The 115,343-nt window shown below is 30.3% G+C and carries 99 protein-coding genes and 1 riboswitch (1 of these 100 running past the window's edge); of the genes, 84 read left to right on the forward strand and 15 right to left on the reverse strand.

The features are described from left to right. Nucleotides 1-45: 45 nt before the first annotated feature. The 13 genes from ACX6CF_RS15800 (at nucleotide 46) to ACX6CF_RS15860 (ending at nucleotide 16,858) form a co-directional block, all read left to right on the forward strand. Nucleotides 46-1,152 (forward strand): class II fructose-bisphosphate aldolase, encoded by a 1,107-nt coding sequence (locus ACX6CF_RS15800; protein WP_458786314.1) that lies wholly within the window; start codon nucleotides 46-48, stop codon nucleotides 1,150-1,152. A 158-nt stretch (nucleotides 1,153-1,310) separates the two neighbouring features. Then, on the forward strand, nucleotides 1,311-2,321 hold the full coding sequence (locus ACX6CF_RS15805) for a hypothetical protein (RefSeq protein WP_458786315.1): 1,011 nt from the start codon (nucleotides 1,311-1,313) through the stop codon (nucleotides 2,319-2,321). A gap of 112 nt (nucleotides 2,322-2,433) precedes the next feature. Next, nucleotides 2,434-3,105, forward strand: a complete 672-nt coding sequence (locus ACX6CF_RS15810) for a response regulator transcription factor (protein ID WP_458786316.1) — start codon at nucleotides 2,434-2,436, stop codon at nucleotides 3,103-3,105. Beyond that, entirely contained in the window at nucleotides 3,095-4,495 is a 1,401-nt protein-coding gene (locus ACX6CF_RS15815; protein WP_458786317.1) for a sensor histidine kinase, read from the forward strand. The genes ACX6CF_RS15810 and ACX6CF_RS15815 overlap by 11 nt, the downstream gene beginning before the upstream one ends. A 155-nt stretch (nucleotides 4,496-4,650) precedes the next feature. Next, a complete protein-coding gene (locus ACX6CF_RS15820; RefSeq protein WP_458786318.1) occupies nucleotides 4,651-5,376 on the forward strand; it encodes an MgtC/SapB family protein in 726 nt (241 codons plus the stop codon). 619 nt (nucleotides 5,377-5,995) lie between these two features. Next, nucleotides 5,996-7,528 (forward strand): extracellular solute-binding protein, encoded by a 1,533-nt coding sequence (locus ACX6CF_RS15825; RefSeq protein ID WP_458786319.1) that lies wholly within the window; start codon nucleotides 5,996-5,998, stop codon nucleotides 7,526-7,528. 76 nt (nucleotides 7,529-7,604) lie between these two features. Then, entirely contained in the window at nucleotides 7,605-8,549 is a 945-nt protein-coding gene (locus ACX6CF_RS15830) for an ABC transporter permease (RefSeq protein WP_458786320.1), read from the forward strand. Continuing rightward, nucleotides 8,549-9,403, forward strand: a complete 855-nt coding sequence (locus tag ACX6CF_RS15835) for a carbohydrate ABC transporter permease (protein ID WP_458786321.1) — start codon at nucleotides 8,549-8,551, stop codon at nucleotides 9,401-9,403. The genes ACX6CF_RS15830 and ACX6CF_RS15835 overlap by 1 nt, the downstream gene beginning before the upstream one ends. A gap of 29 nt (nucleotides 9,404-9,432) precedes the next feature. Continuing rightward, on the forward strand, nucleotides 9,433-10,545 hold the full coding sequence (locus ACX6CF_RS15840; RefSeq protein ID WP_458786322.1) for a glycoside hydrolase family 88 protein: 1,113 nt from the start codon (nucleotides 9,433-9,435) through the stop codon (nucleotides 10,543-10,545). An 11-nt stretch (nucleotides 10,546-10,556) separates the two neighbouring features. After that, a complete protein-coding gene (locus ACX6CF_RS15845) occupies nucleotides 10,557-11,939 on the forward strand; it encodes a sulfatase family protein (RefSeq protein WP_458786323.1) in 1,383 nt (460 codons plus the stop codon). A gap of 10 nt (nucleotides 11,940-11,949) precedes the next feature. Further along, the gene (locus ACX6CF_RS15850; protein WP_458786324.1) at nucleotides 11,950-13,347 is read left to right on the forward strand and encodes a sulfatase-like hydrolase/transferase; all 1,398 of its coding nucleotides are present in this window, start codon (nucleotides 11,950-11,952) and stop codon (nucleotides 13,345-13,347) included. Between the two features lie 112 nt (nucleotides 13,348-13,459). Continuing rightward, the gene (locus tag ACX6CF_RS15855) at nucleotides 13,460-15,682 is read left to right on the forward strand and encodes an AraC family transcriptional regulator (protein ID WP_458786325.1); all 2,223 of its coding nucleotides are present in this window, start codon (nucleotides 13,460-13,462) and stop codon (nucleotides 15,680-15,682) included. Nucleotides 15,683-15,751: 69 nt separating this feature from the next. Then, nucleotides 15,752-16,858 (forward strand): DUF3810 domain-containing protein, encoded by a 1,107-nt coding sequence (locus tag ACX6CF_RS15860; RefSeq protein ID WP_458786326.1) that lies wholly within the window; start codon nucleotides 15,752-15,754, stop codon nucleotides 16,856-16,858. A gap of 186 nt (nucleotides 16,859-17,044) precedes the next feature. Here the strand turns inward: ACX6CF_RS15860 and ACX6CF_RS15865 are convergent, their stop codons facing one another. Beyond that, entirely contained in the window at nucleotides 17,045-19,018 is a 1,974-nt protein-coding gene (locus ACX6CF_RS15865) for a GTP-binding protein (protein WP_458786327.1), read from the reverse strand. A 136-nt stretch (nucleotides 19,019-19,154) separates the two neighbouring features. Between ACX6CF_RS15865 and ACX6CF_RS15870 the strand changes: the two genes are divergently transcribed. From ACX6CF_RS15870 to ACX6CF_RS15980, 23 genes are all read left to right on the forward strand, one after another. After that, complete coding sequence (locus ACX6CF_RS15870) at nucleotides 19,155-21,335, forward strand: alpha-galactosidase (protein ID WP_458786328.1); 2,181 nt, start codon at nucleotides 19,155-19,157, stop codon at nucleotides 21,333-21,335. 242 nt (nucleotides 21,336-21,577) lie between these two features. Continuing rightward, the gene (locus ACX6CF_RS15875; RefSeq protein WP_458786329.1) at nucleotides 21,578-22,534 is read left to right on the forward strand and encodes a uroporphyrinogen decarboxylase family protein; all 957 of its coding nucleotides are present in this window, start codon (nucleotides 21,578-21,580) and stop codon (nucleotides 22,532-22,534) included. 24 nt (nucleotides 22,535-22,558) lie between these two features. Further along, nucleotides 22,559-23,959, forward strand: a complete 1,401-nt coding sequence (locus ACX6CF_RS15880) for an ABC transporter substrate-binding protein (RefSeq protein WP_458786330.1) — start codon at nucleotides 22,559-22,561, stop codon at nucleotides 23,957-23,959. 80 nt (nucleotides 23,960-24,039) lie between these two features. Beyond that, nucleotides 24,040-24,909 (forward strand): carbohydrate ABC transporter permease, encoded by an 870-nt coding sequence (locus tag ACX6CF_RS15885; protein ID WP_458786465.1) that lies wholly within the window; start codon nucleotides 24,040-24,042, stop codon nucleotides 24,907-24,909. A gap of 14 nt (nucleotides 24,910-24,923) precedes the next feature. Beyond that, a complete protein-coding gene (locus ACX6CF_RS15890) occupies nucleotides 24,924-25,754 on the forward strand; it encodes a carbohydrate ABC transporter permease (RefSeq protein WP_458786331.1) in 831 nt (276 codons plus the stop codon). Between the two features lie 29 nt (nucleotides 25,755-25,783). Next, a complete protein-coding gene (locus tag ACX6CF_RS15895) occupies nucleotides 25,784-26,464 on the forward strand; it encodes a GntR family transcriptional regulator (protein WP_458786332.1) in 681 nt (226 codons plus the stop codon). Further along, entirely contained in the window at nucleotides 26,465-27,769 is a 1,305-nt protein-coding gene (locus ACX6CF_RS15900; RefSeq protein WP_458786333.1) for an L-cysteine desulfidase family protein, read from the forward strand. A 219-nt stretch (nucleotides 27,770-27,988) separates the two neighbouring features. Beyond that, nucleotides 27,989-28,651, forward strand: coding sequence for a class I SAM-dependent methyltransferase (locus tag ACX6CF_RS15905; protein ID WP_458786334.1), 663 nt, complete (start codon nucleotides 27,989-27,991; stop codon nucleotides 28,649-28,651). Nucleotides 28,652-28,780: 129 nt separating this feature from the next. Next, entirely contained in the window at nucleotides 28,781-29,620 is an 840-nt protein-coding gene (locus ACX6CF_RS15910; RefSeq protein WP_458786335.1) for an AraC family transcriptional regulator, read from the forward strand. 137 nt (nucleotides 29,621-29,757) lie between these two features. Further along, the gene (locus ACX6CF_RS15915) at nucleotides 29,758-30,456 is read left to right on the forward strand and encodes a L,D-transpeptidase family protein (RefSeq protein WP_458786336.1); all 699 of its coding nucleotides are present in this window, start codon (nucleotides 29,758-29,760) and stop codon (nucleotides 30,454-30,456) included. 81 nt (nucleotides 30,457-30,537) lie between these two features. Then, on the forward strand, nucleotides 30,538-30,924 hold the full coding sequence (locus tag ACX6CF_RS15920) for a hypothetical protein (protein ID WP_458786337.1): 387 nt from the start codon (nucleotides 30,538-30,540) through the stop codon (nucleotides 30,922-30,924). Between the two features lie 20 nt (nucleotides 30,925-30,944). Then, complete coding sequence (locus ACX6CF_RS15925) at nucleotides 30,945-31,859, forward strand: aldo/keto reductase (RefSeq protein ID WP_458786338.1); 915 nt, start codon at nucleotides 30,945-30,947, stop codon at nucleotides 31,857-31,859. Nucleotides 31,860-31,949: 90 nt separating this feature from the next. Further along, nucleotides 31,950-32,141: a ferredoxin gene (locus ACX6CF_RS15930; RefSeq protein ID WP_458786339.1), complete on the forward strand. Its 192-nt coding sequence runs from the start codon at nucleotides 31,950-31,952 to the stop codon at nucleotides 32,139-32,141. 316 nt (nucleotides 32,142-32,457) lie between these two features. Beyond that, the gene (locus tag ACX6CF_RS15935) at nucleotides 32,458-33,261 is read left to right on the forward strand and encodes an amino acid ABC transporter substrate-binding protein (protein WP_458786340.1); all 804 of its coding nucleotides are present in this window, start codon (nucleotides 32,458-32,460) and stop codon (nucleotides 33,259-33,261) included. 66 nt (nucleotides 33,262-33,327) lie between these two features. Then, nucleotides 33,328-33,978, forward strand: coding sequence for an amino acid ABC transporter permease (locus ACX6CF_RS15940; RefSeq protein ID WP_458786341.1), 651 nt, complete (start codon nucleotides 33,328-33,330; stop codon nucleotides 33,976-33,978). Nucleotides 33,979-33,991: 13 nt separating this feature from the next. Beyond that, complete coding sequence (locus ACX6CF_RS15945) at nucleotides 33,992-34,753, forward strand: amino acid ABC transporter ATP-binding protein (protein WP_458786342.1); 762 nt, start codon at nucleotides 33,992-33,994, stop codon at nucleotides 34,751-34,753. A 98-nt stretch (nucleotides 34,754-34,851) separates the two neighbouring features. Continuing rightward, on the forward strand, nucleotides 34,852-35,418 hold the full coding sequence (locus ACX6CF_RS15950) for a TetR/AcrR family transcriptional regulator (RefSeq protein WP_458786343.1): 567 nt from the start codon (nucleotides 34,852-34,854) through the stop codon (nucleotides 35,416-35,418). A gap of 85 nt (nucleotides 35,419-35,503) precedes the next feature. Continuing rightward, a complete protein-coding gene (locus ACX6CF_RS15955; RefSeq protein ID WP_458786344.1) occupies nucleotides 35,504-36,172 on the forward strand; it encodes a hypothetical protein in 669 nt (222 codons plus the stop codon). A gap of 127 nt (nucleotides 36,173-36,299) precedes the next feature. Then, a complete protein-coding gene (locus ACX6CF_RS15960; RefSeq protein ID WP_458786345.1) occupies nucleotides 36,300-37,298 on the forward strand; it encodes a LacI family DNA-binding transcriptional regulator in 999 nt (332 codons plus the stop codon). 73 nt (nucleotides 37,299-37,371) lie between these two features. Further along, the gene (gene ade / locus ACX6CF_RS15965; RefSeq protein WP_458786346.1) at nucleotides 37,372-39,123 is read left to right on the forward strand and encodes an adenine deaminase; all 1,752 of its coding nucleotides are present in this window, start codon (nucleotides 37,372-37,374) and stop codon (nucleotides 39,121-39,123) included. Between the two features lie 38 nt (nucleotides 39,124-39,161). Then, nucleotides 39,162-39,908: a glutamine amidotransferase gene (locus ACX6CF_RS15970; RefSeq protein ID WP_458786347.1), complete on the forward strand. Its 747-nt coding sequence runs from the start codon at nucleotides 39,162-39,164 to the stop codon at nucleotides 39,906-39,908. Nucleotides 39,909-40,067: 159 nt separating this feature from the next. Further along, on the forward strand, nucleotides 40,068-41,528 hold the full coding sequence (locus ACX6CF_RS15975) for a rhamnulokinase (protein ID WP_458786348.1): 1,461 nt from the start codon (nucleotides 40,068-40,070) through the stop codon (nucleotides 41,526-41,528). Between the two features lie 9 nt (nucleotides 41,529-41,537). Continuing rightward, nucleotides 41,538-42,644, forward strand: coding sequence for a GntR family transcriptional regulator (locus tag ACX6CF_RS15980; protein ID WP_458786349.1), 1,107 nt, complete (start codon nucleotides 41,538-41,540; stop codon nucleotides 42,642-42,644). A 32-nt stretch (nucleotides 42,645-42,676) separates the two neighbouring features. Here the strand turns inward: ACX6CF_RS15980 and ACX6CF_RS15985 are convergent, their stop codons facing one another. The 4 genes from ACX6CF_RS15985 to ACX6CF_RS16000 form a co-directional block, all read right to left on the reverse strand. After that, nucleotides 42,677-43,072 carry a hypothetical protein gene (locus ACX6CF_RS15985; protein ID WP_458786350.1) on the reverse strand — a complete coding sequence of 132 codons (396 nt, stop codon included), beginning with the start codon at nucleotides 43,070-43,072 and terminating at the stop codon, nucleotides 42,677-42,679. Nucleotides 43,073-43,242: 170 nt separating this feature from the next. After that, nucleotides 43,243-44,334, reverse strand: a complete 1,092-nt coding sequence (locus tag ACX6CF_RS15990; protein WP_458786351.1) for a GerAB/ArcD/ProY family transporter — start codon at nucleotides 44,332-44,334, stop codon at nucleotides 43,243-43,245. Nucleotides 44,335-44,580: 246 nt separating this feature from the next. Then, nucleotides 44,581-45,732 (reverse strand): Ger(x)C family spore germination protein, encoded by a 1,152-nt coding sequence (locus tag ACX6CF_RS15995; protein WP_458786352.1) that lies wholly within the window; start codon nucleotides 45,730-45,732, stop codon nucleotides 44,581-44,583. Then, a complete protein-coding gene (locus ACX6CF_RS16000; protein WP_458786353.1) occupies nucleotides 45,719-47,263 on the reverse strand; it encodes a spore germination protein in 1,545 nt (514 codons plus the stop codon). Before ACX6CF_RS16000 ends, ACX6CF_RS15995 begins: the two co-directional genes overlap by 14 nt. Before the next feature lie 254 nt (nucleotides 47,264-47,517). Between ACX6CF_RS16000 and ACX6CF_RS16005 the strand changes: the two genes are divergently transcribed. From ACX6CF_RS16005 to ACX6CF_RS16050, 10 genes are all read left to right on the forward strand, one after another. Further along, nucleotides 47,518-48,972 carry an extracellular solute-binding protein gene (locus ACX6CF_RS16005; RefSeq protein ID WP_458786354.1) on the forward strand — a complete coding sequence of 485 codons (1,455 nt, stop codon included), beginning with the start codon at nucleotides 47,518-47,520 and terminating at the stop codon, nucleotides 48,970-48,972. A 24-nt stretch (nucleotides 48,973-48,996) separates the two neighbouring features. Beyond that, the gene (locus ACX6CF_RS16010; RefSeq protein WP_458786355.1) at nucleotides 48,997-49,914 is read left to right on the forward strand and encodes an ABC transporter permease subunit; all 918 of its coding nucleotides are present in this window, start codon (nucleotides 48,997-48,999) and stop codon (nucleotides 49,912-49,914) included. Nucleotides 49,915-49,917: 3 nt separating this feature from the next. After that, nucleotides 49,918-50,781 (forward strand): carbohydrate ABC transporter permease, encoded by an 864-nt coding sequence (locus ACX6CF_RS16015; protein WP_458786356.1) that lies wholly within the window; start codon nucleotides 49,918-49,920, stop codon nucleotides 50,779-50,781. Nucleotides 50,782-50,818: 37 nt separating this feature from the next. Next, the gene (locus ACX6CF_RS16020; RefSeq protein ID WP_458786357.1) at nucleotides 50,819-52,192 is read left to right on the forward strand and encodes a jacalin-like lectin; all 1,374 of its coding nucleotides are present in this window, start codon (nucleotides 50,819-50,821) and stop codon (nucleotides 52,190-52,192) included. 24 nt (nucleotides 52,193-52,216) lie between these two features. After that, on the forward strand, nucleotides 52,217-53,500 hold the full coding sequence (locus ACX6CF_RS16025) for a CehA/McbA family metallohydrolase (protein ID WP_458786358.1): 1,284 nt from the start codon (nucleotides 52,217-52,219) through the stop codon (nucleotides 53,498-53,500). 277 nt (nucleotides 53,501-53,777) lie between these two features. Then, nucleotides 53,778-55,973 (forward strand): helix-turn-helix domain-containing protein, encoded by a 2,196-nt coding sequence (locus ACX6CF_RS16030; RefSeq protein WP_458786359.1) that lies wholly within the window; start codon nucleotides 53,778-53,780, stop codon nucleotides 55,971-55,973. Nucleotides 55,974-56,054: 81 nt separating this feature from the next. Then, complete coding sequence (locus tag ACX6CF_RS16035) at nucleotides 56,055-57,377, forward strand: FAD-dependent oxidoreductase (protein WP_458786360.1); 1,323 nt, start codon at nucleotides 56,055-56,057, stop codon at nucleotides 57,375-57,377. A gap of 161 nt (nucleotides 57,378-57,538) precedes the next feature. Then, entirely contained in the window at nucleotides 57,539-59,134 is a 1,596-nt protein-coding gene (locus ACX6CF_RS16040) for a MutS-related protein (RefSeq protein WP_458786361.1), read from the forward strand. After that, nucleotides 59,131-60,717, forward strand: coding sequence for a MutS-related protein (locus tag ACX6CF_RS16045; RefSeq protein WP_458786362.1), 1,587 nt, complete (start codon nucleotides 59,131-59,133; stop codon nucleotides 60,715-60,717). The genes ACX6CF_RS16040 and ACX6CF_RS16045 overlap by 4 nt, the downstream gene beginning before the upstream one ends. A gap of 346 nt (nucleotides 60,718-61,063) precedes the next feature. After that, nucleotides 61,064-62,197: a TMEM165/GDT1 family protein gene (locus ACX6CF_RS16050; RefSeq protein ID WP_458786363.1), complete on the forward strand. Its 1,134-nt coding sequence runs from the start codon at nucleotides 61,064-61,066 to the stop codon at nucleotides 62,195-62,197. 100 nt (nucleotides 62,198-62,297) lie between these two features. Here the strand turns inward: ACX6CF_RS16050 and ACX6CF_RS16055 are convergent, their stop codons facing one another. Continuing rightward, complete coding sequence (locus ACX6CF_RS16055) at nucleotides 62,298-62,513, reverse strand: hypothetical protein (RefSeq protein WP_458786364.1); 216 nt, start codon at nucleotides 62,511-62,513, stop codon at nucleotides 62,298-62,300. A 125-nt stretch (nucleotides 62,514-62,638) separates the two neighbouring features. Beyond that, nucleotides 62,639-64,681 (reverse strand): discoidin domain-containing protein, encoded by a 2,043-nt coding sequence (locus ACX6CF_RS16060; protein WP_458786365.1) that lies wholly within the window; start codon nucleotides 64,679-64,681, stop codon nucleotides 62,639-62,641. A 186-nt stretch (nucleotides 64,682-64,867) separates the two neighbouring features. Here ACX6CF_RS16060 and ACX6CF_RS16065 point away from each other — a divergent pair, with 186 nt between their 5' ends. Further along, complete coding sequence (locus tag ACX6CF_RS16065) at nucleotides 64,868-65,584, forward strand: DUF2161 family putative PD-(D/E)XK-type phosphodiesterase (protein ID WP_458786366.1); 717 nt, start codon at nucleotides 64,868-64,870, stop codon at nucleotides 65,582-65,584. Here ACX6CF_RS16065 and ACX6CF_RS16070 read toward each other — a convergent pair. Further along, nucleotides 65,568-66,470 carry an AraC family transcriptional regulator gene (locus ACX6CF_RS16070; protein ID WP_458786367.1) on the reverse strand — a complete coding sequence of 301 codons (903 nt, stop codon included), beginning with the start codon at nucleotides 66,468-66,470 and terminating at the stop codon, nucleotides 65,568-65,570. The genes ACX6CF_RS16065 and ACX6CF_RS16070 overlap by 17 nt on opposite strands. Before the next feature lie 349 nt (nucleotides 66,471-66,819). Between ACX6CF_RS16070 and ACX6CF_RS16075 the strand changes: the two genes are divergently transcribed. From ACX6CF_RS16075 to ACX6CF_RS16090, 4 genes are all read left to right on the forward strand, one after another. After that, entirely contained in the window at nucleotides 66,820-68,133 is a 1,314-nt protein-coding gene (locus tag ACX6CF_RS16075) for an extracellular solute-binding protein (RefSeq protein ID WP_458786368.1), read from the forward strand. Between the two features lie 93 nt (nucleotides 68,134-68,226). Continuing rightward, nucleotides 68,227-69,153 carry a carbohydrate ABC transporter permease gene (locus ACX6CF_RS16080; RefSeq protein WP_458786369.1) on the forward strand — a complete coding sequence of 309 codons (927 nt, stop codon included), beginning with the start codon at nucleotides 68,227-68,229 and terminating at the stop codon, nucleotides 69,151-69,153. 16 nt (nucleotides 69,154-69,169) lie between these two features. After that, nucleotides 69,170-70,000 carry a carbohydrate ABC transporter permease gene (locus tag ACX6CF_RS16085; RefSeq protein WP_458786370.1) on the forward strand — a complete coding sequence of 277 codons (831 nt, stop codon included), beginning with the start codon at nucleotides 69,170-69,172 and terminating at the stop codon, nucleotides 69,998-70,000. Nucleotides 70,001-70,018: 18 nt separating this feature from the next. Next, a complete protein-coding gene (locus ACX6CF_RS16090; protein WP_458786371.1) occupies nucleotides 70,019-71,725 on the forward strand; it encodes a glycoside hydrolase family 66 protein in 1,707 nt (568 codons plus the stop codon). A gap of 99 nt (nucleotides 71,726-71,824) precedes the next feature. Here the strand turns inward: ACX6CF_RS16090 and ACX6CF_RS16095 are convergent, their stop codons facing one another. Together ACX6CF_RS16095 and ACX6CF_RS16100 are read right to left on the reverse strand one after the other, a co-directional pair. After that, the gene (locus ACX6CF_RS16095; RefSeq protein WP_458786372.1) at nucleotides 71,825-72,253 is read right to left on the reverse strand and encodes a hypothetical protein; all 429 of its coding nucleotides are present in this window, start codon (nucleotides 72,251-72,253) and stop codon (nucleotides 71,825-71,827) included. A gap of 45 nt (nucleotides 72,254-72,298) precedes the next feature. Continuing rightward, nucleotides 72,299-72,559, reverse strand: a complete 261-nt coding sequence (locus tag ACX6CF_RS16100; protein WP_458786373.1) for a hypothetical protein — start codon at nucleotides 72,557-72,559, stop codon at nucleotides 72,299-72,301. A 338-nt stretch (nucleotides 72,560-72,897) separates the two neighbouring features. On the opposite strand from ACX6CF_RS16100, the gene ACX6CF_RS16105 reads away from it, so the two are divergent. From ACX6CF_RS16105 to ACX6CF_RS16135, 7 genes are all read left to right on the forward strand, one after another. Continuing rightward, entirely contained in the window at nucleotides 72,898-74,130 is a 1,233-nt protein-coding gene (locus ACX6CF_RS16105) for a hypothetical protein (protein ID WP_458786374.1), read from the forward strand. A 15-nt stretch (nucleotides 74,131-74,145) separates the two neighbouring features. Next, nucleotides 74,146-74,430, forward strand: coding sequence for a hypothetical protein (locus ACX6CF_RS16110; RefSeq protein WP_458786375.1), 285 nt, complete (start codon nucleotides 74,146-74,148; stop codon nucleotides 74,428-74,430). A 49-nt stretch (nucleotides 74,431-74,479) separates the two neighbouring features. Beyond that, nucleotides 74,480-76,531, forward strand: a complete 2,052-nt coding sequence (locus ACX6CF_RS16115; RefSeq protein ID WP_458786376.1) for a transglutaminase domain-containing protein — start codon at nucleotides 74,480-74,482, stop codon at nucleotides 76,529-76,531. Between the two features lie 242 nt (nucleotides 76,532-76,773). After that, nucleotides 76,774-78,408 (forward strand): hypothetical protein, encoded by a 1,635-nt coding sequence (locus tag ACX6CF_RS16120; RefSeq protein WP_458786377.1) that lies wholly within the window; start codon nucleotides 76,774-76,776, stop codon nucleotides 78,406-78,408. Further along, nucleotides 78,408-78,857: a hypothetical protein gene (locus tag ACX6CF_RS16125; RefSeq protein WP_458786378.1), complete on the forward strand. Its 450-nt coding sequence runs from the start codon at nucleotides 78,408-78,410 to the stop codon at nucleotides 78,855-78,857. The genes ACX6CF_RS16120 and ACX6CF_RS16125 overlap by 1 nt, the downstream gene beginning before the upstream one ends. A 212-nt stretch (nucleotides 78,858-79,069) precedes the next feature. Further along, the gene (locus ACX6CF_RS16130) at nucleotides 79,070-79,270 is read left to right on the forward strand and encodes a hypothetical protein (RefSeq protein ID WP_458786379.1); all 201 of its coding nucleotides are present in this window, start codon (nucleotides 79,070-79,072) and stop codon (nucleotides 79,268-79,270) included. A gap of 58 nt (nucleotides 79,271-79,328) precedes the next feature. Next, nucleotides 79,329-79,478 carry a hypothetical protein gene (locus ACX6CF_RS16135; protein WP_458786380.1) on the forward strand — a complete coding sequence of 50 codons (150 nt, stop codon included), beginning with the start codon at nucleotides 79,329-79,331 and terminating at the stop codon, nucleotides 79,476-79,478. A gap of 64 nt (nucleotides 79,479-79,542) precedes the next feature. On the opposite strand, the gene ACX6CF_RS16140 is transcribed toward ACX6CF_RS16135, so the two are convergent. Next, on the reverse strand, nucleotides 79,543-80,898 hold the full coding sequence (locus ACX6CF_RS16140) for an MATE family efflux transporter (RefSeq protein WP_458786381.1): 1,356 nt from the start codon (nucleotides 80,896-80,898) through the stop codon (nucleotides 79,543-79,545). Nucleotides 80,899-81,011: 113 nt separating this feature from the next. Here ACX6CF_RS16140 and ACX6CF_RS16145 point away from each other — a divergent pair, with 113 nt between their 5' ends. Then, nucleotides 81,012-81,848: a MerR family transcriptional regulator gene (locus tag ACX6CF_RS16145; protein WP_458786382.1), complete on the forward strand. Its 837-nt coding sequence runs from the start codon at nucleotides 81,012-81,014 to the stop codon at nucleotides 81,846-81,848. An 11-nt stretch (nucleotides 81,849-81,859) separates the two neighbouring features. Here the strand turns inward: ACX6CF_RS16145 and ACX6CF_RS16150 are convergent, their stop codons facing one another. Next, the gene (locus ACX6CF_RS16150; protein WP_458786466.1) at nucleotides 81,860-82,093 is read right to left on the reverse strand and encodes a helix-turn-helix domain-containing protein; all 234 of its coding nucleotides are present in this window, start codon (nucleotides 82,091-82,093) and stop codon (nucleotides 81,860-81,862) included. A 221-nt stretch (nucleotides 82,094-82,314) separates the two neighbouring features. Here ACX6CF_RS16150 and ACX6CF_RS16155 point away from each other — a divergent pair, with 221 nt between their 5' ends. Together ACX6CF_RS16155 and ACX6CF_RS16160 are read left to right on the forward strand one after the other, a co-directional pair. Continuing rightward, a complete protein-coding gene (locus ACX6CF_RS16155; RefSeq protein ID WP_458786383.1) occupies nucleotides 82,315-82,650 on the forward strand; it encodes a PadR family transcriptional regulator in 336 nt (111 codons plus the stop codon). After that, complete coding sequence (locus tag ACX6CF_RS16160) at nucleotides 82,643-83,179, forward strand: DUF2812 domain-containing protein (protein ID WP_458786384.1); 537 nt, start codon at nucleotides 82,643-82,645, stop codon at nucleotides 83,177-83,179. Before ACX6CF_RS16155 ends, ACX6CF_RS16160 begins: the two co-directional genes overlap by 8 nt. Before the next feature lie 103 nt (nucleotides 83,180-83,282). On the opposite strand, the gene ACX6CF_RS16165 is transcribed toward ACX6CF_RS16160, so the two are convergent. After that, nucleotides 83,283-84,683 (reverse strand): sulfatase, encoded by a 1,401-nt coding sequence (locus tag ACX6CF_RS16165; RefSeq protein WP_458786385.1) that lies wholly within the window; start codon nucleotides 84,681-84,683, stop codon nucleotides 83,283-83,285. Nucleotides 84,684-84,825: 142 nt separating this feature from the next. On the opposite strand from ACX6CF_RS16165, the gene ACX6CF_RS16170 reads away from it, so the two are divergent. From ACX6CF_RS16170 to ACX6CF_RS16205, 8 genes are all read left to right on the forward strand, one after another. Next, nucleotides 84,826-85,689: a helix-turn-helix domain-containing protein gene (locus ACX6CF_RS16170; protein ID WP_458786386.1), complete on the forward strand. Its 864-nt coding sequence runs from the start codon at nucleotides 84,826-84,828 to the stop codon at nucleotides 85,687-85,689. A gap of 189 nt (nucleotides 85,690-85,878) precedes the next feature. Next, nucleotides 85,879-86,883, forward strand: coding sequence for a substrate-binding domain-containing protein (locus ACX6CF_RS16175; RefSeq protein WP_458786387.1), 1,005 nt, complete (start codon nucleotides 85,879-85,881; stop codon nucleotides 86,881-86,883). Nucleotides 86,884-87,089: 206 nt separating this feature from the next. Further along, nucleotides 87,090-88,532 carry a sugar ABC transporter ATP-binding protein gene (locus ACX6CF_RS16180; RefSeq protein WP_458786388.1) on the forward strand — a complete coding sequence of 481 codons (1,443 nt, stop codon included), beginning with the start codon at nucleotides 87,090-87,092 and terminating at the stop codon, nucleotides 88,530-88,532. Between the two features lie 20 nt (nucleotides 88,533-88,552). Beyond that, complete coding sequence (locus tag ACX6CF_RS16185) at nucleotides 88,553-89,512, forward strand: ABC transporter permease (protein ID WP_458786389.1); 960 nt, start codon at nucleotides 88,553-88,555, stop codon at nucleotides 89,510-89,512. A gap of 18 nt (nucleotides 89,513-89,530) precedes the next feature. Next, nucleotides 89,531-90,697, forward strand: coding sequence for a uroporphyrinogen decarboxylase family protein (locus ACX6CF_RS16190; RefSeq protein ID WP_458786390.1), 1,167 nt, complete (start codon nucleotides 89,531-89,533; stop codon nucleotides 90,695-90,697). A gap of 211 nt (nucleotides 90,698-90,908) precedes the next feature. After that, on the forward strand, nucleotides 90,909-91,355 hold the full coding sequence (locus ACX6CF_RS16195; protein WP_458786391.1) for a histidine kinase: 447 nt from the start codon (nucleotides 90,909-90,911) through the stop codon (nucleotides 91,353-91,355). 3 nt (nucleotides 91,356-91,358) lie between these two features. Next, a complete protein-coding gene (locus tag ACX6CF_RS16200; protein WP_458786392.1) occupies nucleotides 91,359-92,948 on the forward strand; it encodes a response regulator in 1,590 nt (529 codons plus the stop codon). Nucleotides 92,949-92,966: 18 nt separating this feature from the next. Continuing rightward, a complete protein-coding gene (locus tag ACX6CF_RS16205) occupies nucleotides 92,967-94,451 on the forward strand; it encodes a sensor histidine kinase (RefSeq protein ID WP_458786393.1) in 1,485 nt (494 codons plus the stop codon). A gap of 104 nt (nucleotides 94,452-94,555) precedes the next feature. On the opposite strand, the gene ACX6CF_RS16210 is transcribed toward ACX6CF_RS16205, so the two are convergent. Continuing rightward, on the reverse strand, nucleotides 94,556-94,984 hold the full coding sequence (locus ACX6CF_RS16210) for a hypothetical protein (protein ID WP_458786394.1): 429 nt from the start codon (nucleotides 94,982-94,984) through the stop codon (nucleotides 94,556-94,558). Between the two features lie 274 nt (nucleotides 94,985-95,258). Beyond that, nucleotides 95,259-96,446: a DNA polymerase IV gene (gene dinB / locus ACX6CF_RS16215; protein ID WP_458786395.1), complete on the reverse strand. Its 1,188-nt coding sequence runs from the start codon at nucleotides 96,444-96,446 to the stop codon at nucleotides 95,259-95,261. 376 nt (nucleotides 96,447-96,822) lie between these two features. On the opposite strand from dinB, the gene ACX6CF_RS16220 reads away from it, so the two are divergent. The 15 genes from ACX6CF_RS16220 to ACX6CF_RS16290 form a co-directional block, all read left to right on the forward strand. Beyond that, complete coding sequence (locus ACX6CF_RS16220; protein ID WP_458786396.1) at nucleotides 96,823-97,890, forward strand: branched-chain amino acid aminotransferase; 1,068 nt, start codon at nucleotides 96,823-96,825, stop codon at nucleotides 97,888-97,890. Between the two features lie 530 nt (nucleotides 97,891-98,420). Continuing rightward, entirely contained in the window at nucleotides 98,421-99,089 is a 669-nt protein-coding gene (locus tag ACX6CF_RS16225; protein ID WP_458786397.1) for a hypothetical protein, read from the forward strand. 161 nt (nucleotides 99,090-99,250) lie between these two features. Next, entirely contained in the window at nucleotides 99,251-99,457 is a 207-nt protein-coding gene (locus ACX6CF_RS16230; protein ID WP_458786398.1) for a 4Fe-4S dicluster domain-containing protein, read from the forward strand. A 79-nt stretch (nucleotides 99,458-99,536) separates the two neighbouring features. Then, the gene (locus ACX6CF_RS16235; protein ID WP_458786399.1) at nucleotides 99,537-100,601 is read left to right on the forward strand and encodes a 3-methyl-2-oxobutanoate dehydrogenase subunit VorB; all 1,065 of its coding nucleotides are present in this window, start codon (nucleotides 99,537-99,539) and stop codon (nucleotides 100,599-100,601) included. 2 nt (nucleotides 100,602-100,603) lie between these two features. Then, complete coding sequence (locus ACX6CF_RS16240; RefSeq protein ID WP_458786400.1) at nucleotides 100,604-101,341, forward strand: thiamine pyrophosphate-dependent enzyme; 738 nt, start codon at nucleotides 100,604-100,606, stop codon at nucleotides 101,339-101,341. A 2-nt stretch (nucleotides 101,342-101,343) separates the two neighbouring features. Next, complete coding sequence (locus tag ACX6CF_RS16245; protein ID WP_458786401.1) at nucleotides 101,344-101,880, forward strand: 2-oxoacid:acceptor oxidoreductase family protein; 537 nt, start codon at nucleotides 101,344-101,346, stop codon at nucleotides 101,878-101,880. Nucleotides 101,881-101,974: 94 nt separating this feature from the next. After that, entirely contained in the window at nucleotides 101,975-102,505 is a 531-nt protein-coding gene (locus ACX6CF_RS16250) for a GNAT family N-acetyltransferase (RefSeq protein ID WP_458786402.1), read from the forward strand. Nucleotides 102,506-102,718: 213 nt separating this feature from the next. Beyond that, nucleotides 102,719-102,820: riboswitch (purine riboswitch) on the forward strand. A 250-nt stretch (nucleotides 102,821-103,070) separates the two neighbouring features. Further along, entirely contained in the window at nucleotides 103,071-104,810 is a 1,740-nt protein-coding gene (gene ade / locus ACX6CF_RS16255; protein ID WP_458786403.1) for an adenine deaminase, read from the forward strand. A gap of 250 nt (nucleotides 104,811-105,060) precedes the next feature. Beyond that, the gene (locus ACX6CF_RS16260; RefSeq protein ID WP_458786404.1) at nucleotides 105,061-107,190 is read left to right on the forward strand and encodes a neutral/alkaline ceramidase; all 2,130 of its coding nucleotides are present in this window, start codon (nucleotides 105,061-105,063) and stop codon (nucleotides 107,188-107,190) included. Between the two features lie 345 nt (nucleotides 107,191-107,535). Then, on the forward strand, nucleotides 107,536-109,338 hold the full coding sequence (locus ACX6CF_RS16265; protein WP_458786405.1) for an ABC transporter ATP-binding protein: 1,803 nt from the start codon (nucleotides 107,536-107,538) through the stop codon (nucleotides 109,336-109,338). Then, nucleotides 109,331-111,079, forward strand: coding sequence for an ABC transporter ATP-binding protein (locus tag ACX6CF_RS16270; RefSeq protein ID WP_458786406.1), 1,749 nt, complete (start codon nucleotides 109,331-109,333; stop codon nucleotides 111,077-111,079). The genes ACX6CF_RS16265 and ACX6CF_RS16270 overlap by 8 nt, the downstream gene beginning before the upstream one ends. Nucleotides 111,080-111,142: 63 nt before the next feature. Then, the gene (locus tag ACX6CF_RS16275; protein WP_458786407.1) at nucleotides 111,143-111,868 is read left to right on the forward strand and encodes an energy-coupling factor transporter transmembrane component T; all 726 of its coding nucleotides are present in this window, start codon (nucleotides 111,143-111,145) and stop codon (nucleotides 111,866-111,868) included. Between the two features lie 31 nt (nucleotides 111,869-111,899). Continuing rightward, a complete protein-coding gene (locus tag ACX6CF_RS16280) occupies nucleotides 111,900-113,393 on the forward strand; it encodes an ABC transporter ATP-binding protein (protein WP_458786408.1) in 1,494 nt (497 codons plus the stop codon). Then, nucleotides 113,390-113,989, forward strand: coding sequence for an MptD family putative ECF transporter S component (locus ACX6CF_RS16285; protein ID WP_458786409.1), 600 nt, complete (start codon nucleotides 113,390-113,392; stop codon nucleotides 113,987-113,989). Before ACX6CF_RS16280 ends, ACX6CF_RS16285 begins: the two co-directional genes overlap by 4 nt. Before the next feature lie 28 nt (nucleotides 113,990-114,017). Next, nucleotides 114,018-115,343, forward strand: the 5' portion of a protein-coding gene (locus ACX6CF_RS16290; protein WP_458786410.1) for a bifunctional Gfo/Idh/MocA family oxidoreductase/class I SAM-dependent methyltransferase. Its footprint extends 858 nt past the window's final position; the window shows 1,326 of its 2,184 coding nt (coding positions 1-1,326); its start codon is at nucleotides 114,018-114,020; its stop codon lies beyond the right edge, outside the window.

Here is a 115,343-nt window from a genome sequence, read left to right on the forward strand (position 1 = left end):
ATAGAGTTTCCGAGAGTGCTCAGATAATATAAGGAGGAAGAAATAATGTCATTAGTACCTATGAAATTATTACTTGATAAAGCTTTAGAAGGGAAATTTGCGTATGGAGCATTTAATGTACATACAACTAACGAGGTGGACGCAGCAATAGAAATTCACGAAACATTTAGATCACCTGTTATATTACAGATAATTGAATTTGCTACTGGATTTATAGCTGGTAGAAAAGATTTTCTTAATGCGACATTAGATGAAAAGATTGAAGGAATTAAGATTATTACTGAAAAAGTGAAAGAAGCTTCAAAAAAAACAGATATACCTGTTGTTTTACACTTGGATCATGGTCATGATAAAGAACTTGTAAAGGCTTGTATTGATGAGGGATTTACATCAGTAATGATTGATGGTTCATATCTTCCATTTGAAGAGAACATTGCTCTTACAAAAGAAATTGTGGACTATGCGCATAAAAAAGGAGTTACAGTTGAAGGAGAACTTGGTGTTTTGGCAGGTAGAGAAGATAATGCTAATCATAGTGGTTCTTTATATACAGATCCCAATAAAGTATGTGAATTCTTTGAGAAAACAGGAGTCGACTGTTTAGCCATATCTTATGGAACTAGTCATGGAGCTGCAAAAGGTAAAGATGTTGTAATCAGTAAAGAAATTGCTATAGCTTCATATGAGAACATGAAATTCAAAAACATTAAAGGTTCTTTAGTTTCTCATGGTTCTTCAACGGTTCCTAAGTATTTAGTAGAAGGAATTAATAAATTAGGTGGGAAACTAGAAAATGCACATGGTATTCCTATTGAGCAAGTGCTTGAAGTCGTTCCTTACGGTATAGCAAAAGTGAATGTGGGAACAGATATCAGATTAGCAATTACAAGATATATAAGAGAGTATTTTATAAATAATAAAAATATAGATGAAAATTCTAGAGTTGCTCAAGTTAAGAAAATAGTAGAAGATAGACCAGAATTGATTGATGAAAGAGTTTATTTATATCCAATGTATGATAGCGTAATTTCTGGAACAGGTAAGACTGCTGAAGAAAATGATATATTGGAATGTGTTGAAAAAGGTGTTAAAGAAATCGTAGGACAATTAATTATTAAATATGGTCAAGTTGGTACTGCCGAATTATTTTAACAAAACTGTTTCACATAATTTCACATATTTTTATGATAATTCTTCCACATTCTATGGCTATACTAATCACATAGTTAAAACAAAGAATTTAACTATAAACCTAAAATTCATTCGATCGATAAATTTGGGGTAAAAATAATTATTAGGAGGTCATAGATATGATTAAGAAAATAGTGACATTAGGATTAGGAGTTATGTTATCAGCAAATTTGATGGTGCCGACTATGGCAAGTGAAACAGATCAAGTTGTAAATTCTTCAGTAGAAGTTACTCAAAAGGTTGAAAAAGGTAATACACAGTATAGAGATAAGATGGTGAAAGTTAGATTCGACAAAGAGGCTAAGCCATTAACAAAAGAGGAACACTTAGCTAAGATACAGGAAGCATTGGTGCAATTAGAACAGAAATATGAAGATGGAAATATTGAAGAAGAAAAATATAATCAAATTAAGGAAAAATACACAAAAATAATCGAAGCTATAGAAAATGATGAAATGCCAGAAATAGGAAAAGGAAACTTTTTTGGACATGGAAAAGATTTATCAAAAGAAGAAATGCTAGAAAAGTTGAATGAGCAATTAGCAGAGCTAGAAACAAAATTAAGTGATGGTAAGATTGAACAAGACGAATATGACAAAATAAAAGAAAAGCTTACAAAAACAATTGAAGCTGTTGAGAGTGGCGAAATGCCGGAAATAGGCAAAAAAATCTTTATGAAACCTGGAAAAGCTTTATCAAAAGAAGAAATGTTAGAAAAGCTCAATGAGCAATTAGAAGGGTTAGAAACAAAATTAAGTGATGGTAAAATTGAACAAGATGAATATGAGAAGATAAAAGAAAAGATCACAAAAACAATTGAAGCTGTTGAGAATGGTGAAATGCCAGAAATGGGTAAAGGAAAAGGATTTATGAAACATGGAGAACCTTTATCCCAAGAAGAAATGTTAGAAAAATTAAATGATAAATTAGCAGGACTTGAAGAAAAAATAAACAGTGATGAAATTACGGAAGAACAATATAACTCTGCTAAAGAAAGAATACAAGAAATTATTGAAAAAGTAGAAAATGGTGAAACAATTAGTAAAAAAGCAAGAAAAAATAAAGTAATCACTATAGATAAAGATGTTTTTAATAATGATTTATCAACACAAGAAGTAAAAAGTTTATAAATTTCCCTTTAATATAAAATAATTTTTATATATAATATAAATGAAGGATGAATAATTTATCATTATTCATCCTTTCAATAATTTGAAAAAATTATGAAAGGGAGAATTCATAATGTTTAAAGTATATTTAGTAGAAGATGAACAAAATCTAAATGATATTTTGGTGTTTTACTTAAAAAATGAAGGATACGATGTGAAAAGCTTTACTTGTGGATTGGAAGCCGAAAAATGTATAGAAGAAGATATGCATTTATGGATTCTTGATATAATGCTTCCTGATCTGGATGGGTATGAGCTTATCAAAAGAATAAAAAAACATAATGAAAATATTCCTGTTATCTTTATATCCGCGAGAGATACAGATTTAGATATAATAACTGGATTACAAATGGGCAGTGATGATTACATATCCAAGCCTTTTTTACCAATGGAACTTGTTATCAGGACAAGAAAAATCCTTAAAAGAGTTTACAAGCAAGAAGGAAATAATAATATTCTTATAAATAATAAATATAAAATAGATTTTAATAAAAGAATGGTTTATCGTGGTGATAAGGTTATTGAACTGACTTCAAGAGAATTTGATTTTTTATGTACTATCATTGATAATAAAAATAATGCTATGTCCAGAAATTGGCTTCTCAATAAAGTATGGGGAGAAGATTATTACGGAAGTGATAGAGTAGTTGATGACCTTGTTAGAAGAGTAAGAAAAAAATTACCAGATATTAGAATAGAGACTATTTATGGTTATGGTTATAGGTGGTGTGAAATTGAAAATTAACTCAATTAACTCAAAGTTAATGTTAGCCTTTTTGGGAGTAATCATCTTTTTTGCTGTAATCACTTATTCTTTATTAGTTGGAGCATTCAATAATTATTACCATGAAGATATTTATAGAGTCCTTGAAGATAATATAGATAATAATGAAAAAATTACAGAGATTGATAAATTTATTAATGACAGTGAAGATAATAGGAGCATAGAACAGCTTTTCTGGTTAAGAGTAAATGGTCAATTGACAAGGAAAGAAGATAGAAGGACGAATTTGATTACAAGTGAATTGACAGATGATATAATTAAGAATATAGAAGATAATATTAATAATCAGAAAGAAGAATCTACAAGATATTACATTGATGTTAATGGAAGAAAATTATTTTATGTTATTACTAAATACGAATTGGGTTATTCAAATAAATTATATATAATACCTAAGCTTTTTGATAGACCTCAAATTACTAAGATGAATAATACATTATACAGGGTTGCGCTTAGGTGGGAACCCCTAGATGATTCTCTTGAGAAGAACTTGTTTAATCAAATGGGTATTGGTCTATTATTGACAATTATAGCTATTCTGATTATATTCTTTTTCTTGTCTAGACATCTTACTAGACCAATAATTAACCTAAGTAAATCAGTAAAAGAGATTTCAAAGAGGAAATTTGATTCTCCTATTACTATTAAAAGAAACGATGAAATAGGTTTTTTGGCGAGTACAGTTGAAGAGATGAGAAAAGAGTTATTAAAATATGATGAAGAACAGAAGTTGAAACTTCATTCCATTTCACATGAATTAAAAACCCCTATAATGATTATCCAGAGTTATGTTGATGCGTTAAAAAAAGGTTTGTATCCAAAAGGAACTCCAGAATCTTCATTAGAAATAATTGATGATGAATGTTGCAGATTACAAAAACTGGTTTATAACTTATTGTATATTCAAAGATTAGATTATTTTGAGAGTGAGATAAAGAATAAAGAGAAGATAAATTTAAAAGAAGCAGTCGAAGATGTTATTAATAACATGAGTATGAAACTTGAAAATTTCCAAACAGAAATTAAAATGGATAATGCTTATATGAATGCTGATTTTGATCAGATGAAAATAATTGTTGAAAATATGCTGAGTAATCAAATTAGATATGCTGATTCAATAATTAATATATTTCTTGAAAAGAATAAAAATGGGATTGACCTCTACTTTTATAATGATGGTGAGCATATTCAAGATACAAATGATATATTTATAATGTTTAAAAAAGGTAAAAATGGACAAAGCGGTTTGGGGTTGTATATCGTCAAAAGATTATTGGATATCAATGGTGCAAGTATAGTAGCGTATAATGAAACAAAGGGTGTTACATTCAAGATTCATTGGAAATTGTAGACATATTCAAGGTTTTACTTGAAAAAAAAAAAAAATCGTATATAATATAATGTAATATAAATACTTAAAAAGCTTCTTTCAAATTGAAGGAAGCTTTTAAGTTTAATATCATATAAATATATATAAACATATATATATTGGAAAAGGGTGGATAGATGGAAGAATATGAAGTGATAATTAGGATAGTTATAGCTATTCTAGTTGGAGGATTAATAGGCTATGAAAGGCAGATTACCAATAGACCAGCTGGTTTTAGAACTCATATACTAGTATGTGTTGGTGCCGCAGTAGTATCTATAATTCAAATCGAATCAGTAGAAAGAACAATAGCTCTAATTCAGGAAAAACCAGAGTTGGCTAATGCGCTAAAAGCAGATATTGGTAGAATGGGTGCACAAGTTATAACTGGGGTAGGTTTTCTTGGTGCTGGAACAATAATTCGTGAAAAAGGATTAGTAAAAGGATTAACAACTGCTGCTTCTATTTGGGTAGTTGCTTGTATAGGTCTTGCAATAGGTCTTGGAATGTATGTAATAACAGCTGCATCTACTATTGGAGTCTTTGTTTCATTAGTTATACTTAAGAAAGTAGAAGATAAATTCATTGATAAAGTAGCAACTATTTCCTTGGATATAGAATATATAGGGGATAAGGATTTTATGAAAGGTATCCAAAAATACTTTAACATGAAGAATATCAAAGTTAGAAAAATTAAATTCTTAAGTGAAGAAGAAGGTTTAGACGAAGCAGCTGCTACTAGTGAAGGTAAAATTACTAGACACTCAATTTATAGTATCGATTTACCTCAATATGTGAAAAGTACCAAGATAGTTCAAGATCTATGTATGAAAAAGAATATCAAACAGGTAAAGATTATTTAATATAAAAATCTATTCAACAAAATCAAGGGAAATATATTGAACTTATTGAAATGGGTTTATAGATGAATGAGTTTAATATAAAGAGATACATTAATATTGTAAAAAAGATAGACTCTTAAACTGAGGCTATCTTTTTTGGTGCCCAGATATATTGAATCAGTAATGACTAGGGGACGTTTCCTTTGTCATATGAGTATGTTATTTGACAAAGGATTACTAAGACGATACTTACATTAAGTAATAATATTGCAATGATTTTAAGATGAGGGTTAATCTAATGAAAAAAATCAATTATGACAGATGAAACGTCCCCTAGTCATAAAAAGTAAGCAATTTTTTGACATGACAAACTAAACGTCCCCTTGTCATATAAATGTAAAATTGATATAAATGCCTGTTTTTAGGGGGCATATATTAATATAATACAACAATATTAATATTTTTTAATATGAAAAAAACTCAAAGAATACAAATAATACTATAAAATTAAAATTACATTATTGAAAGTTGGGCAGAATTAATGTATTGTGAAATCATCCAATAAGAAATGCGCGCAATAAATGTTGGTTGTAAAATTTAACCATTATTCTTATGAAAACAACAGGGAGGGTTACATCAAATGAAAAAATTTACAGTAATTTTATTAATTATTGCAATGTGTTTAGCTAGTTTTACTGGTTGTGGTAAAAAAGATAATGAAAAGGATACCAATAAGGATACTAATGTAACGGCGGAGAAAGATAATGATGCAAATGATGAATCTAACAAAACAAGTGATAAGCCTACTAAATTAAAATTATTCTTACATAGTAGAGATATTCAAGATAAATCATTTTCTAAAGATTATATAGAAGAAAAAACAAATACTGAATTAGAAATAACTCAAGTAACAACAAAAGAACTTGAAAATAAATTGAATATCATCTTAGCTTCAGGTAAAAGGCCTGATATCATGAATTTCTATACAGATGCTATGGAAGATAAGTTAGCGAAAGGTGGAGCGTTACTACCACTTAATGAATACTTTGATAAGTATCCAGAATTAAAAGCTTCCAGAACACAAGAAGTATGGGATACTATGAGACATGATGACGGAAATATATATGCTATAGGATATAGTACAGCTAGACCACTTAGTATTATAGCTTATAGAAAAGACTGGTTAGATAAATTTGAAATGGAAGTTCCAACTACTCTTGACGAATATTATGAATTTGCAAAAAAAGTTGCATTAGAAGATCCAGATGGAAATGGAAAAAAAGATACTTTCGCTATGGGCGGTTATAGTAGAGTAGATAAATTCATGGATCATATATTTGGTGCTTATGGAGTACTTCCTAACTATTGGATGGAAAAAGACGGTCAAATAGTAAATGGTTCAGTTCAACCTGAAATAAAAGAAGCTTTAAAATACTTAAGAAAATTATATGATGAAAAAATCATTGACCCTGAATTTGTTACTGATAATAGTAGCAGATGGAAGACTAAAGTAAAGGCTGGTACATTTGGTGCTGGCGAAACTAAGATTCATTTATTTGATAAAAACAACTTCCAAAACTATTATGCTCCATTTATTGCAAAGAATCCAGAGGGTGAATTTGTATACGGACCAGTATTACAAGGAGGTTGTGATAACCCAATTGGTGTTAGAACAGAATCTGCAAAAGGTTGGGTTAGAACAGGTATCAGTAGCGAATGTAAAGATGTAGAGGCAGCTTTAAGACTTTTAGCTTGGGCAGCTTCAGAAGAAGGAAATAAATTCATTAATTATGGAGTTGAAGGTGAACATTACAATCAAGAAGATGGTCATGTAACAAGAATTGCTGATAATGCTGAAGCTAAAGAATTAGATATTGATAAATTTTATATTGCTAAAACTGCATTAATAGATCATTCATCACCAGAATTTCAAGATGCTATTGAATATTCCAAGAAAAGTGCAGCAAGTAATCCTGCAGACGGAATAATGGTAGATGAATCCAGCAAATATGAAGCAGATTTAGTTGATTTTACTAATAGAGAATTCATTGGAATGATTGTAGGAGCAACTGATATTGATTCAGGATTTGATTCATTTGTTCAAGAATGGAATCAAAGAGGTGGAGAAGCTTTAACTAAAGCAGTAAATAAAAAATATCAAGCTAGAAAATAACTGACTAAAAGACATAGTGTGTTTTAAGATGATGTACCATTTTGAAACACACTATCAATTAAGAGAGGAATATAATATGCAGGCGATAGCAAAAAGAAAGACAAAAAATAAAACACCTAGCAGTAAAATGAAATACTTGAGGAAAAACAAATGGCTATATATATTATTGATTCCAGGCCTATTATATTTTATATTATTTAGATATCTACCAATGCTTGGTTTAGTTATAGCTTTTAAAGATTATGATATATTCAAAGGTATTTTGGATAGTGCTTGGGTTGGATTAGAGAATTTTAGAACAGTTTTCGGTTCAACAGACTTCAAACAGGTATTTTCAAATACAATAGTAATAAGTTTGTTAAAAATATTAATTGGTTTTCCAGTACCTATTATTTTAGCATTGATGTTAAATGAAATGAGAAATGTCAGATTCAGTAGAATCAGCCAAACAGTACTTTATTTACCTCACTTTCTTTCATGGGTTGTTATTGGTGGAATTATGTTAAATATTTTTTCGCCTACATATGGAATAATCGGTGAGATATATAGATTATTTGGACATGATCCAGTTAATCTATTGGCGAGTAAAGAACATTTTAGAGGTATCTTGATTTTGTCTGATATTTGGAAAGAATCCGGTTGGGGAACTATCGTATATCTTGCAGCATTAACTCAAATTGACCCTAATCTATATGAAGCGGCTAGTATTGATGGAGCTAGTAAATGGAAACAAACATTACATATAACATTACCAGCTATTTCAGGAATTATTGTTATGCTATTAATATTAAGGATTGGAAAGGTAATGAATGCAGGTTTCCAACAAATTATGGTATTACAGACTCCATTAGTACAAAATATTAGTGATATATTTGATACATATGTTTATCGAACAGGTCTTAAAAGAGGGCAGTATAGTATAGCTGCAACGGTTGATATGTTTAAATCAGTAATAGCTTTAGTATTAGTTGTTGGAACAGATAAATTAAGTAAAAAAATCGGTGAGGAGGGACTATTATAATGGTAAGGAAAAAAATCACCCCATTTACCGTATTTAACTATTGTTTCTTTATAATTATTGGGATATTAATGTTTTATCCATTCTGGTATGTATTGATGTATTCATTGAGTGATCCTAATAAAGTTACATTGACTAACTATTATTTCATCCCTAATGGATTTACTTTAGGTACTTATATGTCAGCATTCAAGCAGGATATTATATACTCAGGTTTGTTTAATTCAGTACTTGTTACAGTAGGTGCTACGTTAATAAGTATGTTTTTGAGTGTACTTACAGCGTATCCATTATCTAGAGAAAATTTGAAAGGTAGAAAAGGAATTTTCTGGTTCATAATGTTCACTATGTTGTTTAATGGAGGTATGATTCCTACTTACTTAGTTGTAAAAGAATTTGGGATGATAGATTCATTATGGTCGCTAATGTTACCGAAAGCAATCATAGTATACAATTTATTGATTATAATGAAATTCTTCAAAAATATTCCTATGGAATTAATAGAATCAGCCAAAATTGATGGTTGTAGTGATGTTGGGATACTATTCAAGATTATATTACCTTTATCAACATCAGTTTTAGCAACAGTAGGATTGTTCTATGCAGTTTATAACTGGAATGCATTCTTACCAGGTATGATGTACTTAAATGATAAAGCTAAATGGACTTTACAAGTAGTGTTGCGAGATATGCTAGATCAAACGACAGCTAATATTGATACAGATGATGTCTTTACATCTCCTGAAAACTTTAAAATGGCTACGGTTATGATCTCTGTAGTTCCTATACTTTGTGTTTATCCATTTTTACAAAAATATTTTACTAAAGGCGTAATGTTAGGTTCAGTTAAAGGTTAATAAGGGTTAGTAAAGGAGACATAGAGACGATGGCAAATTGGTATGATGAATCATGGGAGCAGGTTGTAGAAAAAGTAGATAGGATAAGTGAGAGAATAAAAGATACATTTCCTCATGTATCCTTAGACGGTAAATATGATAGTAAAAGATCAGGCTGGTGGACAGCTGGTTTTTGGCCAGGACTATTGTGGTTGATCTATCAAGATACAAAAGCAGATAAACTTAAAAGATATGCTGATTCATGTGAAAGAAAATTAGATTATGACTTAAATAATTTTTTGGATATACATCATGATGTAGGCTTTATGTGGATATTGTCATCAGTTGCACATTATAAGTTACTTAATGATGAAGATGCTAGAAGAAGAGGACTTATAGCAGCGAGTCATTTAGCAGGTCGATTCAATATAAAGGGAAATTTCATTAGAGCTTGGAATAATAATGTATTCAAGGATAGTGAAGGTTGGGCAATCATTGATTGTATGATGAACATACCACTTCTATATTGGGCATCAGAAGAAACAAAAGATCCACGCTTCAAACATATTGCAATGGCACATACAGATACAGTCATAAAAGAATTCATTAGAGAAGATGGTTCAGTTCACCATATCGTATGCTTTGATCCTAACACCGGTAGAAGAGTCAATGCATCAGGGGGGCAGGGTTATTCTCCAGAATCAGCATGGGCTAGAGGTTCAGCATGGGCCATATATGGATTATCAATTGGTTATTCATATACTAAGGAGAAAAGATATCTTGAAAAAGCTAAACAAGTAACAGATTTCTTCCTAGCTAATTTACCAGAAGATAAAGCTCCATGTTGGGATTTCAGAGCTCCAAAAGAGCAAAGGGATGGAAAAGATACATCAGCGGCAGCATGTGCAGCAAGTGGAATGTTAGAAATGTGTAAATACTTAGAAGGCAGTCAAAGAGAATATTATTATAAAAATGCAGAAGAAATAATAAAATCCTTATATGATAATTACGGAGCATGGGATGAAGATGAAGAAGCATTAATAAAAATGGGAACAGTTAATTATACAAAGCAAAAATATGTAAATACACCAATAATCTATGGAGATTATTTCTTTGTAGAAGCACTTGGAAAATTAAGAGGAGAAAATAAAATATTTTGGTAGGAGGAAAAACTATGAAGAAACATAATATAGTCTTTATTATGACTGATCATCAAAGAGCGGATAGTATTGGAATGAATCAGTGTAATATAGAAGTTACTCCTAATTTGAATAAGTTGGTAAAAGAAAGTTTAGTTTTTGAAAGGGCATATAATACATGCCCTCTTTGTGTTCCTTGTAGAACAGCAATTTCAACAGGGAAATACCCAACTCATAATGGAGTAGTATTCAACGATTGGAAAGGAATAACAGCTAGAGATAATAAGCCATTTCCACAAATCCTTAAGGAAAATGGTTACAACGTAAGTCATGTTGGAGTTGACCATATAAAAGTAAAACCAGCTCTAAAAGATAGAATTCAGTATGATAAGTGGATAGATCAAACCGATTATAATAGATATATAGAAGACTTGGGAATATCAGTAAAAAGAGATGAGAAACATTCAAGGGAAATAAAAGAAAAAAGAGCTAATGGAGATTATATTAATAAGAAATACTCTAATACATATGTTTCCAAGTGGGAACATGATACAACGACCTTCAAAGATGAATACTTTACAAGAGAAAGCCTAGATGTCATTAATAATGTAGACGAGGAAAATCCTTTTGCATTATTCATTAACTATTGGGCACCACACCCACCTCTTAGAGTTCCGGAAGAATATATAAATAAATTCAATCCAGATGATATTATCATGCCTGATAACGTAGGTGAAATAGCTAAAAACGAGCCTGTCAATAGAAGAGATGGAGTACCTGCACAACTTGCGAAAGATGTTACAGAGAAAGAATGGAGACAAGTATGGTCAGCACATCTAGCACTTCTTAATTATGTGGATGATCAGATAGGCAAAATAATAGATAAGATAAAGGAAAAAGGATTAATGGAAGATACAATCATTTTATTTACTAGTGATCACGGAGATCACCTAGGGCAGCATAGTATGTATCAGAAGATGGAGATGTATGAGCAAGCCGTTAATGTACCTTTATTGATAAAAATGCCTGATGTTGAACCTAGAAGAATTGATGGTACAATGTCTAATCTAGATATACTGCCTACATTATTAGATGAATTAAGGATAGAGAAACCTGATGATCTAGACGGAACATCTAACTATAACGTAATACATGATAACGATGAGATAAAAGATAGAAAAGTATTCTGTCAGTATTCAGGGAATCCAGAACTAGGATGTATCCGTAGGGCTGTAATAACTGAAAAATATAAATATATTTATGATGGAATGAATGAAAAAGAGTTATATAATCTAGAATTAGACCCTCTAGAAATGAATAATATAGCGTCGGAAAAAGAAAATAATGAACTGATAAAATTATTACATAAAGAACTTGTTAATTGGTCAAAGCAAAAAAAAGACTGGATATTTGATTGAGGTGAAAAAAATGCAAAAACCTAATATTTTATTTATAATGTCAGATGAACATACAGCTTCAGTTGTTGGAGCTGCAGGAAATAATATTGTTGAAACTCCTAATCTGGATAAGTTAGCTAACGAGGGTGTGTTATTTGAAAATTGTTATACTCCTTCACCTATATGTGTTCCAGCTAGACTATCTATTACTGCGGGTAAATATATAAATAAATGTGGTGCATGGAGTAATGAGAGTATGTTGGAAAGTGATGATATAGTATCTCTAGCTACAGTACTAAAAGATGTGAATTATGATTGTTATCTTGGTGGTAAAATGCACTATGCGAAAGATAGAAGATACGGGTTTGATGAATTATATCCATTCTGGACTAATACTAATGTGAGAAAAAAATATAACAAAAGAATAGATTTATCAGATGGAAAGTTTGAAGAAGAAGATAGCGTTCTATCTAGAAGATTCAATGATTTTTATGTTGATGATAATAGCAGAGTAATGGATCATGATAAGATGGTTACCAATATATGTAGTGATTTAATAAAAAACAGGAAAAAAGAAGATAAACCATTTTTCTTATTAGCAGGTTATCTAGCGCCTCATTTTCCATTAATAGTTCCACAAAAGTATTATGATATGTATAAGGATAGAGTACCTATGCCAGAGATACCAGAAGGACATATTGACTCTTTGCCAAAACATTATAAAATCATGAGAAAAGCATTCCAGAATAATCAGGTAGATGAATCCATCATTAAAAAAGGTAGAGAACTATATTATGGATTGGTAACTTGGTTTGATGAGCAAGTAGGAGAACTCTTAAGTACACTAGATGATTCAGAAATTAAAGATAATACATTAGTGATCTATACTAGCGACCATGGAGAAAATATGGGAGATCATGGATTATGGTGGAAAAACTCAATGTATGATTGTTCAGCAAAAGTACCATTAATAGTCAGCTGGCCTAGAAAATGGTGTAATGGAACAAGAAAAACAGAAGTTTGTAATCTACTAGATGTCATAAAAACAATATGTGAGGTGTGTGAGGCAGAACCCCCAGAAGATTGGGATGGAGAATCAATGGTAGATCTAATGAATGACAAGGATGATAACTGGAGAAATTATTCTGTTAGTGAATACTATGCACACAATATCGCCGCTGGACACTGTATGATAAGAAAAGGAGATTATAAATATGTGTATTTCAATGAAATAGACAATAATAATGGTGCCAAAAGGCAGTTATTCAATATGAAAGATGATCCAAATGAATTCAATAATCTTATTAATGATTCAAAACATAAAGATTTAATTGAAGAATTACATTTATTATTGGTAAAAGAATTAGGAAGAGAACTAATGGAGATAGAAATTGAAAGTAGGGAAGTAATTGACAAAAGTAATTGTTAAAATTAGTAGGTTTTTGTAGAAAATTGTGATATAATAGATGTACTTTTAAAAGCTTTCTTATTATAATATGTTAATTTACTTAAAGATAGGCGTAATTATGGGGTGGGTTTTGGTGAAAAGAGTCATAGATTTAAATGTTATAAATAAAAAAAGTAAAAGCGCTACATTCTACAAATTTTTCTTAGTGATTTCAATATCTATAATGATTCCAGTAATTATGATTACAACTATAATTGCTAAATTCAGTAACGATCATTTATTAAAGCAGGTTAATATATCAAGAGAAAATTCCCTTAATCAAAAAAGACTAATGGTTGAACAAAAATTGACAGAAATGGATGCCTTAATAAACCAATTCGTTAGTAATGAAAGTGTTTGGAAATTAGTCACTACTAATGAATATCCAAACAGTTATAGTTTATTTATGAGAGATGCGTTAAGTTTATTTGAGAAGAATGCTCTATCACATAAATTAATAAATTCAATTTATCTTTTCAATGATTCAGAAGATATTATTCTAAGTGATTCAAAATATGATAAAAATAATTTTAAAGACAAAGAAATTTTTAATATAAAATTTGATGGAGTAAACTATGTTACTCCATCAAGAATTGTAAAAGGTGAGAAGGTATTTAGTTATATTAAGAAATTCTATTCTTTTAATAGAGAAAAAAATGCTTATATTGTAGTTAATATTGATTACGATGACTTTTGGGATGAGTTAATCGTTGAATCTACAGATGGACTGGAATATTTAGTATTTGATAATAATCGTTCTACTATCTATTTAGATGAATTTTATAATGATGAGTTGAATGATGAATTGTTAAAAGATATTTCAATAGAAAGCGAGACTAATCTAGAATTATCTTATCTTGGAGAGAATTTGTATGTTTGGAAAAGTATATCAAATAAGTATAATTGGACATTTGTCGTTGGACAAAAATCAAAAGATTTATTTCAGACGTCAAATGTATTAACTAAGTTAAATATCATATCTTGTTTAATTATCTTGTTAATATCTTTCATACTAACATATTTCTTTTCAGATTACTTGTATAAACCTATAAGGAAATTAATGAAAAAAATAAACAAAATAACTCAAATAGATTCAATTGATTCTAAAAACGATTATCAGCTTATTGATAATGTGATAGCCTATTTGTTTACTGAAAATCTAAAATTGAATAATGATTACCAATATGTTTTTCCGTATTTCAAACAGCATTCCATCAATGACATAATTAACAACAATTCCTTTGATCTAGATAATTTCAAACAAGTACTAGATTTGTTAGAAGTTGAATTTAACTTTGCTAACCATTATTTAATGTTAATAGAATTAGAGAATATTAACATGAATAATAAGATAAAGGATCGATTGGACAAGTATTTTGATAAACCAGACATCAAGAAAATCATAAGTAAAATCAATGAGAAAAGAATCTTAATTATTATGAACACCAATAAGGATATTAATCAAGTATACGCATTACTTACAGAGATTCACGAAGATTTTAATAATGATAATATATCATTGACAGTATCACTGAGTGATGACTTCAATAATCTAGAAGATATTCATGAACATTATGAAGAAGTTCAAAAACAATTAGAGTACAAATTTTTTGTAGGTAATAACAAGATATTATCTCATATGGTACCACAGCAAATCGAAAAAAACATATTCTATGATAAGAGTATTGAAAAGGAACTACTTAATTATCTTAAGAAACAAGATGAAGAAAAAGCTTTTGCTGCGTTAAGAAAGTTGACAGAAGGACTCAAAGGAAGTATCAAAAATATAGATTATATAAAATATGTCTACTTCCAAGTGTGTTTAAATATAATAGAACAAATGACCAACTTCGGCTTTAGTTTAAAGGATATAGGGATAACTAACAGCGAAATATTCGCTAGGATAAATGAAGCTAAAACTTTGAATGAAATGTATGAATTCATTTACAGCATTATCAGAAAATGCATTCAACTGTTTTCAAAATTGAATGTAATGCAAAATGATAATATAATCAACAAGGTTAAGGAATACATCAAAAATAATTACAATAAAGATTTATCATTGGAAATGATAGCTGATTACGTATATCTATCCCCAGGATATCTAAGTACATTATTCAAAACAGAAAATGGAATCACAGTTTTTGATTATATAACTAACCTTAGAATGGAAAAGGCAAAAGAACTATTATTAAATAATAAAAGTATGAAAATACAAGATATCGCAATTAAGTTAGGGTATAACAGTTCTCAGAGTTTTATTCGATATTTTAAAAAATACTATAATGTTACTCCAAACCAATTCAGAAAAGCTTGACATGGAAATGTTTGCTGACAGGGGGACGTTTCAACTGACATAAAATAAATTAGAAAGTTGGAATCAGGTATGGATAGATTAAAGAATATTTCTAAGTGGAGCCTTATATTATTATTACCTATTGGAATATTATTAACCAATATAGCACAATCTTCACCATCATTTATTGAAAAATATTATTCAAATGGTATTTATCATTACATTAGCCAATTCCTTAGTACCATAACAGGAATTATACCAATTTCAATAACTGAACTACTTATTATATTTCTTATTGTATTTTTTATATACAAGCTAGTAAAGATAATAAGAACATTAATAAAAACCAAAAATAAAAAAAGATATATACTAATTGATTCCCTACGAAAGATATTGATATTTATAAGTGTAGGATATTTCATATTTGTACTAATCTGGGGTCTCAACTATTATAGATTACCATTTTCTGAAATAGCCAACCTTAACGTACAAGATGCAACTATTGAAGAACTAACAGGTCTATGCCAAAGCTTGATTACAGAAGCTAATGACCTAAGAAATCAAGTTCAAGAAGATGAAAATGGCGTAATGTTTATACCAAAGGGCTACAACGACGTATTCAATCGAGCACATGAAGGCTACGACAATATTGCAGACATATACAAAGAATTAAGCGGCAGCTACGGTTCTCCAAAAGGAATACTATTCTCACAAGTAATGTCCTATTCCGGCATTACAGGCATCTACTTCCCTTTCACAGCTGAAGCTAATGTCAATAAAGACAGAACCGATGTATTACTCCCCGCAACAGCATGTCACGAAATGGCACATCAAAGAGGATTTGCCAGAGAAGATGAAGCCAATTATATAGCCTACTTAACATGCAAAGTCCACCCAGACCCAGACTTCCAATACTCCGGAACAATGCTAGCTCTTATTCATTCCATGAAACAACTCTACGAACACGACACCAACGCATACTATACCCTAAAAGCCACGTATTCCGAAGGAGTACTAAGAGATCTACAAGACAACAACGAATTCTGGCAAAAATACTCAGGACCAATAGATAAAGCCTCAACAAAAATAAATAACACTTACCTAAAATTAAACAAACAACAAGACGGTGTCCACAGCTACGGAAGAATGGTAGACCTTCTAATAGCAGAATACAGGCTAAATTACAATAAAGAATAATTAGAGTAAAGATTAAGAGGTGCAACCATTCCAAATAACTAAAACATTGAACAACCGAGTGTAGGTAGTATAGGTGAATATGAAGCAGTGAGCCATGGACGGCGAACTCAGCCCTTTAAACACGGACGTTTAACAGGCTGACGAAATATTCACCTATACTACCTACACGACCGTTAGCTAATATATTTATTCTACCCTATTTATTTCACTCCCCCTAACCCCATAAGCCTTTCCATGGGAACAAAAAATAGACGTCGAAGTATAATCCTTATCAGCATCCTTGTTATACCCCAATCTCTCTATTACTTCATCTGTATTATGACATCTATCATACCCCGCAAAAACAAAAGTAATACTCCCCTTACCTGACGAAAAAGAAGCCAAGGTACTAGCATAATTCATCGCCGTCGAAACAGGAACCCTACCACTAATTATAATATGTTCGTCCAATGTAACAGGAGAATCAAAACTACCATGCATCTTAGTAATATCAGTCATTACTCTACCAGACAAATGTTTCTCTATTCGTATTTTGAATTGATAAAAAGGTTCTAATAGTATATTATCTACTTTTTCAATTCCTTGCCTTATAGCACGAAAAGTAGCCTGTCGAAAATCTCCTCCACTAGTATGTTTAACATGAGATTTTCCAGTAGTAAGAGTAATATGAACATCTGTTAAAGGTGAACCAGTAAGAATTCCTTTCTTACATGCATCAGGAATATTTTTTTGACTTAACCTCTGCCATCTTGTCTGTAATACATCCACACTGCAAACTGAATCATTTGATATACCATAACCTCTTGGAGCTGGTTCAATATCAAACTCTATTTCAGCATAATGCTTTAGAGGTTCAAAATGTCCAAACCCATGGGTTTTACTAGCAATAGTCTCTTTATATAATATTTCTGGAGTTCCAAATTCAATAGTTTTACCAAAACGATCCAATACAATCTGAGTTAATACTTCAAGTTGAATAGTCCCCATTACTTTTATATGTATTTCCTTCAATTCCTCTATCCATAGAACATCAAGAGAAGGATTTTCCTCTGTTAACATTGTAAACATTTTTAATATTTCCTTAGGATTTTCTGTGGGTTCATATATCACCTTGGATTTTAATGCGGGTACCAATAAAAAATCATTATAATCCTCTATATTACCGATTCCTTCACCTATATAAGATGAATTAAGACCAGTTACTGCTATAAGTTGTCCTGGACAAGCTTTATCGCAAAGAGTATATTTAGTTCCGTTATATATTCTTATTTCATTAACTTTTTCAGTAATTTCACTGTCCATAATTTTATGAGTAATGGTATCTTTAACCTTAAGTGAGCCCTTATATAATTTAATAAAAGTAAGTTTATTGCCTTCATTATCATATCTAATCTTGTATACAGTTCCAGATAGCAAATTATTATTATCATCCATATTTTTGGAGATTGTTAAAGCATCTATTGCTCTTAATAGTTCACTAATACCAATACCCTTCAAACCAATCCCACACAAACAAGGATATATAACATTATCATTAAATAATGTCTTTACAGTATTAATTAATTCTTCCGTCCCTACTTCTATTCCATCTATATATTTATTTAATATATTATCATCATAGTCAGCCACAAATTCTATTAATTCACTTGTTGGTTTATCAAGGAGATAAGTAACACTTCTATCATTAGTTTCATTGGAAAGAATGATTAAATTTTTAGTAAAAGTATTTCTTATTTCGTTAACTGTATTATCAAAATCTGCACCTACTCTGTCAAGTTTATTTATAAAAAATATAGTAGGTATATTATATTTCTTTAGAAGCTGCCAAACAGTTTCAGTATGACCTTCTATTCCTTCAACAGCAGATATAATTATTATTGCATAATCCAATATCCTAATAGCTCTCTCCATTTCAGTAGAAAAGTCCACATGTCCAGGAGTATCAACTAGCTGATATATACAATCATTATAAGTGGTTACTGCTTGGTCAGAAAAGATGGTAATACCTCTTTCTTTTTCAATAGTATGATAATCAAGGACAGTATTTTTATTATCAACTCGACCTGCTTCTTTGATTGAATTGGTATGATATAAAAGTTGCTCTAGAAGTGTTGTCTTGCCTGCATCAACATGAGCTACCATTCCTATTGTTTTATACATGAGTTTGCTTCCTTTCAAAATGAAGTTGGTTTATACTTAGCCAACATTATACCATATAAACTATACATAATACCATGTAAAAGTAATGAAAAATAAGGTAAACTCATAGTAAACTGTTTCTGAGAGGAGAATGGATATGGGAATACAATATGATGAGAGTAAAAAAATATTTCATATACAAGGTAAAAACGTAAGTTATATATTTAAAGCGGATAAATATAATAATCTATTACATCTATATTATGGTAAAAAGATAAGATGTATTAATGATAATGTGATTAATACTACTAAGGCAAAGAGCTGGAGTATCATACCTAACAAAGATGACTATGAGTATGCACTTGATTCAGCTTTGCTGGAATATCCAACATTTGGTCATGTAGATCTAAGAAATGGGGCACTTGGTATAGAACAAGAAAATGGTTCCAGAACACTAGATTTGAAATATCATTCTCATAAGATAATAAAAGGTAAAAAAGTATTAGAAGGATTACCTGCAACTTATGCTGAAGAAAATGAAGCGGAAACATTAGAAATAACACTAATAGATGAAGTTATAAATCTTCTTGTAGTCTTGAACTATACAGTATTCAATGATAAAAATGTGATAACAAAGTCTGTTCAGATTATAAATAAAGGGAATCAAACGTTGAAAGTCCTTAATGCACAAAGTTGTTGTGTGGATTATAGAGATTCTGATTACGAATTATTACAATTATCAGGAGCTTGGGCTAGAGAACGTCAAATAGTTAAGAGACATTTAGTACAAGGAATCCAATCCATCGGAAGTGCAAGAGGAACTAGCAGTCATGTACATAATCCATTTATGGCACTAATGTCACCTGATGCTACAGAAGTAAATGGTGAAGTATTTGGATTTAACCTTGTATATAGCGGTAATTTCCTAGGAGAAGTCTCGGTAAGTGAACATAATAGAACTAGATTACTTATGGGGATTAATCCATTGAATTTTTCTTGGCAGTTACAGCCAGAAGAAAAGTTCCAAACTCCAGAAGTAGTAATGGTATATTCTAGTGAAGGACTTGGGGGTATGTCAAAAGAGTACCACAGCTTATATCGAGAAAACTTGATGAGAGGGACTTGGAAAGAAAAAGAAAGACCAATTGTAATAAACAACTGGGAAGCTACTTATTTTGATTTTACAAGAGAAAGTTTAGAAGATATAGTTAAAAAAGCTAGTGAAATAGGTGTTGAATTATTTGTGCTAGATGATGGATGGTTCGGTAAAAGAGATGATGACACATGTTCATTAGGTGATTGGTATGTTAATACTAATAAAATTGAAGGTGGATTAGAAAAATTAGCTGAAAATGTAAAGAATATGGATATGTCTTTTGGTCTATGGTTTGAGCCGGAAATGATATCTCCTGATAGTGATTTATATAGACAGCATAATGATTGGTGTCTACATGTTGAAAATAGGGAAAGAGTTACATGCAGGTATCAATTAGTTCTGAATCTATCGAAAAAAGAGGTTTGTGACTATGTCATTGAATCAGTGTCAAAAGTACTATCTAGTGCACCAATAAGCTATGTAAAGTGGGATATGAATAGGTATTTAACTGATGTTATGTCTATGGATTTACCTTCTGATAGACAAATGGAAACATCTCATAGATATATGTTAGGGCTTTATTATGTCATGGAAGAAATAGTAACAAGACATAAGGATATTCTTTTTGAAGGTTGTTCTGGAGGTGGAGGAAGATTCGATCCAGGTATCTTATATTATATGCCTCAGATCTGGACTAGTGATGATTCAGATGCTATTGAGAGATTGAAGATACAGTATTCTACAAGTTTAGTTTATCCACCTGTTTCTATGGGAAGTCATGTTTCTAGTACACCTAATCATCAAGTTGGAAGGACTACACCATTTAATACAAGAGGGAATGTCGCTATGTCAGGTAATTTCGGTTATGAACTTGATCTTACAAAATATAGTGAAGAGCAGATTAGCGAAATAAAGGAACAAATTGATTTTTATAAAGAAAATAGACATCTTATTCAGTATGGAGATTACTATAGATTAAATAATCCGTTTGAAGAAAATAATGGAGCTTGGATTTTTGTTTCTAAGGATAAGTCAGAAGCTATTATATTCTATACAACTATTCTGGCTATACCTAATCCAGTAGGTCAACAAGTGAGATGTAGAGGGCTTAATGAAGGATTTGATTATAAGATCGATGGTTTAGAAGGAATATTTGGTGGAGATGAATTAATGAACTTAGGTTTAACTTTACCAGAGTTAAAAGATTTTGAAAGTGTAAGATTCAGAATTAGAAAAGTATAGATAAGCTATAATCTAATATAAGGTATGTGTGAAATAATGATATTTCATACATGCCTTTTTTTATCGATTTATTAAAGACTTAATTGAATATCAGAAAAGTATTGACTTATAATAATATTGATGATAATATTAGTAATCATAACAGTAGTAATACCACTGGTATTATCAGTAAATACATTAGACTGATATGTAACTTAAATCACCATGCTATTTATTTATAAGTAGATGAAAGGTAGGTAATTATGAATAAAAAAGAAAGAGTTATCGCAGCTATTAAAGGTAGAGAAGTAGATCATATACCTTCTTGTTTTACATTACATTTTGCAAAAGAAGAAGCTTTTGGAGAAGCAGGTATTAATTCTCATCTAAAATTCTTCAAAGAAACTGATACTGATATTTTTAAAATTATGAATGAATACCTTGTTCCATATATGGGTGATATAAAAAGACCAGAAGATTGGAATAAGATAAAAACCATTTCAATAAAAGATGATTTTATGGTAGCTCAAGTAGAAATGATTGAAAGGATACTGGACAAATGTGAACCAGATGCTTTTAATGTTGGTACTTTACATGGAACAGTCGCTTCTTCTATACATCCTATTGAAGCTAAATATGGTTATGAGCCAGTAAGAGAGCTTTTTTGTACACATATGAGAGAAAATAAAACTCCTATGATTGATGCCTATAAACGTATAACAGAAGGTATGTGTCAATTAGCTGAAAAATATATTGAAATAGGATTAGATGGTATATATTATGCAGCATTAGGTGGAGAAAATTATTACTTTACAGATGAAGAATTTGAAAAGTACATAGCACCACTAGATAAAATGATTTTACAAACGGTTAAACAAAATAATGGGTATAATATCTTACATATGTGTAAAGATAAATTGAATCTAGATAGATATAAATCATATGCTAAGTTATCTGATGTTGTAAACTGGGGTGTTTACGAAGATAATATTTCTTTGGAAGAAGGAAGGAAACTGTTCGGTGATGTTACAATAATGGGTGGATTACAGAACAGAGCTGGTGTACTGGTAGATGGTACTGATGAAGAAATAGAACAAGAAGTAAAATCTATAATTAATTCTTTTGGGAAAGAAAAATTTATACTAGGTGCTGATTGTACGTTGCCTACAGAAATTTCTTATAAACGTGTAAATGTAGCAGTAAACGCTACCAAAAAATAAAAATTATATTATGGAGGGTTAACTATGAAGAAAAGAATTTTTGCTGTTTTGATGTTAGTAACTTTACTAATGGGAGTATTTGTTGGATGTGGGAATAAGAGTTCAGAAAAAGACTCTACAGCTAATACACCTACTAAAGGAGAAGAACAAAAGGATACCAAAAAAGTATTTCCGGCAGGAAAGTTAGTGATTTACGGTTATGGACAACCACAATATCTTCAACAATATTTTGATGCATGGTTAGAAAAAAACAGGGATATAGCACCAGAAGTAAGTATAGAGATTGTACAAACAGAAGGAGCATCAGATTCAAGAGAAAAAATTACAATGACATATGCGTCAGGAGCTAACGATGATTTACCAGATGCACTTTATATTGATCCTGTTAACTTATTAGATCTTGGACAAGGCGAATTATTAGTAGATGTAGCAGATTTTGTAACACCGTTAAAAGATAAACTTGTAGATGGCGCTACAAATGATGCGACAGTAGGAGATAAAATATACGCTTTACCAGAATCAGTGAGACCACAAGTACTATTTTATAATGAAAAATTATTTAATGAGTATGATATTGACCCATCAAGAATGAGTACCATTGAAGGATATATAGAAGTTGGTAGAGAACTAAAAGAAAAAAGTAACGGTAAAGTTTATTTATCATATATTGATCCAGGTAGCAAAACATGGAGATATTATGGAAGAAGAGGTCTATTACCACAAGCAAATGCAAAAATTTGGGGAGAAGATGGAGAAGTTATTATTGATACAGATTCAGGTGCAAAATTAGCATTTGATGCCCTCGATACAATGTACTCTGAAGGATTATTATTAAAAACTGCTATTTTCGAACCAGCTCTTTATGATGCAGTAAAAGAGGGTCAGATTGCAACATTTTATATTGGAGCATTCTGGGATGAATTCTTAAGAAAAAATGTTACTGAAACTGCTGGAGATTGGAAAGTTTTAAGTGCACCAGCATTTGAAAATGTAGGAGTTGCAGGAGCACCAGTTTCATCATATTTTGCTGTTGTTAATAAACCAAATGGAAAATATGCAGAGTTATGTAAAAAATTATGGTATGATTTCCACTTTGATTCACAAGCAAGAGAAGATTGGGTTAATGCAATGGAAGAGCAAAATGCACCATATGCAAATCCTATTACCAAAGACTTATTGGCAGATGATTTCTGGAAAGAACCATCAAAATTCTATGGAGGTCAGTCATTCAGAGAAATAGAAGGGTCAGCATTAGAGAATGGTGCAACCAATCTAGTTGTTACACCACAAGACGTAGAAGCGGATAATATTATTAGTATAGAAATAGAAAAATATGTTGCAGGTGATCAAACAATGGATGAGGCAATCAAAAACATGGGTAACAATCTAAGAAATAAAATAGGTAAAGCTGAATTAATTAAATAAAGTTAATTTACTTCAAGGATTTTACCTACAGGTAAAGTCCTTGAAAAACAAAAATAAGATTGGCAGGGATAAAGATGACAATTATACAAGCTCTAAAAAAATATAAATATCCATACTTATTTATTCTTCCATTTTTCCTGTTGTTTTTGGTGTTTCAGTTATTTCCAATGTTATGGACTGTTGTAATAAGTTTTTCTAAATGGAAGGGTATTGGAAAGCCTAAGTCTATAGGTTTAGATAATTACAAACTATTATTTAAAGACTATATGTTTTGGGATGCAATTAGTAATACACTAATCTATTGGGTGACAGGTGTAATTTTTATATTACTGTTATCTATAATTATTGCTGCATTTCTAAACTATAATCGACTAAAAGGAAGAAGCTTTTTTAAAACTGTAACATTCTTACCTAATGTTTGTGCTGCTATAGCAATGGGAATTATTTTTAGTATGCTGTTTGATGAAAATGTTGGATTAGTCAATGAATTTTTAGGTTTGTTTGGAATAGATTCCATTGGGTGGCTTACTAGTACAAAAATGTCTAAAATACCTGTAATTACTTTGAATATATGGCGTAATACGCCTTGGTTTACTGTTATAGTGCTATCAGGATTACTTAATATACCACGGGAATATTATGAAGCCGCAACAGTAGATGGTGCTAATGTGTTTCAACAATTCTTTCGAATAACGTTACCAAGTTTATATAATATATTGTTCTTTTGTTTTATTACATTAACAGTAGATTCATGGAAAATTTTCAATGAGCCATTTATATTAAAAGGACCTGGAACATCTAATATTTCACTTTTTCAATATATGTATGATACAGGATTTAATTTATTTAAAATGGGATATGCATCTGCTATTGGATGTATGTTGACATTGATTCTACTCATTGTATCGCTTATTCAATTTCGTATCATGAGAAAACAAGGTAATCTATAAGGAGGGTACATAACATGACAAAGAGAAAATTATTTTCAGCCTTGGTATATATTATACTGGGCATAATCGTATTTTTTTGTTTGTGTCCTATAATTTGGATGTGTATAATCTCCTTAAAAGGACCTAACGAAAGCATAAGTGGATTTAATTCATTATGGATCAGCAATCCTACATTACAGAATTTCAAGAATGTATTTAATATAATTCCTGTAGGGACTAATCTCTATAACAGCTTTTTTACAACTATAATAGGAACAATTACAACTTTGTTTTTCTGTTCTTTAGCTGGATTTGCATTTGCTAAGTACGATTTTCCAGGTAAAAGATTTCTTTTTTATTTTGTAATAGCTACAATGCTTATTCCACCAGAAGTGGGTGCAATTCCATTATTTATAATCATGAGAAAAGTTAGATTGATTAATAGTCTATGGTCATTGATTATTCCTAGGATTGCTACTGCAGTAGGTATATTCTACATGCGTCAGTATATTATAGATGTTCCCACAGAAATCATGGAAGCATCAAGAATAGATGGATGTGGAGATTTTGCAATATATTCAAAGATAATCGTACCAATTATTAAACCTGCGTTAGCTTCGTGGGCAGCTCTAACTATTATTGCTAGATGGAATGACTTTTTCTGGCCGTTACTATACTTGAGATCCACACCAAAATATACTTTAATGGTTTCAATATCATTACTACCAGTCAGTGATGGTTTATCTACACCATGGCCTGTAATAATGGCAGGAACAACATTTGCTATTATACCAATAATAGTGGTATATTTAATATTACAGAGATTTCAAAAAGCAGGACTATCAACTGGTGCAGTAAAAGGATAGTCAATATAAACAATAAGGGGAGTTTAGAAATGTTAAAAGGTACAAAGAGTATTAAAGATAAAGTATATGAGCTCATTTTTCAAGATATTATTAGAGGTGAATATCTTGTTAATACTATAATCAGCGAAAGAATGCTAATAGAGAAATATCAGGTAAGTAAATCGCCTATAAGAGAGGCTTTAGTTGAACTTTGTAAAGAAAATATTTTGAATAGTATTCCTCGTTTGGGTTATCAAGTAGTTCAAATTACACCTAAAGAATTGCATGATGTTCTTGAACTTAGGTTAGTTGTTGAATTGGCAGCATTCAGAAAGACAAAAGAATGGATTAATGATGATATAATCAATAACCTAGAACAACATATAAATCAAACTATAGAGATGATAGATCAACATGATATTATTGAACATTGGAAGAGAAATATGGAATTTCATCTTTTGTTATGTAGTTATAGCAATAACCAGTGGATGTATAATACACTTGAATCTATGTTGAAATTTTGTTCAAGAGGTGCGACACAATATTATTTTGATACATGGCAAAATAGAGAAAATATGGGTAGAGCTAATGCTGAAACACATATTAAATTATTAAAGGCGCTAAAAGATAAAGATTATAATTTATGTGAACAAATATTGATTAAGGATGTATCATCCATGAAGGATAATTTTATGCAAAGTGATTATGGAAAACTAGGGAGTGAAATATAAATGGCAATTTCAGAAAGTAACATAATTAATTATACCAACATATTAAAAGAAGAACTTGTTCCTGCTCTAGGATGTACAGAGCCAACAAGTATTGCTTATGTTTCAGCAAAAGCCAGGGAAGTATTAGGTGAGTTTCCCAAAGAGGTTATTGTTCAGAGTAGTGGAAATATAATTAAGAATGTTAAAGGAGCTGTTGTTCCTAATTCTGGTAATCTTAGAGGTATAGAAGCGGCAGCTATCATAGGTATAATTGGAGGAAAACCAGAAAAGGAGCTTGAAGTATTAACTGATGTGACTCAGGATAATATAGATGAGGCAAAAAAATTAATCAATACTGATTATTGTAAGGTAAAACTATTAAAGAGTAAGGCTAATCTACATATAATAGTTACAGTGAAGTCTGATAACAATAGTGCATTGGTTGAGATAGTACACACACATACAAATATAGTTAGAATAGAGAAGAATAATCAAGTTATTTTTGAGAAACTATATAATTCGGATGATATTAATGGTGGTTTAATTGATAGATCATGTCTGAATGTTAGGGATATAAAAGAATTTGCAGATACAGTTGAACTTAATCAACTTCAAGATATCATAAAGTTACAAATAAAGTATAATAGCGATATTTCTAGTGAAGGATTAATAAATTATTATGGAGCTAATGTTGGTTCGAATTTATTAAAACACAGTTTACATGAAATAAAAACAATAGCAAAGGCAGCTACGGCGGCTGGTTCCGATGCCCGTATGAGCGGATGTATTTTGCCTGTTATCATAAATTCAGGAAGTGGTAATCAAGGTATTACAGTATCATTACCTGTCATTGAGTATGCTAAACATTTAAAAGTGGATGAAGAGCATTTAATAAGAGCATTAATATTTAGCAATCTCATTGCAATTCATCAAAAAACAAAGATAGGTAGATTATCGGCGTACTGTGGAGTTGTAAGTGCAGCCTGTGGAAGTGGAGCTGGAATCACATATCTCTATAACGGTACATATGAACAGATTTGCTCAACAATTACTAACACATTAGCTAATGTATCTGGGATGATTTGTGATGGTGCAAAACCTTCTTGTGCAGCTAAGATAGCTTCTGCTGTAGACGCAGCTATAATGGCACATGAATTAGCTATGGATAATAGAGTTTTCCAACCAGGTGAAGGAATTGTTAAAGAAGATATAGAAGATACAATAAGTAGTATAGGGCAAATCGGTGGAAATGGTATGAAAGAAACGGATCAAGAAATCTTGAAGGTTATGTTAAATAATCAAAGTTTATCTATAGCCTCACGATAATGAATAGTGAAAAGTAATAAGCTAGAAAGCATTATGAATATTAGAGTTCATGCTTTCTAGCTTATTTTAATGGAATATAAAATTTATAAGTGAGAGACATCCATAAATGAGCATAAAAGTGTATCAAATATTTTTAGTATATTGAACATATATATTGTTTGTATTATTTTATAAGTAATGATAATATAGATTTATTGTAAAATAGAAAGGGGTAATACTATGATAAAATCAAAAGCTTGGGATTGGAGTAAAAATGAAGATGACTACTGGTTAATCCCTTCAATAGAATCATGTTATTTAGCTAATTCGTGGAAATCAAAAGGATTTCATAGGTTTCTTGATTTAGGTTGTGGATTGGGAAGACATTCAATACTTTTTGCAGAAAACTGTTTTAAAGTTGATTCAGTTGATTTATCTGAATATGGAATCAATCATCTTAACAGCTGGGCTAAAAAAGAAGAGTTGGATATTGATACACAAGTATGTGATATGCTTGATCTGCCTTTTGAAAATGCTACATTTGATTGTATAATAGCATATAATGTTATCTACCATTCAGATACTAAAGGGTTCATTAAAGCGCTAGATGAGATAAAAAGGGTATTGAAAAGAAAAGGAGAATTATTCATAACCCTTATTTCTAAAAATACTTGGTCATACCAACACGCGGATAATTATAAAAGGATTGATGACAATACCATTTTAAGAGATGAACATGAAACTGAAAAGGACGTACCTCATTTTTATGTAGATATTGAAGATATAAAAAAATATTTTGCTGATTTTGATTTCGTTAACGTTCCTATAGAACAAACAGAGTATAACATGGAAAATTCTAAATATTATTCTAGACATTTCAATATAATAGCTAGAAAAAAATAATTTCCCCAATTATAGAAATGACAGTTTTGAGAATAAAATGTATGTTATAACAAAAGACAAATAAAAGCATTGTGTGACAGGAAAACCACCAAGAAAGTTGGTATTATATATCCATGAAAGGGTGATTAAATGGAATGGATACAGAGCTTAAACAGTGCAATCGATTATATTGAAGAAAATATATTTTCTGATGTAAGTTGCAAAGATATTTCAGAACATATCTATTCATCTAGTTTTCATTTTCAAAGGGTGTTTAGTTTGTTAACGGGAATGACTGTGGGAGAGTATATCAGAAATAGGCGTCTATCTTTAGCTGGACAGGAATTAACAATGTCAAGCTCAAAAGTGATTGATATTGCTTTAAAGTATGGATATAATACTCCAGAAAGTTTTACAAAAGCATTTAGCAGATTTCATGGGATAACTCCGAATCAAGCTAAAAAAGCAGGTTTTAATCTAAAATCATTTAATCGTCTTATCATAAAAATTCAACTGGAAGGTGGAAATATTATGGATTATAAGATTGTTAAGAGAGAGGAATATAAGGTTCTTGCCAAGACAAGATATTTTACATCAGAAAATAGCGCTGTAGAAATACCTAAATTCTGGTCTGAGTATTTTGAAGAAGGAGCACATGAGATTGTATGTGGTATGCTTGGAATTTGCGAACAAGAAAAGAATGGATGTAAAGAATATCGTTATGGCATTGGTTGCGAATGTAGCGATGATGCTGATATTCCAAAGGGATTTGAAAAGTTAACGATTAGAGAACATACATGGGCTGTATTTAAATGTGTAGGACCAATGCCAGAAACTATTCAGAATGTATGGAAAAGAATTTATAGTGAGTGGCTTCCACAATCAGAATATGAATTAATACCAGATTATGATATAGAGCTATATACTGATGGAGATAACAAAAGTAAGAATTATGTCAGTGAGATTTGGATACCTGTCAAAAGAAAATAGTAGAAATTAAGTTCACTTAGGTGAACTTTTTTTATACTGTTGTAATTTTTTGTTATAATGGACAGTTTGTATTTCATATTATAATATGACGCTACAAGTTTGTATTTCTAAGTACATACTTAAAGGAGATCAATAGTATGAAATATATGTACATAAAAATTGTATTAACCGTTATACTTGCTGTGAGTGTAGCAAATCTTATATGTATAAAAAAGACCAATGAAAATCTGCTGGAAGTGTTTTTCAGTCAGAAAAATAACCCATATTTTATACATGTAGACCTTGATACTTATATCCTGTACGTTTTTAAAGATAATGAGATATATAAGCAATATCCTGTTTCAGGAGGTAAGTATAGTACTCCATCGCCTCTAGGTACATGGAATATTGTGAGTAAGGCCAATTGGGGAGAAGGATTTGGCGGAACATGGATGGGTTTCAATGTACCCTGGGGAAAATACGGTATACACGGTACAGATGAGCCATGGAGTATAGGAAGTGGACTCTCAAAAGGTTGTATTAGAATGTATAATAAAGATGCTAAGGAATTAAAGAAATATATCCCCTATGGAACTAAGGTTACCATAGTTCAAGGACCATATGGTCCTTTTGGAGATGGCTTTAGAACATTGAAACCTAGTAACATTGGTTCTGATGTTTATGCTGTTCAAAAGAGACTTAGAGAACTTGGTTACTATAAAGGTTTTTGCGATGGAAAATACGGTGAACAAATGAAGCTGGCAATCTATGCTTATGAAGATGATAAAGGACTACCTAGATCTTTTTACATAACTGAGACTTTATATGAAAGTCTTGGGTTAGTTCAATATGAATAGTAAACTATCTTAACTTATAATTGAATAATATGTATACAAATGTTAAACTAAGGTAAACTATATAATTAACGGAGGGTAACCATGATTACAGCTTATTTAGTAGGAATTTCAACTTATCAAGAGAATGAAGATATCGAAGTTAGATATTGTATATATGATGAAAACGAACTTGTGTGCAAAGAATCTGTTTGGAGAGAATATAAGAAACCTTTGGTTGTCACTCACTGGGCATTATTAACATTATTAAAGAAACTCAAAGAATTCGGAGATAGTGATATAACAATTAAAATAAATGATGGAGCATTATATGAGCAGATTAACGGTACTTCAACAACAAAAAACAAAGATGTATTAGTTGCAGCGAAAAAAGTCAGAGAAAGATTAAAACATTATCCAAGAGTGACAATAAAAAATGTTGGAATAGATAACGATGAATTAAATGAGTGGAATAAAATACTAGAAGCCTAAACTTAAAAGGAGTATAACCTATGAAATATATCAAAATCAATAATGAAATCAATGCATCTGAAATATCATTAGGATGTATGAGAATCAATAATCTTTCTAAGAGTGATGCAGCAATACATTTAAATACAGCATTAGAAGAGGGAATTAATTTTTTTGACCATGCAGATGTTTACGATGGTGGAAAATCAGAAGAAGCTTTTGCAGATGCTATTGATATGAATCCTAGTATTAGAGAAAAGCTTATAATCCAAACTAAATGTGGTATAAGACAAGGTTATTATGATTTCTCTAAGGAGCATATTCTTGAATCAGTAGAAGGTAGTCTGAAAAGATTAAAGACTGATTATATAGATGTATTATTACTGCATAGACCAGATACACTTATGGAACCTGAGGAAGTAGCTGAAGCTTTTTCAAAACTTCATGAAAGTGGAAAAGTAAAATACTTTGGTGTAAGTAATCAAAATCCTATGCAGATACAGTTATTAAACAAATATCTGAAAAACAAAATAATAATTAATCAGTTGCAGCTGAGTATAACTAATACAGGCATAATTGATGCAGGATTGAATGTAAACATGAAGATAGCCACATCTATTGATAGAGACGGTAGTATTTTAGATTTTTGTCGTTTAAATGATATTACAATCCAGGCATGGTCACCATTTCAATATGGTTTCATGGAAGGAGTTTTCCTAGATAACGATAAATTTCCTGAATTGAATAATAAGATTAATGAATTGGCTGATATGAAAAAGGTAACTAATACAGCTATTGCCAGTGCATGGATTTTGAGGCATCCAGCTAAGATACAACCAATAGTAGGAACTACTAATACTAATCGCTTAAAGGATATATGCAAAGCGTCTAATATTGAATTGACAAGACAAGAATGGTATGAGATATATAGAGTTGCAGGTAACAATATACCATAAACAAATCAATCATAATATATTTTTCTAATTTGAGAATACTAAATTCATGTGATATTAATAGCATATTCAGATTAGAAAGGAGCTTGTTAATTGAAAGGATTTGTTGATGAAGAAACATGTGTTGGATGTGGTTTATGTCCAAGTATATGTCCAGAAGTGTTTCAAATGAATAGTGAAACAGGAAAAGCGATTGCTAAGGATGTTGAAATACTAGAGGAATCATTAGAAAATGCTAAGGATGCCGAAGAACAATGCCCTGTAGAAGCAATAGATATTAAGTAAATAATTGAATTTAGAATATTATAAGTAGGAAGATAAAATAGTTGGATTTTATTTTCCTACTTATTCATTGGTTAAATATTTCATCAATTATTATACTTTATAAAATTATAATTCTAAAGTTCGAAAATCAATAGACTAAATAATCATACAATAGATGATAATAAAAGTAATAATCGTTCTGGTGATTAATTAGTATATATAATAATATAACTTTACTTTAATATGATAATGTGATAACATAGCAAGGTGAAATTACTTTATAATTAAAGAAGCTGAATTTGCTTCAAAATTTATACTATATCAAAGGAGAAAAACAATGAAAAAGAGTTACTTATTAATCACACTAATAATTTTACTAATGAGCGTTACAGCTTGTTCAACTAAAAAAACTACAGACGATACATATGTAAAAGACGACGAAGAAAAAAGCGCTTTCACAGTAGGATTTGATCAAGATTTTCCACCAATGGGATTTGTTGGAGATGATGGAGAATTTACTGGGTTTGACCTTGACCTTGCTGCTGAAGTTGCAGAGCGTCTTGACTTTGAGCTTGTTTTACAACCTATAGCTTGGGATGCAAAAGATATGGAATTAAAGTCTGGAAACATAGATTGCATTTGGAATGGATTCACAATTACTGGACGTGAAGATAATTATACATGGACAGATGCATATATGTCCAATAAACAAGTATTTGTTGTGAAAGAAGATTCAGATATTAAAACTTTCGCTGATTTCGCTGGTAAAACTATTGTAGCACAAGCTGATTCAAGTGCAGAAGCTGCATTATCTGAACGTCAAGATTTAGTAGATACTTTTGGAGAATATATAAAAGCAGCTGATTATAACATGGCTTTAATGGAGCTTCAATCAGGAGCAGTTGATGCAGTTGCTATGGATTATATTGTAGCAGGTTATCATATTGAAAAGAAGAAAGCTGACTTTGTGATATTAGATGAATCTTTGGCTTCAGAAGGATATGGAGTTGGATTCTTACTAGGAAATGAAGAATTAAGAGATAAAGTACAAACAACATTAGAAGAAATGGCTGATGATGGTACTCTAGAAAAAATTTCTACTGAGTGGTTCGGAAAAGATATTACTACTATTAAGAAATAATTATACGGAACGAGGCATAGCCTCTTTTCACAGCAGTTGCGTTTTATTAATGTTAGGGGGATAACCTTGGATTTACTAGTTTTATTATCTAAATTAAGTGAAGGTATGTTGAAAACCATAGAGATATTTACATTAACCTTGATAATATCTCTACCTCTTGGTTTAATAGTGTCGTTGGGAAGGATTTCGAAAAACCTTCTACTTAGAAATGTTATAAAAATATACATATCTATAATGCGTGGAACGCCGCTTATGCTTCAATTGATGGTAGTTTATTTCGGGCCTTATTATATATTTGGAATAAGCATGCCTAGAAGTTATCGTTTTGGAGCAGTAATTATTGGCTTTTCATTGAATTATGCAGCATATTTTGCTGAGATCTATAGAGGTGGAATTGAATCCATAGCTGTAGGGCAATATGAGGCTGCTAAGCTTCTTGGATATAATAAAGTACAGACCTTTATTAGAATTATCCTTCCACAAGTTATAAAACGTATATTACCTTCTGTAACTAATGAAGTCATTACACTTGTAAAAGATACTTCATTAGCTTTTGTAATCTCTTTTTCGGAGATGTTTACAGAGGCTAAAGCTATAGCTGCTTCCCAATCAAATATGACACCATTTGCTGTAGCAGGTATTTTTTATTATATATTTAACCTTATAATGGCAACAGTGATGGAGAGAATAGAAAAAAGTTTGGATTACTATAAATAGGAGGTCAATATCAATGAAATTGTTAGAAATAAATAATCTAAAAAAAAGCTTTGATGACCTTGAGGTAATCAAAAACATATCATTAAACGTAGAACAAGGTAAGGTTGTGGCTATTATCGGTCCATCCGGTTCAGGAAAATCTACGCTACTTCGATGTGCTACAATGCTAGAGAAAATTGATTCGGGTGAAATATTCTATAATGGAGAATGCGCTGTGAAAACCAGTAATGATGGAATTGTGTTATATTCCTCTAATAAAGAGCTAAGAAAAATATATAGTTATTATGGTTTGGTATTTCAGAATTTCAACCTCTTCCCTCATTTTTCTGTAATTAAGAATGTAACGGATGCTCTTATTCATGTTCAGAAAAAAAGCAAGAAAGAAGCTTATAAAATAGGGAGAGAATTGCTGGCTAAGATGGGTTTGTCAGAAAAAGAGAATGCTTACCCATGTCAACTATCTGGTGGACAGCAACAACGTGTATCTATTGCAAGAGCGCTTGCACTAAATCCAAAAGTATTGTTTTTTGATGAACCAACTTCAGCACTTGACCCAGAACTTACGGGAGAAGTATTAAAAGTAATTAAAGATTTGGCTAAAGAACACATGACAATGGTAATTGTAACCCATGAAATGAGTTTTGCGAAAGAAGTTGCTAATCATGTTGTTTTTATGGATGGTGGAGTTATAGTTGAACAAGGCTCACCAGAAGAGGTATTTGGTAATACTCAGAATGAAAGGACAAAGGCTTTTATTAAAAGAGTTAATTTATAAGTAATAAGGCTAGACTATACAGATTGATTTTATCTTGTAGATATAATATAAGTATGATATAATCTACTTGAACAATGTTCAAATGTGAGGTTATGTTTATGAAAAGATTTTCTGATAATCCAAGAGAAGAAATACTAACAGCCGCTAAAGAGATTGCATTGAAAGAAGGTATTTCAGCAATCAATATTAGATCAGTAGCGCTAAAGTGTAATATTTCTATTGGGACAGTATATAATTCATTTGCAACAAAAAACGATTTGCTTTTTTCAGTAGTAGAAGATTTTTGGGAAAATGCATTCATTGATATCAATAACTGTTTAACAACTCATAGAAATTTTATAGAGAAGATAGAAGATATTTACAACAATCTGTTTCTATATCTAAATCAATTTCAAGAAAACTGGATTGAACAATTATCCTTGTTAAAATCATGTGAGAAGTGTTTTGGAAGAAAAAAAGAACATGATTTCTTTATAAAAGTACAGACTATGCTTGTTCGTATGCTTTCTGAAGAAAAGACGATTAAATCTAATATTTGGACGGATACTTTTACTAAGGAAAGATTAGCAGAATTTATATTCAATTGTATGCTTGATATGCTTAGGAGAAAAGAAAAAGATATACAGTTTTTTATAGAAACATTGAAAAGAACCTTAGATATATAATCTGAAATTAATGCCATATACTAAAAGGCATTTATTTTATAAATAAAAATGAACAATGTTCAAATGATATAAGGAGGTGTTTTATATGCAAGGAATCATGGAGACGATTTTTGATATTTTTTATCTTGTAACAGTTATCACGGTAGGTATCTTCATACTGAAACATAGTGGTAATAAAGTACAATATCGATTATTTGGTTTTATGGCAATAATCTTAGGATGTGGTGATGCATTCCATCTTATACCAAGAGCATATGGTTTATTAACCACAGGATTAGAAGCTAATTCAGCTGCGCTTGGCATTGGGAAATTGATTACATCAATTACTATGACAGTATTTTATGTTATTTTATATCATATTTGGAGAGTTCGTTATGATATTAAGGCATATAGTAGTTTGACAAGGTGTATTTATGGTTTAGCTACTTTGAGAATTATTTTGTGTATGTTTCCACAGAATCAATGGTTAATCTATAATTCTTCCTATGAATGGGGAATCTACCGTAATATACCATTTGCACTTTTAGGATTGATTATAATCTATTTATTCTATAAGGAAGCCAAGAAACATGATGACAAAATATTTCGTTTTATGTGGTTGGCAATAGTATTATCATTTGGATTCTATATTCCTGTTGTCCTTCTATCTAATACTTATCCACTGATAGGGATACTGATGATACCGAAAACATTAGCTTATGTATGGATTGTTATGATGGGTTATTATAGTTTGAAACAAGAAATTAAAAACTAATATATGTAAGGTTGCTTTAAAATGACTCTTGTGATATAGTAGTGGATGTAAGCGTTTACGTAAACGCTTACATCCACTACTATTAGTATTTACAGGGAATATTAATTGGAAATGAGTAGGTGATGTAATGACGATTAAAGATGTTGCAAAAAAAGCAAAGGTATCTACAGCTACAGTCTCTCGTGTTATTAATAACAAGACAGAAGGAATAACAGAAGAAATGCGCGGGCATGTTCAAAAAGTTATTGATGAGATGGGATATACGCCAAGTAGCTTAGCTAGAGGAATGGTAACAAAAAAGACATATACCATTGGATTAGTTATTCAGGATATACGCAATCCCTTTTTTCCTAAAATGGTTAGTGGGGTTGAAAATATCGCTTATAAGAATGGATATATGGTTTTATTGTGTAATACAGATGAGAATATAGAAAGAGAAAAAAATTACGTATCGATTTTAAGAGAAAAAAGAGTAGATGGAATTATAATCACTGTAAGTAATGGTGAAGATAAGGAATATGTTTCTGATCTGACAGCAGGTAATATACCTTTTGTATTTTTGGATGAAATAGCAGAGGATGTTAACTGTGTATGTGTAGATAATGAATTAGGAGCATATGAAGCCACTACACATCTAATTCAATTAGGACATAAAAATATTGCATGTTTATCAGGACCTGATACAAGTATTACTAATCTTCTAAGGGTGAAAGGTTATAAAAAAGCACTAAAAGAAATTGGATTACCTATTAGAGAAGAACTAATACTAAAAGGAACATATAAAGCTGATTCAGGTTATCAGAACACAGAAAACATATTGAATAGATACAATAACGTAACTGCTATATTCTGTGCTAATGATTTTAACGCTCTTGGAGCATATGAAGCAGTATTAGCTCATGGAAAAAAAGTACCAGAGGATATATCCATTGTAGGTTTTGATGACATTCTAGATATACCAGCTAATAATTTTGCATTTACCAGTGTTTCCCAGCCTACATATGAGATGGGACAAGAAGCTGCAAAAATGTTGATAGATATCATAGATGAAAAAGAATTAAAAGATGAAGTTGTTTCCTTCCAGCCTAATCTTATAGTAAGAGATAGTACATCTACGCCTAAGTAGATTCATATAAAAAACTAATTATTATTACGAAAATAGGTAGATGTGAATAATTATGTAAAGGAGATTGTTTATTTTGAAGAGAAGTAAAGTTATTGATGCAATTCTAGGTGTTACTTTATTTGATACTGTTATTAAAAATGTTAAGTTCGTTAATGTTATTACTGGTGAGATATATAATTCTGAGATTGGTATTATTGATGGAAAGATCGGTCATGTCAACCAGCCTAATGAAGCTCCTCTGAGCGGAAAACAAGAATATGACGCAAAGGGAAAATATGCAATACCTGGATTGATTGATACACATGTGCATACAGAAAGCAGTATGATGACAGTTGCCAATATGGCAGAAGCCATTTTAGTTCATGGAACTACAACGATCGCTTGTGATCCTCACGAAATAGGGAATGTTCTTGGTATGGAAGGGGTAAAATATATCTATGAATCCAGTGAAGACATACCTCTTATGGTAAATGTATTAGTTCCATCGTGTATACCTTCAGCACTTGGAGTGGAAACAGCAGGAGCAGAATTCGGAAAAGAAGAGATTGAGAATCTTATGAAAATGGACAGGGTTGCTGGACTTGGTGAAGTAATGGATTTCCCTGGAGTAATTAATCAAAGTACAAGAATGATGGAAATCATAGAGACTGCAAAAAAATACACTCAATTTCTTCAGGGTCATGCACCATCTCTTGTTGGAAGAGAGTTGTCAGCATATTTATCAACAGGTATATCATCTTGCCATGAAACCAGTTTTTCAGAGGAAGCCAGATATAAATTAAGAGCAGGAATGACTTTAGAATGTAGAGAAAGTTCTATTGTACATGATATAAAAGCTCTAGCACCAGTTTTAAAAGAGTTCGATTATCCAGTTACCACAACTTTTTGTACAGATGATAGAGAGCCGGATGACATATTAAAAGAAGGACATCTTGACCATGTTATCAGAGTTGCAATCAAGGAAGGTATACCTGTCATTGAAGCAGTTAAGATTGCTACCTATAATGCTTCTAAGCTATTGAACAAAGATGATATCGGACTGCTATCACCAGGGAGATATGCTAATATAGTTCTTTTGGATGATCTAGAAGAATTCATTGTCAATGAAGTGTTTTATAAAGGCGAACTTGTAGCAAAAGAAGGTAAGATGGTTAAACCTATATTAAATAAAAAGTATCCGTTAGAAAATAGAAATACAGTTATATTCAAGGAAAAACCTACTAAAAAGGATTTTAGAATATCATCTAAAAAAGATGAAGCAACTATGAATATTATTGCGTTCAATAAAGAAATACCTATCATAACAGATTTAGAACAGATTACTTTAAAGGCAAGTAATGGTTACGTGGATATCAGCGGTAGAGAAGATTTAGCTGTATTATCCGTATTTGAACGTCATGGGAAAAAAGGTAAAAAGAGCACTTGTCTAGTAAAAGACTTAGGTCTTACTCATGGAGCGATAGCAAGTACAGTATCACATGATACACATAATCTAGTGGTCGTAGGTAAGAATGAAGATGACATGATGAAAGCTGTAGATACTCTATGTGAAGTAGGTGGAGGAATAGTATGTGTCGTTAATGGTGAAATTGAAGCATTAGTTGAACTACCAATAGCTGGTCTTATGTCAGATAAAAAGGTAGATGAACTTGCACCAAAAACAGCATTACTAAAAGCTAAGATAGGTGAATTAGGTCTAAAAGCTACTTGTCCTATAATCCAGGTAGCATCATTTTCATTACCTGTCATTCCTAATGTAAGATTAACTGATCTGGGACTTGTAGATGTAAACAAACAAGAAATAATACCTATAATCATAGGTTAAGGTATTAATATAAAGCAAATATAAAGGAGTGTTGAGCAATGAAATTGTTATTTGTTGGAGAATCATGGGTTATACATTCAGTTCATATGAAAGGATTTGATCAATTCACTACAACTACCTATGAAGAAGGAGGATGGGATTTAATCAATGCTTTTAAAAGTGGTGGTATCGAAGTTGAATATATGCCTGCACATGTAGCGGCTACTTCGTTTCCAGATACTGCTGATAAATTAGCCAAGTATGATGTTGTGGTATTAAGTGATATAGGTAGTAATACACTAGTATTACACAATGATACTTTTTCTAAAGGTAAGATTACCAATAACAGATTAAAAGCTATCAAAGAATATGTAGAAAAAGGTGGCAGCTTTGCTATGATGGGTGGTTACTTGTCATTTCAAGGTATAGAGGCAAAAGCAAAATTTGCAAGAACACCTATAGAAGAAATATTACCTGTTAATATGATGGTTACCGATGACCGTTTTGAAGCACCTGAGGGTGTTACCCCAGAAATAATCATGGAAGATCATCCAATTCTTGACGGAGTATCAAAAGATTGGCCTCATTTCCTTGGATATAATATATTAACTGCAAAAGAAGATGCTCAGGTTATTGCAAAATGTGGAGAACATACATTTATGGCAGCTGGTAATTACGGCAAAGGTAGAACCTTTGCATTTGCTAGTGATATAGCACCTCATTGGGGTTCACCTGAATTTGTTGGGTGGGAATGTTATAATACCCTTTTTGTTAATATTGCTAATTGGCTTGCAGGAAATAAATAATACCCATAGCTTATGGAAAATGTCACCAAACCTATTATTTATAAAGGTTGGTGACATTTTAATTGACAAAGAACAATTAGTAAAGTATATTATAACTATACTTGTAATTACAAGTAATTACAAGTAACATAAAACTAATAAAATATGGGGTGAACACATATGAAAATGTTAGCATTTGATTTTGGAGCAAGTAGTGGAAGAGGCATAATAGGAGAACTGAAAGATAATAAGATTATTCTAAAAGAAGTACATAGATTTGATAATGAACCCGTAAAACTTAGAAATCATTTACAATGGGATTTTCTAAGATTAGTTTACGAAATAAAGAAATGTCTTATTATATGTAAAAATAACCATGAAGATATAAATAGTATTGGTATTGATACATGGGGTGTTGATTATGGTTTGATTGATGGCGATGGGGAACTTATTACAAATCCTTTTCATTATAGAGATTCAAGAACTGATAATATGACCAAGAAGTGCTTTGAATTTATTAAAAAAGAGGAACTGATTAGTCTTAGTGGAATTGATTGCAATCAATATAATACTATATATCAACTATTAGCAGAAAATGAGAATGTCTCAAGTCGTTTGGATAATGCTCAGACAATGCTTTTGATGCCTGATTTATTTAACTATATATTGACAGGGATCAAAAAAGCTGAATATACAATAGCTACCACCACACAGCTATATGATTATGTTAAAGATGACTGGAATCATGAGTTAATCAAGAAGGTCGGTTTACCAACTAGAATATTTCCAGAGTTAATTCAACCAGGTAATGAAGTAGGGGATATAACAGAGGATATTAAGGAAGAACTTGATATAAATAATTGTAAGGTAATAAGTGTAGGAAGTCATGATACATCTTCGGCAATAGCAGCTATACCAGCCCTTGAAGAAGACTTTGTTTTTATTGCCACTGGAACATGGGTCATGGTAGGTGTAGAAAATGAAGGTATATTGGTTAATGAAATCACCAAAAAGCATGGACTAAGTAATGAAGGTGGAGTAGGTGGAAAAGTTAATCTTCTTAAAAATATCATGGGTCTATGGCTGATTCAAGAATCAAAGAGACAATGGAACAAAGATGGAATAGATATAGGATTCGGTGAGATGGTAGATGAAGGATTGAAGGCAAAAACAACCGCAGTAATTAATCCAGACCATAAACTATTTTATTCTCCTTCTGATATGCCAAATAAGATCAAAAAATTCTGTAAAGAAACAGAACAACAAGTACCAGAAACGATTGGTGAAATAGTAAAAGTAATAGAAGAAAGTTTGGCACTAACAATTAAATATACTATAGAAGGAATTGAAAAAACTACAAATAAAAGTTATAATACTATACATATGTTTGGTGGGGGTATCCAAGATAAATTACTATGCCAATTAGTAGCTGATGCTACAGGAAAAGAAGTTATCACTGGACCAAAAGAAGCTACATCCATGGGTAATATATTACTTCAGGCAATCGGGCTTGGTGAAATTGATAATATAAAGCAAGGTAGAGAAATTGTACATAATTCCATTGAGATCTCAAGATACTTACCACAAAACAGGGATGATTTGAATGAAAAGTACAACAAGTATTTAGAAATAATAAAATAAGGTGAAAATATGGATATACAACCTAAGTACAAAACTCTTAAAAATTATATTAAGCAACGTATTACAAGTGGGATTTACAAGCCAAAGGAAGCTATTCCTAGTGAAAATGAGTTTTGTAAATTATTTAATACAAGTAGAGTAACTGTAAGAAAAGCCATTGACGAGTTGGTGTTAGAGAATTATATATACAGAGTTCAAGGTGTGGGTACATTCGTACAGGATGATTCATTACGTAATAAACAAGAAGAAAGTAATAGGGTTGATCTGATTTTCCATGATAATAACTTATTATTCTCTGAATTCAACTCAAGCATTATATTAGGTGCAGAAAAGATATTGAAACAAGGTGGGTTGAATCTTGCAACGTATTACTCTATGAATAATACTAACAGCCAATATGATAAAATACATAATTCAATTAAGGATGGGGCTAAAGGAATAATCTTATGTGGATGTCTTGAAGAAGAAGAGAATACAAGATTAAAAGAATTCGTTGATTGTCCTATTCCCATAGTATGTATTGATAGATATTTTGAATCTCTTCCTTTTGATGCAGTTATTGGTGAAGACTTTGATGCTGGGTACGAAGCAGGAACTATTTTTATAAAAAATGGTTATAAGAACATAGGCTATTATTATCCATATTCTATTGAATCATCTGTAACTAAGGGAAGAGTCAATGGGCTTATACAAGCAATGCAGGATAAGAATATTCAAGTAAATGAACAGCTAATGATAAGGAATACTCAAACAATAAAAGAAAATGTATATGACTATAATGTAATAAGCAAAAATATAAGGGAGTATCTGCTCAAAAACCAAGATTTACAAGCAGTACTGGCATTTAATGATATAACAGCACTATTATTTTATAAGGAAGCAGCAAGGTTAGGGTTGAAGATTCCACAAGATATTGCATTAATCAGTTTTGGTGATTTTTATATTGATTCAATTTTTGAAGTGGGCTTAACGTCATTTAATCAACATTCCGATAAAATAGGGAAAGAAGCAGCCCAAATTATTATTAATAGATTGATAAATAAAGATAATAGTGATAGAAAATTGATAAAAGTTAATTACGAACTTATAAGAAGAAAATCATGTAGCTGTAAATAAGAAAAGGTATAATGAAAATACCTTTTCTTATTTTATACAGCTTTATTTTTTTTAGGATCACTGATCAAGTTATCTATTTCATCAATAGTTTCTAAAACTGCCTGTAATTCGTTATCAGTAAAAGAACTTTTAAAATGTTCTATAAATATATCATAATCATTTTTAAAACTTTCTAATCTTCTTTTAGTACTATCTAGTTCATGTTTTAGATGTTCTAATTGGATAAGGGCATCTTTTTCGATTTCAAATGCACTAATTTCTGCTTCTTCAATTATCTTTTTTGATGTAATATGAGATTCTACTAAAGCTTGTGAAATATACTGTTCTTTTGATTTATAAGTATCAATGGCTTCTTCTAATTCTAGAATGCAGGCATCAACTTCTTGTTGTGAATACCCTTTTTTTATAATAGAGAATGAATTTGACATATTGTACCCCCATATAAAGCTTTGTATTTTTCTTGAAACATAGTTTGAACTGATATAATTTTATCATTAATTAGTTAATAAGGCAATAGAATAAGCAGACTATGTTTGTAAGTATTTAGTATTATTTTTTATTTATGGAATATCTTTTTATAGAAAAAAGTGACTTGAGTTCATTTTTTATGAGAATTTTTCTTGAGTTTAATTTCTTCTGCAATAAAAATGATAAAAGGTACAAGTATATTAACTACAATTGCGTAAGGTAAATAGATTTCTGATGTTATATAATGATAATCTAAGTAGTCAGAATAAGTTAAGTAGCCTAATACACCAACTAGTAAAGTAATAGGGATTACAAAAGTTTTATAATTCTTAAGATTGAGTAGATGTTGAAAACTAATGAGCGCAGAGAATAATGATGCTACAACTTTAACAAAGGCGACATATATATACTCAAGGAGTAGCAACATCTCGATTCTCTGGAAAAACCTACCAATGCTTATTCTTCTAATAGGGAGATAAGGTGGAAAAACTGATAATACATAATTATCTTTTCCAATGACCAATATGGTGAATATAACTACAATAAAAAGTAGAAAACCACCAAAAGCAGGACCTATAGTAAATATCTTGTAGTAGGATTTCTTATTCTTAAAATTATTAAAGTATAATAGGAATATAAAATTCTGCGTAAGAGGAAAAGCAAGAGCATATATAACTCCTTTGTAAACTGGTTCTATCCCATCATACATTATAGGAACTATATTATCTATATCAAGTAGAGGTATTAATGTTATAGGTATAAATAGAAAATAAAAAAATAAAATATAAAAGAAAAACTCACTCCATTTTCCAAATACAGATATACCAGATTTTAACATTTGCATAGCTATAACAATAATTACAGTTATAATTATTATCTCAGGGGTAGCATTAAGACCAACTACTCTTATAAATTGATCAAATGTCCTTAATAGTAATGCACTAAGATAAATTCCATTCCATAAGAAGATGATGCAGAATACTTTACTGATGAGTTTACCAAAGGTTATATCTGTTATTTGCAATATGTTTTTTCCAGGATAATTGGAGAGCATTCTTGCATACATTAATTGGATAGGCATGGATACAAGGATAGCTATAATAATAGCTAACCACGCATTTTCAGCTGCCGGGTTGGCACCACCGGTTATCATACCAGTTCCTAATGTAAACATAGCCATTATACTGATTGCTTGTCTTTCGGTTATTTTATCGTTATTCATAAGTTACCTTTCTATAAAAATACTATCATTACCATATCTTTATTATACTAGCAAAGTTTCTATCTATGATGTTGAGCATACTTAATATATAAAGTATTATTACTAAAGAAAATATAGATAAATAAATCTTTACATCTTTTGAATTTCCTTGCTGTCTATATAATATATAAAGTTCAATACTGCCAATTAATAAGTAAAATAATAACATAGATAGTAACATTATTTTCAACTCCTACAAATATATAGCTATTTGATTATTTTTTTGTATAACGCACTTCCTGATATTTTTACAACAGAATTAACCTCGATATTGATATCTTGAAAAATATTAGACCAATCATCTTCAATTCGTTTCCAAAAATTAGGATTATCTTTTTTTATAAGGGTACCAAATCCAAAAATATCACTGTTCAATTCATTTTGAGCTTTACTAACTAAATCTTTTATATTAGTCTCTATCATTTTTTGGGCTGACTTAGTTAATTTGTCTCTACCCTCTTTATTAAATACGTTAACATTGTTATTCATAATTTCAGCGATAACAGCAGTTGTTTCGGTTGATATTTTTATAGTAATCTTATCATCATAAAATTGAGGGGTAAGCTTAGTTTTAGTTCTATTTATTTCTAATGAAACTCTAGAGATTTGTTCTTCATCATTATATATTACTGGTAGTATGCCACCTTTTTGTTGGTTAAGAATAATGGATAAGGTTTTACTTTCGTCTCCGTCAATCTTTCCTACCATATTATTTCCTTTGAATACCGCATTACCTACGATATAAGCACTATCACCCAATAAAGTTTTTTTAAGAGAAATCAATGGAATAACTCCATCCATACCTTTTGTATTTGAAATGTCAATAAAATCGTATAATTGGGCGGGATAGAATTTTCCTATATATCTAACATTTTCCATAGCATCATTAACATAAGTGGCAAGTACTTGGTGATCTAAACCAATTTCTAGAATTTCTTTAGATGAATATGGTCCAGGCGCAACAAATATCCACATATCTTCTCTAGTTTCATCATCTCTCATAAAAAGATCTAATACTTCATTAATATTTTTTTTTGCAATATCTTCATTTATTATAATAAATGAAAGATGCCCGAAATAAACCCTTTTGCCATCTTGTAGTATTAGATTTCTCATAGCGTCAAATATGGTTAGCCCTTTAGAGCTGATAAAAGTCTGGGTAAGATTATTTCCTTCATTTTCTTCATTAGCTGTTAATAATATCTTACCAGTAAATTCATATAAATCATCTTTTTTATCAATACCAAGTCCGAATATTAATGAGAGATCGTTTATTTCTCTGTAATTCCAGCATGAAGTACATAAGATTGTATTAGCTATAATAATTACCAATAAAATATAGTTTTTAATTTTTTTCATTTGTTTTTATCCTCTTTTTTTGTAATTTTCTAATTCTATAATTTATTAAATTCTTAGAGCTGTTATTTATATTCCACCAGGGAGTTCTTACAGCTGTATCTTGAACATTAAGTTTATTCAAATTGTTGAAAAAAGTCATATAGTCTACACCAAAACTTTTCAGATTCATTAGATGAATAGCTATGCTCATAACTCCAAATATATATCCATATAACCCAAAAAAGGAGCAGAATATAAGTAAGAAGAATTTAATGAATATTACAGATTCCAAGATAAATGGTAAAGCTAGACTAGTAATACCCGTCAGCGCAGTAATAATTACAATAGGTGCGCTTATAAGCCTAGCACTTACAGCTGCCTCACCAAGTACCAAAGCACCAACAATACTTATTGTTTGTCCTATATTTTGAGGAAGTCTGGATCCAGCCTCTCTTAGGATTTCAAAGGTGATAAGCATTAATATCAACTCAACTATAGAAGGAAAAGGGACACCTTCTCGGCTACTTATAATACTAACCATAATTTCTTGAGGTATCATTTGATGATGATAAGTAATTAATGCAATATACAATGCTGGGATACTAGTAGATAGCAAGAAACAAAATATTCTTAATAAACGGTTAAAAGAAGCAATGAAATAATGACTATAGTAATCCTCATTAACTTCAAATTGTTCTATGAATAGATAGGGAATAGTTAAAACACTAGGTGACCCATCAGTAAATATAGCTATTTTACCTTCTAATAGTTTTGCAGCTATTACATCTGGTCTCTCCGAATTACCAATAGTATTAAAAAAACTGATAGACCTATCTTGAATGTATTCACTTATATATTCTGATTCTAGAATTATATCAACTTCAATATTATTAAGACGTTTTTTTACTTCTTTTAATATTTGGTGAGAAACAGTATCTTCCATATATGAAATACAAATTCTTGTTTGGGTCACGTTACCCAAAACCATGATTTCAAACTTAAGGTTAGGATTTCTTATTTTTTTTCTCACTAAGGACGTATTTGTCATTAAAGATTCAGTAAAACCTTCTTTTGGTCCTTTTGTAACTCGTTCTGCATCTGGTTCGGCGATATCTCTTTTTTCAAAGCCTTTACTATTTATTAATATAGCTTTATCACAAGTATCTATCAATAATAAAGAATATCCATAACTGATATTAGAGACAATATTATCTATATCAGAAATTGTTTCTACATCTATAGAAGTTAGTACTTTCTTTGAAACAAATTCAAGTAGTTTATCATTAACAAGATTTTTTGAATATCTAGATACCATTAATTGCTTAATAACATTTACTGTCAATTCTTCATTATCAATCATGCCATTTATGGAGACTAGACAATATTTAATAGGAGAATATTTTGCTTCAAATTCTCTATATTGGATAAAAGCATCATTCAGATATATTTTTTTTAGCTTTTCTATATTTTCATTGATGTTATTAGATAGCATATAAATCAAACCTTTTCTTTTAATCATAATAGAATAATTACAGTAATGAAATAATATCATAATTTATCCTTGATATTATCATTACCAATGATTGCACATATATACGTAAAATATTGATGGTATTAGGATGTGCATATATATTGAGTTTTAGATGATAATAAAGCAAAAATGAATGTCCTAATAAAAAGTGAATGTTTACAATATGATAGCCGATGATACAATTTAATTATACAAAATCACGAAAGTGAGTATTGAAAACTTATTGACCAATATGATTTTGTACAATTGAATTATATTATAGGAGGAGATAATAGGTGAAAATTAAAAGGTTCTCTATGGTGTTAGTTAGTTTGTTATTAATCGTTAGTATGACAGGGTGCAAATATGATAAAGCATCCGTAGGTAATGATGCCGAAAAAACTAATAAAATTACTAATGATGATAATAAGGAAAATGATGCCGAAGTATTAAAGAATACAGAACCAGTAAAAGTCTTATCAGCTATTACAGGAGGTAAAGATCCAGATGAACACGTATTATGGCAAAAGGAAATAGAACGTGTGTTAGGTATTAAAGTTGATATGACTAAGATCACTAATGAATATGTAACAAAACTAACAGCCACATTAGCATCAGGGGATGACATGGATATAGTATATATGAATAGTGGACAATTCGAGAAATTATTTAAAACAGGGTTATTTGAACCCTTAACTAAATATATTGAAAACTCTTCAATACTTTCAGACCCTAATGTAATCAATCCAAAGGAATGGGAAAGGATTAGGCGGGAAGATGGAGAAATCTATGCAATATTTAACAAATATGAAGGTGGAAGAATGCCTCTTATCAGATGGGATTGGCTTGAAAAACTTGGATTAGAAGCTCCTACTACATTAGATGAGTATTATGAAGTTTTTAAAGCATTTACATATGATGATCCTGATGGAAATAATAAGAATGATACTTATGGACTTACATTAAAGGCAATATATGATATCCAACCTTTTATGAGTGCATATGGATTATTTGATGGAGACGCACAAGATGAGAATGGAAATTGGTATATACCTTGGGCTACAGATAAAGCCATTGGGGTCTATGATTGGCTTGCAAAATTATATGAAGAAGGGTTACTTGATCCTAACTTTGCAACGAATACAAGTTCAGCTTGTCGTGAGATGATTCTTAGTAATAGAGCAGGTGTATTTGTTTATTGGGATAATTGGGTTGGATTATTCAATTCAAAAGTCAGAAGCAAAGAGCCTGATAATCCATTTGAAATAAAAGGATTACCGCCAATTCTTGATATCAATGGTAATGGTATATTAACTAGTGGTCAAGATGGCTTATGGGTAATGTTGAAAGCTAGTGAAAATAAAGAACAAGCCTTCAAATTCTTGGAATCTGCATTTTACTCAAGAGAAGGGATCATCATTAATACATTAGGAATTGAAGGACATGATTATAATATTGAAAATGGTAAATATATATTGACAGAAACTGGGGAACAACATGCTATGGACCATGGTATTGTGGTTCCAAAAAAAATGAATTATGAATCACCAATGCCACAACCACTCAACTATGAAGATGCAAGAGACATTGTTGTCAAATTTGGTAAAAGTGAAATTTTAAGAGATACTACAAAAGATGCAAAAGAAATTATTAAAAAGCATGCGATACAAGCAATATTAGGAGTAGTAGACGGCGAAAAAGCAGTAGAAGATATGCAAAAAGAGCTAAAAGCCAAGAAATATATTGACTAATTAATTAAGACAGTGGGGGTTATCATGAGTTCTATCATATTAAAAAACAATAGCAAGAATTTGTTGCTAAAAAGATTATCAAAAAGTAAAGGCATATACATATTAATTTTACCTGCTATTATTTACTTTATTATTTTTAGATATTTCCCAATAGCTAATGGTTTCATAATGAGTTTACAACACTATAAAATAGGTGGTGGACATACATTTGCAGGTCTCACACATTATAAAGAGATATTAACAGATATTGATTTTTGGCGAGCGTTCAGGAATACTCTTCAAATTGGAGGTGGTAATTTAATCGTTGGTTTTATTATGCAGGTATTACTTGCATTATTGCTTAATGAAATCGCTAATAAAAGATTTAAGAAATTGACTCAAACCATCATCTATACACCTAATCTATTTTCTTGGGTTGCCATTGGTGGTATATGGATTAGTTTATTAGCACCTGATACAGGTATGGTAAATGAAATAATTAAATGGTTTGGAATGAAGCCTATTAATTTTATGACTAATATAAAGATAATTCAACCTGTTTTTATCTTTCTTAATACATGGAAATCTGCTGGTTATGGTTGCATTATATTTTTAGCTGCTTTAACAGGAATTGATCAAAATCTATATGAAGCAGCATCAATTGATGGGGCTAACAGGTTCAAGCAAACATTATATATTACCATACCAGGTTTATACAGTACAATGAAAGTTGTTTTTATGCTTAATCTAATTAGTGTACTAAGAATGTTTAGTCAATCTTATGTATTAACAAATTATGCAGTTATTGATAAAACACAAGTGGCAATGACTTATACATACAGTATGGGTATTGAAAATTTTAGAATGGACTATGGCTCTGCTATAGCGTTTATTATGTTATTGTTCACAAGTGTATTTGTTATAATATATCAAATGTTCCTGCGCAAAAAGGAGGCTGACTAGATTTTGAATAAAAATAGAAAAAACACATCTTCTAGTGTATTTGGAATAATAAATATTTTATTTATGATAATTATGATTTTATTGACGGTGCTTCCTATACTCAATACTTTTGCGTTGTCTTTTTCGTCCGACATTGATTCTATGGTACCTGGTATAAAATTATGGCCTAGCAAATTTAGTTTAGAAGGATATAATACATTATTTCAGCAAGTAAAAATTCTTCGTCCATTTATCAACAATATCATAGTTACAGTATGTGGAACAATATTACATGTTAGTTTCTGTGCTTTAACAGGTTATGCGTTATCAAAAAAAAATGTTGCTGGGAAAAAAATTATAATGGGTTTTATATTAATTACCATGATGGTACCCCTTCAGAATATTATGATACCTTTGTACATATTATATAAAGACTTACATCTTATAGACAGGTTATTTGCTATTATCATAACTGGTATTGTCTCGGGATATTCTATAGTATTATTAAAAAACTTTTTTGAAAGTATACCAGATTCAATTGGTGAAGCAGCTTATATTGACGGTGCTAGTCAACTGAAAATGTTTGTTAGAATTTACTTGCCATTAGCCAAACCTGGTATTGCAACAGTTGCTTTATTCCAATTTGTAGGGAAATGGAATCATTTTATGGAAGCGGTATTATTCATCAATGATCCTAAGAAATATACTTTGCAAATTGCGTTAAAAGGATTGGTTATTGACTCAGATGCGTCATCATCAGCTACTATAATAACAAAAAATACACAGATGGCTGGCGTAATAATTGCTATTATACCATTACTGATTATATATCCTTTCCTTCAGAAATATTTTATTTCTGGACTTATGGTAGGATCTGCAAAAGGGTGAAGTAGGAGTTTAAAATAAATTATAGGAGATGTTAAATGTGTTAAATAATATTAATAAGAAAGTCTTATTGCTTGTTGTATGTATTACTGTGGTTTTTTCAACAACAAATATAATTTCAATGGCGGAGCCATCAGACAATAACAGAATATCTATTTTAACTTATAATATAGCAGGATTGCCGGCATTATTATCTAGTGCAGACCCTGAGAAAAATACTAAGAAGATAGGAAAACTCATTAATAATTTTGATATTGTAGCTGTACAAGAAGATTTTGCATATCATGATGATTTGTTATCTAAATCACAATTTCCTTACGTAACAGAGCATCCTGGGAATGTTCCTTTTGGAAGTGGATTGAATGTACTTTCCAATTATCCCATCAAGGAGTCAAATAATATTCCTTGGGATATGACACATGGGAATCTGACATGCCCACCTCCTGGATATCATGGTGCTGATGAATTAACACCAAAAGGGTTTTCATATCAGAGATTAGAACTTGAGCCAGGGGTAATCGTTGATTTATACAATCTTCATGCTGATGCTGGGGGTGATGAAGGGTCTAGAGAAGCAAGACATGATAATTTTATCCAGTTATCAGAATATATCAATAGTCATTCTAGTGGAAATGCAATTATTTTGCTTGGAGATACTAACGCATTTTACACAAGAGAATGTGATAATCTATATGAAAACCTAACTACAGAGTGCGGGTTAACAGATCCTTGGATAGATTTTGTACGTAATGGAGATGTACCCGAATTTCGACCTTATGGTGATACCATGGAAGACCTCAACGAAGATTTAAGTGGTCCTAACTATGAAACAGTAGATAAGATAATGTATAGAAGCAGTGATTTAGTCACATTTGATTTTGTTGATTATAAGATAGAAGAAGAATTGTTTATTGATGAAGATGGAGAAAGATTATCTGATCATTATGCAACTAGTATTACAATAGATTATAGTCTATCAGATAATATAAAGTTAAGTGGTACTTTTGGAGGAACAGCTGGTGACCCCTTTAACTTTATAGAATATATGCCTGATAAACCATCAAAAGTTAGTATAAGAACAGGTGACAGACTTGATTCAGTTGAAATCCAATATGGAGATAGTAATGCAAAAGCTGGTGGAAATGGTGGAGATTATGCTGAGATGAATCTAGATGAAGATGAATATATTACAAGAATAAAAATATGTAAAGATAAAAGATGGTATTGGAAGCATAAGCAAATATATTACATAGAAATAGTAACCAATAAGGATAAAGTATTATCTGGGGGTACAAAGTCTGATGAAGAGATGATTATAGAAGCACCAGAAGGGTGGCAAATAGGAGGATTTTATGGAAAAGCTAATGCCGAGATTTGCCAGTTGGGTGCAATTTTCATACCAATAATACAATAGGTGGCTAAACATGGAGGATAAAAAATGAGTAATAAAGAGTTATTATATATGCATTTAGAATATATTGTAACAGAAGAACAGGAAGGCACTTTTATTCAAGTGCCTTTTCAGGTGCCAGTGAATACACAACAAATAATTATACAATACAAAGTTGATGATGCTAAGCACAATGCAATAGATTTTGGACTAGAAGATATAAATGGATATAGGGGATGGAGTAATCTATTAAAGAATAGAATTATTATACAGGAAGATTATGCTACAGAAGGTTATCTTTCGGGATATATAGAATGTGGAGAGTGGAAAGTCATTCTAGGTCTTTTCAAAATAAAAAGAAACTGTAAAGTTACATTGAATATAACTATCAAGATGGAACGAAGCGAATGGTACAGAGGTGATTTACATACCCATTCTATACATAGTGATGGAAGTTTTACACTAAGTGAGGTTATGGATTTTGTTAAAGAAGAGGAATTGGATTTTATAGCACTTACTGACCACAATACTTTTTCTCAAAACGATGATTATAAAGAAGATAAGGATTTAGTAATAATTCCAGGTGTTGAGTTGACTACTTACAAAGGACATGCTAATTTTTTTGGATGTAAGCAGCCTTTTTCACATTTTAGATATGAAGATATAGATGATATAAAAAAATATATTGAAGAGGGTAAATCTAATGATGCAATCGTTTCTCTTAATCATCCATTTCATAAAGATAAATGGTTATGGGGATTGGAGAACTTTGATTTTTCTCATGTAGAAATATGGAATTCATGGTTTTCAGAAGGGAATCAAAAAGCTATAAACTGGTGGCACTCCATGCTTTGTGAAGGTAAAAGAATCATAGCATTAGGAGGGAGTGATTTTCACAAGAGACAACCTAAGAAATGGTATGGTACACCTACGACATGGGTAAAGAGTACATCTTTTAATAAACGGGGGATATTAAAAGGTATTCGAGAGGGCAGAGTGTGTGTATCTGCACATCCAAAAGCACCAATGGTTGATATGAGCATAGATAAAATATTTATGGGAGATACGTATATCACCAATGAAATAGAGAATGTTATATTGACCTGTTATATTAAAAATGCTAAACCAGCATTATTAAGACTATATTCATCAAGGGGTTTGGTTGAAGAGAGAAAAATAGAAGATAATGATAGAAAAATATTATTGAATGTTAGTACAGATGTTTTATTTTATAGAGTTGAGTTATGGAACGATTACCAACAAGAACCTTTATGTATAGGTAATCCCATTTTTATTGACAATAAGAATAACATAGAGCATAATAATATATAATTAATTAGTTACTATAAAAATACATATAAGCATATGGTATTGGATAATATTTAGTTATTTGTATAAAATGTTTGAATATTTGTTTTGGCAAATGATAATGATAGGAGTGATAATTATTCATATTAATAAATTTAGTTTTAAAAAGAGCAGAGGTAAGTTGTTCAAGAAGCTGTTTATTACATATATTATAATATTAATTATTCCATTATTATTATTTGCTATATTTTTTCAATTCAAGGTAATAGATTTTTTTAAGAATGAGAGTAATAATACTAATATGAATAATCTTAGTATACTTCAGAAAGATGTAGATAAAATCATTGAAAAATTAAGAAACAACGTATTGCAGATAGGATTGAATAATGATTTTCAAGAGTTATTTAAGATTAAGGATATTCAAGATAACAACTATTATTATATTGAAAGAGTCATCGATGTTGCTAATCTATTGAATTCTTATATCTTATCAAATAAAGATATTCATTCCATATATTTATATAATAAAAAAACTGGTAAGATAATTACTTATTGGGGAGATATATACACTAAAGATAATTTTTATGATACTGGATGGCTTGAACCTTATAGTTTGAATAAGAATCAAATAAAGATTTTACCAGAGCGAAAACTTATTGATGAAAATCCAGATAACTATTATTATATTGATATAGATAGAGACATAGCAAGTATTGTTGTAACTATGATATATCCATTAGAATTATTGAATACCTTTGATTTTGAAGGTGCTCTCGTTATAAATATTAATGAAGAAGTTTTTGATTTACCATTAATAAATGATAGCAGTAATTACAATAATGATTTCTTTTATATTCTAAACCCTGATGGTACGATCATTGTCAATGGGCAAAATCAAGATAAAAAATTAGATAAGTCATTAATCAATAATATTATTGAATCAAAAAAGGAAAATGGATATTTTATAAAAAATATTCAAGATAAAAGATATGTAGTTTCTTATTCCAAATCTCATGATACTGGATTAATTTATTTGAATGCAATATCTCTAAGTTCTCTATATAAACAAGTTAATAGTTTTAAAATATGGTTAGGTATATTATTTGTTATTATCTTAATTTTTGGAGTTATATTTGCTTACTATGTATCGACAAAAATATATAACCCAATCAGTGATATTCTTGAAAATTTGAAGACTAAAATTGATAATAAAGAAAAGAAGGATGAACTTTATGTAATCTCTGATGTAGTAAGTAATATACTTGAAGAAGATCAAAAATTAATGAATCTTTTTGAAATTAATAAGAAGGCAATTCGTCAAACTTATATAATGCAATTCGTCAGAGGTAATTGTGAACATATTAATGATATATTTTATGATAAAACTATTATGTATTGTTCCTTAGTAATATCAATTGATAGATATCATAGTTTTTCTAAGAAATATTTATATAAGGAACAATATTATTTCAAGACATTATTGTTGAAGACAGCTGAGCAAGTAACCCTCAATAATGCTACGGGAATAATTGGAGCTGGTTCTTTATTGAATCAAGATAAAGTAGTTTTGATTTTGGGATTAACTAATAAAGATTATATTGATTCTCTGAGTTATATTACTCAAGAAATAATCAAACAGACCTCAGTAATCGAGGATTTCACTATATCAATAGGTATAGGAAACGTATATAAAAGAAAAGAGAGAATCAGATTATCATATTTGGAAGCTATTGAAGCCCTTAACTATAGAATGACTGAAGGTTATAGTAGCATTATATATTATGAAATATTAAAGGATAATGAAGGAGCTACTTTTAATTTTGTTACAAAAGAAAAATATATAATGAATTATTTGAAGAAAAATTCATTAGAGGATATTGGGAGTAGTATTAGTGATATGATTGATGAGATTAAAAAAAGGAGTAATGTCACTTATGAAAGCATTGTTCCAATATTTTATTCTTTGCTTAGTAGAACCATGGAATATCTTATTGAATATAATATAAGCATTACAGAAATCTTTGAAGAATCATATAATATCTTTAAAGAATTATCAGAAAAAGATACAATCGAAGATATTAGAGAATTTTTATTATATATTTATAAAAATATAATTGATTATCAAGAGAAGAACAGTGTTAAGGATAGAAAATACATAAGACAAGTACTAGATCTTATTAATAATAATTATTCTAATAGTAATTTGGATTTAAATTGGTTAGTTGATAAATTGGATATCAGTTATTCACATCTAAGAAAGGTCCTAAAGGATAATTTAGGTATAACTTTCATAAATTATTTGAATAATATTCGAATTACTGAGGCAAAAGAATTATTGATAGAAACAGAGGATACAGTTAAGGATATTGCTATAAAAGTAGGGTATAATAATACTCAGAGTTTCACAAGATATTTTAAAAAATATGAGGGGATAACACCGGGAGAATATAGGGATATAGGAGATAGTATTAAAAATGAAATTACTGCTGTTAAATAATTATAATAATTACTTGACAATAATTATCGATAAGGTTATTCTATAGATAAGAGTAATAGAATAATCAAGGAGGACATTTATATGAAACTTTGGCGATGTATTATTTGTGGAGAAATTTTTGAAGGAGACGAACCTCCTGAGATTTGTCCAGTATGTGGTGCTCCAGCAGAAGAATTTGAATTATATACAGAGGAAGAGCAAGTATTTTCATCTGACACAAATGAAAAGATTGTTGTAATAGGTAATAATGCAGCAGGTATATCAGCAGTTGAAGCAATTAGGAAGAGAAATACTAATGCTGAGATTATTGTTATTGATAAAGACACCAATTATGCTTATTATCGACCTAGTCTTTCTGATTATATAAGTGATAGCCATGATGAAGATTATTTTTATTTACATGATGAAGGATGGTACAATGATAATAAGGTGAATCTAATGCTTGGTACTTTAGTTACTAGTATTGATTCAGGTAATAATCAAGTTGTACTTGAGAATGGAGAAATAATTGATTACGATAAATTAATACTAGCTAATGGAAGTCACAATTTTGTTCCACAGCTACCAGGTATCAATAAAAAAGGTGTTTTCACAATTAAGACATTATCTGATGCTGATAATGTAAAAGAATATGCTAAAAAGTGTAAGAAGGCAGCTATTATTGGTGGAGGATTATTAGGGCTTGAAGCTGCTTGGGAATTAAAGATACTAGGACTTGATGTAACAGTTGTAGAAATGGCTGATAGAATTTTACCAAAACAATTGGATGAAGATAGTTCTAAGATATTTGAAGAAGGTATAATGAAAACTGGAATCAATGTATATAAGAATGTAACTGCTGATGCTATTTTGGGAGAAGATAGAGTAACAGGTATTCATCTAATGAATGAAATGATAATAGAAGCAGATATGGTTATTATTTCTATAGGAGTAAGAGCTAATACAAAATTAGCAGAAGAAGCAGGTATAAGTATCAATAAAGGAATTATTGTGAATGAATATATGAAAACTAATATTGATAATATTTATGCAGCTGGGGATGTAACTGAGTTTGAGGGTATAAGCTATTATATATGGCAGCAGGCTATAGAACAAGGTGAAGTTGCAGGAGCTAATGCTGTTGGAGATACAATGACCTATCAAAATATTATACCTAATAATGTGTTTAATGCAATGGATATGAATATATTCTCTACTGGAGACTTAGGGAATATAAAGGAAAGTTCATATAGTAGTATCAATCAACAAGATACAAAAAAATCAATTTATAAGAAGCTCTATTTCATAGAAGAAAAATTTGTTGGCGGTATTCTTATAGGTGATATATCAAAATCGTCAAATATGATAAAAGGAATTAAACAAAAATCAAGTTTAGGAGAAATGGTAAAAGAAATAATTCTGTAGAATTGATGAATAACTATATTGATTAATATGAATAGGGCTTTCTCATATAAAGTATAATATGAGACAGACCCTATATTTTTTCACTTTTATATCTTATCTATGATAAAATATAATTATTAGTTAACATTTAAAATCAAGAGTTGTTAAGGAGATGTTAATACGTGTTTGATAGTTTATTATGGCTTAAGGAATCAAAAATAAGAAATATTGATATGGGAGTAATCAAGGATCTGAATCTACATATAATCTATAAAAAACTTATTGAAATGAGTAAAGAGAATGAATCTCTAATATACAAATTATGTATGGATGAAGCTACTATCAAGTATAGACAAGATATAATTGCTGATTTCATGGAAAACCCTGATTTCATATTAGATTTGGAAAACAATTTAAAAGGTTTTTGGGAATTGAAATCCAAGAATGGGAAACTTAATAATAATCTGACCAACTTATATTTCCTAATTGACCTAGTGATAACAGTTGAAGCTTCAATAAACTGTGTGGAATCTCTTAATCAAACATTATTATACTATAAGCCATCATCTATAGGATTAAATAAGCTGAAAGACAATATAGCTAGTATAATAAATAAAAATAAATTCAAACAGATGAAGAAAGATCTAAAAGAGATAAGATATATTTTTAGCAAGATTAAGGGGGTAGAGTTATCCATTAATATGTCCCCTGTAATGAGGCCATATGAAGCACAAGTGACTCAGGTCAGTGAATATAAGTATAGATATCCAAAGGCTTTTAGAAAAGTATCTACTGCAATTGAAGTGAATGAAAAATTTCTTGGTACGTATCTTAAGAATTATGCACCTGTTTTTTCTATTAGTAAGATCAATTGGGATCTATTAGATGAGATAGAGCATGGATTAAAAGAACATAAAGGTATTTTAAGATCTTTTATGGAAAAATATACTAAGATTGATACAGAGCCATTTATTTCACTGCTCAGAGAAATTACATTTTATAAATCCAGCTGTGATTTATTGAAGCTTATGAAAGCTAATGATTTACCTCTTTGTAAGCCGATGATTCTACCATCAGACAGAAAAGAATTGAATGTATCAGATTGTTATAATATATCTTTAGCTTATAATATGTTATCTACGATAGATGAAAAGCATGTTTCACCAGAAATTATATATAATGACTTTAAAATGGGGCAAGAAGGTAGAGTTATTATATTAACAGGAGCAAATAGAGGGGGAAAGACTACATTTACTCAGGCTATAGGTCAGATTCAAATATTAGCCCAATTAGGATTAATGATTCCTGCGAGTAAGGCAGAGCTAAGTTTGGTTGATGGAGTCTACACTCATTTTCCACTCTTAGAAAAGGAGACAGTCAATCTTGGTAAATTCGGTAAAGAATGCGAAGATTTCAGTAGATTATTCAAGCAGGCCACTGATAGAAGTTTAATACTACTTAATGAATCTTTTTCGGGAACAAGTCATCTAGAAAGTCTGAAAATAGCAGAAGAAGTTGTAAGGGCAGTGAAGTTCAAAGAAATACGTATGATTTATAATACTCACTTACATGAATTGGGTATAATGGCTTCGCAGATTAATGAAGAATCAGAAAACGATACACTTGTTATTAGTTTAGTTGCCGGTTTCAGTAATGGGAGAAATACTTATAAAATATATGAAGGACAACCGTTAGGTGTGAGTCATGCTAAGGAGATTGCAGAAAAATATAATGTTACATATGCTCAATTAGTAGAGAGATTGGAGGAAAAAACTTGAATATTAAAGACAGTCACAAATTCAGTTTATTATGGTTAAGTGATTCAGATTCATATTATGAATTAGATGATAAAACCATAGAAGATATAAATATATCTCTTGTTTTAGAAGATTTAGCGAAAACCATAAAGGACTACCCTATTTCTTTACTAAAAAAAATACCCGTAATGACTCATACAATACAATATCGTCAAGATATACTTAATGATTTTATTAATAATGAACTTCTTTTGAATACTTTAAAAAATACATTAGAAAAATGTGTTGAAATAAAAAATATGATAAAATTTGCCTTCGAAAGTGAAGCCACCCTCTATAATTTGCTTAAGAGAATTGATGAGGTAGCCAGTGTAATGTCTTTAACTGAAAATATTTATCATATGTTAAAAAAATCTAACCTACAATCAAAGGGGTTAATGGAATTTAGAGGATTTTTAGAAACTACAATAGAGAGTGATGTCTATCATAATTTTAAAGAAGATATTTATCATATAAAAGAAATGGATGAAGGGGTTCATAGTCTAAAAGTAGGGATAAATTTTGATTATAATCTTAAACCTATTGAAGCTATAGTATTATCACTAGAGGATAAACCTTTTAAATACAGTAGAAAACTAAAAAAGGTTTCTAAAATTGTAAGTTATGGTTTTGGTGAATTGAAATCCATACCCAGAAAGATTTTTGCACCTGATAGTCTGATGCTACCAGATTCATTAAATAATCTAGAAAAGATTATTGAACCTGCAATGAAACAACTAATAGCATTTTGCGATCAATTTAACAGCAGTTTATTAGGTATCTATGAGCCTATGAAACAAGAAATCATTTTCTATGAAATTGCTTTTTCAATATATATTAAGATGAAACAAGGAGGTTTGCCAGTATGCAAACCGAGAGTTATAAGTGAAGGTTCCACTAAGATTGAAGGTCTTTATAATATTAATTTAGCATACGATATGGTTGAATCCCAGAAAAACAATGAAATGGTATTAAATGATTTTAATATAGAACCAAAAGGTAATATATTTATACTCACTGGTGCCAATAGAGGAGGAAAAACGACTTTTACTCAGTCTATTGGTCAGATTTATTGGTTAGCACAGCTTGGATTCTATATTCCAGCTCAGAATGTAACGATAAAAATAATTGATAAATTGTTTCTACATTTTCCAAGTGATGAAATACAAACAATGAATTATGGGAGATTAGGAGAGGAATGTCAAAGGTTCTCAACCATCTATTCCAATATGTCTGCGGATAGTTTTTTACTGATGAATGAATCTTTTGATGGAACAAGTCATCTAGAAAGTTTAATAATAGCCACAGATGTTCTAAAAGCTCTTCAATTATTAGGTGCAACGGTTATATATAATACACATCTACACGAATTGGGAGAAAAAGCAGATGAAATGAATACTCTTGAAAATGATACAGTGCCAAGGGTGGTTAATCTGGTAACTGGTTCACATGATGATGTTCAATCATTTAAAGTTAGAGAGGGTAAGCCACTAGGGCAAAGTTATGCAAAGGAAATAGCTATAAAATATGGTGTAAGTTATGAACAGTTAATAGAAGGGGCTTAATTTTTTGAAAAAAAATATTTGATAATAATTATCAATTGCTATTTTAATATTTACATATGGATATATATGTGATAAAATCATAGATGTTCTAAAAGGGAGTAACTGTGACAATAGTCATGAATAAAGTCAACATAATGGAGAAATCCTGGTTTTATTCGCTTTAAATATAATTTAAAGAAGTGAGACTTTTAGATTGGTATAGCTATACCAATCTAAAATTCCACTTCTTTTTTTTGTTTGTTATCTACTAATATTGAGTATTTCATGATAGTGAAATATCCACATTACTAATAGTAGAGAATCTATTTTTAGAACATTTCATAAAAAATTTATTGGAGGATTAGAAATGTTTTCAGAATTTATCAGAGCTTTTGGTTTAATTTTCATTGCAGAAATGGGAGATAAAACTCAAATATTAGCAATGGCATTTGCAACACGTTACAAAGTTAGAGCAGTTATTAGTGGTATTTTTTTAGGAGCACTACTCAATCATGGTCTAGCTGTTCTATTAGGAAGTTATCTATGTCGCTTTATTCCAGTCAATACTCTTCAGATGATTGCGGGTTTTGCATTTATAGGTTTTTCTATATGGACATTAAAGATTGAAGAAGAAGATTGTGAAGATGAAAGCAAAACTATGTCTTTTGGACCTGTTTTCACTGTGGCTACAGCATTTTTTATTGGTGAGTTAGGTGATAAGACACAGTTAACTGCTATAACATTATCAACTGATGCTAGCTATCCATTGATAATCCTTCTTGGTACGGTTTCAGGAATGATTGTTACAGGAGGATTAGGTATCTTTGTAGGTAGGAAGTTAGGTAATAAAATCCCAGAATTTATGATTAAATTAATAGCAGCAACTATTTTCATGATTTTTGGTGTAACCAAATTGTTAACTACATTACCTGAAGAATATTTAAAACCTGTATACTTAATAGTATTCTTTATGATAATCACTGTCATATTATTTATAAGAATCAAAGCTTTATTAAGAATACGTGCAAAAGAAAAAGAATCAAAATATTTGAAGACTTCTCAAATGCTATATAACTATTATTCTCAACTTGATAATAAAATTGAAGAAATATGTTTAGGCAAAAAATATTGTGGTAAATGTGATAGAGATAAATGTATAGTTGGTTATACAAAATCTTTGATGGAACAGGTGAAAATAAATAATAATCACGATACGATCATAGAATTTGATGAAAATTTTATTAGCGTAATCAAAGATTCCAAAAGAGATAGGGTAATAGAAGCGTTAATTACTGTTATTACAATTCTAGATAATGATAACATTGAAGAAAAGGATAAAGTGAATGTAAATAAAATCAGAAAAAACTTTGAAAGGATTTTATTTGGAAAAAGCATTGATGATTTTGATAGTTGGACAAGATATATTGAGATAATTAATGATCTGGACAAAAAGATTGGTGATAAGATGAGTACTGAACTATGTACAAAGAATCAAGTTTAAATTGGTATACTTTTGATTTTTACTGATATAAAATACATAAGCCTGTCAATAATTATTATATGACAGGCTCTTGATACTCTATGCTTTTGTTGTATGCTGATTAAGATTCTTGGTAATTGGAGATAGTACTGTTTACGCTAGTTAATGCGTTATTGACTGCATTAAGAGTATCTTGGATTCTTTGTTTGTTTTCTGGTTTTTCTACTGTGCTGATTGCTTGATTCAAACAACTTTTAGCACTTTCTAGTTGAGATTGTACATCATGAACGTGTTGTATAGCATTTTTGCCTTGTTGATTATTCATTTGGTTATGCATATATTTTCCTCCTAATTGTATTAGTTATAATTTAACAATATTAGTATTCATTATTTTATCTCAAAATATACTCAATATTTTACATTATTTACAATTATTTTATAAAGTTAGAAATTAACTATACTTTATTTGTCAATAACCAGTATCTGCACTTCATACAATGAATAACCATAGGATTGATTTCGGTTAACACCTTTAATCATTAAATACTTACCAGTGACAGGTGCAAAATTAATGGATGTAGGATGCATACCATCTATTTCATATATATTCATTTGACTACCATTAACTTGTTGAGCTACTTCCCAATCTACGGAATCAGTGGAGACTAATATGTCATATTTATTGGACCATCCGTTTTCCCATAACAAATCAACACCTACTATATCTTTTTCTTCACCAAGATCAATGGTAAGGCTTTCAACATCATTCCAATCACTAGCCCATCTTGTTTCAATATTATTATCAATAGCTGACAGAGGAGAGTAATCATGAATTGGATTACTTTCAAAAGAAGATGCAGTAGCAGATTTATCAGAAGTTGCTTGATAATCAATACTTGCTGTTGATTCTATAGAAAAAGTGACTAGAGTATAAGGTTTAATTTCTGTTGTAACATATCGTCCACCTTCTCTAATAACACACTCCTGTATTTTATTTGAGATATTACCCACAATTAATTTTATTCTACCTGTTACCTTATCACGGAAGGCGACTTCATGTAACCCCTTTGTAAATTCATAATCCTTATTATCAAAAACTGTTGTTACATCACCTTTTCTATATGTACGAGAGGTACTGTTTGTTTTAACTCTTACTTCGCTAGGTCTTATGGTTCTACTCATATGCTTGAATACATAATATGCCGGATTATAGATAATTTTATTAGAGGTAGTATCAACCATGATAGGAGCATGACAATAATTGGTTTCTCTGTATAAAGGTCCACCAGATGTATTAAGAACCATATTCCAGTCAATCCATCCTGTTGTACCCATCTTAAAATCATTAATCATATCAAACACATATCTCTTTGCAGGTTCAATAGAATTAAGCCAGGGTCCTTTTTCTTGGCAACCTTCTGTTGCAATCAATAATTTGGTAGGATAATTTTGGTGGAAATAGGCGATATTATTGAAATCATCAACTGCCCAAGTAGGTCGTTTTACAATTTCATCAGCTATATCAAGAGGACCATACCAATGAAATGCAATACCATCAATATAATCAGCGGCGCTAGATTGTAATAGAGTTTCATTGAAGGTAATAAAACCATCACCTTTACCAATAGCACCTTCTTGTTTATCCCAATCCCATACTAATAATTTTACATCTTGGAATCCCTCTGCATCGAGATTTGGTCCTAGATGATTGGTTATGAAATCAATAGTAGAATCAATAGTCCAATAACAAGCTTCCCAGTCAGGATTATTCTGAGCTTCATTTTGCAATGAAATAGAATAAAATTCAATTCCCTCTTTTTTGTAAGCTTTTAGATACTCCACAAAATATTTCGCATATAGAGGGTAATATTCAGGTAACATATGATTTGGAGTTGTAGAGATTGATCCAGCGTTAATACCTCCGCCATTTCCATTACCATATCTTATACCACTATATTTCATCCACCCAGGAGGTGCCCAAGGAGCTGCTAATATTTTAATATCTCCGTTATAAGATAAAGCCTTTTTGATTGCTGGTATGATATCATCTTTATCTGGGTCAATGGAAAAATTAGAAAGATCTGTTGTCTCAGTTGGAGCATAAGAGTATTCCCCTACAGAAAAATCACAAGACCCTATATGGGTTCTTACAATGGAATACTCAGCACCGGATTCATCATAATATGCATCATATATTTCTTGCTGCTTATCACTAGGCAAAATATTAATAACAGATACAGCCGATTCTGTAAGTGCTCCTCCTATACCAATCATGGTCTGATCCGTTTCATTAGATAGTACATCAATAACATTACCTTTCCCCCATGTACCTGATTCACTAAAATATAATGGATTCATTTCCTTAAAAGCATATTTTTCCCCATCACCAAAATAGCTTTCCCACACCTGTATTTCATTAGTTGTATCTTCTGCTTGTACAGATTGAATAGATAATAGGTTACAAAGAAGAAGAATTACAATAACCACTGATACTTTTGTTTTCATAATAAATTCCTTTCTATGAAGTATTGTATTACTATAATATTAGAATTAACCACTAATAATACAAAAAAAGCAAATATAATTAGAATAGGTATAAATGATTATTTTAGAATGATTTATAATTTGTAACTTGGCTAATCAATCTATAAAGTATATAATATTTTATATAAATAACAATGGAGAATGATGATGGATATTAAAGAAACTGATTTATATGAACCTATATACAATTATTTTACGGATTTAGGGTATAAGGTTAATGGTGAGGTCAAATCAATAGATGTAACAGCTGTAAAGGGTGATGAACTGATTGTTATTGAACTTAAGAAAGTTCTTAATATGAAACTATTGATTCAAGGAACCAAAGGTCAAAGATTAACTGATAGAGTATATCTTGCAATAGAACGTCCAAAAAAAATGTTTTCCAGACAGTGGAAGGACAAGCTTTATCTAATAAGAAGATTAGAACTTGGACTGATATTGGTTTCTTTCAAGGGTAACAAGTCATTGGTTCAGATTGCATGTCATCCAAAGCCTTTTGATAGAAATCAAAGTAAGAAATTGTCATCTAAGAAGAAAAATAATATCATTGCTGAGATTGAAGGACGATATGGTAATTTTAACATAGGTGGAAGCACTAAAACAAAGCTTATGACAGCATATAAGGAAAATTCTATACATATTGCCTGCTGTTTAGAAAAATACGGAGACTTATCACCAAAAGCGCTAAGAAAATTGGGTACAGCTGATAAGACTACTTCTATACTTTATAATAATTTTCATGATTGGTTCAATAAAATAGATAGAGGCATTTATGGAATCAGTGAAAAAGGCGTTGAAGCAATTAAACAGTATAAGGAACTTGCTGATTATTATTATGGTTTATTGGCTAAGGAAGAAGCATAGTGTTATTATAGTAATCAGTAGCTGTACAGCCAGCATGTTGTTTGAACAATCTACTGAAATAATAAGGATTATCAATACCTACAAGATAAGCTATTTCAGTAAATTTCATGTTGGTTGTAAGTATGAGTTCTTTAGCCTTACTAATTCTAAGCATATTGACATAATTAATGATTGTATGACCTGTAAGTTGCTTGAAACATCTATTAAGATAATCATAATTAGAATCAAAATGTTCAGCTATAATCTCACCAGTTAATTTATTGTTATACTCACTATTAATATAATTTAGAACTTCAGTTGCTTTGTGCAAAGGTTTACTTATCTGACTAGAAGAAGATTCTATAATATCCGAAGCAAATTCCCTAGAAATCCTAATCAAAAGATTAAGTAATTCCGTAGATATGATCTCCTTATAATTCTCAATCCGTATTTCATAATTATTAATACACTCTTTTAATTTATTAGAATAATAATCAATATGCTCCAATGAATACTGCTTAGGTAAAAAACAAGTTGAATCATTAGGTAATTCACTGGACAAACAATTACTCGTAGTCGCAATATATCTCCTCCTACGTAATTCATTAACCAATTCACTATCTTTATTAAATTCCTTCAATACCAAACTAGAAAAATGAATATGAAAATACTCACAAGATGCTGATTTATAACCCTTATGAACTTTATTCGGTTCAAAGAAAAAAATATCCTTCTTCTTTAGATGATACCGAACTCCATTTTCCTCTATATACATATCACCCTTCTTAATAACATAAACTATAAACTCATCAGCCTTCCTTTCAAAATGCTTCCACCCCTGATGATAAGCTATCTGCCCAATAAATCTTACAACAGGTAATACATTAGTTCTCATCCTAAAAATCACAAAATCACTTCCCTATAAAATTTAATTGCTAAGTATCAATTAGATATCAATTATATAACAACAACAGAAGTGTAAAGGGTTAAAATCACGCAGACCGACCGCTTCTCAGGGTAAGGCAAGTGATTTTAATCCTTTACACTGACAACTATCCAATATAAAAAAATACTAAAAACCATAATAATATTTTTATTCCCTAGATTAAGTATAATATCTCTTACCAACAATTATCAACCCAAAATAAATAAAAAGTAGGTTTTGTATAAAGAAAGTCAGATTTAGTTATTTTATTATTCCATTCAAGGGCTATAATTATATATATACAGAATCTACTAATTTAGGGGGTAATACAATGAAAATTATAAGAAATACAATGATTGTAGTTCTAACGTTAGGGTTACTATTAACTGGATGTGCTAAAGACACTAAAGATGCAAAAGATAGTGGAAACAATAATACAGAGGGTAAAACAAATCAACAATCTGCTTCTAATGGAGAAAAGGAATCTTCTCAGGAAAAAGTTAAAATAATTTTTTGGCATAACTATGGTGCTGACAAAGAATCGCCATTTTTTCAAGATACAATAATACCAATGTTCAATGAAAAATATCCTAACATTGAAGTAGAAGTTGTAGCACAAGGTAACGACCAATACCGTGAACAAATTGTTATAAGTGCTGGAACTAACACTACACCAGATGTTGCAAGGCTTGATATAACAGACGTTTCTGGTTTAGCTAAAATAGGAGCTTTAATGTCATTTGATGAAATGGAAGGTTTTAACAAATTAAAAGATAATCTATTTGAAGGACCAATGTCTACTAACTATTATAATGGTAAATACTATGGATTACCACTTGATACAAATTGTAAAGCAGCGGTTTTCAATATGAACAAATTAAAAGAACTAGGATTTGAAGATGTTCCTAAAACAATGGAAGAATTCATTGATGCAAGTATCAAAAAAGGTGGATACACATTAAATGTTTCCAGTGCGGGAGAATGGGATTTCTTACCTTATTTCTGGTCATTCGGCGGTGAATTGACTAATGAAGATTTTACTAAAGCTTCTGGTTATATTGATAGCCAACAAAGCATTGATGCAGTGAATAAATTGAAAGAACTTCATGAAAAAGGAATGTTCACTATCAAAGAGATTGATGGTACTACTGATGCTTGGGATGGTATCAAATCTGGAGAATATGCTATGTTTCTTGAAGGACCTTGGTTCTTTGCTTTTACAGGAGATTGGAAAGAATTAGGTTTGAAACCTGCATTAATTCCAACTTACAATAATGAATCAGGTTCAATAGTTGGCGGTGAAAGTATCGGTATATTCAATAGTTGTGAACATCCAAAAGAAGCATTCTTATTTGTCAAATTCCTACTATCAGAAGAAGTACAAGTACTTATGGGACAGGAAATGGGGCAAATGCCTGTTTTAAAATCAGCAGCAAAAAATCCAAAACTAACGAGTGATGAAGTTTGGTCAGTTTATCTTGAACAATTGAATAGTGCCAAAACACGTATTCCTTCACCTGAAAAAGCAACTATTGAAGAATATATAAAGGATGCATTTGACAGTATCCTTACTGGAGCAGCAACAACTGAAGATGGGTTGAAAGAAGCAGCAAAATTAATAGATGAAGTTCTTAGTCAGAATTAACATTAAAGATTTAGAATTGATAAGGGGCTATCTTAGAATACTATATATCCTAGGATAGACCTTATTATTAACTTCATTGGAGGGTCAAGGCGTATGAAAACAAAACTAGTTAAGAAAAGAACACAAAATAAATCAAACAAAATATATAACAAATCTTGGCAAGCCATTATTTTTATATTACCTGGGTTAATATTAGCGATTGCATTTATTTTTTATCCTATGATCAAAAATATACAAATCAGTTTTTCAGATTATGATATCATGTCTGGAAAATTAACATTTACAGGGCTAAATAATTATAAAGAGCTTTTTAGAGAATCTCAGCAACGTTTTTTTACAGCTTATAGAAACAACATTTTGTATGCTGTAGTTGTAACCCCCATAACTTTATTTTTAGGACTTATTATTGCAGTAGCCATTAATTCTATTAAAAAATTTTCAGTTACATTTAAGGTGATTTACTATTTACCAGTAATCACTTCATGGATTATTGCTGGATTAGTATTCAAATATCTGTTTAACCCTGGAATTCAGGGACCAATTAATTATTTACTTGTCAATATCTTGCATATAATTCCAAACCCTATAAATTGGTTGAAAACTGAGTGGGGTGGAAATATATCTATCTGGGTACTTGGAATATGGAAAAATATTGGTTATGCCATGTTGCTGTATTTAGCAGCATTACAAGGAATCAACAAAAGTTATTATGAAGTAGCAGATATAGAAGGAGCAACAGGATTACAAAAACTTAAGAAAGTAACAATACCTCTCATAAAACCAACTTCATTTTTTCTAATGATTCAATTGTTAATAGGTTCATTTAATGTATTTTTACAAGTTCTCGTATTGACAGGAGGAGATCCTAGAGGTAAGACCAGTGTATTACAGTATCTACTATATATACGTACATTCAAGTTATACAAATTCGGTGAAGGTGCCGCTATTGGAATTCTGACAGCTGTCAGTATATTGATTGTTACTTTGATATTGAATAAAAAGATGAAAGTGGATTATTAAAAGGAGATGAATTATATTGAGACGTTTTAGTAAGGCATTCACATGGTTACTTCTTATTTTGGGAGCTATAATTTTTATACTGCCATTTATAATTATGATAGGTAACTCATTTGAAACATTTACATTTTCTTTACCTAATCCACCTAGACTTTTACCTAAGGAATTTACATTAGATAATTTTAAAGAAATTATAAATGTTTATCATATATTTAATTATTTTGGAAATAGTGTTTTTATTACTTTTGTGACAACTATAATTGTCATATTCATTTCTGCTCTATCAGCTTATGCATTTGCTAAGATACCCTTTAGGGGTAGAGAATTATTATTCAAATTATATCTTTTTACATTAATGATACCAGGGGTACTTAATATCATACCTCAATTCATGTTAATCAATGAATTAGGTATGATAGGAACAAGAAGAGGATTAATATTACTGTATGTAGGTACTGGTATATGTGGCAATACCTTTTTCCTACGAGGTTTTTTTGAAGCAATTCCAAATGAGTTAATTGAATCTGTTGTAGTTGATGGAGGTTCGCATTTTACAATATTCAAGAAAATAGTTATGCCTCTTGCAAAACCAGCAATAGGTACTTTGGCAATACTGGTTTTATTGGGCACTTGGGATGACTTTTTAACTGCAAAGATAATATTAGGGGCAAAAGAAAGTTTATTGACATTACCAATTGTAATTCACAGAATCAATGGGCAGCACGCAACAAAATATGGCTTGGTTTTTGCTGCATCAATAATTACCCTTATTCCAGTAATGATTGTCTATACTATAAACCAAAAGTTCTTTGTAGTTGGTGGCATTGGCGAAGGTGCAATAAAAGAATAAAGCTTAGAGGTGAAAATAATGAAAAATACAGATACAAGAAGAATCGAAATTATGGATGTATTTACTGATAAAGCAGTGTATAAGCCAAATGAAAAAGTAAAGATCAATGTAGAGATTAATAATAGAAATAAAGATAATAAACCTTATTATATTGGGTGCAAGATATATCATTTAAATGAAATCATATCCAATACAAAAGAAATTCATGTGCTTAATCAAGGGGTTAATGAAATAGTTATTGAATATTTGCCGCCAGTTATTAAAAATAAAGGTTATGGTGTTGAGATTAAAATTCAAGATGAGTGTAAAGATACTGCTTTTGATGTACTTGAACACTGGAAAGTTAGACCAAGATATGGATTTTTAAGTGATTTTTACAAAGAAGATGAAAAGGATGAAAAAGATATCTCACAGATGTCAAAGTACCATCTTAACGTTGTTCAATTCTATGATTGGATGTATAAACATGAAGATTTGATACCTAGAGAACCTTATTTTATAGACTTATTAGATAGAAAGCTATCAAAGGAAGCTATTTTGGGTAAGATAAAAAGCTGTCATAAATACAATATGGCTGCAATAGGGTATGGTTGTATATATGCCGCTTCCAAGGAATTTTATAAATCCCATAAGAATTGGGCTCTATATACTAATGAAGATAAACCACAAAATCTTGGAGAGTGGTTTTATATAATGAATATTGCTATTTCTTCACCATGGACTAAGCATATTATCGATCAATTTCAAATAACTATTGATAAATTTGATTTTGATGGTATTCATCTTGATACATATGGATTTCCAAAAACAGCGTATTCTAGGCTTAACAATGTGAAAAAAATTGAGAAGCTTGAAGAACAGTTTTTACCTTTTATTAATAGAACATATGATAGCTTAAGGGAAGTAAAGCCAGAAGTTGGTTTGATATTTAATGCGGTTAGTAACTGGGCAATAGAAGCTGTAGCACCTAGTGAACAAGCGGCTTGTTACATAGAGGTATGGAATCCTCAATCTAAATATAGACATTTATATGAATTGATTCATAGAGCTAAGGAATTAAGCGGTAAACAGGTTATTCTTGCAGCTTATCTAAAATGTTTTGATAAGAAATATGACTGTAGTCCAGAAAGTTGTATTAATAGTCTACTTCTTACAACTGCCGTTATTTCAGCTAGTGGAGGGTTTCAATTAGTGTTAGGTGAGAATAATGGAGTTCTATGTGATCCATATTATGTGAACTATGGTAAAATATTAGATGGACATACTAATAAAGTTAGGAATTATTATGATTTTATTGTTCGGTATGGTGACATATTATATGATGTTAATGCTATTGATATTTCCATGACTCATGCAAATGGCATTAATACAGAATACATATTTTCAGGTGGTGAATTTTCCTCATATCCTAAGAAACAATCAGTATGGACACAAATAAGGGAAACTAATAATTGTAAGGTAATTCATCTAATCAATATGATGGGGATAGATAGTGATATATGGAATGAAGAAAAGAGTAATAAACCTAAAAAAGTAAAAGGGATTAAGATTAAAGCTTTGATTGATGAAGAGATATTGGGAGTATATTATGCTACCCCAGATGGGGAGATAGCTAGTAGCAAAACTTTAGAATATACATTGGAATCAATGGATCGTGGACGTTATATTTGTTTTGAAATACCTACAGTTGAATTCTGGGGAATGGTTTATATTAAGGTCAAGTAAAAGTGAATGCTATAACAGTACATATTTTTTTGTAATAATAGAAGAGTTATCTTCATATGTTGAAAATCCTATGGATTAATATATGAGGATAACTTTTGTTTAATTAGGGATTTCTTTTTTTTCTATACTGCTAATTATTATGTATCCAAATAAAACTTGAAATAATGCAGATAATAAGAAAACTTCATTCTTAAAAAAATAATATGGTATTATACCAAATAGACCTAGTATTTTTATTAGGCTTATTAATAGGCTAGGTATACCCATGATAAGTAATCTTGTTGTATTCATCTTTAATTTAACGTGTTCACCTACTTTGGTTAACAGAGACTCTAACCCAATACTCATACCAAATAAGATTCTACCAAGTATAGGTAGTAATAAAACTCTTATATAAAAATTGCTATTATGAAAATTATAATCAACAGGTTTATAATTAGCACTATATTTAAATATTATATAATTTAGAGCACCAATTAATAATATAATCATATATGCTACAATATATGTGGAAGCATTCTTTTTCATAGGCAACACCTTTCTATATAATATCTATTCTTAGTTTATATCAAGCTACTGTTTTTTTACATTTCCATATTTAGTTATTACACTGCCTAAAAATATGAATAGGACTATTAGAGAACCACAGATATAAGTTAAATCTTCTGATTCAGTTTTCAGTATTATGATTCCTAGTAGAATAATAATCTGAGTGAATATAATAAGAATATTATGTGTTGGAGTATTAATGCCCTTTGATAATGTACTTGATAGAATTACTGTTATAATTAACATTATAAATATTGATAAAGCTAGATAGTAGATTAATGACATTTTAATTATCCCTTTCTATAATATTATCTTATTATAGTTTATCAAATTGAAATAATTATAAAAATAGCACTTTAATACTATAATATCATAAAGATTGGATTAATATTATAATTAGCGGTTTAGTTATATTAATAGAATAAAAAGATAGCTGATATAAATAATATATAGCTATTTTAACTTTAGAAATTAATTGGCAAAATAGTTGTTGTTACTATACATAATGAGTATTATTTGTTTTGAAAATGCATTTTATCCCATAAATCGTGTCGTTCGTCAGGATTTATTGTATTTTATTATAAAAAGATATAATATTGAATGAAGATAGAAAGGAGCTAGTTATGGGACAGACAAAATACAATTTGAATACTTTATCTGAAAAAGAAAATGACATAATAGTAAGAACTAAAAGAATAGACTATATTTTTAATAGATTCAAAGTGATTAGGAATTCTATTGACATTGATATTACTAGAAGGGATAATATAGATGACAAATTTGATGATTTGACAAATGATTTTCAAAATATTATTGAAAGTACTTATAATTCAAGTCAAGTTATTAATAAAGCAGTAATAGAATATAGCAATAGCGAACATCAAATACAAAATCTGCTTAACCAATTATTAGATACAAGTACTGATTCACATGATACAGATATGACAAAAACGGACCATGATGAAGTAAGTATAAGTGGTGTTAGTATTCTACAAAACTGGTTTGAACGATTGTATAATCAATTGATAAGTAAAATAACTCATGTAAAGAAGTTTTTTGAGGATAATGGAGTTCATATAAATAATAAAGATTATTCAGAATACTCTGTAGGACAAATCAAAGAGAGTGCTGACTTACAGGATGCAGATATATTATCTTCTTCAGACTTAAATAATGTTATTGGATTAAAAAGTATTTATGCTAATTATGCAACACAAGATAATAAAGAAGATGAAATGTTTGCTATTTTAAGAGCAATAGAGGCTATAAGACAAAAAGATCAATATAATGGATTATATGACTCAAAAGATAAATACGGAACGTATGTGAGTGTATATCAATATCAAAATAAAGAAATTAAATCTAAAATAGAAATTGTGCAAAATGATTTATACATACAAAAAACTGGATTCAATATATTAATGACAGGTTTTGGCTATTTGGCACCACCATATAACGTAATAGCTGCATTAAGTGGAATAGCTCCACAAAGCGGAAAAAGTATACTTAATGAAGATTTGGATTTTCCTAATGCTACAACGATTGGATTAACTATTGTTGGTTTTGATAAGACGTGGAAAGGTTCGTTTTTTAATAGTATAAATGGAATAATGACCCAACATGACTTAAAAAATGCAAAAGGGCAAACGGGTATATCAATTTCAGTTACAAATAATGGGTATATAGAGAATTTTAAATTTACAATGGATAGTAATCATAATTTGCTAGATGCACGGAAAGAAAAAGCCGTAAAAATTTCTATACCTGCACAGTTTAGTTACTTGAATGAAAAACATCCTTCACCTGATTTATGGTTAAAAAACGAGCGTATTAAAATTTGGTTTGAAAACCAATAGAGAGGAGTATAATAGATGAATAAAATGAATTGTCCTTATTGTAATGGACCAATTACTTTTTGGAAACATTTTAATAGCATTGGACCAAAATATGGATACAAATGTCCTAATTGTAAACAGAAGATAGGGGAACCATTTTGGACGAATTTGCCACTAGTAGGTATCGTTTTTGGTGGTTATTTCTTATTTGAAGAATGGTTTAATAGTCATATGATAATAGGTATAATATGTATAGGTCTCATAGTGTTAGTATATAGAATGTTAACAACATTATTTGTTCCTATAGTAAAAAAAGAATAACTTTATTTAAATAAATTATTATCAAACTAACTAAGAAAGGACAACAGAAATGAAAAAATTACTAATAATATTGATAGGTGTAATGACTCTAAATTTATCAGTAGTAGCATATGCTGAGCAATCAACGGATAATAAAGATTTACAAAAAGAAGAGGTTATTGATTTTCAGAAAGCAATAAAAACAAGGTTAGGCAATTACAAAGCTATAAGCAACGATACTACTGTGTATGACTATTCTTTTAGTTCATTAGGTGAATTACATGCGGAAGTTAAGATAAAAGGTAAGGTTATAACACCTTCTCATTCAGATGTTATGCAGTTCCAAAAATCTATCATGAAAAAAATAAAAGACATAGATAAAGAGATAAAAACTTTTTGTCAAAATGAATCTGAAAAAAACAAAATCTATTCAAATATAATTGATGTATTTTCAAATGCGAAGACAATTTTTCAATATAGCCAAGAGCCAATAACCCTTAAAATGGATTGCAAATCCCTAGAGGAAGTACTAGATGCGATAGATAGTAACTTTAGCTGGGCTAAAGCTTTAATTGAAAATGACAGAGAAGCTTTAACAGCATTTAAATATGACCTACCATCAATTGAATATAGAACTGATATAGGTGAGGCAATAATAGACAATAAAGTACCAGAAAAATTTCAAAAAGATTTTGACAGAAATATAACCATTGGAGAGTACTCACAACTGGTATATGAATCAATCAAAGATGATATATACATTGATAGGTTTATTATTAAGGAACCAAGTATAAAACATACATATCCAGATTATGTAAAACTGGCTTATATATTTGGATTTATAGATAAATATAGTGACCTAGATAAAATGCTTACTCGTGAAGAGATGGCCCATATTATTGCTTCAGTAAATGGTTGTTTTAGCAAATGTAATGCTTTTGATTATAATAAGATTAATCCAGAATATCTTATAAATGCAAGTAATGACAATATGAGTTATATTAATCATAAATTTGAGCCTAAGCAATACTATAAGTTGGAAAATGCTATCGTAGATGTTGATAACTTTCATTGTTATAACTATTATATAAGGGGTATATTCCCCAGTGAGTATCTAATGAGTTCAGCTAAAATAACTTTAGAAGGAAACTTAATAGTACTTGATGAAATAAGGGACTTTGATTATATAAAAGATATTTTTACAAAAAAAATAGTTGAAATAGACTTTAATCTATCAACTAAAATGGTTGATTATGGTGCGTTCTATGTGGATTTTGATGTAAAGAAAAGCAAAATATCAATTTTTGCTAAAGAAGGGTGTAGAATTTATTTAAATAAAAACTTTAAAGATAGAAATTATTACTTGATTAATCATTCAATAATTAATAAATATGAACCAAAAGCAGTTGATAAGAAAAGTAAATTTGAAAAGATTACTAAAGGTGATTCAGCTAATCAAGAAATTAGAAGAAAAGTAAAAGAAATTATTAATAAAATAATTAATCCTAAGATGACCGATGAAGAAAAGGTGAAAGCAATACATGATTATGTTGCAAAGACGATAACGTATAGTGGAGAATATGGTTTCACGACAACTGAAGTAGCTCTACATGCATTAAACACAGGAAAAGGAGTTTGTGTTGCCTATGCTACATTATTTGATTATTTATGTGATGAAGCAGGAATATCTAGTCTGATATTATCTGATAGATATACATTCGTAGGTTCACATTCATGGAATGCTGTTTATATTAATGATAGATGGTATCACGTTGATGTAACATGTGATGATGCCAAGAATTCTATAGTTTATACATATTTTATGAAAACCCCACTTGAAGTCATGAGAACTCATGGATGGGAACAACTTGGTAGTATACAATCATGTAATTATCAAAATACAGATCCGATGAATATTCAGTCAACAGAAGAATTAAGACTATATCTTTTGGACTCTGTAGGTAGATCAGAAGTAAATAGTTATGATTATGATATCAGGTTCAAACTAGCTAATAAAGGTATTGACTTGGATTTAGGATTTTTAAAGAATATGGAATTTAATTATGGCTTGTCATTAGATGAAATAACAAATGTTTATACTTTATATAGAATAAAAAAATAAGATGAAAATAATAATATACTCCGTTTATAGTAAACGTTGAAATAATAAAAAGTATATATAAAAGGAGTATTTTTATTGGTTTAGATTTATAAAGCAGTCTAGGAAATATGATTTTAATTATATATATATAGAAAAATATGTACTCAAAAATGCATTTTATCCCATAAATCGTGTCGTTCGTCAGGATTTGTTGAAAATTAATTATAAAAAGATATAATAATGAATGAAGAAAGGAGCTAATTATGGGACAAACAAAATACAATTTAAATGCTTTATCTGAAAAAGAAAATGATATAAAAGAGGTAAATAAAAGAGTAGATTATATATTTGATAGATTCAAAATTATTAAGAATTCTGTTGACACTGATATTATAAAAAGAGATAATATCAGTAACCAATTCAATAGTTTGGTAAGTGATTTTCAAAATATTATTGAAAGTACTTACAATTCAAGTCAAATTATTAATAAGGCAATAACTGAATATAGTGATGGTGAACAACAGATACAAAATCTTCTTAATGGATTATTAGATATAAATAATAATTCATGTAGTACAGATACGACCGAAATGAAACACAGTGAAGCAAGTATAAGTGGTGGCAGTATTTTACAAAACTGGTTTGAAAGATTATATACTCAACTTATAAGTAAAGTAACTCATATAAAGAAGTTTTTTGAGGATAGTGGGGTTTGTATAAATAATAAAGATTACTCAAAGACAGTAGTTGAAGATGAGAGTGCGTTGGAAAGTGATGTATTGGATGAATCAGTAATAGGTACATATAGCAAGTCTGAGTCAGAGAGAATTTTTAGGAAGGTATCAGAAAAAGAAGAATATTTTTATGATGAGGAAAGAATAAAGAAATTACAACAGTATATTCGTGAGAAAGGATTAAATATTGAGGTAACTGGTCAATTAGATAGAGCTACTTTTCAAGCGTTACAGATGATTGGGATTGATGAATTAAAGGAAAATGGGTTTATTAAGGAAGATAGTTATTTGGGAAAAGGTATTAACTTATATACATACATAAAAAACAAGTCCATCATACATGTAAATTTTAGTGGATATTGTAGTGGAATGAATAAAGATCTAAATAATATGTATTTTACAAATCCTCCAATACCTGATTCAAATGCCAGCATAATAGATGTTAAGGCGGAAATATATACATTTAGCTATCTAAATGAGTATTTCAATAATAAGTCGACATATTTTGATAGAAAATTAATGGATGAAACAGTATTATATGAAAACTATAATACTCATATTGTAAATGGATTTATTTCAGCATTAAATACTGCCAACTTAGCATATGATGTTACAAATATAAATAGTATAAATAATTATTCAGGAATAAGAGATTTTGTATTTGGAAAATATGCAGAATATACATCCAATTCTGACGTTAAAAGCTTTAATGCTTTTATGGAATGGACTGGAGTTGCAATAAATCCGTCTATGCTCTTATTTAAAGTTACAATGGATGAAATTAAAGATCCTTTTACGGATAGTAAAAATATTAAAAATAGATGTTTTAATGCTGCTATAGAAGATAATCCATACAATCTATTTTTAATTAAAGCTGATGGATATAGAAAACAATTTATTAATGATAAATACAATATAATGAAAGAGATAAACGAACAAGTAGGTTCTAAACTTAGCAATGATGAAAAATATTTTTATTATAAAGTGTACGAACAAATATCTAATGTTATAGATATGAATGATGCATATGACCGAAATATTAATAAATTAGATAATATGCATGAAATTATTAAAGCAAATTATTATAAGGAAAAAACAGAGAAAGAACAAAAAGAGTTCGAACTATTTTATAAATTATATATTGACAATGGTGGTATAGCTTAATGAAGAAAGGGAAAAAAATGATAAAAAAATATAAAAAATGGATTTTATATATTCTACTTATATTTACAGTATTAATAACATTTTTAATCAATCCAAAATTTAAAGAATATAAATTTGATAAATACGAACAGCGGTATTTAAAAATTTATATTGCTATATTGGATTCGTGTAAAATTGATGACTTACCTAATACTTTAGTTACATCGCAAAATGAAGAGTACATGAAAAAAATAGAATCTCTATTACAAGAAATGAATAGTTTAAATCCGTCAAACCGTTTTTTTGATTTATCATCTGCTAATTTTAACTATGATGAATTAAAACTTTGTATGGATACATTAAAGGATAAAGAGAGTTTAGATGATACTAAGATTAAAGAAATTAAACCAATTATGGTTAAAGCAAAAGCAATAGCTGAGCTTACACTAAAAGAACGTGTGAAAAACTAGAGATAGTATGAGGTACATATTGATACAAGGTAAAATTGATAAATAGAATATAGGTTGATGAAAGTTGGGAGGGTAAACTATCACGGGCCAAACAAAACCAATTACGAAAATTATTAAAGGGTAATTATAGGAAGAGATTTGAAAAAGTAACAGATTAAACGATATGAATATGCCTGATACAGATACCATAAGATTAACAAGAGGAGTAGCAAATGAGATTTACACAGATTAGCTTAATACTTAAGGTAATAATAGCTATAGCATTAACACTTTCGTTGATTTCAATAGTATTTATTAATAACACAATTAAAAAAATTAAATATGATAGATTTGTGAACGCTTTTGAATATAATAGGGCAGAGTTAATGGTGTCTATTGATATTTATGATATTAAGAAAACGTTATCCTTTTAAGATATCAACTATCGTATGTTCATATATGTTAGGAAATGCATCATTTGAAGGGAAAAAAATGGCAGGTCGTTTTTGTGATTTAACCAACATACTCAAAGTAAGCATTAAGTATGTTGGTATTGGTTTAGGAGTACTAATTCTTGCAACAATCATTTTAAAAATTGGGCAAGCTATTACAGGTTTAAATTTAGTAGCGATGTTTTTATAAATTCAAGTATTGTCTAAGAACTTATTTTAAGGTTATATTATTGTCTTTATCATAATTGCTTTTTTTACCCAATTAAAAAATTTATCTTTGGAGAGTTAGTATTAAGCTCTCTATTTTTGACTTTCTTATAAAAATATACGGTCATACAAAGACATAAACACTCAGATATAGGGGTTGCAAACCATACTCCTTTTAATCCCATAAGATAAGGAAGAATCAAAACTAATATTATCTTAAATATGATAGACCTGCTAAAAGAAATAATAGCTGAATATTTACCATTATTTAATGCGGTAAAAAATCCTGATCCAAGAATATTGAATCCATTGATAAAAAATGTAAAACTAAATATTTTAAAGGCTTCAGCAGTCATCTTAATCAATTCTGCATTCTTAGTTTCAAAAAGCGAAATAAGCTGATATCTAAAAATATTGCATACGATGAAAGAAAAAGCACTAATGGTACCTATAATGATAATAGATATTTTTAGCAACTTATTAATGTTTTCAATAAGATTAGCACCAAAATTATAACTTATCAGAGGTTGTATTCCTGTAGCTATACCAATAAAGATTGATGACAATAAGAAATTGATATAGAGTATGATGGATATACTTGAAACACCCAACTCACCAACCAGATTCAATAGAACCATATTGAAAATGAAAGTAGTAATTCCGGCGGAAATACTTGAAACCATTTCAGATGAACCATTGACTAAAGCTTGTCTAATAAAACCAAAATCAATCTTAGTTAAAATAAAGCGGATTTTAGATGACTTAAAACCAAAATAAATGATACCAACTAACCCGTTAGTAAAAGCACCAAGTATAGTTCCAAATGCTGCCCCTTTAATGCCCATATCCAAAGAATAGATAAAAATATAATCAAATAAAATATTTACCAGTCCACCAGCTATAGTTGCAGCTAAAGACAAATTGAATTTTCCTTCTATTCTAAGAAAAACCTCAGTAAACAGTTTTCCAACAAAACAAAAAGATCCTACAAACAGGATAAATAAGTAATCCTTGGCATAAGGAATCATTTCTCCTTTGGCACCTAATATTCTTACTATTTGGTCTGTAAAGAAAATTCCTATAAATAGATAAAAGAAGCAAATAAAAACTAGTACATATATCATACTGCTAAAGTTTTTGTTGGCTTGTTCTATATCCTTTGCTCCAAGATTTATTCCAATGATAGCTGATGCCCCAATAACAACCATAAAGATACTGCCGAATATAAAATTGAAGGCAGGTATAGTTATGTTAAGAGCAGCGAGAGCAGTGCTTCCTAACCTATTAGATACAAAAATACCATCAGTCATAGTATATATGGATATGAATACCATGGAAATAATAGTAGGAAACACAAACTTCAAATAATTTTTTAAATCGATTTTAGTAAAATCTTTATTCATATGTAATTCTCCTTTAGCGTTTATTGACAAGCTATAGTATAAACCTTATTATTACTATAAGGTCAATGGTTAGTTATGCAAAAAATAAATTAAATGTGGGTAGGAGTGATAATATGAAGAAAAAATATAGAATTGGAGAAGTAGCCAAAATAAAAGATATTGATGCACAAACACTTAGATATTATGATAAATTAGAATTGTTATCACCAGAGATAATAGATAAAACAAATGGATATAGATATTATAGTATAGAGCAATTCATGGATGTGGATTGCATAAAATTTTTCAGAATGATTGGGTTTTCATTAAAAGAAATGAAGGAGTTCAAGGAAATTACAGATATAGATGAATCATTAAATATATTAAAAAGCAAAAAGGATATATTTAAAGAAGAAATAAGAAGAAAACAAGCAATACTAAAGAATATGGAAATAATCATACAAGGTATTGAAGATAAAAGGAATTTATATAAAATCAATGGTAGTAATATAGAGATTAAAGAGTGTGAGGATGTATATGGTGTAATTGGGGAATGTAAAACAGCAAATGATTGGTTCGAATTTGAGAAAAAATTAGGTGAACTTACTAAGAGATATCCTAAGTATTCAGAGATAGGTCATAATAAGGATATTCTATTGATTTATAATTATGATTTTCTGAATAGAACAAATCAAGAGGAGATGGAATTTGCTGAAAAAATATTATTGCCTATAGATAGAAATTTTATGGATGATGAAAATGTTGAGAAATATCCATTAGGAAAATGTTTAGTTGCCTATCACAAAGGTTCACACAAATCAGAAGGAAATTTTTTTAATAGAATCCAAGAGTTCATTAGTGATAATAAAATAAACATAAGAGGGGATATAGTAATAACTACTATAATAGATGAATTTATTATAAATAATCCAAATGAGTTTTTAGTTGAAATAAAAGTACCAATTGTTTAATAGAAAGAGATTTAACGTCTTCTATAATAAGAAGGCGTAACTCCATCAATCTTTTTAAAAGTACGACTAAATGAATGTATACTACTAAAACCAAATATATCAGCAATTTCTGTTAAAGAATAATCAGTGAGTTTAATCATCTCTTTGGCTCTTTCAATTCTAATGAACTGATGAAAATGAATAGGAGTCATACCATATGTTTCAGGAGAATAATGTGCTAGAGACTTAGGAAAGGGCTGGAAGATATCTTTCTAGACAAGATGATATGGCTTCTGTAGCCTATTGGTATCAGACATTACCAACTAATCATTTTCCAGATTTACCAAGTAGAGATGAAATGGAAATCATATAGCAATTTAGTAAAAATATTTCTTGACTAATATGTCGGCAACTGATATAATTATGTCATCAGACGATATGTCGTAAGACGACATATAGATAATTATATATGAATGGAGGTATTATTGTGCCAGAGAGTAATGAAAGAATGGCATTGACTGAGGCTGTATTCTATATTTTACTAACGTTAAAAACACCTCTTCATGGTTACGGTATTATGCAGCATATTAGTGAAATAAGTGATGGAAGTGTACAATTAGGAAGTGGTACCCTATATGGTGCTATTAATACTTTGCTTAAGAAAGACTGGATAAAAATATATCACCAAGAAGGTACTAGTCGAAAAAAAAAGGAATATGTAATCACAAAACAAGGTTTGCATATAGCTAATCAAGAATTATTGCGTTTACAACATCTTACCAAATTAGGTGAAGACATTTTAGGAGGTAATAATCATGACTAAGCTAGCTTTTAGATATTTTATGGATTATGAAAAAGAAGAAAAATGGCTTAATGAGATGGAAAGTAGAGGCTATCATTTCCTTAGATATTGTTTTCTGTTTTATATATTTACCATTGGTGAACCTAATATTTACACTTATAGAATTGAATTGTTAGAAAACATGACTACCAATAATGAAAGTAGAAGCTACTTAGATTTCCTAGCAGATACAGACATAGAGCATGTAGCTTCATGGGCAAGGTGGGTTTATCTTAGGAAGGAGAAAGGAAAAGGTTCATTTGATCTTTTTACTGATTTGGATAGTAAATTAAAGCATTTCAGACGCATTTTCTTCTTACAGTTGGGGTTAGCTCCTTTATTATTTGTTAATTTCATCAACTTAATGAATATGACATTTAATGAAGGAGGAGTTTTCTTAAAAATTGTTGATGCATTATATGTAATACTTCTATTCTTTTTTATTATATATGGTTCAAAGACGTATCTCAAAATAAAGAAAATACGTAAACATATGAAGTTGCATGAATAATAAAACAGGGTATTGTATAGAGTTATTATCTATACTTATACCCTGATTTGCTAATGGATAAATTCTCTTATGGAGAACTAGGCGTTGTCTCTTTTGTTCTATATTACTCTTCATAAACTATTGGAATCTTAGCTTCCATTTTGAATCTCCATTTTTCCAGTTTGTCTTTCAGTAAAGATGCTTTTTCAGGTAATTCATCTATTAGATTATGCTCTTCGCTTATATCTTCATTCAAGTCATATAATTCACATTTACCAGTTTCAAAAAACTCAATTAATTTATAGTTACCCATTCTAATTGAAGAACCAGGGGTTCCGCCTTGATTCCCGTAATGTGGATAATGCCAGTAAAGAGCTTCACGTTCAACTTTGTCTCCACCTTCTAGAAGTGGCAATAAGCTAATACCATCTTGATGTTGCTTTGGCATAAGTGGACTATTGGAAGCTTCTAGTAATGTAGGATAGAAATCAGGACTGGTTACAGGTTCATTACATATACTTTCAGGAGCTATGACATTAGGCCATCTTACCAACAGAGGCACTCTTACACCACCTTCATACATCCATCCTTTACCTTCGTTTAGTGGAGCATTACATGTAGGTGAACCCTCAGCCGTTGATAGACCACCGTTGTCTGATGTGAAAATGATTAAAGTATCTTCATCAATGCCTGCTTTTTTTAGAGTAGACAATAGACGGCCAACATTCCAATCAAGATTTTCTATCATAGCTGCATAACTGGCATCTCCTTGAATGACTCTTCTTGTTACTTGTTTATCTCTTTTATGGTAGCAAGGAAAATGTTCTCCAACTATTAACTCATCTTTCTTGTCTATACCTAATGATCTTCGTTTTTGTTTATACTTATGTATTTGATTCTCCTTTGCTTGTATAGGTGTATGCACTGCATAGTAGCAAAGATTAAGATAGAAGGGACTAGAGGTATCTCTATTTTTAATTAGTTGTATGGTTTCATCTGTTAGCCGATCTGTAAGATACTCACCCTCTGGACCATTTTCAAGTGTGGGGATGTCATAAGGGCTAAAATAACCATTATAGGGATTACCATAATAACAACCGCCAATATTGACTTGAAATCCATGCTTCTCAGGGTAATAAGGTTCTTTGCCAAGATGCCATTTACCAACATGCCAAGTTTGATAGCCTTCATTTCTTAGAGCTTCAGCTATGCTGATTTCATGGGGAGGCAAGTGGTCGATGTAAGGTGCATCAACTGAAATACCATGAGCAGGATGACATTTTTTGCTATGATCAATCCAATCGGTTATACCAATGTTAGCTGGGTATTTGCCTGACATGATACTGGCTCTAGAAGGTGAACATACGGGGCAAGATGCATAACCATCAGTAAATAACATTCCTTCGTGAGCCAATGAATCTATGAATGGTGTTTCATAAAATGAGCTGTCATAACAGCTTAGATCTTTATAGCCCATATCATCAATGAGTATAAATATTATATTAGGGTTACTTGCTGTTGTCATATTGATTTCACTCCTTATTATTAGTATAATAGATATAGAAAACAATGGTAAAAAGTAATACTGGTTTTATGGAGATTATAATATAAGTAGTATAATTATAGCATTACGATATAATCATTAACATGTTAAAAGGTGATATAGAATGTTAAAAAGTAATACGGATTTTAAAAATATAAGTAGTTTGATGAATAATATGCTAGATGTATATATGAATGATTATCATATGCAGATAAATGCATGTAATGATTTTAGACTTCCTATAGATTGGGATTTCAAAAATAGGGTCAATCCAGATTTTCATCTTGCTTATGTGAGAAGAGGTTCAGGGAGTTATAATTATGGACTAAATAATTACAGAGATATAATGAAAACAGGTAAAATATATTTATTTTCTACAGGATATTGTCATGGCAGGACTCTTAATAAGCTGGATTTACCTCATATGATACTGCTGAGGTTTAATATGGTTAATAACAATACTAATGAGCCTATAGAAGTAAAAGAACCTTTTGGTTTTTCAATTCTAGATAATCACAGTATATTTCATAATTACCTGACTGCTTTAATCAACAATTATCATAACCCTACTAAAACACATGGTAAGAAAATTGCTATGTCCATTCTAGAACAGATATTATATGAATTAGCTGAGAATATCATGTCATTACAAGTTCCCAGAAATATAGATAAGAGATTAAGAAAAACGGTAGAACATATACAGCTCAATATTCACAGACACATAGCACTAGATGAACTATGTCATATAGCAGGTCTTAGTAGAAATTATTTTAGAAAGCTATTTAAAGCAGAATATGGACTATATCCAAAAGCATATATGATTAATATGCGTCTTGAAGAAGCAGAACGTCTACTTATGAAGACTGAATATACTATCAAGGAAATATCCCAACTATTAGGATACAGTGATCCCTATAGTTTTTCTAAACAGTATAAAGAGAAGAGAGGATACCCGCCATCTTTATATAGAGCCAATGGTAAGAATTAGTCTATATAGAAAATAGCATTTTTTTTGTTTATAGCATTTTTTTAAATAGTTTGAATGAGCTTAATCAAGTAAAAAATTATCAGATTAAAAATATACTATGTTTATTAAAAATAAATCCCTCAAATACTATAGTTATTATTATATAATTCTTTATGTAATAAAAAATACTATTCCAAGGGGGAATTTTTTATGAAGAAAATTATAACTGTACTCTTAGTCATTGCTATGGTATTATCTTTTGCTGGTTGTAAAGCAGAGAAAAAAGAAGAATCAGGTACAAATGCAACTTCAAATGAAGCTCAAAAAAGTTATGAAGATCAATTGTACATTGAAGTTTCAGCATTAGGTAATTTAGATTATTTTTATGACCATAAGATGGGTATGAAAAAAGCAGGAGAAGAATTAGGTGTAAGGACTGAATATGTGGGACCTGCTGAATATGACATGAATGCTATGGTGGCGGCTTTTGAACAAGCTATATCCAAGAAACCTAATGGTATTGTTGTTGTTGGTTTTGAACCATCTTTGAATTCAATAGTAGATAAGGCAATTGAAGAAGGTATACCAGTAGTTACAGTTGATGCGGATCTTCCAGATTCAAAAAGATTAGCATTTGTAGGAACAGGTAATATAAATGCTGGTATGACTGGAGGAAATTACTTAGCAGAAGAAATAGGTAAAAAGGGTAAAATTGCTATTATGACTAAACCTGGTCAATCCAATTTGGAAGAACGTGTTGAAGGTTATAAGAGAGCTTTTGAACAATATGCAGATATTGAAGTAGTTCAAATAGCTGATACACAATCTGACCCAGTAGTGGCAGCTCAAGCAGCAGCAACATTATTACAAAAATATCCTGATCTGGCAGGTATCGCATGTGTAGAGGCAGCTGGTGGTTCTGGCGCAGCAACAGCTGTTAGAGAAGCAGGTCTTCAAGGAAAAGTTAAAATAATTGCTATGGATAGAGGTAATGAAGTATTAGAAGCAATTGAAGAAGGTGTCATTACAGCATCAGTAGCTCAACAAACAGCATTAATGCCATATTATGCAACTCAGCTATTATTCAATTTAAATAATAGTAATGTAGAAATAACCAGTGACAATAAAGCTGCTGGAGTACTTGGAGTACCAACAATGGTTGATACTGGAGTTGTTATTGTGGATAAAGAGAACTATAAACATTTTATGAGGTAATACAATAATTAAGAATTATACAGTTTTATATTAAAATTATAATAGATAACTATAGGGGCTGTGTCAAAATACATTTTTTATCTGATAACTACGTTAAAAATATGTTTTGAATGACAGCCCCATATAAATAGAAAGTTGGTGAAATATTGCTTGAATATATATTGGAAACCAAAGGAATCATTAAAAATTTTCCTGGAGTGAGAGCTTTGGAACAAGTAGACTTGAAGATTGAAAAAGGCGAAGTTCATGCTTTGGTAGGTGAAAATGGAGCAGGAAAAAGTACTTTGATGCTTACGTTAGGTGGTATTCACAAGCCAGATGAAGGTGAGATTCTAATAGAAGGTGAAAGAGTCCACTTTGATTCTGCTCATGATGCTAATTCAAAAGGAATCAGTGTAGTATATCAAGAATTAAGTTTAGTACCTAACTTAAGTGTTGCAGAAAATATCTTAGCTAATCGTCAACCTGTGGGTAAGTTGAAGTTAATCAAGAAAAAGGAACTTATACTGAAAACTAAAAAGATGTTAAAATTATTCGACATTGATTATATTGATCCAATGATGTTAGTTAAAAACTTATCTATAGCAAATCAGCAGGTCGTTGAAATATTGAAAGCTATTTCTTTTAATCCCAAAATATTGATTTTGGATGAACCCACCTCTTCGTTAACGGAAATAGAAGTCAATAGACTATTTGATAATATTCGTATGCTGAAGAAGAAAGGAATTTCATTTATATATATTTCCCATCATCTTCATGAAATATTTGAAATAGCTGATTCAGTAACCATATTAAGGGATGGAAAATACATTTGTAATGCGAATGTAAAAGACATAGATGAAGATTTTTTGATAAGGAATATGGTAGGTAGAGAAATTGTAAATATGTATGGAGAAAGAAAAGAAGACCCAAAAATTGGAGATACCATTTTTGAGGTTAAGAATATATCAAAAAAAGATACATACCATGATATTAATTTTTTGGTGAAACAAGGTGAGATTGTTGGATTTGCTGGATTGGTTGGAGCTGGACGTACTGAAATTGGAAGAGGAATATTTGGTGCTGAACCAATTGATAGTGGTGAGATATATCTGGAAGGAAAGAAATTGAGGATAAAATCTCCAAGTGATGCCATAAAACATAAAATCAGTTATCTAACAGAAGATAGAAAGACACAGGGACTGTATCTAGATTTTTCAATCAAATCTAATTTTATATCCAATAAATTAGATGATTTTACTTCAGGAATCTTTATCAAGGACAATAAAGTCAATAGATCTGTAGAGGGATACATAAAAGAATTTGGTGTTGTAACACCTAATGCAGATCGTAACGTATCTAATCTATCAGGAGGTAACCAACAAAAAGTTTTATTAGGGATGTGGTTCGGTATCCATCCAAAAGTATTAATTGTTGATGAACCTACAAGAGGTGTTGACGTTGGAGCTAAAAGCGAAATATATGAATTACTAAGAGAATTAGCTAGTAAAGGAACAGCGGTTATAGTCATTTCTTCTGATTTGCCAGAAGTATTAGGTATTAGTGATCGAATCATTGTTATGAAAGAAGGTCATATCGTTGGTGAATTGTCTAAAGAAGAAGCGGATGAAGAAAATGTAATAGCATTGGCTACAGGAGTAGATAAATAATTTTGAAGGAGAGTGAGTTTATGGAAGTCATAAAACGAATTACAAAAATGAGAGAATTCATGATTTTTTCTATAGTATTTGTAATTTTTATTGCTATGAGTTTTGCATCACCTTATTTTTTGAACACAGGTAATATATTAGCTCTTTTACTGGGCTTATCATTAGAAACTATTATTGCAGTGGCAATGGCTAATCTAATGGTTAGTGGTGGCTTTGATATGTCAGTTGGATCTGTTGTGGGATTTGTAGGTGCAGTTGTAGCATTAACCATAAGAGCAGGAATACCCGTTGTACTGGCAGTACTTATAGGACTTATTATTGGAGGGGCAATAGGGTGTTTTAATGGATTTATCATTTCTAAAATAGGTATTAACCCTTTCGTTACAACATTAGCTAGCTTAAGTTTATTTAGAGGATTAACTCTAATTTTAACAAAAGGACAAAACATTACTGGGTTAGGTAGAACCTTCAAAGCTATAGGACAAAGTAAATTATTAGGTATACAGGCACCAATATGGTACGCAATCATTCTTGTAATCATAGGAGATATTTTGCTTCGTAAATCTAGATTTTTTAGACAAAACTATTATATCGGTGGAAATGAAAAAGCTGCAATATTATCAGGAATCAAAGCTAGCAAAATGAAAATATTGAATTATTCATTAACTGGTTTATTAGCTGGATTTGCAGGAATAGTTATGGCATCTAGGTTGGGTGCAGCTTCTGTAACAGCTGGTACAGGGTTGGAACTTAGAGTTATAACGGCTGTTATCATTGGTGGAGCCAGCTTAAGTGGTGGTGAAGGAACAGTAGTCGGTGCATTTTTTGGTGCTGTTCTAATGGCCCTAATAACTAATGCTCTTACTTTACTTGGAGTTGATGTTTATTGGCAGACATTTGTCATCGGTGCTACATTACTTATAGCAGTACTCATTGATCAGGCGGGGAAAGTAAGAAAAGAACGAAAAAAAGATAAATAATAATGAGGAGGTTATACTATGTCATATACAAGTTTTGAAAGAATAAAAAGAACATTGGAACATAAAGAACCAGATAGAATTCCTTTTGATATTGGTGGAAGTGTTTTAACAGGAATGAATAAGGTATGTTATTTTAATTTGAGAGATTATCTGAAAATGCCTCACAAAGAAATTGATATATTAGATGAAATGCAGCAACTTGCAAGAATAGATGAGGATATGAATAAAAGACTTAAGGTAGATGTACGTTGTGTAGACCCATTACCTCCTACTAAAATTGGATTATACAAGGCACCTGTAATAGATGGGAAATATTATAAGAGAGTGGATGAATGGGGAATTGAATGGAAAATGCCTATGAATCAAGGATTATACTATGACATGGTAAAAGGTTCTCTAACTGATTCGAATTCTATTACAGACATTGATAGTTTCCCTTGGCCTGATCCAATAGATGAAGGTAGATTCAAGAACATGAAGGAAAAGGCAGATAAATATGTTTATGAAGATAAAAAAGCTTATATATTAGGTAGACAATATGCTGGTATATGGGAAACTGCACTTTGGATGTCCGGCTATGAAAAGTTCTTTATTGATATGGCAATCAATGAAAAATATGCTCATTCTCTAATGAATAAAATTACAGAATTAAAAATGCAGTATTGGGAGAGAGCATTAGAAGAAGTCGGCGAGAACGTATTGATAGTATCTGAGGCTGATGATTTGGCAACACAGAATAGTTTGCTTTGTTCGGTAGATATGTATAAGAGATTAGTACATCCATATCACAAGAAGTTATTTGAATTCATAAAGAAGAAAGCAAAGAAGAAGGTCTATATTTTTTATCATACATGTGGTGCCTGCAAACCTCTAATTCCTTATTTAATAGATGAAGGTGTTGATATATTGAATCCAGTACAAGTCAATGCTAGTGATATGGATACCAAAGTATTGAAAAGAGAATTTGGAAAAGATATCACTTTCTGGGGTGGTGGAGTCGATACTCAACAAGTATTGCCATTCGGTACACCTGAGCAAGTTAGGGATGAAGTCAAGAAACGAATAGAGGATTTAGCAAAAGACGGAGGATTTGTATTTTCTGCGGTACATAATGTTCAAGGAGATGTACCACCAGAAAATTTTATGGCTATGTGGGAAACTTTACAAGAATATGGTAAATATTGATTGAACCTAGATGTTATTGTGACAAATGTAGTACGTAGAATATGTTACATGTAATATATGTAAAATTTAGAGTTAACAATGAATAGAACAATTGTATGTAATTATGGTTTGTTCTATTTTTTGTTAATAATCTAATATTTTTTCCCGTTCGTTGTATTTTATAATAACCATTGATACAATATATGTATATAAATATTAGCGGGGTGAAACCATGTTGACAGAAAGATTTTTAGAATTTACGCATCATATATTGATTAATGCATGTGAAATGAGCTATGTTGAAGAAGCTCCTGGGACATTGGAGCTATTACAAAGATTAGATAGAATACTTAAATACTATGGCAATGATAAAGAATATGTAAGCCTTAATCAAGAAATAAATATATTGCAGGATTATTTTTTTATCATGAAAATGAAACATGGTAATATTTGTGATCTGCGATTTTTAGGAACTAATGAAAGAAAAGATATACAAATACATAAATTCAGTATCATAAGTTATGTAGATAAGATTATACAAGAGCATAAAAATGATAGAGATAAATATACTACCTATAATATTTCTGTAGAAATTGATGAACCTATTACATTGTTGGTGGAATCACAAAGTAATGAAGAAATAAAAAGCTATGAATGTAAGCTGAATGAAGAGGTATAGATTATGTATAAAGTACTAGTTGTAGACGATGAAATTTTATCTAGATATGCTCTTAGAACATTGATCTCAAAAAATTTTAGTAATCTTGATGTAGTTGGTGAAGCAGAGAGTGGGAATCAAGCAATTACATTATGTGAACAATACCACCCTGATATTGTCATTATGGATATAAAAATGCCTGGGATGGACGGATTAGAAGCTTCTCAAAAAATATTATCAATGATGCCTGATATCAATATACTTATACTGACGGCTTATGATTATTTTGAATATATCCAAAAAGCTATGGAGATTGGTATTGTTAATTATCTATTAAAGCCTATTGTTACAAAAGATACTGTGTATAAAATTAATAAAGTCTTAGAAAGTATAGAATCCAGGGGAGATATACAAAAGAAAACTTTAGAAGAAAAGATTGAATCCATTATACCTGTTATTGAAAAAGAATTGGTGAACGCTTTTATAGAAGGAACTATTGATTCCGATGAAATAAATCATTATATGGAGGTATTGCAGTATCAGATATATAAAGGATATTTTATGCTGATATCTTTCCAGAATGATGACATGAAACATATTAATAGTTCAATAATGAAAAGAAGAAATAGAGAAAAAATCATTAACACTGTTAGAAGATATCTACCATTCATGACTTCTTTCATATTAGGAACTCCTATTGGTAATACAATAGTTATTTTCATATATCAAAAAGAGAAGAACAATATAGACACAATAGAAGAATCTAAACTAATAGCAGCTAATCTAAGATATAAAATAAGAATTATTGATAAAATAGATATATTCTTAGGAATTGGAAATTGTTATCAGGATTCTAATAACTTTGGAAAATCATACAAGGAGAGTTGGGAATCATTGCAAAGAGCGATTAAAGAAAGTACAATATATCACTATTGCAATATTGAAAAATCAAATAAAGGGAAAATATTATATCAATATCCAATTAGATTAGAAAAAGAATTAACAGGAAAATTGAAAATCGGTTCCAAAGAGGAATGTTCACTTCTCTGTGAACAGATATTAGAGAATATATTTCATAATTGCTTTAATCTTAATGTATTAAAAGATTACTTATGCCAATTTATCTATAGTCTCAAACATAAGATGATTGAATTGAATGTTAGAGATGACATGATTAATTTTACCAGTACCATAGCTGCCTTATCAACCATTAAAGAATCTGATGAAGTCAAAATATGGGTATATAATATAACAAATTATATGCTAGATAGAATTTATGAAATGAAAAAACAAGATGAAACTCAAATTATTAAGGATATATATGATTATATAAACACTAATTTCACAAAAGATATTTCACTAAATCAAGTTGCAGACCTGGTTGAATTATCTTCCCAGTATGTCAGTAAGCTGTTCAAAGACAAATTTAATGTTAATTTTATTGATTACATTATAGGACTTCGTTTAGAAGCCTCAAAAGAATTATTGAAAAACACAAATCTCAAGATAAAAGAAATATCTAAACGTGTAGGATATGAAGACTCCAATTATTTTTGTAGGATATTCAAAAAAAATATAGGCATGAGTCCGAAAGAATATAGACATAAAAGATAATAGGTTAGGTGATATGAAATGAAAAGAAACAATAATAAACTAACTTTTAGAAAAATATTGACCTTATATTCTCTAGGAATTATATTAGTCATGCTAGCCATTAATTTCACATCTCTAAGTAGTTTGAAAAATAATTACTTCAGTTTTAACATGCACTTAACGGATTTATCTCAAGTTCATACTTTATATGTTGAGATAGATGAACTCTATTCACATATTGATAATTATACCTTGAGTGGAGATCATGATTATCTGGAAAAATATAATTACAAATTGAAAAATGTCATCAAAAAGATAGAAGACCATATGGAACGTACAACTGACAATGAAATCTATTACAAATATTATGATGCGAAAAATATGATAGCTACTTTTAGTTCCAGAAGTGATGCTATAATAAGAAATCATGATGTTCAAATGGAGCAAATATATATAGATGAATTATTATCTGAACTGGAAAGACTCAAAAGTTATATACAGGAAGAATTACAATCAATTATTACATTGAAATTAAATGTAGTCAGTTCAATCTACTCTAATTTAAAAGAAGTAATACTTGATAAGGAAGGGCAGACGTTTTTATATACATTAATTATTACAATCATTTGCTTCACAATAGCATACTTGTTTTCCCAACGATTATCCAAGCCTATACATCAATTGGTTATACAACTTAAAAAAGTCGCAAAAGGAAATTACGATACCACTGAGGTAAAAATAAAAGGACGTGGAGAATTACAGACCTTAATTGATTGTTTTAATTATATGATGGTAAAATTAAGAAAACAAATGGAACTGATTAATGAAAAGGCAGATATGCAAAAAAAATTACAGCAAGAAGAAATAAAGAACCTGGAAATGGCCAATTCATTAAAACAGTCTCAATTGAATTACTTGCAATCTCAGATTAATCCCCATTTCCTTTTTAATACACTGAATTCAATTGGAACTTTAGCAGATATTGAGGATGCTAAGCAAACGAAGATGATGTTAGAAAGTTTAAGTGAACTACTCAGATATAATCTAAAAAAAATTAATGACGTTGTAACCCTTGAAGATGAGTTCAACATAATAAAAAACTATATTTACATTCAAATGATCAGGTTCGGTAATAAGATTCAATATAATATTCATATGGATGAAAAAGTCAAAGATTTTATGGTACCCAGTATGATATTACAGCCTTTTGTTGAAAATGCAATGATTCATGGCTTGGAACAGAAAGAAGGAAAAGGACATCTAACTGTAGAGCTAAAAGATGAGTCAGACCATATCAATATATTGATAAAAGACGATGGAATAGGTATGACACAGGAACAAGCAGAATCGCTACTAAAATATGAAGATGAAAAAATACTGAATAAAAATTATACAAAAGGTATGGGCGTATGTAATGTAGTAAAAAGGCTGGTACTATATTTTGGTGATAACATTGTATCTATTGAAAGTGGAGTAGCAAAGGGAACAAGTACTACTATAAGAATCCCTAAGGAATTATTATAAGATATTGAAAACAACATAATTATTGAGGGCTGTCAATTTTCCGACAGCCCTCTTTTTATTGGAACTGGATTATTTGATTTGTTCTTTATCTATAATAACATTGTTCAATCTTTGTGAAACGATGTTATTATTACATACCCAAGCATAAATCGAAAGAAAGGTTCTCTGGCAGGAACTAGTAGATATCTATTTCCCAACCTAAGCAAATCATTTAATAAAATGAAGTTGAAGTACTCAATTGATAATAAAAGCAATGGGATTCCTAAAAGTAACAGCTTTCTAATGTTAATGTGCCACTTACCCTGTATTCTCATATGCCTTAGTAGTGATTCTAGACCAAATAAAGTACCCATAACTATATTTATTAATAATGTAGCAAAGTGCTTCATGCTAAAATATGATATAGATGACATCATACCCATTCCAGTCTCAGGCCAGGCTTTCAGGTGTTCAACATAAATCATACTATAGATATGTACAAAAAACACAATCAATAATAGTAAGAATAAGTATCTGAATGTCTTATTCTTCATAATTCCTCCCTATCCTTGAAACATGCATAGTTTCAATCGTTTGTAAAAGCATAATCGTGTAATAAGTGTATAAGTCTTACATCTGATGAAATCAGCTTATAAAAATGCATTGTTACACCGTAAACAACTACATTCTCATCAATATAATAGCCGATAGTAGAGCTTACCGTTGTTGTGATACCATCATAGGTTCTGGAAAAAATCACTATGGCATTGAGCTAGGAATAAAAGCTTGTCTAGAGGGAAAGAGTGTATTATTTATATTAATTGCTAACTATTTTGGCTTATATTTACTATTTATTAAAGAAGCTCTTTTGACAGAATTGTAACCAAAACGACCACGAAGTTCATCTACTAATTTATCAACTTGCTCTTTTTTTACCGTGTTTTTCTCATTTTCAAAAAGAGATAACTGCTTATAATCTTGGTTGCCAAAATTCCCTATACCAACACCAAGTAATCTTATTGGTCTATCTAATGGTATATGGGCTAGCAGATTACACGCCATATTATAAATTGTATCTGTTACATCCGTAGGTTCATCAATAGTAATACTTCTAGTTATGACATTAAAATCATTATACTTTATTTTAATTGATATGGTTTTACCTTTTGAAATATGTTTGCGAAGTCTCCAACTAACTGAATCTGCTAATAGCAAAGCTTCCTTTTTAAGTTCATCCAAATTACTTACATCCGAAGAAAAAGTAATCTCATTACTAATGCTTTTCATATCATTCTTTACATTAGGATTGATGATATCACTACCAATACCATTCGCAGAATTATGGATTTCTGAGGAATACTTGTTACCTACAATCGTTTCCAATACACTCATTGGACATCTAGCTAAATCTCCAATCGTAGATATATCCATTTTATTAAGTGCTAGAGTAGTTTTCTTACCAACACCATATAATTCTCCTACAGGTAGATGCCATAATTTCTCTTCCACATCCTTCGGATAAATCTCTGTAATACCTAGAGGCTTCTTATAATCAGATGCCATCTTGGCTAACAATTTATTTGACGATATTCCTACTGAACAAGGTATATCTAATTCACCCAGTAATCGGTTTTGAATAGTTATAGCCACCTCTTGTGGTGAACCAAAAAGATTCTCTGTTCCAGTCATGTCCAAAAATGCCTCATCAATTGAAAGTTGCTGTTTTAAAGGAGTATATTCATCAAAGATACCCATTATTTCTTTTGATATATTACTATAAAGATTATGTGTCGGCTTCACAACAGTAGCCGAAGGACATAACTTCACAGCCTGCCAAATAGGCATAGCCGTTTTCACCCCATAAGCTTTAGCGTCATAACTGGCAGCTAATACGATACCACGTCTCTTCTGAGGATCTCCCCCAACAATTAAAGGCACTTTTTTCAATTCTGGATTGTTAGCCTGCTCACAAGAAGCAAAAAAAGAATTCATATCAATATGAAGTATTGTTCTCATAATTATCCCTCTTATTATATGGGTATATAATTGTAAATTGATTACAAACCCGAATGTGTGTTCTTTTATAATGATACCATAAAAATGGATTGGAATGAATATATTTTTTGTTTTGGATATTATATTGCATTTGCCTATCATTGAGTATATAATATACTTTAAATAATTTGCAAAATATGAATTACTTAAGCTTTAACTTACTTATGTTAAGTGTTTTGAATCAATAATGTTTATAAATTAAAAATCCATTAGTAACAAGACATTTATCTTAGTTTTATGATATTATTAAAAATAAGACAATATATATTCAAATCAATAAAACTTAAGTATGAAATTATAGGAAAAAAATTCCTTATATTAAGAAGGGGGCATTCAAATGCTAAATATTAAATATGAATTAACCAAAGATTTAAAGCAAAAACCAGATTTCAATAATCTTGGATTCGGAACAAAATTTACTGATCATATGTTTATTATGGATTATACTGAAGGAACAGGATGGCATGATCCAAGAATCGTACCTTATCAACCAATTTCTTTAGATCCTTCCGCTATGGTTTTTCATTATGGACAAGAAATGTTTGAAGGAATGAAAGCATATAAAGCTGAAGATGGTAGAGTGCTTTTATTTAGACCAGATAAAAATATCCATAGAACTAATGTAACTAATGAAAGATTATGTATACCTCAAATGAATGAAGACGATATGTTTCAAGCAATCAACGATCTTATCAAAGTAGAAAAAGATTGGATACCAACTCCAAAAGGAACATCTTTATATATTAGACCGTTTATTATAGCTACTGATCCTTTCCTAGGTGTAAGGGCTTCTAATTCTTATATGTTCATGGTTATACTATGTCCAGTTGGTGCTTATTATAAAGAAGGTATCAATCCTGTAAAAATATGGGTTGAAACTGAGTATGTTCGTGCAGTAAAAGGTGGCATTGGTTTCGCTAAGACAGGTGGAAACTATGCAGCTAGTATCAAAGCTCAAATGAAAGCAAAAGAAAGAGGATATTCTCAAGTATTATGGCTTGATGGAGTAGAAAGAAAATATGTTGAAGAAGTAGGAACTATGAATGTATTCTTTAAGATTGATGGAGAAGTTATCACACCATCTCTTGAAGGTAGTATATTAGCAGGAGTTACAAGAGATTCTGTTATTGAACTATTAAAAACTTGGAATATACCTGTTTGTGAGAGAAAACTATCAATAGACGAAATCTATGTTGCTGCAGAAGAAGGAAAACTTGAAGAAGCTTTTGGAACTGGAACAGCCGCTGTCATATCACCAATAGGTGAACTTAACTATAACGGTAAGGTAATTGGTATTAATGATGGAAAGATAGGCGAAGTATCCCAAAAAATCTATGATACAGTTACTGGTATCCAAACTGGTAATGTGGAAGATACTTTCGGATGGGCAAAAGAAATAAAATAATTATAATAATAAAATATGAAGTATATATAAAAAAAGAGGGTTTTAATTAACCTTCTTTTTTGCTATTGTAAATTGCTATCAAAATCATAATATTGACAATAAATATTATTAATCAAATACATATGATAAATTAAGATAATGAATATCTTTTGATAATTTTCTTTATTAACTAAATTCATGGAATAAGTTTTCTAGAAATCTTGTTTGTTATATTTATTAATGTTATTATTATTTAAAGTAGTATTAATTTAGGTTATATTTTTCAATTTACCACATTAATGTATCTGAGCGGTGGACTATTGCAATGCATTAGCAAATTAGTAAAAATGCACAAAAATAGTAAAGAAAAATTGTTGCGTATTTACGACTTAATTCTCAATTTTTATTGGAAAATTAGTTTTGATATGTTATTATATAAGTATAAATGGTATAAAACACAAACTATTTATTGAAAACCTATAATACTACTTGGTGTCTAACTGTTTTTCTGACAAAGACATTGAAAACGAACTATAGCAAAGGAGCGTAATATGGTTAAGGGATTGAATATTTCTATCTTTACAGGGAATTTTGGCAGTGGTAAGACTGAAATGGCGATTAATTCAGCGCTAAGATCTGCTGAACAAGGAAAGAAAACGGTACTTGTAGATGTTGATGTGGTTAATCCTTTTTTTCGTTCTGCAGAAGTTAAACCTTTATTAGAAGAGAAAAATATTAAGGTTATAACTCCTAATTTTGCGACAACGAATGTGGATATACCTTCATTACCAGCATCTATCTATAGTGTTTTTAACATGGAAAATACCAATGTTTTCTTTGATGTAGGAGGCGACGAAGACGGGGCAACTAGTCTTGGGCAATTCAAAAGATATTTTGATGATTGTGATTACAAAATGTATTTTGTAATAAACACGAGAAGACCGTTTACTAGTAATGAACAAGATATCATTAATCTAATGAAACAAGTAGAATTAAGATCAAGATTAAAGATAACTGATTTAGTTAACAATACTAATTTGTCCTACGAAACAACAGAAGAAATTATATTACAAGGTCAGAAAATAATAGACAACGTATCGGATATGACTAACATATCCATAGCTTATATAAATGCTAAAAAAGATATTTCCGTAGATTTACCTGAAAAACATAAAGATAAATTATTTTATATGGATTTATTTATGCAACCCAAATTTTAGGATATGCTAATATGCTTATTAAATTTAGCTGTCCTAAAGTATTTTTGCTAGATTATGAAGTATTAATAATTACAGGAACATTTAACTATAATTTTATCTGATCTTATTACATGAAGATGAATTAATATTTAGATGTTTCCTTAGGTGAAAGGAGATTACATATGGCAAAGGTAACTTTTAATGAAGAGTTATGTAAGGGATGTGGATTATGTACCACAGTATGTCCTAAAAAGATAGTGGTATTATCTAAAGATAAGATTAATTCAAAAGGATACCATCCCGCCACAGTTACAGATATGGATGAATGTATTGGTTGTGCATTTTGTGCTACTATTTGTCCAGATGTGGTTATTAAAGTAGAAAAATAATTATGTGTAACATAATTATAAAGCCTTTAAATTTTTGTTTAGGAAATGTTCCTAAAGAGTATAGAACGGAGGAGTAATAATGGAAAAGGTTTTAATGAAGGGTAATGAAGCCATAGCAGAAGCTGCAATACAAGCTGGATGCAAATATTTTTTTGGTTATCCGATAACACCACAAAATGAAATTCCAGCATATATGGCTAAAAAATTACCTAAAATCGGAGGTGTTTTTTTACAAGCAGAATCCGAAGTTTCAGCCATAAATATGGTATACGGAGCAGCAGGTACAGGAGCAAGAGTTATGACATCATCATCAAGTCCTGGAATAAGTTTGAAACAAGAGGGCATTTCATATATAGCAGGAGCAGGATTACCTTGCGTAATAGTCAACATAGTAAGAGGTGGCCCTGGGCTTGGAGGAATTCAACCAGCGCAATCAGATTATTTCCAAGCTGTTAAAGGTGGAGGACATGGGGATTATCATCTAATTGTATATGCTCCATCAACTTTACAAGAGATGGTTAGTCTTACAATGGAAGCATTTGATGTAGCTGATTTATACAGAAATCCTGTCATGATTCTTGGAGATGGAATGTTAGGTCAAATGATGGAACCAGTTGAATTCATTAAACCACCTGCAAGAGATTTACCAAAAAAAGATTGGGCTACAACAGGCTGCGATGGAACTAGAAAACCTAACATTATTAATTCATTATATATTGATCCAGCAGAACTAGAAATAGAAGTAGATAATACATATAAAAAATATAAGTTAATTGAGGAAAAAGAAGTTAGAGTTGAAGAATACAACTGTGAGAATGCAGAGATAATTATAACTGCTTATGGAACAACAGCAAGGATAGTAAAGAGTGTAATTGAAATGGCTAAAGAAGAAGGAATCAACGTAGGATTAATTAGACCGATAACATTATGGCCATTCCCTTATAAATCTGTTGAAAGATACGCTAATGAAGAGCATGTAAAAGCATTCGTAAGTGTTGAGATGAGCAAAGGTCAAATGATCGAAGATATTAGACTTGGAGTTAACGGTAAAAAAGACGTATATTTTTATGGCAGAACAGGTGGTATGGTACCAACTCCTGATGATATTATGGCAGAGATTAGAAAAATAGTGAAGGAGGTATAATAATGAAAGTAGTATTTGAAAAACCAAAGGCCCTAACTGAAACTCCTTTTCATTATTGCCCTGGTTGTACTCATGGAATAATACATCGTTTAGTGGCTGAAGCTATAGATGAGCTTAATATACAAGATAAAGCTATAGGGGTAGCTCCTGTAGGATGTTCTGTTTTTGCATATAAATATTTTGACTGTGATATGCATGAAGCAGCACATGGCCGTGCACCTGCTGTTGCAACAGGTATTAAAAGAGTTCTACCTGATAATATAGTTTTTACATATCAAGGTGACGGAGATTTAGCATCTATTGGAGCAGCTGAAATTGTTCATGCAGCAGCAAGAAATGAAAATATTACCGTGATTTTTGTAAATAATGCAATCTATGGAATGACAGGTGGACAAATGGCCCCAACAACACTAGTTGGTCAAGTTACAACAACATCTCCTTATGGAAGAGATCCAAAACTTGCAGGATTACCTATAAAAGTATCAGAAATGTTGGCTACTTTGGATGGAGCATATTACATAGAAAGAGTATCAGTTCATGATGTGAAGCATATCAAACAAGCTAAAAAAGCTATAAGAAAAGCTTTTGAAAATCAAGTTAATAACAAAGGATTTTCATTAATAGAAGTGTTATCAACTTGCCCTACTAACTGGGGAATGTCACCTTCTGAATCACTTGATTGGGTTAAAGATAACATGGTTCCAGTATATCCTTTGGGTGTTAAAAAGGAGGGGAAGTAACAATGACAGAGCAAGTAATAATTGCTGGATTTGGTGGTCAAGGTGTTATGTCTATAGGTCAAATACTAACATATGCAGGGATGACTGAAAAAAAAGAAGTGTCATGGTTACCATCTTATGGACCAGAAATGCGTGGCGGAACAGCTAATTGTAATGTAATAGTGTCAGACAAACCAGTTGCATCACCTATAGTAACAAAAGCTACAGCAGGAATGATGTTAAACAAACCATCATTATTCAAATTCGAGAAAAGTGTCAAAGAAGGCGGTAATCTATTAATTAATAGCTCGCTAATAGATGTAAAGGCAACTAGAGATGATATAAATGTATATTATATCAAGGCGAATGAGATTGCAGTAGAACTTGGTAACACAAGAATAGCTAATATGGTAATGCTTGGTGCTTACTTGGAACTAACCAAAGTTGTTAGTATAGATTCAGTTACTGAGGCACTTAAGAAAGTATTAGGAAAATCAAAAGAACATTTAATTCCAATTAATATAAAAGCTATGGAACGTGGAGCTGAATGTGTTAAGTAATGAATAAAAGGAGCTTGAAAAAGCTCCTTTTTATATATAGCCATATGGAAGAAATACTTCATAAGGTAATCAAAAAAAGAGAGGAGTAATAATTATGTATGAAGGAAAAAAAATCAGGTTAAGAGAATATAGGAAGTCGGATGTTGAAACAGCACAAAAATATATTAATGATAAAGAATTGAAGAAAAATCTTAATCCAGGAATACCATTTCCATTTACGTTGCAAGATGAAGAAAAATGGTTTGAAAGTAATACTGCATTGAAGGATACATATAATTTTGCTATTGAAACTCTTGAAGATAATATATATATTGGTGGTTGTGGAATAAACCAGGTTGATTGGAAAAATAGTAATGTAGAAATAGGAATATTTATTGGAAATAAAGAGTATTGGAATAAAGGATACGGAACAGATGCAATGAATGTACTAATCAGGTTTATATTCAACGAAATGAATATTAACAAAATCAAACTGGATGTTTATTCATTCAATGATAGAGCAATGAGATGCTATGAGAAATGTGGGTTCAAGAAAGAAGGAGTCTTACGTCAAGAGCTTTATAGAGAAGGCAGATATCATGACATCATAGCAATGGGATTACTAAAAGAAGATTACATGAAATAAATAATAAAAAAACGGTGGGAATGTTAAATATGATTATTATGTGGTTAGTAAATGATGAAATTAGATAATTGAATAGAATAATTCTTATTGGCATTTATTGACATCTTGACAAAATGCGATAATATGATACAATATCTTACAACCTATATCATAGATTTAATAATTCAATAGTTAAATTAATCTCAAACAAGACGATATAACTAGTTTGAGGGTAATATAATTAAATAATTGTTTCGTATAAATTCTCTAATATGGTGAGGAAGTCTCTACCCTGTAACCATAAAATACAGGACTACGAATTTATAGTATAATTAGTTAGTACCCATTTATTATTCATAAATAGGTACTTTATAGAATTTTGGAAATTACTTTTCTACAAACTGATTGACATTTCCTGATTTTACTAAAACTTATGCAATGCATATCTACTATGAATTAAGGGACTTCCAAATGGGAAGTTTTTTTATTTTAAAAAATTGTTAATATGTACCACCACTTTGTTATGAAACTTCTCAATTACATGTAAACGAAAATAATTAACAATTATCATAAGGAGTCTTGTGTAATGCTTGTAGATAGAATTAAAGCAGCAACAAAAGAAATAAAAGCAGATTTAGTAATTAGTAATGTAAACATAGTAGATGTATTTAATCTAGATACATATATATCAGATGTAGCCATAAAAGATGGATATTTTGTAGGGATTGGTGAGTACAAAGGTGAAGGTATATCAGAGATTGATGGAACAGGGAAAACTATTATTCCTGGTTTTGTAGATGGTCACTTACACATAGAATCCTCTATGGTTACACCAATTCAATATTCTAATGCGATATTACCATTTGGTGTAACGACTATTATAGCTGATCCTCATGAAATAGCTAATGTAAGCGGAATTGATGGAATAAAATATATGATAGATATGGCTAAACATGTCCCATTAGATGTGAATATCATGCTACCTTCTTGTGTTCCAGCCACTAGTTATGAGCGAGGTGGTGCAATTCTTACAGCTAAAGATTTGAAACATCTATATGAAGAAGAAAGTGTTATAGGACTTGCGGAAGTTATGGATTTTCCATCGGTGATATCTTGTGATGAAGATATGATAGAAAAATTGCAAGATTCAAAAATGAAAAACTATACAATTGATGGGCACTGTGCAGGATTTGACATAGATAAGTTAAATGCTTATGCAGCAGCAGGAATTAAAACAGATCATGAAGCTACAACAGCAAATGATTTGATCGAAAGAAATAGAAGAGGAATCCACACTTTAGTTAGATACGGTTCCGTTTGCAAAGATTTACCTAATATATTACCTAGTATTAACGAAAGAAATCATAGGTTATTATGTTTTGCAACAGACGATAAACATCTTGATGAACTAGTAACTATTGGTGGAGTTAATCATAATGTGAAATTAGCCATTAAGGCAGGTATTGATCCAATAATAGCTATATCAATGGCTACTTATAATACCTGTAGTTGTTATAAACTAAGTGAAAAAGGAGCAATCGCTCCAGGATATATTGCAGATTTTTCATTAGTGGATAATATTAGGGATCTTAATATTATCGATGTTTATAAAAATGGTATGTTAGTAGTTAAAAATAAAGAACTAATTAAAGAAGTTTCAACAGACATATGTGATAAGCCAGAAAAGCTACTAGCTTCTATTAATATTCCTGACATAAAAAAAGAAGATCTTATTATTGATATGAAAGGTCATCATAAAGCTAATGTCATAGAAGTTATCAATGATGGCGTAGTCACAAAAAAATCTATTGAAAAGGTCATAACAGATGATCAAGGATACTTTCAACCAAATATAGAAAAAGATCAACAAAAAATTCTAGTGATTGAAAGACATAGGAAAACTGGTAACATAGGTAAAGGTATTCTCAAAGGGTTGAAATTGGAGTCAGGAGCAATAGCTACTACTATATCTCATGATTCACACAATATAATTGTTGTTGGAACTAACGATAACGATATATTGAAGGCAATTGAAGCTATAGAAGAGATGCAGGGTGGAATCGTTGTTGTAGAGGATAACGAAGTTTTAGCTAAGTTGAACCTTGAAATCTGTGGGTTAATAACTACTAGGGATTCAAAAGTTGTAATAAAAGAGTTAGAAAACCTTAATAAGATGATTAAGACAATTGCACCAAAAGTAGATGTTAATCCATTACTGACACTTTCGTTTATGTCACTTGTAGTTATACCAGAAATCAAAGTTTGTGAAAAAGGATTATTCGATTTTTCAACCTTCGATTTCATTAATGTCTACGTGAAAGAATAATTTTTTTAGAGTTATATAATGCATTATTAATTAAGACAAGAAGACTTGGAAATAAATCTCTGAGTCTTTTTATTATATAATGAATCTATAAAATACATTTGCTTTTTAAGGTAGTGAAAATTAATAAACATATTTATGAAATTATAATCAATCCAAAGTAATATTTTATTAACTCCTTGAATATAAGGTATATTCATAAAGGGTGGAAAATATGAATATATTATATTACTAGGACAAGGAGGAGATTTATATGTTAAGAGGATTCAAAAAGTTTTTGTGCATATCATGTGTCATGTCATTACTTACAATATCTACTCACAATGTTACATATGCAGAAGATAATACAAACTTCTATGTTGGGACAGGTATCTATGATATCACTGGACCTGCAGCAGAAGTAGTTATGATGGGTTATGCTAGCAATGAACAAATAACTGAAGGAATTCATCTGAGACTTCGTTCAAGAGCATTTATAATTGTTGATAATACTAATAATAAGAGAGCTATATTTGTTAGTGCAGATTTGGGACAAATATTTCAGGGTGTGAAACAGGGTGTAATGAGAAAATTGCAACAGACATATGGAGATTTATATAAAGATGAAAACGTTATGTTAAGTGCAACTCATACACACTGTGGTCCAGCTGGACATTCTCACTATGCTTTATACAATATTTCAGCATATGGTTATATAGAGGAAAATTATGAATGCATAGTAGAAGGTATATATAATTCTATAGTAAGAGCTCACAATAATCTTGAACCAGGTTATATTGAGATTAATTCATCTACACTTCAGGAAACAAGTATTAATAGATCCATAGTAGCTTATAACAATAATAATGAAGATGAGAGAGATATATTCCAAGATGATATTGATAGAGATATGATAATGCTTAATATCAAAAATAATGATGAACATTTATTAGGTACCATCAATTGGTTCCCTATACATCCAACATCGATGGGAAATACGAATCATTATATATCAAGTGATAACAAAGGATATGCATCTTATTTATATGAAAAAGATATGGGAACAGATTATAGGGCAGATAAAACATTTGTAGCTGCTTTTGCTCAGAGTGATTGTGGGGATATTTCTCCAAATATAAATGGTGGAGAACAAGGTTACGGTAATAATGATTTTGAGAGTACTAAGTTTGCAGGAGAACAGCAGTATCTGAAAGGTCTTGAATTAAGTAATACTGCAAATACTATTATAAACGGAAATATAGATTATAGACATAAATACATTGATTTCTCAGATATAAGTATTGCTCCAGAATATATTAATTATAAGTGCAATAGTGAGTTGCCAACCCAAATATCAGAAGCAGGTCATATGTCAACGTATGATGCAGCTATAGGATATTCATTTGCTTGCGGAGCAGAAGATGGACCTAGCAACATAGATATGTTTCACGAGGGAATGACAGCTGATGATTATCCTATAGAAGAGGGATGTAATCTGGTAAAAACTGCTCAACGTTTTCTTAATATAATTCCAGAAATTAATACTGTAAATGGCTTGAAATATCCAGAATTATGGGAGCAACATTATCCAAAACCTATACTTTTTGCTACGGGAAAAGGAGAGCCATATCCTTGGACTCCAGAAATATTGCCTATACAAATTGTGAAGATTGGTCAATTGGTTATGGTGGCAGTTCCAGCAGAATTCACTTCTATGTCTGGAAGAAGGTTAAAAAGAATTATAAAACAAACTATGGACAAAGATTCTTCTATAGACCATATCGTTGTTATAGCAGGACTATCCAATGCGTATAGCGGCTATGTAGCTACTCAGGAAGAATATGATATGCAGCACTATGAAGGTGCATCAACTCATTTTGGAAAATGGACATTACCAAGTTACTTACAAGAATTTCGTGAAATTGCTGATGATATGAAAAATAACTTTGCAACTGAACCAGGTCCAACACCTAGAGATCTGAAAGATGAACAAATGTGTTTCCAAACAGGAGTTGTACTTGATAATGTTCCTATAGGGAAGGATTTTGGAGAAGTTGAAGAAGATGTAAACTCTTATTATAACATTGGTGATAATGTATCAGTTTCATTCTGGACTGGACATCCCAAGAATGATTTGAAAACTCAATCAACTTATCTAGAAGTTCAAAAACAGGTTGATAATGAATGGGTAACAATCGCTAATGATTGGGATTGGGAGACTAAGTACAAGTGGATAAGAAAAGATCCAGTATGGGGTAGTTCTCTTGCAAAAGTAGAATGGACAATACCTAAGGATACCTTGCCAGGAACATATAGAATTCTTCACCATGGTGCATATAAGAATGGATGGACAGGTGATATCATACATTTTGATGGATTATCAAGTGAATTCCAAATACATTAATAATAGAATATATAAGATGTTGATATGTCAACATCTTATTTTTATGTAATACAGTTAATTCACTAATACTTGGTTTTTCCTAATTAAATAAAAATTTAATTCAATTCTAGAAATTAATATTGACTATCATTATCAAATGGATTATACTGGTTATGATATATTCTAATTAATTAAACAAATAACTACTATATCAAAAATATTCATATTGAAAAAATATATTTATTAAATAAGGAGGTATTTATGTAAAGATTCAATTAGATATATTATCAAAAATATTACATCTGTGTTTACAATCTGTGGGTTAGGCAATAGGTATCTAAACAAATAAAAGATAGAGGGATATGAATGAGGAAAAAAAATTGGTTAAGTATCGTTTCATTTTATGCAAAAGAGTGCAAAGTAAAATTAGTAGTTTCGGTATTTTTTGCCATTATAAGTGTATTTGGAGGAATAGTTCCTTATATGGCAGTTTATCGTATTTTTGTATTATTCTTTGATGGAGCTCAAACAGTGGATAACATAATATTTTGGTCGGGAATTGGATTAGCAGGATATGTGGTAAAAGTAGTGTTTCATGGATTTTCTACTGTATTATCACACATATCCGCATATAGAATATTAGAGAGCATTAGACTTTCTATATGTGATAAATTAATGAAAGTACCATTAGGAGTAGTACTCAATGAATCAGCAGGAAAAATAAAAAATACTATTGTTGATAGAGTTGAGACTATAGAACTTCCTTTGGCGCATATGATTCCAGAGAGTCTTTCTAATCTTGTATTATCCATATGTGTACTAGTATACCTCATAATCATTGATTGGAGAATGGCATTGGCATCATTGATTTCTGTTTTCATTGGAGGTATTACCTATGGAATAGTTATGAGAACATATAATGAAAAATATGATGATTACATGGAATCAAGTAATTATGTTAATGGTGTAATTGTAGAGTATATAGAAGGAATCCAAGTAATAAAAGCATTCAATCAATCAGCGAAATCATACGAAAAATTTGAATCAGCTGTAAAAGAATTTAAAAATTATACGTTAGATTGGTTTCGAAGTACTTGGAAATTAATTAATTTCGCCAGTTCTGCATTACCAACATCACTACTTGGAACTCTACCTATTGGTTTATATTTATATATAAAAGGTTCACTAGGTCCAGCTGAATTGACAATGTGCTTATTACTGTCACTTGGAATAGTTGGTGCCCTTACTAACTTTACTATACTTGTAAATGATTTAAAAGCTATACAATTTGCTTTGAGAGACACATATGAATATGTTGGTGTTGATGAGTTACCAAATGCTTCAAAAGAAAAGAAATTAGATACCTATAACATTGAATTCAATAATGTATCTTTTTCTTATAATGAAGATGACAAAGCTATTACTGAGAATAAAAGTGCATTGTTAGACATTAATCTGAATCTACAAGAGGGTCAATTTACAGCTTTTGTTGGAGCTTCAGGCAGTGGAAAATCAACAATAGCAAGAATGCTCGTAAGATTTTGGGATGTAACTCAAGGAGAAATTAAAATAGGTGGAATTAATATTAAGGATATCCCAATAGAACAGTTGATGGATTCAATAAGCTATGTGACACAAGATAATTTCTTGTTTAACTGTTCGTTAATGGAAAACATTAGATTAGGAAACATTAACGTATCTGATGAAGAAGTAATCAGAGCATCAAAAGCAGCTTGTTGTCATGAATTCATTGAAAGACTTGATAATAAGTATGATACTACAGCTGGAGAAGCTGGAGGTAAACTTTCAGGTGGTGAAAAACAGAGAATAGCTATAGCTAGAGCAATACTTAAAAATGCCCCTATTATTATTCTTGATGAAGCTACAGCTTTTACTGATCCAGAAAATGAAGATAAAATACAAAAATCAATAGCCGAACTTACAAAAGGTAAAACACTTTTGGTGATTGCTCATAGACTATCAACCATTAAGCATGCAGATAATATTGTAATTCTGGATAAGGGTAAAATCAAAGATATTGGTACCCATGAAGAATTACTTGGTAAGTCAAGTCTGTATAAAAATATGTGGGATGCCCATATCGGAAGTAAACATTGGGCTGCAAGTAGTAGTAAATCAAATGATAGTGAGGTGCAATTAAGTGTTTAGATCAATAAAAAGAATAATTAGATGGACAGGAAATAGAAAAAAACGTATATATAAAGGATTTGTATATTCTTTCTTTAATTCATTATTCATCGCAATGCCTATTATGGGAACTGCCATTGGATTAAATCTTGTTATTGAAGATATGAATGGAACAAAAAAATTAACTACTGATTATGTTTTGTATTTATTAGGTTTCATGATTGTTGCTTTATTAGGAAGATTTCTATTCTCTTATCTAAAAGCAAAATCCCAAGAAAGTGTTGGTTATGAAGTTACTGCAGATCAAAGAGTTGAGATAGGTAATATATTGAAAAGAGTGTCTTTAGGATTTTTTGACACCCATAATGCTGGAGAAATAGCAGCATCAGTAACAACTGATCTTTCATTTGTAGAGATGTATGGAATTAAAATGATAGATACTGTAGTAAATGGATATATTTGTGTTTTCACAATGATATTGTGTCTATTATTTTACAATATAGAGATTGGTTTAATATGTCTTGCTGGAGTTTTATTATCAGCATTTTTCTTGAAATTGTTAGGCAACAAAAGTGATAAAAATGCACCAGAACACCAATTTTCTCAAGAATCCATGATTGCGGCTACTATTGAATATATAAGAGGTATACCAATCGTAAAAGCTTTCAAACAAGAAGGTGTATCACGAAAAGGAATAGAAGATGCTTATAAAAAGAGTAAAGATATCAATATTAAGATAGAAAAAGAATTCACTGTTTATAATAGTTTTCATGTATTATCTCTTAAAATAGCATCTATAGCTATAGTTTGTGTAGCAGCATTAATGGCTAACAAAGGAACAATGGATATACCAACAATGCTTATGATGGTCATGTTCTCCTTTGTAATTTTTGGTAATGTTGAAGGGATCAATGATGCCGCTCACGTATTGGAAATTATTGATGAGACAATGGATAAATTAGATAAAATCAATCGTGCGAAATATATTGATGAAAATGGTGTGAATAAAGAATTATCTTCATATGATATAGAATTCAATAATGTAACTTTTGCATATGATAAGAATGAGATATTGAAGAATGTATCATTTGATATCCCTCAAAAATCTACCACAGCAATTATAGGAGCTTCTGGTAGTGGTAAAACAACAATATGCAATTTGATAGCTAGATTCTATGATGTTAACAAAGGGAAAATAACCATAGGTGGACAAAATATCAAGGATATGAAGTGTGAAAGTCTATTAAAAAACATCAGTATGGTATTTCAAAATGTATATTTATTCCACGATACAATATATAACAATATTAAGTTCGGTAATCCGGGTGCAAGCAAAAAGGATATTATAAAAGCAACTAAAAAAGCTAGATGCCATGATTTTATCATGAGTCTACCAAATAAATATGACACAATTATAGGAGATGCCGGTTCAACATTATCAGGTGGAGAAAAACAAAGGATTTCTATTGCCAGAGCAATATTGAAAGATGCTCCTATAGTAATATTAGATGAAGCAACTGCAAGTATTGACCCAGAAAACGAATATGAAATTCAAAGGGCGATAAGTTCACTTGTAGAAGGTAAAACTATGATTACAATAGCTCACAGACTAGCTACTATCCAGAATGCAGATCAAATATTAGTTGTAGATAATGGAGAAATAGTACAAAAAGGAAGTCATGAGCAACTATTGAATGAGGATGGAATCTATAAGAATTTCTTATCCATACGTGAAAAAGCTGAAGGATGGAGTATTGTATAACTCAGATAATAAGTATAGTGATTCTAATAATAATTAAATTAAAATAGATGAAGGATAGATACAATGAATAGAATAGACTTTAAAACATCAAAAACCGATCCTCGTGTATTAATATTTTTGGTTATAGTGGTATCTGTATTAAGTTGTATGCTTTTTCAACTGGCTATGGTATATGTATTATTCCTGATTGTAGATATATTGATGTTTAGTCAGAAGATGAAGAAAAAAGCCATCCATTTTTTTGTGGCTTATAATATATTAATTATATTAAGAAGAGCTTTAACTCTTATATCAACCTATTATATAAGTATGGTTATATCAATGATAATTATTTTGTTGTTACATGTAATACCTATATATATAGTGTGCTTCATCATGTTCAATAAGAACTATATGAATGAGATGATAACTGCTCTAGAACATTTGAAAATACCAAAGACATTTATTATTCCGCTAGCTGTTGTGTATAGATATATACCGACAATTACAGAAGAAATAAGTCTTGTCAGGGTTAGTCTTAAAATAAGAGGGTTAAATCCTTCTTTTATAGGATTTATAATGCACCCAATGAAAATGATTGAAAATTTTATGATGCCTCTATTAATCAGAAGTGCAAAAATTGCTGATGAATTGTCAGCAGCTACTCTTTGCAAAGGATTAGACCTTAACAATAATAGAACTTGTACCACAAAAGTTAAATTTCAGGTAATTGACGGGTGCTATTGTATTGCTTTTATATGTATAGCAGTAATAATTGCTTTTATTGACAAGAATTATATATTATTGTGATTGATAATAATTAATTATTAAGGAGTATATTATGTTGGAAAAGAACCAGACAGTTATTGACTATAGACATTTGTATTTTAAATATGAAGGAAGTGATGAACAAGCATTATCAGATATTAATCTTTCTATAAGAAAAGGAGAATTTATTGTACTTACAGGAAAAAGTGGTTGTGGAAAAACTACTTTAACAAGATGTGTTAATGGATTGATTCCTAATTTTTATAATGGAGAATTTAGGGGAAAAGCTAAGGTGAAGAACTATGATTTAAGCAAAGATGAAATAAGAGAAATATCACGTGAGGTAGGGTCTGTTTTTCAAGATCCCCGTTCACAATTTTTTACTTTGCATGTTAAGACTGAAATTCCATTTTCAAGTGAGAATTATGGGATTGATTCTGAAGTTATTCAAGAAAATATTAAGAAATCAGTTGAAGACCTTAAGCTTCATAATCTAATCAATAAAAATATTTTAAACTTATCAAGTGGTGAAAAACAAAAAATTGCTGTTGCTTCAGTATATACTCTTGGAGCGTTGATATATGTATTGGATGAACCTTCTTCCAATCTGGATTCTGAAGGTACCAAACAACTAGGGGAAATACTAAAAAAATTAAAAGAAAAAGGACACACAATAATAATATCAGAGCATAGACTTAATTATCTGAAAGATCTAGCTGATAGAGTTGTATATATGGAAAATGGGAGTATCAAGGAAATAATTAATGGGAAAGATTTTGTGCAAAAATCACCCCTTTGGCTTGATAAAAAAGATCTTAGACAATTATATATCAGTCCTATAGAGTTACTGAAATACAAAAGAAACTTCAAACAAGTAAAAGCAAATCCTTTATTGAAAGTTAATAATTTATCTTTTAGATATAGAGGAGGGAAATATATCTTTGACAATGTTTCATTTGACTCATATGGTGGAGATGTAATAGGTATATTAGGAAAAAATGGAGTTGGTAAAAGTACTTTATTAAAAGTGTTGATGGGACTGGAAAATCCCAATAAAGGTGAAATATATATAGATGATAAAAAAGCATCAAAACGAGTACGAATCAAAAATTCAACTTATGTTATGCAGGACGTAGATTACCAACTATTTGCTCCAAGTGTGTTGGAGGAAATGATTATGGGATTACCAGATTCTAAGGAGATAAGGGACAAAGCAAAAAAATATCTTAGTTATTTTAATTTAGGCAAATATATTGAAAGACATCCAGCATCCCTTTCTGGTGGTCAAAAACAAAGATTAGCTATAGCTATGGCTTGTATGAAAGATTCAAGATTACTATTTTTTGATGAACCAACAAGTGGATTAGATGCAGCTAACATGAAACAAGTGAGTAGTGCAATAAGGAAAATATCAAATAGTAATAGATGTATTTTTGTAATTACCCATGACGAGGAATTTGCCAATCTAACATTTAATACGGTATTAAAACTTAATGAGGATAAAACCATTATTTATTATAATATGAATAAAGAAAAAAATAATTATAAAAAGGAGAATTTAGCATGAGTAATACCCAAAAGAACAGTAAAGTAAAAGACCTAATAACAATAGGGATATTTAATGCTCTACTTATAGTTGTATTTGGAGCTATAGCTTGTACAATAGGATTTTTTCCACCTATATTGATAGTACTGCCATTGATTTCATCAGCAATTGGTGGTTTGATTTTTATGTTAATGATAACTAAAGCGCCTATGAGAGGTATATTTATAATAAGCAGTGCACTGCTAGGACTTGTGCTTTTTAATATGGCACCTGGTGGCAGTATGCTTATAACTACATTAGCAGGCGGAATAATAGGAGAGATAATCTATTACTTAGGTAGAAAAAAATTCATATCTATTGCATTAGGATATGCATCTTACATGTTTGGATTAGCACTTGGTGAATATTATCCATTCATCTATATGCAGGAAGAATATATTGAGTTATATGCAAAAAAAGGCAGTCAATCTTTACCAGTTGCACAAAAATGTATAGAGATTATGACTCCCGAATTAATGATAATACTAAGTATCTTAACAATAATCACATCTGTATTAGGTTGCCTATGGGGCAGAAAGATGTTACATAAGCATTTTCTAAAAGCAGGTATTGCATAATATTTATCTAAAATAGGAAGGAGTCAATATGCACCAGACAAAAGTAATAAAAACAATAGTGTGTGGAGTAGGATTCGGACAATTTTATTTGGAAGCATTACAACTTATACAAGACGAAGTAGAGATAATTGGTATCTTATCTAATGGCAGTGAAAAATCTAAAGATTGTGCCAAGTATTATGGAGTTGATTTATATACAGATATAGATGATGTTCCTAGTGATATTGACTTAGCATGTATTGCTGTAAAATCTGAAATTATGGGTGGTCAAGGTGTTGATTTAGCAATAGATTTTCTAGAAAGAAATAGAAATGTAATTCTTGAACACCCTGTTTGCTATAAGAATATAGCAAAATGTATGAAAACTGCTAGACAACATAATGTATTTTTCAAAGTTGGAGATTTGTATACAAATCTTCCTTCTGTGAAAAAATACATGGATTGTACAATAGAGCTTTTTAAAATACAGACACCACAGTACATAGAGATACAATGCTCCACAAGAGTTCTTTTTCCAATGGTACATATTCTATCTAAATTATTACCAAGTATAAGTCCTATAAAAGTTGTGAATTGTACCAAAGGATTAGGCATATATCAGATAATATCTGGAACCATAGGTAAAATACCTTTTCTGCTAAAAGCAAATAATGAACTTAATATAAATGAACCAGATAGCTACATAAGAGAATTTCATAGATTTTCCATAGATGTTCAAGGTGGAAGATTAACACTTACTGATACTCACGGACCTACTATATGGCAGCCTATTCTGAAATTGCCAACTCTTAATATAGAACCAAAGGATAGGTTTACAAAATATACTAGGGAGCTTTTAAGTGAAAGTACTCAAATTATTGGAGATGAAAAAGTTCCTTCATATGATGTAATATTATCCAAAATGTGGCCAAAAGCCATAGCAGATGATATACAGGATATAAGAAGAATGATTTTAGGAGAATCAGAAAAGAAATATGATTTGTGTAATATGCAGCAAATGATTCTATATGCAAAACAATGGCAGCAGTTAACTAAAGAATTGGGGTATCCAGAATTAAACGACCAAAGCAGTGATGAATGGGTTGACCCATATATATTTGAAAATACCATTAGTGAATCTAGGAATAGAGTTACAGAAAAGAATATTATCAATTACATAGACAGCTTGGATGAAGCATCTATAATATCTATGTTATATACATTACAATCATACAAGGCTTTACTGCCAAATGTTCATTATACAGAAGAAGATATATTAGCATTAATCAAGATGTCATCTAAATATAAAAAAGTAATAAAAAGATGGTTAAGAGTATTGTGTGATAAAAAATATGTTGATGTAGTTAACGGGAAA

This window comes from Vallitalea sediminicola, assembly GCF_054408565.1.

Excerpts from the sequence above, each read along its gene's own strand:
- ACX6CF_RS15800 (WP_458786314.1), top strand. The coding sequence starts at position 46 with ATGTCATTAGTACCTATGAAATTATTACTTGATAAAGCTTTAGAAGGG.
- ACX6CF_RS15805 (WP_458786315.1), top strand. The coding sequence starts at position 1,311 with ATGATTAAGAAAATAGTGACATTAGGATTAGGAGTTATGTTATCAGCA.
- ACX6CF_RS15810 (WP_458786316.1), top strand. The coding sequence starts at position 2,434 with ATGTTTAAAGTATATTTAGTAGAAGATGAACAAAATCTAAATGATATT.
- ACX6CF_RS15820 (WP_458786318.1), top strand. The coding sequence starts at position 4,651 with ATGGAAGAATATGAAGTGATAATTAGGATAGTTATAGCTATTCTAGTT.
- ACX6CF_RS15825 (WP_458786319.1), top strand. The coding sequence starts at position 5,996 with ATGAAAAAATTTACAGTAATTTTATTAATTATTGCAATGTGTTTAGCT.
- ACX6CF_RS15830 (WP_458786320.1), top strand. The coding sequence starts at position 7,605 with ATGCAGGCGATAGCAAAAAGAAAGACAAAAAATAAAACACCTAGCAGT.
- ACX6CF_RS15835 (WP_458786321.1), top strand. The coding sequence starts at position 8,549 with ATGGTAAGGAAAAAAATCACCCCATTTACCGTATTTAACTATTGTTTC.
- ACX6CF_RS15840 (WP_458786322.1), top strand. The coding sequence starts at position 9,433 with ATGGCAAATTGGTATGATGAATCATGGGAGCAGGTTGTAGAAAAAGTA.
- ACX6CF_RS15845 (WP_458786323.1), top strand. The coding sequence starts at position 10,557 with ATGAAGAAACATAATATAGTCTTTATTATGACTGATCATCAAAGAGCG.
- ACX6CF_RS15850 (WP_458786324.1), top strand. The coding sequence starts at position 11,950 with ATGCAAAAACCTAATATTTTATTTATAATGTCAGATGAACATACAGCT.
- ACX6CF_RS15860 (WP_458786326.1), top strand. The coding sequence starts at position 15,752 with ATGGATAGATTAAAGAATATTTCTAAGTGGAGCCTTATATTATTATTA.
- ACX6CF_RS15865 (WP_458786327.1), bottom strand. The coding sequence starts at position 19,018 with ATGTATAAAACAATAGGAATGGTAGCTCATGTTGATGCAGGCAAGACA.
- ACX6CF_RS15870 (WP_458786328.1), top strand. The coding sequence starts at position 19,155 with ATGGGAATACAATATGATGAGAGTAAAAAAATATTTCATATACAAGGT.
- ACX6CF_RS15875 (WP_458786329.1), top strand. The coding sequence starts at position 21,578 with ATGAATAAAAAAGAAAGAGTTATCGCAGCTATTAAAGGTAGAGAAGTA.
- ACX6CF_RS15880 (WP_458786330.1), top strand. The coding sequence starts at position 22,559 with ATGAAGAAAAGAATTTTTGCTGTTTTGATGTTAGTAACTTTACTAATG.
- ACX6CF_RS15890 (WP_458786331.1), top strand. The coding sequence starts at position 24,924 with ATGACAAAGAGAAAATTATTTTCAGCCTTGGTATATATTATACTGGGC.
- ACX6CF_RS15895 (WP_458786332.1), top strand. The coding sequence starts at position 25,784 with ATGTTAAAAGGTACAAAGAGTATTAAAGATAAAGTATATGAGCTCATT.
- ACX6CF_RS15900 (WP_458786333.1), top strand. The coding sequence starts at position 26,465 with ATGGCAATTTCAGAAAGTAACATAATTAATTATACCAACATATTAAAA.
- ACX6CF_RS15905 (WP_458786334.1), top strand. The coding sequence starts at position 27,989 with ATGATAAAATCAAAAGCTTGGGATTGGAGTAAAAATGAAGATGACTAC.
- ACX6CF_RS15910 (WP_458786335.1), top strand. The coding sequence starts at position 28,781 with ATGGAATGGATACAGAGCTTAAACAGTGCAATCGATTATATTGAAGAA.
- ACX6CF_RS15915 (WP_458786336.1), top strand. The coding sequence starts at position 29,758 with ATGAAATATATGTACATAAAAATTGTATTAACCGTTATACTTGCTGTG.
- ACX6CF_RS15920 (WP_458786337.1), top strand. The coding sequence starts at position 30,538 with ATGATTACAGCTTATTTAGTAGGAATTTCAACTTATCAAGAGAATGAA.
- ACX6CF_RS15925 (WP_458786338.1), top strand. The coding sequence starts at position 30,945 with ATGAAATATATCAAAATCAATAATGAAATCAATGCATCTGAAATATCA.
- ACX6CF_RS15935 (WP_458786340.1), top strand. The coding sequence starts at position 32,458 with ATGAAAAAGAGTTACTTATTAATCACACTAATAATTTTACTAATGAGC.
- ACX6CF_RS15945 (WP_458786342.1), top strand. The coding sequence starts at position 33,992 with ATGAAATTGTTAGAAATAAATAATCTAAAAAAAAGCTTTGATGACCTT.
- ACX6CF_RS15950 (WP_458786343.1), top strand. The coding sequence starts at position 34,852 with ATGAAAAGATTTTCTGATAATCCAAGAGAAGAAATACTAACAGCCGCT.
- ACX6CF_RS15955 (WP_458786344.1), top strand. The coding sequence starts at position 35,504 with ATGCAAGGAATCATGGAGACGATTTTTGATATTTTTTATCTTGTAACA.
- ACX6CF_RS15960 (WP_458786345.1), top strand. The coding sequence starts at position 36,300 with ATGACGATTAAAGATGTTGCAAAAAAAGCAAAGGTATCTACAGCTACA.
- ACX6CF_RS15970 (WP_458786347.1), top strand. The coding sequence starts at position 39,162 with ATGAAATTGTTATTTGTTGGAGAATCATGGGTTATACATTCAGTTCAT.
- ACX6CF_RS15975 (WP_458786348.1), top strand. The coding sequence starts at position 40,068 with ATGAAAATGTTAGCATTTGATTTTGGAGCAAGTAGTGGAAGAGGCATA.
- ACX6CF_RS15980 (WP_458786349.1), top strand. The coding sequence starts at position 41,538 with ATGGATATACAACCTAAGTACAAAACTCTTAAAAATTATATTAAGCAA.
- ACX6CF_RS15985 (WP_458786350.1), bottom strand. The coding sequence starts at position 43,072 with ATGTCAAATTCATTCTCTATTATAAAAAAAGGGTATTCACAACAAGAA.
- ACX6CF_RS15990 (WP_458786351.1), bottom strand. The coding sequence starts at position 44,334 with ATGAATAACGATAAAATAACCGAAAGACAAGCAATCAGTATAATGGCT.
- ACX6CF_RS15995 (WP_458786352.1), bottom strand. The coding sequence starts at position 45,732 with ATGAAAAAAATTAAAAACTATATTTTATTGGTAATTATTATAGCTAAT.
- ACX6CF_RS16000 (WP_458786353.1), bottom strand. The coding sequence starts at position 47,263 with ATGATATTATTTCATTACTGTAATTATTCTATTATGATTAAAAGAAAA.
- ACX6CF_RS16010 (WP_458786355.1), top strand. The coding sequence starts at position 48,997 with ATGAGTTCTATCATATTAAAAAACAATAGCAAGAATTTGTTGCTAAAA.
- ACX6CF_RS16025 (WP_458786358.1), top strand. The coding sequence starts at position 52,217 with ATGAGTAATAAAGAGTTATTATATATGCATTTAGAATATATTGTAACA.
- ACX6CF_RS16030 (WP_458786359.1), top strand. The coding sequence starts at position 53,778 with ATGAATAATCTTAGTATACTTCAGAAAGATGTAGATAAAATCATTGAA.
- ACX6CF_RS16035 (WP_458786360.1), top strand. The coding sequence starts at position 56,055 with ATGAAACTTTGGCGATGTATTATTTGTGGAGAAATTTTTGAAGGAGAC.
- ACX6CF_RS16050 (WP_458786363.1), top strand. The coding sequence starts at position 61,064 with ATGTTTTCAGAATTTATCAGAGCTTTTGGTTTAATTTTCATTGCAGAA.
- ACX6CF_RS16055 (WP_458786364.1), bottom strand. The coding sequence starts at position 62,513 with ATGCATAACCAAATGAATAATCAACAAGGCAAAAATGCTATACAACAC.
- ACX6CF_RS16060 (WP_458786365.1), bottom strand. The coding sequence starts at position 64,681 with ATGAAAACAAAAGTATCAGTGGTTATTGTAATTCTTCTTCTTTGTAAC.
- ACX6CF_RS16065 (WP_458786366.1), top strand. The coding sequence starts at position 64,868 with ATGGATATTAAAGAAACTGATTTATATGAACCTATATACAATTATTTT.
- ACX6CF_RS16075 (WP_458786368.1), top strand. The coding sequence starts at position 66,820 with ATGAAAATTATAAGAAATACAATGATTGTAGTTCTAACGTTAGGGTTA.
- ACX6CF_RS16080 (WP_458786369.1), top strand. The coding sequence starts at position 68,227 with ATGAAAACAAAACTAGTTAAGAAAAGAACACAAAATAAATCAAACAAA.
- ACX6CF_RS16090 (WP_458786371.1), top strand. The coding sequence starts at position 70,019 with ATGAAAAATACAGATACAAGAAGAATCGAAATTATGGATGTATTTACT.
- ACX6CF_RS16095 (WP_458786372.1), bottom strand. The coding sequence starts at position 72,253 with ATGAAAAAGAATGCTTCCACATATATTGTAGCATATATGATTATATTA.
- ACX6CF_RS16100 (WP_458786373.1), bottom strand. The coding sequence starts at position 72,559 with ATGTCATTAATCTACTATCTAGCTTTATCAATATTTATAATGTTAATT.
- ACX6CF_RS16105 (WP_458786374.1), top strand. The coding sequence starts at position 72,898 with ATGGGACAGACAAAATACAATTTGAATACTTTATCTGAAAAAGAAAAT.
- ACX6CF_RS16110 (WP_458786375.1), top strand. The coding sequence starts at position 74,146 with ATGAATAAAATGAATTGTCCTTATTGTAATGGACCAATTACTTTTTGG.
- ACX6CF_RS16115 (WP_458786376.1), top strand. The coding sequence starts at position 74,480 with ATGAAAAAATTACTAATAATATTGATAGGTGTAATGACTCTAAATTTA.
- ACX6CF_RS16120 (WP_458786377.1), top strand. The coding sequence starts at position 76,774 with ATGGGACAAACAAAATACAATTTAAATGCTTTATCTGAAAAAGAAAAT.
- ACX6CF_RS16125 (WP_458786378.1), top strand. The coding sequence starts at position 78,408 with ATGAAGAAAGGGAAAAAAATGATAAAAAAATATAAAAAATGGATTTTA.
- ACX6CF_RS16130 (WP_458786379.1), top strand. The coding sequence starts at position 79,070 with ATGAGATTTACACAGATTAGCTTAATACTTAAGGTAATAATAGCTATA.
- ACX6CF_RS16135 (WP_458786380.1), top strand. The coding sequence starts at position 79,329 with ATGGCAGGTCGTTTTTGTGATTTAACCAACATACTCAAAGTAAGCATT.
- ACX6CF_RS16140 (WP_458786381.1), bottom strand. The coding sequence starts at position 80,898 with ATGAATAAAGATTTTACTAAAATCGATTTAAAAAATTATTTGAAGTTT.
- ACX6CF_RS16145 (WP_458786382.1), top strand. The coding sequence starts at position 81,012 with ATGAAGAAAAAATATAGAATTGGAGAAGTAGCCAAAATAAAAGATATT.
- ACX6CF_RS16160 (WP_458786384.1), top strand. The coding sequence starts at position 82,643 with ATGACTAAGCTAGCTTTTAGATATTTTATGGATTATGAAAAAGAAGAA.
- ACX6CF_RS16165 (WP_458786385.1), bottom strand. The coding sequence starts at position 84,683 with ATGACAACAGCAAGTAACCCTAATATAATATTTATACTCATTGATGAT.
- ACX6CF_RS16170 (WP_458786386.1), top strand. The coding sequence starts at position 84,826 with ATGTTAAAAAGTAATACGGATTTTAAAAATATAAGTAGTTTGATGAAT.
- ACX6CF_RS16175 (WP_458786387.1), top strand. The coding sequence starts at position 85,879 with ATGAAGAAAATTATAACTGTACTCTTAGTCATTGCTATGGTATTATCT.
- ACX6CF_RS16185 (WP_458786389.1), top strand. The coding sequence starts at position 88,553 with ATGGAAGTCATAAAACGAATTACAAAAATGAGAGAATTCATGATTTTT.
- ACX6CF_RS16190 (WP_458786390.1), top strand. The coding sequence starts at position 89,531 with ATGTCATATACAAGTTTTGAAAGAATAAAAAGAACATTGGAACATAAA.
- ACX6CF_RS16195 (WP_458786391.1), top strand. The coding sequence starts at position 90,909 with ATGTTGACAGAAAGATTTTTAGAATTTACGCATCATATATTGATTAAT.
- ACX6CF_RS16200 (WP_458786392.1), top strand. The coding sequence starts at position 91,359 with ATGTATAAAGTACTAGTTGTAGACGATGAAATTTTATCTAGATATGCT.
- ACX6CF_RS16205 (WP_458786393.1), top strand. The coding sequence starts at position 92,967 with ATGAAAAGAAACAATAATAAACTAACTTTTAGAAAAATATTGACCTTA.
- ACX6CF_RS16210 (WP_458786394.1), bottom strand. The coding sequence starts at position 94,984 with ATGAAGAATAAGACATTCAGATACTTATTCTTACTATTATTGATTGTG.
- dinB (WP_458786395.1), bottom strand. The coding sequence starts at position 96,446 with ATGAGAACAATACTTCATATTGATATGAATTCTTTTTTTGCTTCTTGT.
- ACX6CF_RS16220 (WP_458786396.1), top strand. The coding sequence starts at position 96,823 with ATGCTAAATATTAAATATGAATTAACCAAAGATTTAAAGCAAAAACCA.
- ACX6CF_RS16225 (WP_458786397.1), top strand. The coding sequence starts at position 98,421 with ATGGTTAAGGGATTGAATATTTCTATCTTTACAGGGAATTTTGGCAGT.
- ACX6CF_RS16230 (WP_458786398.1), top strand. The coding sequence starts at position 99,251 with ATGGCAAAGGTAACTTTTAATGAAGAGTTATGTAAGGGATGTGGATTA.
- ACX6CF_RS16235 (WP_458786399.1), top strand. The coding sequence starts at position 99,537 with ATGGAAAAGGTTTTAATGAAGGGTAATGAAGCCATAGCAGAAGCTGCA.
- ACX6CF_RS16240 (WP_458786400.1), top strand. The coding sequence starts at position 100,604 with ATGAAAGTAGTATTTGAAAAACCAAAGGCCCTAACTGAAACTCCTTTT.
- ACX6CF_RS16245 (WP_458786401.1), top strand. The coding sequence starts at position 101,344 with ATGACAGAGCAAGTAATAATTGCTGGATTTGGTGGTCAAGGTGTTATG.
- ACX6CF_RS16250 (WP_458786402.1), top strand. The coding sequence starts at position 101,975 with ATGTATGAAGGAAAAAAAATCAGGTTAAGAGAATATAGGAAGTCGGAT.
- ade (WP_458786403.1), top strand. The coding sequence starts at position 103,071 with ATGCTTGTAGATAGAATTAAAGCAGCAACAAAAGAAATAAAAGCAGAT.
- ACX6CF_RS16260 (WP_458786404.1), top strand. The coding sequence starts at position 105,061 with ATGTTAAGAGGATTCAAAAAGTTTTTGTGCATATCATGTGTCATGTCA.
- ACX6CF_RS16265 (WP_458786405.1), top strand. The coding sequence starts at position 107,536 with ATGAGGAAAAAAAATTGGTTAAGTATCGTTTCATTTTATGCAAAAGAG.
- ACX6CF_RS16275 (WP_458786407.1), top strand. The coding sequence starts at position 111,143 with ATGAATAGAATAGACTTTAAAACATCAAAAACCGATCCTCGTGTATTA.
- ACX6CF_RS16280 (WP_458786408.1), top strand. The coding sequence starts at position 111,900 with ATGTTGGAAAAGAACCAGACAGTTATTGACTATAGACATTTGTATTTT.
- ACX6CF_RS16285 (WP_458786409.1), top strand. The coding sequence starts at position 113,390 with ATGAGTAATACCCAAAAGAACAGTAAAGTAAAAGACCTAATAACAATA.